Raw genomic sequence first — 115,343 nt, forward strand, 5'->3', positions numbered from 1 at the left:
CTAGCAGCCATCGGGCCAACATGCTGGGAAAACTCGACATGGGGTTCCTCACTGGGTTGTTCCGGTTCAAGCACCGACAACCGCGCGATTCTGTGGAGCTTTGCGCCGCAGCGGTCACCAGCTTGAAACCAGTTGCATACCGATCAAGAAAGCGGTTTCATGATAGCGAGGGGGCCGCCCAGACGGTGCACCGCCCGGCGGGGCCGTTGAAGCCGCGAAAGAGGACAGAACAACTGGTTGCGAGTTGGCGGGCTTGGTGACGTGGCATGTCCCTGACGCCAAGGACAAACGACCTCTCGAGCCACCATTCATCGCGGCCGGCCGCCATTCGCCGCATGAGCCATTCCATCGACTACGCACGTGCTCAGACTGGCCCCTCCCCCGCATTCAACGAGGCTTCCCATGCGCGCCTGGATCCGTTCAAACCGTGGCTTCCTGCTGTTTCTTGCAGGCTTTCTCTTCTTCCGCACCGCCGTCGCCGACTGGAACCCCGTTCCTACCGGCTCCATGCGCCCGGCCATCCTGGAAGGCGACGTGGTGTGGGTGGAGCGGGTGGCGTATGACTGGAAGGTGCCGCTGACCAACTTCTCATTGCAGCGCGTCGCCGATCCGCAACGCGGCGATGTGGTCGTGTTCGATTCCCCGGCCGATGGCAGCCGGCTCATCAAGCGCATCGTCGGAGTACCGGGCGACCGGATCGAACTGCGCAACGATGTATTGATCGTCAATGGCGAGCGCGCCCGCTACAGCAACGCGACCGCTCTCGAGGAATGGGTCGCGCCTGGCGTACAGGTGCCGGCCATTCGCTCCACCGAATCGGTGCAGGGCCAGCAGCGGGTCGTGCAGCATCTGCCCGGGGTGGCCGCCCGGCGTGACCTCGCGCCCCTCACCTTGGGTCCGGACCAGTTCTTCATGATGGGAGACAACCGCGACAACAGCTTCGACTCACGCTTCCTCGGCCCGGTGGATCGCCGCCTCATCAACGGCCGCGCCAGGCGCATCCTCGTCTCGGCGGACCTGGCGGATCACTGGTTGCCCCGCTGGCATCGGATCGGCGCGCGGCTGGAGTGACGCCTTGACATGCCAGGAGCGAAGGTCCGCATTACCCACTACGTAGCACTACGTACCCCCGCTCACATCCTGCAAACATTCGTTGTCGGGACGAAACGCCCGACCGGTCCCTGCGGGACTTTGCGCATTCGTTCGCACGGAAAGGCGTGCCCTCGCCCACCGGATGCGAGGGTTTGAAGGCACAGTGATGACAATCACGGTTCCTGCACGCTTGACGCTGTTGATCATGACCTTTGCTGTAAACCGCCTCGCCCGCCGTCTCCTGGCTGCTGCCTGCCTGCTGGCAGCTCCGCTTGCCCATGCAGACATCGTTATTGGTCAGGTGGCTCCCTTCACCGGTCCGCAGGCGGTGACCGGCAAGGCGATGCGCGCCGGCGCCAAGCTGTGGCTGGACGAAGTCAATGCCAAAGGTGGCATCCGTGGTCAGAAGATCAAGATGGTCTACCGGGATGACGCACAGAAGCCGGAAGAGACCGTCCGTCTCGTCAAGGAAGTGATCGAGCAGGAGAACCCCGCCGCCCTCATCGGCACGGTCGGCACCTCCAACCTGGAAGCCCTGAAGCAGGACGGCATCCTGGAAAAGGCCAAGGTGTCGATGTTCGGCGCCGTGTCCGGCGCGACCAGCATCATCACCGCCCGCTACATGTACCCGGTGAAGGCCAGCTACCGTGAAGAGGTGGAACGCCTCTTCAAGCAACTGGCCGAAATGGGCCGTACCAAGGTTGGTGTGGTCTATCAGGACGACGGCCTGGGCCGCGATGCGCTGGCCGGTGCGCAGGCTTCGGCCAAGACCCATGGCCTCACCCTCGTGGCGCAGTCCGGCTACGCCCGCAACACGACCGAAGTGGGCGCCGCCGTCGGCGAGATGGTCAAGCAACAGCCGGACGTGATCTTCCTGGCCGCCACCACCGCCGCTGCCATCGAATTCACCAGCCGCTATCAGGCCGCCGGCGGTCATGCCGGTCTGTACGGCATGTCCATCATCGACATCCAGGCCCTGCTGGGCAAACTCGGCCCGGACCGGGCTCGTGGTTTCGCCTTCTCCCTGGTGCTGCCCACCGACGATCGTCAGGACCGCGAAGTGGTGCGTGAATACCAGCGCCTGCGTCAGAACTCCAAGGACAGCGAACTGTCCTCCCGGTCGCTGGAAGGCTTCATCGCTGCCCGCGCCATGACTCGTGCCATCGAACGCAGCGCCGCCCTGACGGCAGCCAGCATCTCCGACACGATGGACAAGGGCTTCGAGACCGACGTCGGCGGCCACCGCCTCACCTTCGGCAAGGGCCAGACGCCGTCGCGCTACGTCGACTTCGCCGTGCTCGGCAACGGTGGCCGTCTGGTTCGCTGATCTCCCCCCGCTTCCCTGCTCCGCCGCTGGCGCTCACGCACCAGCGGCGGTTTCACATCAGGGCTGGATTTCGAAGACCAGGATCTGATTACGGTCGGTCGCGGAGTCGGCCGTTGGGAAATTGTCGTCCGCCACCACCACCAGGCTGCGCTTGCCGTTGGCCAGCACCGGGCCAAAGGTGATGCCCTCCAGATTCGCAATGCCACCCAGCTGCGTCTTGAGCGTTTCAAAATCCAGCACCAGCCGCTTGGTGACGGGCACTGCGCCAGTCAGTGACGCCGACTCCAGCACATTGCTGGCATTGGCCACATCAATCTCGTACAGACGCACCTGATTGCCCACCACGCCCACCGAGAAGCTGCGCTCCAGCACCAGGAAGCGGGTGGCGGACAGCGCCAGGATTTCAGTCGGACCGTTGACGGTGAACTGCCCGGCGGGCGATGGCGCCGCCTGCACCTTGTCAATCGGATAGACAAACTGGGCATTGGCGACGCCGGACGCGCGATCAAAACGCGTGAGTCGCGAGAGGCTGCCGGTGGTGAGCGTCGGCGGTTCACCGTCCTGGAAAAGCGGGCCTTCCATCATCACCCAGGCCGACTGACCGTCGCGGGAGAAGCTCAGCCCTTCAAAGGTGAGGTTGCCACGCGGGCCGATATCCAGCGGATTCATCTGGAACATCGGCGGCAGGCTGTACTCGCGCACGTGAGTGCCCTGGGGCGTGATCTCACGGATGAAGGGGTTGATCACGCGGACCGGGCTGCTGGTCAGCGTCCGGTCGCCTTCGCTCAGCCACACCCAGTTGCCATTGACCGGGTCGATGCGCACCGATTCCGGATCGGCCACCTTGGCATCGGGCACTTTCGGATAGACCGATCCGTCCGGCTGCTTCATGTTCACCACGCCGGTGAAGCTCACTGAGCTGAACGCCGTGGCATCGAAGCTCAGCTTGGCGGTGTACAGGCGCGGGGCGCCCGGGGAATCGGTGGTGGTGCGGTCGTCGCTGATGAAGACATAGGTGTCGGTCTTGGCGTCATAGTCCACGCCGGAGAGACCGCCCACCACCGTACCAGCGTAGTCCAGCCGGCGGGGCAGCACCTGCTGGCCGATCAGGCGCAGGCTGGAGACGGTCACGTCAGGTGAACCAAACGGGTCCACCCCGTCCCCGCTGCCGCCGCAGGCGGTGAGCGCGGCGGCGGCCAGCAGACTGAGGACCAGGGATCGGGAAGTGGACAGACGGCAGAGAGTCATGGGATGAAGGCAACGAGGCAAAGTGTCATGATCGTTTCGCAACATTTCCTTGCAGTGACAAGGGGCGATGTCCCCATGCTCCGGCTCATGGGCTGATCCGTCAAGCGATGGGGGCATGAGACGCTTGCGCCTGCAGGGAGGTCGCTGGCGATCCACTCAACCCGTGCCGCGTACACCAGCGCAGCCACCGCCGCCGCTGGCGGCGCTGAATGACTTTCGGCCAGTCGCCCTCGCACACCGACCGTCACTGCGGCAGTCCCCGGGCGCCTGACGCCTGTAAGCTCGTCCCGACGTTTGCCCCTTCCCCTTCATGAACAAGCTGTTCCAAACCCTGCATGATTTTCTGCCCGACTGGGCATCGGACTGGCTGGACATCCTGGTGCCGCTCGCCGAGGTGGCACTCATCGGCCTGGGCGCCTGGCTGGTCATGCGCGTGGCCCACATGGCCGCCCGGCGCCTCACGAGCGCCTATTCGCTGCCGGTCAAGGTGGCCTCGCTCTTTTTGCGCGCGGTCGCCTCGGTGGTGTACGGCTGCGCCCTGCTGTGGGCGCTGGCGCGGCTCGGCGTTTCGGGCTCCGTGCTGTGGGGCGCTTTCACCGGCTTCGCCACGGTGGGTGCGGTCGCCTTCTTTGCGGCCTGGAGCGTGCTGTCCAACCTGTTCTGCGCCCTGCTGATCTACATCACCCGGGCCTTCCGGATCGGCGACGTGGTGGAACTGCTGGAGTCCGGCGACAAACCCGGCGTGAAAGGCCGTGTGGTCGAAATCAACCTTGTCTACACCACGCTGCTGGAAAGCGGCGATGTCGACAGCGGCACCAGCCTGCAACTGCCTAACAGCCTTTTCTTCCAACGCACGCTGCGCCGATGGCACGGGCCATCTGCCCACGAGGCGATTGCACCGGCGCCGCAGAACCGCGTCTGACCCCCAAAAGACAAACGCCCAACCTGACGGTCGGGCGTTGGGGGTGGGCCTTGGGATCGGCTCCTGGATGGGCTCCTGGATCGGCTCTGCGCCTCCTCACAGGGCAGCCACCTGAACGTCTTGGGCCGCGTCCGGCGTGCGGTGGCCGGTCACATAGACGGTGGGCAGCGTCTGCACCTCTTGCTGCGCCACCACCCGCTTGCCGGTGATGTAGACCGTTTCCAGCGTGATGACCGACGCAGCGCGTTCACGCTTGACTTCTGCATGCACCACGCCAGCCGCCAGGGCTGCGGTGGCGATGACGCCGAACAGAACAGCCTTGACGCTGGTGGTGACGTTGGCAGTGAAGGAAGTGGTGGTCATGGTGGGCTCCTGAGGGATGAGGCTTGCGCCGGAGGGGTTGAATCAGCAGTTGCTGTGTCGATGGAATGCAGTGTCTGCCTTGCCCCGACGCTCCGCCATGCCGCCGCGACCAACTCGCGCAGCGGCGGCGCGAGATGCATCCAGCGGCGATGAAATGCCCTCAAAAGCCCGGTCCGGAATCGACCTCGGGCCCCACACGCAGTCAGGCCTGGCCCGGACAGGGGCCTCAGCGCCGTTCCAGCTTCAGCGGTGCGCTCGTGACCTCCAGCTGGGCGCCGTCCGCGCCCTTGGCGTCGCGGTCATGGGTCTTGAGGATGCCCGTCAGCGAATTGCTTTCCAGCACGCCGGAGAACTCATACAGCTGCTTGCCGTCGGTCGCTCCGGGAGGTGCCACCACGAATGACAGCTCCTTGGTGCCCTTGCGGTATCGCACGTTGGCGATGGCCGAACCGGGCTTCTGGCAGTTGCCACCGTCCGCGGACAGAATGCCGGCCACGGTGGACGCGCGCGAGCCGGTGTACTCCCACAGGTCGATGCGGAAACCCTCGCAGTCCGCCGATGATGAAGTCGCCGAGGAATACGTGCCGAGCATCTTCCATTGCACGGGCAGCGTCTGCGCACTGGCGACTCCGGTGAGGCTGGCGCCAGCCAGCAGTGCCAGCGCCGCCGTCGCGCGGCGCATGCGGGAGGAGATCAAGGACGTCATGGCAAGGCCTCTTTCTTCTGAATCAATCGGGACCCCCGGATGGCAAACCGAGTGCCCGCACAGGCTCGGGCGGATGGCACCGGCCTCCCCCTGTCCAGCGCTCAGACGTCGGACGCGCGGATGTCAGGGGCTCGGACGCGAGCCGGCGCAGAAATGAAAAACGCCCGAACCTTGCGGTCGGGCGTTGAAGGGGGAGCGTGAAAGGAGGGATCGGGAGGAGGACTGATGGGGGGTAGCGGCAGTCCGGCCGTCAGGAAACGCCTCCTCACAGGCCGGCCACCTGCAGGTCTTGCGCGGTGTCCGGCGTACGGTGGCCCGTCACATACACGGTCGGCAGCGTTTGCACCTCTTGCTGAGCGACCACCCGCTTGCCGGTGATGTAGACCGTTTCCAGCGTGATGACCGAAGCAGCGCGCTCACGCTTGGCTTCGGCGTGCACCACGCCGCCCGCCAGGGCCGCGGTGGCGACGACGCCGAACAGAACAGCCTTGACGCTGGTGGTGACGTTGGCAGTAAAGGACGTGGTGTTCATGATGAGGCTCCTGAGGTGGATGGGCTTTCGCCGGAGGGGTTCAATCAGCTATCGCTGTGTCGATGGAATGCAGTGTCGGCGTCGCCCCATCGCGCCGCCATGCCGCCGCGACCAACCCTCGCGGCGGGGGCGCGAAATGCATCTGGCGGCGATGAAATGGAGCGGACCAGCGCCGACTTGGGCCGCCCCTCCGCCCCGCCCGCCCGCCGATCCGTGATTTGTCACCAAGGCGTGGGATCGGAACGGGCCAGCCATGCTGGAGGTGCGTGGCACAGTTCAGGGATCTTCCAATCCAGGCACCAGGGAGGTGATTCCATGACGGCTGCAACTGACGTTGCTGGCATGCGCGCCGGGCACGGCGCCGGACTGCTCCTGATCTTCACGGCGGCCCTGGCGGTCCCGCTGACCGGCCGGGCGGACGACGGCATCGCCACCGACCGGCCCGATTTCGTCGAATCGAGCGATACCGTCGGCAAAGGCCGCTTCCAGATCGAAACCAGCGTGGCTTTCGACCGGGACAAGACCCAGGGCGTCCGCAGCCGCACACGTTCGACCCCCACCCTGCTGCGCTGGGGTGCCTGGGACCACGTGGAGCTGCGTCTGGAGACCGACGGCGCCATCCGCTCCAAAGTGACCGCTGGCGGCCTCACCGACACGGTCAGCGGCTTTGCCGACACCTCCCTCGGCCTGAAGTGGCATGTGGCGGACGGCTCGGAAGACGGCAGCCGCCCCGGCATGGCCTGGCTGATCCACGTGGACGCCCCCTCCGGCTCGTCGGCGTTCAAGGGCGAAGGCTGGCGGCCGTCGGTTCGCTTCACCGCCGAATGGGACCTGCCCAGGGACCTGTCCGCAGGGGTCATGGCCGGTCTCTACCAGGAACGCAACAGCGACAACCACCGCTACGTCGGCGGCATCCTGGCGGCCACCCTGGGTGTGCCGCTCCGGGAGAACTGGCGGGCGTTTGTGGAAGTCGCCGGTCAGTCCCTGGCCTCCAACCGCAATGGCGGCAAGGTGGTCACCCTGGACACCGGACTCACCTGGCAGCTGACCCCCGACCTCCAAATGGATACCGCGGTCTTCCGCGGCCTCAGCAAGGCGGCGCCGGACTGGTCCTGGACCGTCGGGGTATCGGTTCGCTTCTGAAACCGATCCACAGGGCGCACAGGCGGCCCGATCGTTGATTCGGGTCAACCCTTCAGGGGTTGAAGCTGCTGCGATGCAGCATAAAGTGGGGGGGTCCTATCCCAATAAGAGGTCCTTTATGAGCTCCATCGCCATGTCGGTCTTTCTTGACTCCGAGCCCGGAGAACTGGTCGAACTGCCTCACGCGGGCACCGGCCTCGAGCATCCCCTGGTGTTCGACAGCGCCGCGCGGGAGATCCAGCACCTCGCCGCCGAGGGGCGTGCGCAGGTGATCCAGCAGACCGTGCGGCAGATGGGCAGTGAGACGCTCATTGAAGAGATCACGTTCAAGCGCCTGATTTGAGCGTTTTGAGGCTTTCCAGCATTTTTCGAACTCCTGAAGCAGGTTTTCCCAACCCCGGTTTTCGGGACACGGAATCCCCCGGCTGAGTGGTCGGGCAAAGCCGCCCGCGATTGATGGCGGTTCCCCGCCGGGGCTAGTATTGACTGCCCAAGTCCTGGGTAGAGGCCCTCTCCGAAGACCGTGCCGCAGCGGTCGCCCCACCAGGACCGATCCCTCGCTAACTCAGCCATTCCTGGCAGTCAGGAGCAGTCCATGCTTGAAGTGATTGGCGCGATTCTTGTGGGGGCCTTTGCCCTCACCTTCGGGGTCCTGAGCGTTGGCCCCATGATGCTGAAACCTGAAGACGTCTGACGTCCCCCCTCCGCTTGAACGCGCCTCAGGCCGTTCAAGCGCCTCATTCTCTCCACCGCCGCCTCCGGGCCCTCTGCCCGCTCTCTGCGCGTGCTCTGCGCGTTCTCTGGGCGGTTGACGGCGGTTCTGTGCCGGCGCGCTTCCCATGTCTCGCGCGCTGCCTTCCCCCAGTGCAGGAATGAAGCTTGCCATCCAGGCAAGCCATGAAACTCACCGTCCTCACCGTCAACCTCCACAAGGGATTCGGCTTCTTCAACCGTCGGTTCATCCTGCACGAGCTGCGTGAGGCGGTCCGGGCGGTGTCGGCGGATGTCGTCTTCCTCCAGGAAGTCCTGGGCGAGCATGAACTGCATGCCGCGCGGGTGCCGACTTGGCCCCAGACCCCCCACTACGAATTCCTGGCGGACAGCCTCTGGAGTGACTTTGCCTACGGCCGCAATGCCGTCTATCCGCAGGGTCACCATGGCAACGCGCTGCTCTCTAAATTCGCCATCACCCGCCATGTGAACCACGACGTCTCGGTCGATGGTCCGGAGCGCCGCGGCCTGTTGCATAGCGTGCTGCGCCTGGAGGATGGCCGCTCGCTGCATGCGATTTGCGTGCATCTGGGTCTGCGCGAATCCCATCGCCAGCATCAGGTGGAGCGGCTCTGTCAGCTGATCAACAGTCTGCCGATGGATGAACCCGTCATCGTGGCGGGAGACTTCAACGACTGGCGTCAGCGCGCTCACAAGATGCTCAGCCGCTGTGCCGGTCTGGCCGAGGTGTTTGTGAAGGCCTACGGCGCTGCGGCGCGCACCTTCCCGTCCCGCTGGCCGCTGCTGCCGCTGGACCGCATCTACGTGCGCGGGGCCTCGGTCCAGAACCCCATCGTGCTGCCGCGGCAGCCCTGGTCCCACCTCTCGGACCATGCCCCTCTTGCTGCGGAGATTCGTTTATGAGCCTGAGACGACCTGAATGGACCCAGGGCAACCACCTGGATCTGCTGGAAAACGGCGAGGAGTATTTCCCCGCCGTGTTTTCCGCCATCGAAGCGGCGCAGCGCGAGGTGCTGATCGAGACCTTCATTCTCTTTGAGGACAAGGTCGGCCTTGCCCTCAAGGACGTACTGGTGGCGGCGGCCCGCCGCGGGGTCGAGGTTCACATGACGGTGGACGGCTTCGGCTCCCCCACCCTGTCGCAGGGCTATGTCGGCGAACTGAACGACGCAGGGGTGAAGCTGCATGTCTTTGATCCGCCGCCCAAGCTGTCCCGCCGGCTCAAACCCTTCCGCCGCCTGCACCGCAAGATCGTCGTGGTCGACGGCCAGGTGGGGTTCATCGGCGGCATCAATTTTTCGGCGGACCATCTGCTGGACTTCGGACCCGAAGCGAAGCAGGACTATGCCGTCCGCATGCAAGGCCCGATCGTGGCCGACCTGCGCCGCGCCACCCGCAAGCTGATGGCGCCGGTGCTGCCCAGGCGTCGCTGGTGGCCCAGCCGCAAGGACGCCGATGCGGCCGACAGCCGTTTTCCCATGCCGCCGTTGCAGGGCGTGGCCAAGGGCATGATCGTGACCCGCGACAATCAACGCCATCGCGATGACATCGAGCGGATGTACCGCCTGGCGCTGCATGCCGCCAAGGATGAGGTGATCATCGCCAATGCTTATTTCTTCCCCGGGTACCGCCTGCTCAAGAGCATGCAACGGGCCGCGCAGCGCGGGGTGAAGGTCAACCTGATTCTGCAGGGGCAGCCCGACATTCCGGCGGCGCGCTTTGCGGCGCACATGGTCTACGACCTGCTGATGCAGTCCGGCGTACACATCTACGAATACTGTGAGCGGCCGATGCATGGCAAGGTCGCGCTGGTGGATGATGTCTGGGCCACCGTCGGCAGCAGCAACCTTGATCCACTGAGCCTCTCCCTGAATCTCGAGGCCAACCTGATCATCCAGGACGATGCCTTCAACACGGCGCTGCGCAACAAGCTCAACCGCCTGATGCGCGATGCCTGCGTCAAGCTGGAGCGCTCCCAGACCGCGGCCAACCGGTGGTGGTTCCGCCTGGGGGTCGGCGCGCTGATCTTCCATGTGATGCGCCACTTCCCCCGCTGGCTGGCGCGTCTGCCGGCGCGGCAGCAGGAGATCGTGCCCGCCGCGGAAACGCCGGTGGTGGTCAGCGCGTCCGAACATCCGTCCGCTCAGGCATGGCAATGGCAACAAGGCTTGAAGCGGCTGAGCCGCGAGCCGGCGGAGTGACGGCGCGGCGCCGTCCGGCCCTGGGCCGCTGGCTCGGTGCCGCCTTTGCGGCAGCGGTGCTGGCCTTGCTGGTATGGGCCGCACGCGCGGTGGATTGGGCGCAGGTGCGCAACGCGCTTCAACAGGTGCCGCCCGGCACGCTGCTGCTGGCGGCACTGCTGTGCGCGGTCAGCCACCTCATCTACAGCACCTACGACCTGGTCGGCAAACGCTGGACAGGCCACCCCGTGGCCCCCCGGCGGGTGATGCTCATCACCTTCATCAGTTACGCCTTCAACCTCAACCTGGGTTCTCTGGTGGGGGCTTTTGCGATCCGCCTGCGGCTGTACGCCCGCGAGGGTTTGCGACAGCCGGTGCCCACGCAGGTGCTGGCCCTGAGCCTGAGCACCAACTGGCTGGGATATGGCGTGCTCGCCGGCGGACTGTTTCTCGGCGGCTGGCTGGAACCTCCGCCGCAATGGCCGGTCAGCGGCACAGCACTGCAGGTGCTGGGCGGCATGATGTGGTTGATCGCCGGTGCTTACCTGGCACTGTGCCGGTGGGCGCCGCGGCGCGACTATGTGATCCGCGGCCATGAAATCGTGTTGCCTTCGATCCAGTTGGCCGGCCTGCAGCTGCTGGTCTCCGCAGCCAACTGGATGACCATCGGCCTGATCGTGCACGTGCTGCTGCAAGGCGCCGTGCCGTACGGGCACACGCTGGCGGTGCTGCTGGTGGCGGCGGTGGCGGGCGTGGTGGCACATGTGCCCGCCGGTCTGGGCGTGCTGGAAGCCGTGTTCGTCGCCCTGCTGGGGCCGACCCTGGGCGCACCGACGGTCCTGGCCGCCCTCATCGCCTACCGGGCGCTTTACTACCTGATGCCCCTGGTCATTGCCGCGGTGGCCTACTTCACGCTGGAGGCGCGCAGCAGGCGATAGGACGGGAGACTGGTGACTGCAGATGAACGATTGGCGATTGGCGATTGGCGATCGTCGATTGGAGCGCTCAGTCTCGCCGCTCGTCCACCAGCGCGGCGGGCGGCGCCACCCCAAAGGCACTCGCATAAGCAAACACCATCGCCCCGCGCGAGCGCACACCCAGCTTGCAGTAAATGGTCTTGAGATAGGACCGCACCGTGAATTCGCTCAGGCGCAACCGGTCCGCCACCTGTTTGGTCAGCAGCCCAAGACAGATCAGCTGCACGATCTGAAGTTCCCGCTGGGTGAGCAGGCGTCGCAGCGTGCCGGCCGCTTCTGCGTGGTCATCCCCTGCGGGATCGTCCTCCGGCACCAGCACATACCGATGCTCTCCCAGCTGGAAATGCGCCAGCTCCGCCCCGTGATACACCAGCCGCGCTCGGCCCTGCCCGGGATGTGATTGCTGGCGCGGGGTCTGTCCGTCCACACACAGCACGACGTAACGCCGGCCGTGCAGTTCGACGGTGCTGCAGCGTGCTCCGGTGCACGCGGCGGGGAGGTCAAGATCCATCATGAGCGGATGCTCCCTGCTGGGGATCAGGGGCGCGATTGTCAACGCGTCCGTGCGCTACCGTACAGCTTCAGACTGGGGGGGCCGACGCCATCGCGCCCCCGCGATCGAGTGCCCCCGTCTGAGGACGTGCGGCCGGGCGCCTTCCCCTGCAGGGCCCCATCCGCCGGCCCTCAACCGCGCCGGTGCTGATGCGCGCCCGCCGCTGCACGTGCGCGCCGGGGCGCCCGCCAAGTCGCGGATTGAGGGGTCGCACCGCGCTGCCTAGAGTGCCTTTCATGCGGCGTCTGCCGCGATGGATTGCGCAGGAGGCTCAAGATGCTCAACCCCTTCGACAGTGCCGAGGATCTGGCGCTTGACGGTGACCTGGCCACGGACGGTGGTGATGCGCTGTCGCACGGCGACGGTTTCGAGGACGAGGCGCTCGGCGACGGCTTTGAAGCCTCCGACGGATTCGAGAACGACGGCATGGACAGTGCCGACGGCTTCAGCGCCGACGGCTATGACGCCGGAGATGGCTTCAACGAAGACGGTTTCGGTGGCGATGGCTTCCAGAGCGATTCGTTCGGCGCCGATGCCTACAGCGCCGATGCCTACAGCGCTGACGACGCTGCGCACGGCGATGGCCTGGATGGCGGGACGCATCGGGGAGATATGGACCTCTGGAACGCCTTTGAAGAGGAAGTCGCCGACGGTCTGGACGCCGCGGAAGAAGATGAGTTCATCGGCCGCCTGCTCGGCGGGCTGGGGCGCGTGGGCGGCATGCTGATGCGCCGCGCCGGTGGCGTGCAAGGCATTGCACGCACAGCCGGCAACGTCGCCAGGGGCGCTCGCCGGGTCGGCCAGATCGCCGGCCAGGCCGGTCGGCTGGCGGGCCGCGTCTCCCCCGCGGCCAGCGCCGCTGCCAGGCTCGCCCGCCTGCTCGGCGCCCCAGGATTGGCCTCCGGGCTGGACACCGTGAGTCGCGGCGCCCGCACCGCCGCACAGATCGGCCGTCGGGCCAGTGGCCTGGCGGGCGGCGTCGGACGCGCGGCCGCCGGTTTCGGCTCCACCGTCCAGGGTCTGGGTCAGGCCGCCGACAGCGGCCAGGCCCTGCTGGCGCAACTCAGCCAGCTGATCGGCGGCGGCGGTGATGAGTTCGATGACTTCGACGCGATGGCCGACCTCTACGACGACGGTGTCGACGAAGCCCTGCCCGGCATGGTGGCCATGGCCGCTCGCGCCGCGGCGCGAGGACTGGGATTCCAGAACCTCGCCCATCTCGGTCAGGCCGGCCGACGCGCCCTCGTGCGCGGCGTGGCCGCCGCCGCCCGCGAGCTGATGCGCAGCCGCGACCCGCAAGCCATTCGGCAGCTGCCCCGACTGACCCATGCCGCGGGCCGCACCGCCGCGCGCACCGCCCCCACGCCGCAGCAGGCCACCCAGCGCATCCGGCGGGCCCTGCCGCGCACCGCACGCCGCGTGGCCACCCAGCCCCAGGCGCTGCCCCCCGCCACTCGCAGCCGGCCGGCCAGCGTGGCCTCGCCGGTGGGCCGCGCCCGAAACCTCGGCCGCGGCCATCGCCCGCGGGCCGTCGTCGGCCAGCGCAGCTTCAAGATCGATGGCCCGGTCACCGTGACCATCTCGCCCCGGTGAGGCGCCGCCGCAACCGCACGCCCGCCCTGTGTTCCCCCTTTTTCCTGGAGCCTCACCATGGACCGCTTTGAAACCGACCTGATGGAAGACCTGATGGCTGACGCCGCCGAAGGCCCCGCGCGCAGCGCGATGGACGGCTTTGATGAATACGACGGTTATGACGACGACGGCTTCGATGCCGACGGCGGCGACGAGGGTGATGACGAGTTCATCGGCCGCCTGCTCGGGGGCCTCGGCGGGATCGCCGGCCGCCTGCTGGGCGGCGGCGGCGGCGGTGGAGGCGGCGACGGCTTCGATGAATTCGACGAAGGCGACGGCTTCGAAGCCGCCGATGAATTCGACGAGGACGACGGTTTCGACGACTTCGATGCTGATGGCTATGACAGCCCCGCGGCCAGTTTCGATGACGGCGACGCGATGGAAGAGGCCGTCGCCGATGCCCTGGATGCCGACGACGGTGACGAGTTCTTCCGCCGGATCGCGCGCCTGGCTCGCGGCGCGGTGAATGTGGCTCGCCGTGTCGGCCAGGGGGTCGGCCAGGTGGCGCGTGTGGTGGGCCCGATCGCCAGCATGATCCCCATCCCGCAGGCACAGGCGATTGGCCGCATCGCCAATATCGCCGGCCGCCTGCTGGCCGATGGTGCCGATGAGTTCGAGGCCTTCGACGAACTGGTGGATGGCCTGGACGAAGACGGCATCGACGCCGCCGCCCCGGTGCTGGCTGGGATGGTCATCCGTCGCGCCCTGCCCGGCGTGGCCCGTGCGGCGCGGCCGGTGCGTCGCGCTGCGGTCCGCGCCGTCAGCCAGGCGGTGCGCACGGCGGTGCGCCGTCAGGGTCCGACCGCTGCACGCGCCGTGGCCCGCACGGTGCGCGCCACGCAGCGTGTGGTGCAGCGCCGGCGTCTGCCGGCCCGCCAGGCCGTGACCGTCGTGCGCCGCGCCACCCAGGCGGTCGCCCGCCGGCCCCAGGCAGTGCGCCGTCTGGCGCGGCCGCTGGTGCCCACCGCGCGGCGGGTGACACCGCAGGGCCAGGCGGCCCGCGTCGTCGCCCGGACCGTGGCCCCTGTGGCCCGCCGCGCCGCTGCGGTGGTGGCCCGTCCCGGAGCGGCGCGGCTGCCGGCCGCACGGGCTCACGGCATGGGCCACGTCTGCGCCGCCTGCCGGGGACGCCGCATCCGCATCCTGCGCGGCCCGGTGACGATCTCCATCGGCCGCTGAGCCCCTGGCCGCAAGCCCCCTGCCCCTCGCCGCCCCACCCTCCCGCAAGCCCGCCGCCCGCGCCCGGACACCACCATGGACACCCGCCGCTTCCTGCAGACCAAAATGGCCGGGCTCGCCGCCCGCATGAGCCGGCTGGCCCGCATCGACAACGCATTTGTCGGCCTGCGTCCGCAGGACCTGCCGTATGCACCGTCGCCGGAACATTTCCGGGTGGCCAACCAGCGGCTGCACAAGGTCGAGCAGCGCATCCGCACCCGCTTCGCGCAGCTGCGTCATCACTGGCAGGACCAGCCCGTGCAGCGGACGCTGATCGACATGGCGCTGGTGGAGCGGGAGCTGGACCGCGCCCGTCGGCTCTTCGGCATGTTCTACGAAGTGTTTGCGCAGCGCGGCACCAGCTTCGGCCCGGCGCTCAGCGCGCACGACACCATCGCCCAGGACTGCTACGTGGCCGTGCGGGAAGCCGCGCCGCGCATCTTCGACGGGCCGCTGCTCAAGCCGGTCTGCTACATGGAGCACGGCTATTCGCCGGCCACCATGCGGCGCGGCGTGGCACTCTCCCGGCTGCTGGGCGAAGCCAACCCCTTCCCGCTGATCCGCATCCCCTGGGACCGTGACCAGCCCTGGCAGAGCGTGTTCCTCCACGAGGTGGCCCACAACCTGCAGGCAGACCTGGGCATCTGGCAGGAGAACCGGCAGGCAGTGGTGCGGCGCGTCATCGGTCAGTTGCGGGACCCGTTCCTGGCCACCGTCTACGGCCGCTGGCACAAGGAGATCTTTGCCGACCTGGCGGCCATCCTGCTGGGCGGGCCAGCGGCGGCCTGGGGCATGGCGGACTTTCTGGCCCACCCGGCGCCGCGCACCATGACCTACCGCCCGGGCGGCGCGCATCCCACCGCCTACCTGCGGGTCTACCTGCTGGCAGAAATGATGCGCCGCCTGGGCTTCACCCGGGACGCGACGCGGCTGCTGCGGGTCTGGCAGACCCTCTACCAACGCGACGGCCCCAACCGCATCCCGCCAGCGCTGGTGCAGAGCGTGCCGCGCCTGGTGCCTGAAGTGGTGGACGAGATCGCCTTCCAGACACGCCGCAATCTGGCCCAGCGGGCCCTGGTGGACGTGATCCCGTTCCGCCGCGAGGACGAAGCGGCCATCCGCGCCGGCGCTGCGCGGCTGCGGGAAGGCCGTCCCACGGAGTTGCCGCCGCGCCACCTGGTCAGTGCGGCCCATTACGCCCTGGAAGCCGGCCGGGTGCAGCCCACCGACCTGGCCCACCGAGTGACCCGCGAACTGATTGCGCTGGGCCGGGAGAGCCTCCAGGCCGCGGCCTGAAGCAACCACTGGCCTTGCCGTCCATGACACCGACAACTCCGACGACATCGACGACCCTGATGCCCACGGCCCGCCCCAAGTCCCCGACACCGAGGTGAACCATGCCTACATCCCTGACGCCCTCTTCCGATCCCAAGGCCGCCAGCCATGCCATCGACAACCTGCTGCGGCGGGAGTTGAAGGTGGGCGACCCGAGTGACCCGGAGCAGATCGCCCGCGCCCTGGCCGACCGCTATCAGGCCAGCCCACGCACCCAGGCCATCGAAGGAGAATCCCGCGGCCTGCCCTTCCTCCAAACGCCCATCGTGCGACCGGTCGGGGTGCAGACGCAGACCGCCAGCGACATCGACCTCGACCAGGCGCGCAGCGATGTCGAAGCCGACATGACGGAGCTGCTGCGGTCCACCTACAGCAAGGACATCCGGCCGGAGCTGGAGGGCTGGCAGTCCATCATCCAGCGCTCCATCGACGAAGGCGTGGCCTGCGCCCGGTTGGGGCTGGATCCGCAGCGCCGCGACACGGCCTTCGCCATGCGCCGGCAACTGGGTGAATATGCACGGCTCTCCCGCCTGATCGGCGCGATGGAGCCGGAGCTGAACCGCGACTTCCGCTCCCTGGCGCTCAGCCTCGATGAGGTCAGCGCGGTGCTGCTGGTGCTGATGGGCGAGTCGATGGCCAACATCGGCTTCTCCGGCGGTCGCTTCCTGCTGCAGGTGTCCTATGCCGAGCTGCAGGCCCGCCGCGATGCGGTGCTGAATGCGCTGCGCCTGGTCGACGGCTCGGGCGGCATGTCGTCCCAGCCGGGCCAGTGGCCGCGGGGCATCCGCGCCTACCGCACGCTGAGCCAGCAGTTCGAAGCCAACGGTCAGGGCGACCTTCGTTCGCTGATGAGTGAATCGGAAATGAGCCGCACGCTGGATCAGCTGGTGCAACTGGCCAGCGGCGGCACGCCGTATGGCTTGCGCTCCATTGGGGCCTCGGCCTGGGCACCGATCAACCGGCTCTACCGCTTCGTGCAGATCACCCTGCAGCCGGTGGCCCGCAGCTCGCCGGAGCTGGCGGCGCTACACGAAGCCATGATGCTGTTCCTGGGCGGCTTTGCCCAGGCCGGTGGCTTCCGTCTGCTGCGGGTGGCCCGTCCGACGGTGCTGAACTACGGCCTCTACGGATCCGCCACCATCAGCAAGGCCGAGCTGCGGCTGATGGAAATGGTCAATCTCCGTGGCGCGCTGGCCCGTGTGCTGGACAACCTGACCCAGTGCGCCTGCGACGAACACCGGGTGCTGACACAGACGGTGCTGGACAGCCTGCTGTTCTCGCTGGACCGCGCCATCGACTACTACTGCGTCGGCACCGACACCGAAGACTTCGGCGTGCCGGAGGCCCGGGCCGCCGCCTACAGCCTGCTGCTGGATGCCGTGCTGCCGGATCCCCTGCCGGCCCCCCCACCGGGCGCCGTCAGCTATCCAATGCCGGGACTGGGCTCCCTGCATCCGGCGGCGACACGCAACTGGCCGTGGACCCCGGCGGGGGCGCCCGGGCCCATCCAGCGCCCCCTGTATCTGAAGGACTACGTGCCCCACCACATCGGCGAGCTGCAGCCCATCACCGACCTGCTGGACAACCTGCGCGGGCTGCTGCGTCCACGTCCTTCGGGGACCTACCTGCAGGGTGCCTGGTGGGAAGGCGGCAATTCGGAAGACCGGTTCAACCGCTGGGTGCAAGGCACGGAAGACTGGACCGCCGGGGCCGGCTCGGGCTACAGCTTCGGCCGCATCCTCAAGGAAGAGCTGGCCCTCATCAAGCAGACCGACCAGGAGTGGCGGTCGGTGGTCAGCCAGATGACGACGGGCTATGTGGCGGTCGAGAAGGTCTTCAACAACCCGGCCACTCCGAGCAAGGACAGCGGCTGCCTGAGCCTGATGGTCGACCGGGCCATCGGCTTCCTGTCGGCCGCAACGGCCGGCAGTCCGAACGGGCAGATTCCGTTCGACAGCTCGCCGACGCCGCTGCGCATCCCGCCGCACTTCGAGGAATCGCTGGAGGTGATTGCACTGAAGCCGTAAGGCGACAGCCCATCACCTGTTCAACCCCATCTCCAGGAGCATCGCCATGCCCAGCATCCGGCTGACCCCCTTGCAGCCCACCACCTTCGACCAGTGGCGGGACCGCGTCCTCACCGTGCCCCGCCACACGCTCATCGAGGAGGCCGCCGAGGCGAGAACGGCCACCGATGGCAGCTTTGCCAGCCTGACGCGGCGGCTGGTGGGCGACGCAGAAGCCCCGCCGCTGGCCAGGCAGATCCAGCTGCTGACCGACACCCTCAAGACGCTGCTCAGCGACTCGCGCAGCGGCAATCCGGTGGGCATTGGCCAGACGGCGGCCGACCTGACGCGGGCCTTTGCAGCGGACGCTCCACTGACCGTTGCGCTGGGCAACTCCGCAGATGCGCTGGGCACCCTGGCCGGGCACGTCGACGATCCAGACGGGCAGGACCCTGAGCCGGTCCCCAGCGATGCCGGCATTCCGGACGACCACGCACTGGTGGTGCTGGCCGCGCTCGACCGGGTGCGCGCGCTGATTCTCGACCCCAGCGTCAAGAACGGCAGCCTGTACACCGCACTGAAGAATTGGGCCAGGGAGGAGAGCAGCGGCCAGGCCGGAGAGGCGCTGGCGGGGCTGGGCGATGACTGGTTGAGTCGCTTCAAGGCCCTCGGCGACGCACTGGTCAACGACCGCCCTGGTTCACCGCTGTCGGCGGCACGCCGCGAACGGCTCGGCGAGGTGATCGCCCTCGCATACGACGTGTCGCTCGCGCTGTCAGAGGCTGACGACGCCGGCAGCACCACCGCCTGACGACCTCGCACCCCAACGACCTCACGCACCACACCATCATCCCGGGCACTGCCCTCAACCGGCCCCATCAGGAGTGCAAGATGAGCTTCCAGACTACCGAAACCATTCAGCGGCTGTGGGAAACCTTCCTGCAGGAGCAGGTGGCCGGCCTGCCACCCGAAGAGCGTGGCGCCCTGTCCAACCAGTTTGAACAGCGCTTCAGCGAGCTGCTGGGCAAGTCCGCCGGCGACAGCGACAGCGGCTTTTTTGATCTGCTGGGCATGGGTCCGCAAGGCAACGTCGGCTTCGACAAGATCGCCTATCCCTACGTCACCCCGGACTTTGACGATGCCGTGGTGCCCAGCCAGCTGCACGCCGCCGCCGAGCTCTACTTCATCTACCAGCATGAGCGGATGAAGATCTTCGAGGTGGTGGAGACCCTGCTGCGGCTGTTCCGCCTGGGCAAGATGCGCATCCAGCGCGGCCCCGGCGCCCGCGGGCTGTATCTGCTGGAGAAGTGGAAGCCCCTGCGCTACACCCGCAACGACCGGATGATTGCCTATCGCCGCGCATTCAACTATGGCTCGGCGCAGCCACCCGCAGGCGCGGTGGTGAACCGCAACTTCCACCGCCAGGTGGTGGGCTTCATGGTGGCGGTGGGCCAGTACTTCCGTGACCTGCTGATCGGTGAAGTCATTCGCGGCGGCCAGCTCATCGACCAGCGGCCGTTCGGCAGCGTCGGCACCATCCAGCGCATCGGCCTGGACCTGCGCTATGCGCTGGACCGGTCCACCTACGGCAACATCTTTGCGCTGGCCATGGAGACCGGCCACTACCTGATCCAGGTGCTGAAGCTGCTGGACGCGCCCGACATCAAGAAGGCCTTTGACGCCAACACCAAGTGGGATGTGGTGGAGATCGTCTCCAACCGCTACCTGGGCGGCGTGGCCGAGCCGTCGCAGCGGGCCAAGATGGCGGAGAGCGGACGTCGGGTGCTGCAGTTCGTGGCGGACAACGACTTCAAGACCGCCGTCGACCCCATCCTCTTCCAGAACGTGGTGCGGCCGATGGGCGCTCATGCGGAGGCCTGGATTGCGGCCTACCGCATGACGCCGGAAGGCCGCGGCTTCCCGGGCGTGACCCCGGCGCTGCAGAGCGTGCTGGGCGTGCCGCAGGCGGCCTGAGCCCCTTGGGCCTCGCTCACGCCGGATGAGTTCCCCAGCCCCGCCCAGCCCCAGGAGGTGATCCATGCGGCGCGCAGATGTCTCGGTGCATGTGGAGCAGCGACGGATGCCCTGTGTGCTGGAGCCGTCCCTGCTGCTGACGCATGCGCAGGGCCCGTCGCTGGCGCTGCGGCTGGTGTCGGTGGTGGAGCCGTGGCTGACGCGCAGCTTCTGGCAGGCGCTGGACAACAGCGAGCTGCTGACCGGTCGGCTGCCGCGGCTGGGCAGCGCCGCGCCGATCAGCGCGGCCGCCCTCACCCGATGGATTCAGCTGCGCGAGCGCACCGACGAAAGCGCATGGGTGCTGCGATGGGTCGGGGATCGCATTGCCGAATCGCAATTGCGGGATGTGGAGGACCTGAGCCTGTTCGACCAGTTCGAGCTGCTGCAGGCCGCGCTGGAAGTGCGGGCGGAACACAAGGGGATGACGCTGCGGTCGCCGTGGCCCGGTCTGGACCTGCGGCGTGCGGCGCTGGATGCGCTGAGCCTGTCGGCCGTGCTGGAAGGGGCGCTGGTGCTGTGCGCAGCGTCGGCGGGGCAAGCGCCGTCCCTGGTCCTGCTGGCGGAGCAGCTGGGGTTTGAGGTGATCGAAGTGGTCGACCTCCTCGGCGGCGACCGTCTGGCGGATGGCGGCTCGGTTCGCCCGGCCTCCTCGGTTTCAACGACCTCGCCGACCTCCTCCTTGTTCTCCACGGAACGCGGACTCTTGCGGGAAGCGCTTGCGCGCGCGGGCCTTGCGACGCTGGCGCAGCAGCTGCCGCCGCTGGCGGTCCTGCACGTCGTGCGGATGGAGGATGCCGATGTCCTGTCCGACCCGTCGTCCACCGATGCGATCGATGAGCCGCTCGCGCTGGACGCAGCTGGCGACTGTCCACCGCCGGATCCCTGGGACGGCACGCGCGTCTGGTGGTACTGGCTGTAGACCCAAACGGAGACACACGATGTGGAGCGACCTGCCAGCGGCTGACCCAACCTCCCGCCGCCTTTCCGCGCAACGCCTGCCCCCGGACCGCCCCAGCGGCCCGAGGCTGAACCGGGACGAGCTGGTGATGGTGTCGGTGCAGGGGCAGATCGCTCATCCGGTGGCGGGGACGGCCCCGTATCGCATCGGCCACGACGGGGTGCCCCGTGTGCTGCCGGGCACCGGCGGCATCGTGCTCAACCGCCGCATCGGCGATCTGTGCGTGGGCCTGGCGGGGGACCACATCGAGCCTGGCGTCTCGCTGCACAACAACGGCCGCGAGGTCGTGGGGCCGCGGGACGGTCCCAACACCGCGCTGATCACCTATGCCTGCGTCGGCAATGTGGCGGAGGTGCTGAGCGGTCGGTGTCGAGGCCAGCGCGGCCTCGTCACGGGCAAGCATGGCGGGGTGAACCACGTGATGGTGGACTTTCCGACGCCGGTGCTGGAGAAGCTGGCGATCGGTGACCGCATCGGCATCCGCTCCCATGGCCTGGGGCTGCGGCTGCTGCGGTATCCGAAGATCGAGGTGATGAATTGCGATCCGGACCTGCTGGGGCGCTGGGGACTGCTGGAGCGGGACGGCCGGCTGCATGTGCCGGTGACCCATCTGGTGCCGGCGCGGTTGATGGGGTCCGGGCTGGGCAAGAACACGGCGTGGCGAGGGGATTACGACATTCAGCTGTCGGACCGGCCCAGCCGTGAGCGGTGGAAGCTGACCAGCCTGCGGTTTGGGGACTTGGTGGCCATCGTCGGCGCAGATGTGCGGCGGGGGCCGATCTTTCGTGAGAGCCGCGTCACGATCGGGGTGATCGTGCACGGGGACTCCACCGTGGCGGGGCATGGGCCGGGCGTGACGCCCCTGTTGACAGGGCCGGCCGCGTGTCTGCGGCCGTTGATGCGGCCGCAGGCGAATCTGGCGGAGATCTTCGGCGTGCGGCGCGCAGAGCCGCCCAGGGCGAGGCGTCTGCTGGTGGAGCGCGATGCGAGACGGGCGCCGTGTCGGGCTGCGGAGGCGCCAGGGCCGCGCCTGGCGTTCGAGACGGGGATGGGGGACGGGCACTAGCCGTAGGAGTGCTGGCAGGCGACCTTTGCCAGCCAGGGTGTAGTCACCCCGCTTCGGGTCTCACACCCGATCGGCCGACGGCACTTGCAGCACCCGGTCCAGCAGTTGTTGCTCCAGGCTGGCAAAGGCAGCATCTCGCAGCCGCGGCCGCGGCAGGTCCACGGACAGGTCCAGCGCCACACGACCCTGCTCGATCAGCAACACCCGGTCCGCCAGGGCTACCGCCTCTGCGACGTCATGGGTCACCAGGACGGCGGTGAAGCCCTGCCGCAGCCACAGGCGCTCGATCAGCCGCTGCATCTCGATGCGGGTCAGCGCGTCGAGGGCGCCCAGCGGCTCGTCGAGCAGCAGCAGTTGCGGCGTGTGCACCAGCGCACGCGCCAGGGCCACCCGCTGCCGCTGTCCGCCGGACAGCTTCGTCGGCCACGCCGGTCCCCGATCAGCCAGACCGACCTGCGCCAGCGCCCTAGCGGCTTGCGCACGCGGATCGGGCCCCGTCAGGCCCAGCGCCACGTTGTCCAGCACGCGGGCCCAGGGCAGCAGCCGGGCGTCCTGAAACATGAATCGCACCGAGTCGGGCGTCCCCACCTGCAACGCGCCCGCGCTCGGTGTTTCCAGGCCCGCCAGCAATCGCAGCAGCGTGCTCTTGCCGCAGCCGCTGCGACCCACCACCGCCACGAATTCGCCAGGGCGGATCTCCAGGTCCAGCTGGGACAGCACCGGCCGGTCCCCGAAGGTCTTCGTCACACCGCGCAGCTGGATCGGCCTGACGGAGCGAGGGCCTGTCCGCTGCCACGCGCCGCCACCGTGCGCCGCCTCAGGGAGGCTTGCATCACGGTGGAACGCATCACGGCCGGTTGCGTCCTGGCGCGTCGCGGGCGCCCGCTTCACTCCAGCGCCGCGTGCGACCGCCGCGGCTTCCCGCGCCGTCTCCTGCCGGCCGGGTCCGTCCTGCAGCTCCGCCCAGCCGCTTTCGGTGAGCACATCCAGATCGGTCATCGTCATCATGGTTGATACCCCGGATGCCACCGCAGCCAGATCCGCTCCAGCGCCTGCGCCAGCATGTCGGCTCCTTTGCCCAGCAGCGCATAAATCAGGATACCCACCAGCACCACGTCGGTCTGGAGGAACTCGCGCGCATTCATCGTCATGTAGCCGATGCCGGCCTGCGCCGACAGCGTCTCCGCCACGATCAACATCACCCACATCAGCCCCAGGGAGAAGCGCAGCCCCACCAGGATGGACGCTGTCGCCCCCGGCAGGATCACGCGCCGATACAGGGCCCATCCGCGCAGCCCGTATGAACGCGCCATCTCGATCAGGTCACGGTCCACATGCCGGATGCCATGGAAGGTGTTGAGATAGACCGGGAAGAAGACACCCAGGGCCACCAGGAACAGCTTGGCGCTCTCATCGATACCGAACCACAGGATCACCAGCGGGATCAGCGCCAGCGCCGGCACATTGCGCAGCATCTGCAGCGTGGTGTCCAGCGCCGTCTCAGCCCAGCGCCAGGAACCGGTGATCAGCCCCAGCGCCAGACCCAGTCCACCGCCGATGGCAAAGCCCAACAGCGCTCGCCGTGTGCTCACAACCAGGTGCTGCCACAGCTCGCCGCTGGCGGACAGCTCCCAGGCCGCCCGCGCCACCGCCGAAGGCGCTGGCAGCACACGAGTGGACAGCCACCCCCACTGCGCGCTGAGCTGCCACACCACCAGGATCAGCAACGGCAGCAGCCAGGGCAGCAGCGCTCGGCCCACCTTGCGTGCGGTGCTCATGGCTCAGCTCGCGGCGGCCAGGCGCGGCGCGGCCGGCACGTCATGGTTGGCCACGATCTCGCCAAACGGCCCGGTGAGCGCCGGCGCGGTCAGTTTCTCGCGTACAGCCAGCGGCAGCAGCGGGAACACCAGCTCGGCGAAGCGATAGGCCTCTTCCAGATGCGGATAGCCGCTCAGCACGAAATACGCCAGGCCGAGGTCGGCGTACGCCTTGATGCGATCCGCCACCTGCTGCGGATTCCCCACCAGGGCCGTCCCCGCACCGCCGCGGACCAGCCCGACACCGGCCCAGAGATTGGGCGCAATCTCCAGCCCCTCGCGGATGTTGGCCTTGTTGAAGCGGCCCTTATGCAGCTCGGCCATGCGGCGCTGGCCGACCGAGTCCATGCTGGCGAATTTGGCCTGGGCTGCGGCCACCACGTCTTCGTCCAGATGCTGCACCAGTTCCGCAGCCGCGCGCCAGGCTTCGTCTTCGGTCTCCCGCACGATCACATGCAGGCGGATGCCGTATTGCAGCGTCCGGCCCCGGGCGGCAGCACGTGCTTTCACGTCAGCCAGTTTCTGTGCCACAGCTTCCGGCGGCTCGCCCCACGTCAGATAGGTGTCCACCTGCGCTGCCGCGAGTTCATGGGCGGGCTCCGAGGAACCGCCGAAGAACACTGGCGGATACGGCCGGCTGACGGGCGGGTAAAGCAGCTTGCCGCCCTTGACCTGCAGCAGGTCGCCGTTGAAGTCCACCGCTTCGCCTTCGTGGCTGGCTTCCAGCACCTGACGCCAGATGGTCAGGAATTCTTCCGACAGCGCATAACGCTGGGCATGCGGCAGGAACAGGCCATCGCCCGCCAGTTCATCCGGATCGCCGCCAGTCACCAGGTTGACCAGCAGACGTCCACCGGACAGCCGGTCCAGCGTCGCGGCCATGCGGGCGGACTGCACCGGCTGGACCAGTCCCGGCCGCAGTGCGACCAGAAATTTCAATTGCCGGGTGGCCTCGATCAGGCTGGCCGCCACCATCCAGCTGTCCTCGCAGCTGCGGCCGGTCGGCAGCAGCACGCCCTCGAAGCCCAGCGTGTCCGCCGCGATGGCCACCTGGCGGTAGTAGTTGAAGTCCGCCACCCGGGCGCCCTTGGAAGTACCGAGGTAACGCGAATCCCCATGGGTGGGGATGAACCAGAACATCTTCATGAGAGGACCTTTAAGACGATCAATGGGCGGCCGTCTTCAGCGCACGCGGCAGTGCATCGCTGATGCGGATGGAACGCGGGATGAGCTTGAGCTGATGGAAGGCGTCGGCAATCTGTTGCTGCTGGGCCGCCACTGCTGGCGTGATCGGCTGGATGCCGTATGAGAAGCGGCTGGCCGCGAGTTCGGTGGTGGCTGCATCCAGGCCGATCTGCGGTGCGAGCACGGACACCACCGCCGGCAGGTTGCTGGCCGACCAGCGGTCCAGCCGCGCCAGTTCATCCACGATGGCCGCCACCACCTGCGGATTCCGATCCGCATACGGACGGGCGGCAAGGTAGAACTGGAGGTTGTTGACCACACCGGTGCCATCCGCCACCACCCGGGCGCCGAGCTGTCGCTGGGCAGAGGCGAGGAACGGGTCCCAGATCACCCACGCATCCACCGCGCCGCTTTCGAAGGCGGCCCGCGCATCCGCCGGCGGCAGATAGACCACCTGAAGGTCGCTGTACTTCAAGCCTTCCTTCTCCAGCAGCTTGACCAGCAGATAGTGAACATTCGAGCCCTTGTTGAGCGCGACCTTCTTGCCCCTGAGATCAGCCAGGCTGCGCACCGCAGAACCCTTGGGCACGATCAGCGCTTCCGCCGACGGCGCGGGAGGCTGGTGCGCCACGTAGACGAGGTCCGCGCCGGCCGCCTGCGCAAAGATCGGTGGCGCCTCGCCCACGGTGCCGAAGTCGATGGCGCCGACGTTCAGGCCTTCCAGCAGTTGAGGACCGGCGGGAAACTCCGTCCACTTGACGGTGATGCCGAGCGGGGCGAGCCGCTTCTCCAGATCGCCCTTGGCCTTGAGCACCGTCAGCGTGCCGTATTTCTGAAAGCCGATGCGCAGTTCGTGCGGGGCCGGCGTCTGGGCGGCTGCATGGCTCGCCGAGCCAGCGAGAACGAGTGTGGCGGTGACCACGGTCGCGCAGGCTGCGGCGAAGCGCAGGATGCGACGACGGTGGAACAGGGGGTTGGGCATGGAGAGGACCTTTGGCAAAGAGGCGGGAACATCAGGGAGGCAGGGGCCAGGCGTGAGGCATCGGGCGGGAAGGAATCGTCGGGCCGGCCTCAAGCACGCCGCAGGCGGCATCAGGGTTCAGACATCAGCCAGCGCACGCTGCGGCATCCGCTCAAACACCTGCGCGGCGCTGGCAGCCAGCCGGCGTTGGATGTCATCCTGGATCTGGTAGTGCCCGTCTGCATCCTTGGGCACCTGCCCATCGCAGGCGTACACGCTGTCCGCGTGGCTGCGTGCGCCCAGTGATGAGAGCACCGGCAGCAGACCGTAGTCCAGCGCCAGCAGATGGGCGGGGCTGCCGCCCGTGGCCACGGTCCACACCGTTTTGCCCTTCAGACCCTCCTGCGGCAGCACATCCAGGAAGACCTTCAGCAGTCCGCTGCAGGACGCCTTGTAGATGGGCGTGGCCAGCACCACCACGCTCGCGCGGGCCACGGCGTCCACCGCATCGCGCAAGGCGGGATGGCTGAGGTCAGCCTGCAGCAGCGCCTCGGCCGGCAGCTCGCGCAGGCGCAGCCAGTCAGGCGCCAGGCCCAGGTGCTGCAGACGTTCCGCCGCGGCGGACAGCAATGCACTGGAGCGGGACTTGAGGCTGGGACTGGCCGCAATCAGAAGGAGGGACATGGCGGGGACGGCCTTCCCGGCAGGGAGGCACTGAAGCGTTCGGAGTCCTCACTCTACGAACCGCCCCGCAGCAGACCAACGAAGAAACGCAAGCTTGCTTAGGCGGAATGTGCATGTGCGGGTGCCATCGCCGCTTCCAGCGTCCGCAGCAGTTCCGCGCGAAGATCCGCCACGGCCGCGCTGCCGCGATGCCGAGGCGCGCGCAGCGGCACCGGCACCTGCCGCAGAACGCGGCCGGGTGCTGCGCCCATCACCAGCACCCGGTCGGCGAGCAGCACCGCCTCTTCCACATCATGGGTCACCAGCACCAGCGCCGTCGCATGCTGGCGGGCCAGCGCCGCCACCAGGTCCTGCAGCTTCATGCGGGTGAAAGCATCCAGCGCGGAGAACGGCTCGTCGAGCAGCAGCAATTGCGGCTGGGTGTAGAGCGCGCGGGCCAGTGCCACCCGCTGCGCCTGTCCGCCGGAGAGCTGGCGGGGCAGCGCGTCCCGCAGGTCGGCCAGGCCGACTTCCTCCAGCAACGTGATCGCGCGATGCATGCGGTCATCGACGCGTGGGTCGGTCGTCGCGGGGATGGAGCCAGGTCGTCGGGCACCGCTGCCCCGACCATTCCCCCAGGTCGGCGTCAGATCGAACATCACGTTCTCCAGCACCGTCAGCCAGGGGAACAGGCGCGGCTCCTGGAACACCACGCCCACCGCGCGGCTGGGGCCGTGCTGCGGCACGCCATTCAGCAGCACGCGGCCTTCAAACTGGTCGTCGAGGCCGGCGAGGATGCGCAGCAGCGTGCTCTTGCCGCAACCGCTGGCGCCCACCAGCGCCAGGCGCTCACCCGGCGCCAGCTGCAGGCGAATGTCCGCCAGGACCGGTGGAGGCCGTCCCTGGGCGACCCCACCTGCGCGGCCTGCACTTCCCTCACCGCCCGCACCGCCTTGACGGCCTGGACGTCCTGCGCTCCCGACACCTGCCGCAGCGCCAAAGCGCTTGCGATGCACATGCAGATCCAGCATCACGCGCCGCCTCCAAAGGTATCGCGCCAATGCAGCACACGACGTTCCACCGTAGCCATCAGGCTGTCGCTGAGCTTGCCCAGCACCGCCAGCAGTGCGATGGCAGCCAGCACGAGGTCGGCGCGGCTGGTCTCACGTCCGTCGGTGAGCAGGTAGCCGAGCCCCCGGCTGGCGGCGATCAGCTCCGCCGCCACCATGAACATCCAGGCCAGGCTCAATCCATTGCGCAGACCGGTCATCAGCGACGGCATGGCCGCAGGCAGCAACACCCTCCGCGCCAGTGTCAGCCCGCCGAATCCACGCAGCCGCGCCACCTCCACCAGCTTGCGGTCCACATGCGCAATGCCGGAGACGGTGCCCATGTAGACCGGAAAGAACGCACCGATGGCGATCAGCACGATCTTCGACGCCTCGTCGATGCCCAGCCACAGGAGCAGCAGCGGCACCCAGGCCAGCGAGGGAATCGCGCGCAGGGCCTGAAAGCTGGGCGTGAGCAATGCGTCGGCGGTCCGCGACAGGCCGGTCAGTGCGCCAAAGCCCAGCGCCAGCCCCGCGCCCAGCGCAAACCCGGCCAGAACTCGACCGGTGCTGGCCAGGATGTGGCCGGTCAACACACCCTGGCGGAGCAGATCCAGCAGCGTCTGCGCCACCTCGCTGGGCGGTGGCAGCAGCTGTGGCGTGATCCAGCCCGCCCGGGCGGCCAGTTCCACCAGCAGCAGAACTGCCACGGGCAGCAGCAGGCCCGTTCCGGGAGGCAGCCCGCCCGCTCGACGCCGACGTCCCCGTGCCGACGCCGGGGCGCCAGGCACGGACGGGGCAGCGTCCTGACGGGAGGCACCGACCGTCAACACCGAGGCAATCAATTCCGGATCGGCCGACATCCCGTCACCCTCGGATCAACGACGCCGCGAAGCGCGTATCGACCAGGTCGGCCACGACCCGCGACAGATCAGTCCCGGGTTTGACCAACTGCTCATCCGTCAGGATCGGCGCGGCGGCGCGAAGCGCCTGCACATGCGTCTGAGAAGGCAGCGGCTGCGAGAAATCGGTGCGCAGCTTGATCTGCAGCAGCGCCACCGGCAGGCTCACCTTGGCTTCCTCCGACAGGATGCGCGCCGCCTCGGACGGATTCGCCAGGGTCCACAACCGGGCCTTTTCATAGGCCAGGATGACGCGCTGCACCGCTCGCGGCTGCTGCTGCAGGAAGGCGTCGCGCACGTTGAGGAAGCCGTAGGTGTTGAAGTCCACGTTGCGATAGAGCAGCCGTGTGCCGGCGCCCAGCTCACTGGCCGCCATGTGCGGGTCCAGCCCCGCCCAGGCATCCACCCGGCCCTGCTCCAGCGCGGCGCGGCCGTCGGCATGCTGCAGGCTGACATGCTCGATGTCACCGCGCTTGAGTCCCACGGTGTGGAGCGCGCGCAGCAGGAACAGATAGGGATCGGTCCCCTTGGTGGCAGCCACCTTGCGACCCTTCAGGTCGGCCAGGGTGCGGAGGCTCGAGTCGCCGCGCACGACCAGCGCGGTCCATTCGGGGCGGGAGTAGATGTAGGGCGTGCGGATCGGGGCGCCATTGGCGCGGGCCAGCAAGGCGGCCAGGCCCGCGGTGGAGCCAATGTCGATACTGTCCGCATTCAGGTATTCCAGCGCGCGGTTGCTGCCGGCGCTGAGCACCCATTTGACCGTCACGCCGTCCGCGCGGAAGTCGTCCTCCAGCCAGCCGAAGCGGCGCAGCACCAGGCTGGTCGGCGAGTAATAGGCATAGTCCAGCCGGACCTCCTTCAGCGCCTCTGCCGCGCGCGAGGGCGTGCTCAGGCTCAGGCTGGCGAGGCCCCCCACCCCGCTCAGACCCAGGGCGAGAGATTGGCGGCGATTGATCTTGGTCTTCATGTCGTGGACTCCGTCTGCGCGGTCAGGGAAGAATGGGAAGAGGCATTGGGGTCGATGCTTCACGAAACGCCCCGAGCATGAGTGCCTTCGCCGGATGCGGGGCCGCCAGCCGGTCGCCCCGGCCAAACAGTCGCTGCCGCAAGGTGGTGGGCTGCTCGGGTGTGGACGCCGATTCACGCGGTGGCGAGTAACGTCCGCGTCGCTGCAACTCCGGTACCACCAGCGTCACCACGTCCTCGAACGTGTCAGGGGCGACCGCGTAGGTGAGGTTGAAGCCATCCAGCCCGGTCGCCTCCTGCCACGCGATGAGCTGGTCCGCCACCTGCGCGGCATCGCCGACGAACACCGGGCCGCGGCCGCCCAGGCCAATGAAGGCAGCGGCTTCGCCCACCGTCCAGCGACGCGACGGATCGGCGCTGCTGAACGACGCCAGTGCGCTGCGGCCGGCCTGGGTGTCGAGATACTCGATGGTGGCGTCCGGCGGATAGCGGCTGAAGTCCACACCGGTCCAGCCGGAGAGCAAGGCCAGCGCCGCCTGCAGATCGACATGCCGGAGGTAATCCGCCCGTTTGCGCAGTGCTTCCTCCTCGGTCTCACCGGTGATGATCAGCGCCTGCCCATAGATGATCAGATCCTCGGCCTGGCGCCCCTGCGCCACTGCGGCCGCGCGCAGGCCCTCCACCGCGTCCCGCACCACCGGGACGCTTGGGCCGCTCACAAACACGCATTCCGCATGCCGTCCCGCAAACGCGCGGCCGCGGCTGGAGGCGCCCGCCTGGAACAGCACTGGCGTGCGCTGCGGCGAGGGCTCGCACAAGTGGATGCCGGGCACCTGATAGAGAGGGCCGTCGTGGGCGATCGGGTGCACGCGGGACGCATCGGTGAATACCCGACCTGCCTTGTCCCGTTGCACTGCGCCGTCTTCCCAGCTGTGTTCCCACAGCTTGTAGACGACCTCCAGATATTCATCCGCCTGGTCATATCGCTCGTCATGGGCCTTCTGATGCGCCTGGCCGAGATTGCGCGCCGCGCTGTCCAGGTAGCCGGTGACGATGTTCCAGCCCACCCGGCCCCGGGTGAGGTGGTCCAGCGTCGAGAGCCGGCGCGCAAAGCTGTAGGGGTGCTCGTAGCTGAGTGCGCAGGTCACCCCGAAGCCGAGATGCTCGGTGACGGCCGCCATCAGCGGCACCAGGGCCAGCGGATCGTTGAGCGGCACCTGCACCGCGTGACGCAGGGCCGCCTCGGGCGAGCTGCCGAAAACGTCGTAGACGCCCAGCACATCCGCCAGGAAGACGCTGTCAAACTGGCCGCGCTCCAGCAGGCGGGCGAGATCCTGCCAGTACTGCGGGTCGGTGTAACGGTGCGACTGATCCCGCGGATGGGTCCACAAGCCCGGCGACTGGTGCCCGACGGTGTTCATCGTGAACGCATTGAAGCGGATCGGCTTCGGCCCCGACGATGCACCCATGCCCCGCGCCCTCACCGCAGAAAGTCCGGGCGCGAATAGCCCGGGAAGTGCTTGTCCAGCACCGCCTTGAATGCCGGCGCGTGGAAGGCCTGGGCGATGTCGCGTGTCCAGCGTGCGTCCTTGTCCTTGCCCTGGACGGCCACCACGAGCAGGTAATGGTCGGGTGTCTTTTCGAGCACCAGCGCATCCGTCAGTTTCAGGCCGCTGGAGATGGCGAAGTTGCCGTTGACGATGGCGTAGTCCACGTCGTCCAGCGTGCGGGGAATCTGCGCCGCTTCAATCGGCTGGAGCTTGAGCTGGTAGGGGTTGCTGGCGATGTCCTTCTCGGTGACGCGGATGGGGTCCGCCCCCGGCTTGAGCGTCAGCAGCTTCTGGTCGGCCAGCAGGGCGAGCCCGTGGGCCAGATTGGCGGGGTCATTGGCGAGCGTGATGCGGTCGCCGGTCCTGACCTCGGCCAGGCTCTTGCGCTTCTTCGAATAGATGCCGAACGGCGCCATCGGTCCCTGGACCACCTCCACCAGATCCAGCTGCCGGTCCTGGCGGAAGCGGTTGAGATAGATGGTGTGCTGGAAGAAATTGGCGTCCAGGGCGCCCTGGGCCAGGGCGATGTTGGGCTGCACATAGTCGTTGAATTCGACCAGCTTCACCCGATAGCCCTTCTGCTCCAGCAGCGGCTTGATGCCCAGCCGCAGCACCTCCAGATTCGAGCCGGCGGTGGCACCGATGACAAGCTCCTTCTTGTCGGCCGCCGTCTGCCCCTGGGCAGGCAGCGGTGCCAGAGACAGACCCGCCAGGCTCACGGCGGCAGTGAGGGGCGGCAATAACAAGGACAGCAGGGACAGCAGGGAGCGACGAGGCAGTGACATGAGACGACGAAGGTTGGGGTTAGCGTTTGTCCAGCCGGCGCGCCAGGGCGTGCCCGCTGAACTGAAGGATCTGGACCAGGACCACCAGGATGGCGACGGTGAAGACCATGACGTCGGTCTGGAAGCGGTAGTAGCCATAGCGGATCGCCAGGTCACCGATGCCGCCACCCCCCACCACGCCCGCCACCGCGGAGTACGAGAGGAAACTGATGGACAGCACCGTCAGCGCGCCCACCAGACCGGCGCGGGCTTCCGGCACCAGCACCCGCCAGACGATCTGCCACTCCGACGCACCCATGGCATGCGCCGCTTCGATCACACCCCGCGGCACCTCGCGCAGGCATTGCTCGGTGAGCCGCGCGAAATAGGGAATGGCGGCGAACGACAGCGGTACTGCAGCCGCCAGCGGGCCGATGGAGGTGCCCGCCACCACCCGCGTCACCGGCACCAGGGCAACCAGCAGGATGATGAAAGGAAAGCTGCGGACGGTGTTGACGACGCCATTGAGCAGCCGACGCACCACCCCTGCCCCTGGCCAGTGCGACAGCGACTCACCCGGGCTGATCAGAAACAGCAGCACGCCCAGCGGGCCACCGATCAGCACCGCGGCGCTCAGACCGATGCCCAGCATCAGTGCCGTCTGGCCGAAGGCGGTGACGAGTTCGGGCAGCAGGCCCACGATGGCGGCCGGCAGCCAGGGGGCCAGCCCGGTCTGAATCGATTCAAGCATGGGGCATCTCCACACGGGCATGGCCTTCGGCTCGCAGGTCCGCGCTGGTGGAAGGACGCCGGCTCAGCGTCGAGCCACCGGCGACCACCCCCGGCGACCCCGCATGGGCCGCTGCCAGCGCCGCCAGCTCCCGTGCGAGCGCGGACTGGCCCTGGGCGGCCTCGGACGTGGCGAATTGCTCGACGAGTTGCCCCGCCTGCATCACCGCCACCCGCTGGCACAGCTTGAGCACCACGCTTAACTCGTGCGTCACGATCACCAGCGTGACACCCAGTTCCCGGTTCACCGCGTGCAGCGTGGACAGCACCTCCCGCGTCGTCTCCGCATCCAGCGCAGAGGTCGGCTCATCGCACAGCATCACCGCAGGACGCGGGGCCAGGGCGCGCGCAATTGCCACGCGCTGCTTCTGTCCGCCGCTGAGTTGGGCGGGATAGGCGTCCGCCTTGTCGACAAGCCCCACCTGTGCCAGGCATTCCGCCACCCGGGTGTCGATCCGGGAACGGCTCCAGTGCCCTTGCAATTGCAGGGGCAAAGCGACGTTGTCAGCGACGGTCGCGTTCTGCAGCAGATTGAACTGCTGAAAGATCATGCCGATGCCGGACCGCGCCCGTCGCAACTCGCGGGCGGACAGGTCGGTCAGCGTCTGTCCGGCCACCTGCACCCGTCCCTGATCGGGACGTTCCAACAGATTGATCATCCGCAGCAAGGTCGATTTGCCGGCACCACTGCGGCCGATGATGCCGAGCACCTCGCCGGGCTGAACCGTCAGGTCCACGTTCCGCACCGCGTGCAATCGCCGTCCGCCACGCGCGTCAAAGCTGCGATGGACCTGCTGCAGCGAGATCAGCGGTGGGGCGTCCGCAGCGCCTCGCATGGCAGGCGGCGGGACGTTCGGCACAGGCGTTGATGGGGCGGGTAGCGGCATGGGAGATGGCCGGGATTGGCGTCCATGGGAGGAGTGGCAAGAGGCGGAAGCGCGAGGCGCAGAGCCACCGCACCACGACGGGGGACGTCCTCTCAGGGTTGAGCGTTGAAGATTCAGGAATAGGCCGTGGGCTCGGGAATCCGTCCGTCGAGGCGATAGCGCCCGACATCGCGGATCTTGTAGTCGACCGGGTCATGCAGCGTGTGCACCCGCGCATTGCGCCAGAAGCGATCCAGCCCGAAGCGGGCCGAGGTACTGCGCGCACCGGTCAGCTCGAACACCTGACTGCCGACGGCGAGTGCTGCCCGATGCGCCAGCACCTTGGCCTCTGCACCCGCCACCGCCACCTCGCCACGTTCCTGCGCAGTCAGCGCCTCACCACGACCCAGGGCCGCATCGAGCGCCCGCACGGCGTCGGCAGCCACGCTCTGCGCCGCCCTCACCGGCAGCCACAGATCGCCATAACGGTGTTGCACCAGCGGGTCATCCACCGCGCGGTCCACGCCGGAGGCGGACCAGGGTCGGGTCTGGGTGGTGGTGTAGCGGCACCCCTGTTCAAAAGCACCTTCCGCCAGCCCAAGATAGAGATGCGCCATCACCAGCTGGGCGATCTGGCTGCGCAGCGTGGCCCGGGGTGTCGGTGCCTGACCGGGCACCTGCAGCAGTTCGTCGTGATCGAGGCTGACCGCGTCGAACGTCACAGTGCCGCTGTCGGTCTGCCGTTGCCCGAACGCATCCCAGTCCTGGGCCACGGCCACGCCCTGACGCCGGGTGGGCACCACGCCGATGAGGAAGCCACCGTCCTCGGTGGTCGCAGAGACGGTCAGCCGGTCCGAGCCCAATGCGCCGGAGCAAAAACTCTTGACGCCGTCCAGACGCCACCCGCCGGCCACGGCCGTGGCGCGCAGCCGGGTGTCCGCGGGATTCAGCGCATTGCCCCAGAAGAGGCGCTGCTCTGCGGTCTCACGCAGATGGCGGCTGCCATGTTCCAGGGCCGCGGGTCCACCGTACAGGCTCACGCCAAAGAGCTGGAGATGATGGAAGCCCAACACATGGGCCAGCGAGCTGTCCACGCGGGCGAGCACACGGACGGTGTGAAAGAGCTCCGGCGCACCGCCGCCGAAGCCCCCGAGGGCCCGAGGTACCGTCAACGACAGCAATCCGCTGGCGCGGATCAGCTCCCGCTCGGCGAGCGCGTGGCCACCCGCCTGATCACGGGCGACGGCGGTTTCATCCAGGCGCCTGGCCAGCGCAGGCAGCGCGCTGGTCAGCAACGCGGCCAACGGATCTGCCGACGCCGCCGACAACGGATGGACGGCGTCGTGGATCGTCAGGTCGGATTCGGCGCGGGAGGGGGCCGGATGGATCAGCGCAGAAGTCATGGGCGCCAGTGTTCCCGCAGCACCGGCAGCGACCAAGCGCCGAAATCATCTGTCCTTATGCACTTTTGTTTGCTGGTCTGTTCGCGGGTGGCTGGAGCTTCCAATCCAGCGCAAGCGTGAGCAGGTGTACGGTAACTACACCCTCTCCGGCATCGCATCAATCGTGATCAGGTCCCGCCCGCCGTGGGCGGTATTCACCTTGCCGCCCAGGGTGACACGCCCGCCGCCCAGGAAGCGCTCGGCGAAGCCGGTCGGGCCGGCGTCCTTGTCCGCAGGCGTGGCTCCGCTGGCCCGATGCTCGCCGCCGAAGCCGTTGTCGCGGGAGCGCTGCTGACTCTGGTTGACGAACAGGCGGAACGGTTGCCACGAATCCTCGTCCGCCACTTGCGCCGCGATCTGCTGTCGCAGCCCCTGCATCTGATCCCTCTTGGCGGCGGTGTCGCCGGGCTGGCGCTCCAGCGCATCCAGTCGGTGCAGACAGGCGGTGATGGTGTCCGCGGCTTCCGGCTTCAGGCTTTTGCGCTCGATGAACATGCGGCTGTTGCCCGGCGGCAGGTGCGCGACCTGCTGCAGGAAGCCGTCCAGCGCCTCCTTCCCGCCGCTCAGAGTGCCGTCTTCCCGCCGCACGCCCAGCCGGGGCTCCCACAGGCCACGCTGTGAGTTCACCATCTTCATGAAGTCCTCCTCGACCGCACATTCGCGATGCTTGTAGGAAATGCCCGGCTGGACCTTGCCGTCCATCGTGGTGATGCGGACGGCGCCGTTCTGCGCCTGCAGGATCAGTTCGGTCTCCACGCCCACCTTGTGGCGGGCGAAGACGGCGACGTCTGGCTGACCCTGCTTGGCAATCGCCGGGTGAGAGAACCCGCCACTCAGCGCCGCCCCCACCGAGGTCTTGCTGCTGCTGTTCGCCTGGGTCGTCTGGGTGGCGCCGGAGGTCTCCCTGGCCTTGCTGCGGTTGAAGAAGTTGCTGCGAAGACCCAGCCCGCCAGCGATCGAGAAGCGCCCGACCGGCCCGGCCTTGACACCCACGTTGCCGTCCACGCCGAGCGACGCCGTGGCCTGATGGGACGAGCCGGTGTTCCAGCCGAAGGAGATGTCCCGGTAGTCGCCAATCTTGCCGACCATCTGCGCCCACATCTCCCCACCGCCTTGCGGACGGGTCGGGCCAGCCGTGTTGCCCGCAGCCGTTGGAGACGGCTGGGCAGCAATGTCGAAGACGCTGTTGACCACCAGTTCGCTCATGCGTTTCCAGTTGTCCGATTTCATCGACTGCGTCAGGCTGGCGTCCAGATCTCTGTGTTCCTCACCCTGCTTGTTGGTGCGGATCATCAAGCCCTTCGTGAACAGATGGGCGCCACCCAGCCGCGCCATCGCCTGGGCGCTCATGTTGACGATACCGGCCTGCGCACCAACACGCACACCCAGGCCGACCATCTCCGTCACCTTGGTTTCGCTGCCGAGGAAGATCACCCCCGTGTTGGAAGCGACGCCCGCCTTGAGCACGGCGGTGCGGGTGTGGTCCAGGTTGAATTCGGCGACCGGTGTGATGCCGGTGGTCAGCGCCCCGACGCCGTTGACCTGGGCCGCCAGGTAGCCAAACATGCCGCCGATGCCGTTCTTGCGGCCATCGCTGTAGTCCGTCATGTCGCCGCCGGCCACGACGGAGATCATCACCTTGCGCAGGATCTCGCGCCGCCCCGCCACGTCCCGTTTGTCGAATTCGTCCTGCAGGGCCTTCAACGTGTTGTCGATCGCGGCCTTGCCGCGGAGGATGTCGACATCCTTCTTCAGCTCAGCGAATGGGTCCGTGGGGGTGGACGCTGCAGCAGAACCGTCAGCGGATCCGGCAGCGGTGACGGAGGTGCCGGCGGCGCCAGCGGTGTTAGCGGGCGAAGCGGTCGTAGCGGTCGCAGCTGTAGCCGTTGTCGCCGCTGTCGCCGATGCGGCAGTCGACGCAGTCGCCGCTGTCGCCGATGCGGCAGTCGACGCAGTCGCCGAGCTCGCCGGTGTTGCCGCTGCAGGCAGCTCCGCCAGCCAGTCATGCAGCGTCCCGGGTAGCAGCGGTGCGTTCAGGTGTGCAGCGTTCTCCCGTGCGACGGTGCCGTCGTGCAATGCGGGCGGCGTCGCCCCGTTGCCGCCGAAGAGGGTCTGGTTCAGCGCCCTCGCCTTGTCCAGCACCGCCTCAGGCGTCAACCGGATGCCCTGCGACAAATCCAGCAGCGGCCCCGGCTTCTCCGGCACCTGCGCTTCCCACAGTTGCATCGCCGCCAGGCGCATCAGCCCCGCAGTGCGCTGCTCGGCGGTGAGCGGTGACTGGGGGTTCGTCAGTCGCGACTCCAAGGTTTTTTTGCTCCGGTCCAGCGCGCTGCGCAGCCGCGTGGCGTGCTCACCGGACACCGTGCCGATGTGGGAGCCCAGCGGCCCGGCCTGCATCAACGTCTTCAGCGGCGTCTTGTCCTTGCCGCGTTTGCGCCTAAATGCCTGGCGCGGATGCTTCACGTTGTCCAGCAGGCTCGGGCCCGCCACGGGTGTCGCGCAGGCCAGATCGATGTACTTCACAAACTTGTTCAGCCGCCTGGCCATGTTGTGAAAGTCGCTGCCCTGGCCGCTCTCGGTGAAACCGTTGCGCAGCGCCACATACGCCGGCTTGAGATCCGCCCTCGCCTCCGGTCCCGTTGCGTCGACCCCGCGCAGCAGGTTGTCCTTGGCATAGAGAAAGGCTTGCACGGACAGCGTGGCCGGGTCTTCCCGGTCATTGCGGGACCGGGTGCCGCGGCCCAGCTGCGTGGCGGTCTGCAGCGTCGCGAAGTCTGGACGACGCTGCAACGCTTGCAGAATCTCTTCGCTGCCCTGCGGGTCGGCCACGGTGATCGGCTGCCTCAGCGCCGCACTCGGCCTGGCGAGCTGGCGCATCACTTCGGTTTCGGCGCGCAGTCCGAGCTTGTACATCTCCACCGCCTGCTCGGCATGCCGGCGATGCGGGTCGGCTTTGTCCGGCAGCGACAGGCCCTGCAGATGCAGCAAGGCGTCCATGCCGCTGCTGGTGGCGGCCAAGACCCGGCGCGCCTCATTCACACGGGACTGCATGGCGTTGTCGTGCGGCGGACTGAGATCCGACAGGCCGGCCAGCGGCGACGGCTCCGCGCCCCGTCGCCGCACGCCGCCCAGTTGCGGGGCCGGGTCGCTCCAGAGCCGGTTGTAGAGGTGCGCGGCAACGGCGGGGTCATCGGTGACCGAACGCAGGACCGTGGCGACGAGCAGCGCCTGCTCATGACGCAGCGGATGGCCGTCCGGGCGTCCGGTGGGGTCTGGGTTCGGGTGGCCGAGCAAGGCATCCGCCAGGCGCGTGGCGGCGGGGGTGGCGGCCGTGGCTGCATCCCCCCCGGCAAACATGCTGTGAATCTCGGCGGTGAAGGCGACGGCATTGCCGAAGGCAGGTGGCGTCGCGGCTGCGCCGGGCTTGCCGACAGCGCCCTGGGCCAGCAGACCGGCCGTCTTCACCGCCGCTGTTCTGGCCTTGGCGTCCACCGACTTCAGCGCCCGCGCGTCGGTGGCGGTGGTGATCGTCTTGGACGGTGGCAGGCCGTCGCGGAAACCGGTGGTGGCATTGGTGGTGCTGGAGGCGCTGAAGGGGCCGAGCGTTCCATCGATCTTCAACGGACCCATGCGATTGCCGAGCGACTCGGTCTTGCGCTGGACCGCATCGCGAGCGCGCCCGATCAGCGTGCCGGGCGGGGGGGTCGCGGCCACACCGGAGGCGCCGGTGCCGGTGGGCGGCGTCGGTGGGCTGAGGGCGTCACACAGCGCGGTCACCGTGCCGCTGATGGCATCGCGGGCGGTGGTGGCACCCGCGGCCGCCGCATCGCGAGCCTGGGCGCTCGTCTGAGCCTGGCGGACCGCTTCAGCCGCCTGCGTGGCCAGGCCGGTCCGGTTCTGCTCGGCGGCCTGCAGTGCTTGCTGGCTGGACTCGGCGGCGGCGCGCAAGCTGTCCAGCCGGGTGGTGGCCTGCTGCGCGGTCTGCTCCAGCCGCGCGACCACTGCTTCCTGCTGCTGCACATCCGCCTGTGCCCGTGCCAAGGCCCGCTCGGCGCGCTGCACGGATGCCGACTCACCGGACGGAAGCGAGCTTGCACCCGTCGCAGTCGGCGCTGAGGCATTGGCGCCGACCGCACCGGGTGAAGTGCCGGTGCCGGCCGCGCTGGATGAGGTCCCGGTGCCGGCCGCACCCGGCGCGCCGGTGGGGCCCGAGGCTGTCGTCGTCGACGAGGCTGGGGCCGCCTTCGCGGCATTCAGGGCCTGCTCACAACGTTGCACCTCGGTGGTGAGACGCCCTGTCGGCGCCAACAAGGCCTGCGCTGCCTGCAGGGCCTGCTCCGCACGCTGGGTGACCGGCACCTGGGCCTGATACGCCTGATGGTCAGGATGCGCCTGCGTCGCGAGCTCCATCACCTGCGCAGAGGCCGACGCCAACGCCCGCTGCACCTGTGTCGCCGCCGCCGCATGGGTCACGGCGGTGGTCGCGGCCGCCTCATGCGCCTGGATCGCAGGGGTGTGCTGGGTCACCGCCTGCGTCAGTGCGGTGCGTGCCGCGTCGAGCTGCTGGGCCGACGTCCGGGCCGTGTCCCGCTCCGCCTGCGCCTCGGTGTGCCGGCGGGTGCCCGCGGCGAGGTTGTTTCGCGCGGTGGTGAGGTGCTGCTCCAGACCTCGGCGGTCCTGCGTGTTCTGCTGCAATGCGGTGTCCACCGCCGCCAGCGCGGCTTCCAGGGGCTGCAGGTGGGCCTGATGCTGCTGAAGGTCGGCTCGGGCGCGGGCCAGTTGCTGCTGTGGCGTCGCTGTCGTTGCTGCAGGCTGCGTCCCGGGCGCCGGCTGTGCGCCTCCGGCAGGCCGCTCTCCGCTGGCAGCGGTTGCAGGGTCCATGGCGGTCGCTGAGCCAGCAGCGGTCGTAGGGCCGGTAGCAGTCGCAGAGCCGGCAGCGGTCGAAGGTCCAGCAGCGGTCGCAGGAACGGCTGGGGTAGCGCTCGACTGCAGGGCATCGACGCGTGCCTGCGCGGTCGCCACCGCCTGCCGGGCCTGCGCCAGAGCTGGATCGCTGTTGAGCTGCGCCCGCTGCTGCGTGAGCGCGAGGGCCTGCTGCGTGTTCTCCTGCAGGGCCTGCTGCTGCCGGGTGACGGCCTGCTGCAAGGCAGGCAGGGCGTCGTGCGCAGCGGTCAGCGCCTGCTCCGCCTGCGTCAGGGCCGTCTGCCGTGTCGCGGCTTCGGCGTCTGCTCCGGTGGTGGCCTTGGTGCGACGCTCCGTCAGCGCCTGCGTCTCCTTGCGCGCAGTCCCGAGTGCGCCCTGCGCGGCGGCCTCGTCATCCACGCGATGCGGCACCTCGGCGTGCGCGGCGTGGGAGCGGTTGCGGGCGGCGTCTGCCGTGATGGTCGGCGCTGGCAGTCCGCCCGTCGTTGCGGAGGTCCCGTGCCCGGGCGTGCTGGTCGGGACGGCAGTTCGCAGCGGCGGTTGAGTCTGCGGCTGGGAGTGAGATGACGACTGCGCCTGGCGTGGGGCCACGCTGCTGCGGGCCGACAGGCCTCCAGTCACCGCACCCGTGCTGGGCAGCTGCGACGGCGTGCTGCCGGCAGCAGTTCCCGCGCCCGCAGGTCCGCTGCCCGGGGTGGGGGGCGTCTGCGGCGTGCCGCCCGTCAGGGTCTGCATCGGATAGCTGCCACCGCCGGCACGCGGATCATTCGGACGGGAAAACACGCTCATCTTGGCTCCCAGAACTGCACTGCTGCCAGCGCACTCTGGGACTGCAGACCGCCCAGCTTTCGGGGCCAGGCGAAGCATTCATCGCCAATACGAAGCTGGATCGTTCTCCGCCGGTTCTCCGCCGCACCTCGTCATCAAAGTGTCGTCCGCGATTACCGTCCGAAACCTCCAGGGCTGATCGCCCAGCTCCATGGACATCCGCCGAAGTCCACCGACGTCCGCAACGTCCGTGCAGTCCGTGCAGTCCGTGCAGTCCGTGCAGTCCGTGCAGTCCGTGCAGTCCGCCGCAGTCCGTCGAGGTCCCCAACGTTCCGTGAAGTCCGTCGAGCGCCGCCGAACCGCCCGGCGGGTCTTCCATTTGCGTTGGGTTCCGCCGGTCCCTTCAGCGCGATGTTTCTCCGGGCGGCGTCTCGGCAGACCGGCCCTGAGCATCCCCGGGCGCCGTGCCACCGCCGGCGCCCTGCGCACCCTCGGTCCCCGGTGTCTCGAAGCCACCGATCAGGACCAGCACGATGAGCCCTACGACCGCCGCCAGCACCGCCCCCCAGCTCAGCCGCGCCATGCCGGACGTCCGTCCCACGCGTTCTGCCGCGACCGGGCGGTCCAGCACCAGCTTGTCGCGCGGCGACACCGGCACCACGCGCGTGGGCGGCGCCGTCACCGGCGGCGCCTGACCGACGTCCACGGACGATGCCTCCCAGGCGCTGGCCGGCCCTGCCGCCGGCTGCCCCTGGGTCGCGGACCCGGCGGCTTCACCGTCCTCCGCCCGTTCCTGCTGCGAGGACCGGCCGCCCCTGGCGACCTGACGGACCGGACCTTGCGGCGCTCGCCGACCGCGGCCGGACGCCGACACCCGCTTGGCCTCGATCCGATCAGCTCGATCGCCACCGCCGGCCACCGGCATCACGCCGCCCCCCTCACCCACGGACGCTCCGTCTTCCTCGACGCGCTCCTCTTCCGCTTCATCCTGCAGACGACGGACCACCGCGCCCATCAGGCGATTGGCCGATGCGCCGCGCCGCGCCCCGACGTCATCCCGACGCCGTGCACCGTCTCCCCCGACGAGGGGCAACCGCAGCTCCTCCGCGCCGACCAGACCCGACACGGCGGATGCCCCAGCCGCACCACCACCGCCGCCCCAGCCGGCAGACCGACCGCCGGCGGAAGCCGGAGACGCCCCCGGCGGCTTCACGGGCGACGCCGATCCCGGTGAGGTCCCGGGCCCTGGGGGGCCCGCCGTCGAGGTCAACCGTGGCGGCAAGCGCGCAGGGTCCATACCCATGCGGCGCCCCTCACGCGCCGCCCGCCGTCAGCTCGCGGCGCGCAGAGTCGCTGGTCGAGAGCCGGGTGATCGCCATCGTCCGTCCCGGGTCCAGCGCCAGGTCCTGCGCCGGCTGCACCACCAGCGTCGTCGACGCATCCGGCGCGGACGTCATCCCCGCAGCCACTGCGACCGACAGCGCCAGCGATGCACGTTCGTGGCTGCCCAGCGGCGCTGCGGTCGCGCTCGGTGCCTCACCAAACTGCTGCCGATAGTTGTGCGCCAGCGTGGAACGATTGCCCATGCCCCAGCGCGATGCCACCGCCAGCACGCTGTCGCGCCCGGCCATCTGCTGCAGCTCGGTCCGGATGCAGGCCATGCGCAGCTTGCGCAGCAGTTCGGCGGGTGTCAGCCCGAGATGGTTCCGAAAGGCCATCTGCAGGGCCCGCTCGGTGACATCGATCTCGGCCGCGATGCGCCGCACCGACAGCGTGCGGTCATGCAGATGGTCCAGCATGAATTGATACGCCCGGCGGTAGCGCGGCGGCAGGCGTAGCTGATCCGCGTCCGCCTGTTCGGCCCGCTCCTGCTGTTCCAGGAACCGCGAGTACGGCACCCGGGTCAGTTCGAACCGCAGCCGCGCCAGAGACAGTTGCGCATGCTGCCGATAGCAGCGCAGCGCATCGGAGTGCCGGCCATTCATCACATGCAGGCGGGACGCACAGTAGCGCAGCTCAATGGCATGCCGATGATGCAACTGCCGCGCATCATCCACCGCCAGCGCCCCCAGGATGTCGCAGGCCGATCCGGCCAGTCCGCGGTCCAGCAGCGCCAGTGCGGCCTCCACCCGGGCCCGCTCCTCCAGCGGCGCCAGACGCCGCTCCTTGTACCAGCGCACGCCATCGAACAGGGCCTCGACGCTCGCGGCCGTGCGGGCTTCCACCGCAGCGGCCGGTTGCATCAGGGCCAGCAGGAAACGCACGCGCGCGGCCGCCGCCGGAACCGCATGCAAATCCTGCAAGGCCGACTGGAGCGAGCGGCGCAGGTCCGGCGCCGACAAGGGATGGGCCACCGTCACATCGTCGTAATGCCGCAGGGCGCGGCAGACCTGCAGTTCAAGACCGATGGCGGTCAGCAGCGCCGGGCAGCCGGCGGGCACCTCCGTGGCCGACCCGCCGCCGGGCGCCTCCGCCTCCCTCACCAGCTGCTCGGCGAAGGCCAGCGTGCGCGTCGCCCGCCGATGCTCGCCCATCGAGTCCATCGCCTTCGCCAGCCCGGCCAGCGCCACCACCCGCGGCAGCAGCGCCGCATCGTCGGCGTCCGCCACCACATTGAAGCTCTCTGCCGCACGTCCCGGCTTGTTCATGTGCAGGAACAGCAGGCCGCGGTCCAGCGACGACAGATGGCGCATGCGCGCCCGCGGCAAGGTCTCGTAGTGGCGCAGTTGCCGCTGCATCAGTTCTTCGGCCTGCTCCTCGCGGCCCGCGGCGAGCAGCGCCTGGATCATCATCTGACCCAGGGCCGCCGGATCACCCACCTCGGCCCCGGCGCTCCGCTCCAGCCGCGCCAGCCCCAGCCGCAAGGCCTCGTGGACATCCCCCCGGCCCACCGCATCCGCCACATCGGCGTCCGCCTCCGACAGCGTCAGCCGCCCCAATGTCATCAACAGCATATGAACTCCCTGCTTCATTGGATGCTCGATGCGCCGCCACAGCACATCGTTGCGAGATGCTAGGCAGAGGTCCGCCGCGATGGCCTCATCTCTTCCCTATGAAATCCTCAACAATTCTCAACAGCCGTGCGCCGGGCTGCGTCATCGCCCCGCGCCAAGGCCCTGCAGTTCGGGTCCCGGCACACGGCTTCGCCCCCATAGCGAAGGCACCCGGGCGCCCCGGCCACAGTGACAGCGAACACGAGGAGCTGCTGTGTCCGCTGTGCTGTCCACCGTTGATCTGTCCCTCCTGCCCCGCCCGCATCGGGCCCATTTGCGTCCGGCGACCACGCAGGACGCGCAGGCCATCGCGGCGATCTACAACGCGTCGCTGCGCACCCAGCCCTATCAGCCGGAGGGCGTGTCGGCGGAGACCGGCGCCCGCTGGCTGTCTCAGGAGATGGCGCGGGTGCGGGAGCTGGATGCGCAACCGGAGGCCAACTATCTCGGCCCGATGAGCGTGCCCATGACGCGCCGCATCATCCTGGTCCATCAGGTCTATCAGCGGCCGATGCTGGTGGCCGAGATCGACGGCGAGGTCGCCGGCTGGATGGGATCGCTGGGCATGCACGAGCGGCCGGGCCTGTCCGCATTGTTCGAGTTTGCCTACTACGTCGCGCCGCGCTGGCGCGGTCACGGCATCGGCACGCAGCTGGTGCGTCACCTCATCACTCAGGCGCCCACCTGGCAGGTGGATCGCCTGCTGGCGACGGTGTGGAGCGACAACGCCGCCAGCCTGGGCGTGTTGCGGCACCTGGGGTTTCAGTCGTGGGGCCGGCTGCCGGGCGCTGTCATGGCCTTCGGCAAACGGCGTGACCTGTTGATGATGGGCATGACGCTGCCCGACGCGCGCGCCGCTTCCAATGGCTGAGAAGACCGAACAGCCCAGCCAGAAGAAGCTGGACGACGCCAAGAAGAAGGGCCAGTCCCCCAAGAGCCAGGACATCAATGCGGCCGCCGGGCTGCTGGTGATGACCGTCTGCCTCACCGCCGCCACCACCTCGGCGCTGGCGCACCTGGAGCGGCTGTTCTCCCTGGCCAGCGGCATCGCCATCGGGGTGCGCAGCGATGCGGACGTGCTGGCCATTGCCTACGACATGGCCCTGGAGGGCGTGTGGATCGTGCTGCCGTTTGTCGCCGCCGCCATCGTGACCGGCTTTGTGGCTTCCTTCGCGCAGGTCGGCTTCAACATCAGCTTTGAGCCGATCTCCCCCAACTTCGACAAGGTGAATCCGGGCGCGGGGCTGAAGAAGCTGATCTCCCTGCGTTCCATCATCGAGCTGGTGAAGTCAGTGTTCAAGGCGATTCTGGTGGGCTGCGTCGTGGCCTTCATCACCATGGGTCTGGTGCCGCTGATGGTCGGCGCGGCGACGCAGACCCCGATGGGCGTGGCCGCCATTGCCTGGAGCGCCCTGCTCAAGCTGCTGGTGGCCAGCGTGATCACGCTGATCGTCATCGGGCCGGTGGACTTCGCCCTGCAGCGCTGGCTGTTCATCCGCGACCAGCGCATGGACAAGGACGAGGTCAAGCGCGAATACAAGGAAATGGAAGGCGACCCGATGCTCAAGGGCCAGCGCAAGCGGCTCGCCCATGAAATCGCGAACGGCAATCCGACCCGCACCGTGCCGCAGGCCTCGGTGGTGGTGACCAACCCCACCCACTATGCGGTCGCCTTGCGCTGGCGCCCGGGCGAGACGCCGCTGCCGGTCATCGTGGCCAAGGGCGCGGATGACCAGGCCATGGAAATCCGCCGCATTGCGGAAGCCTCCGGCGTGCCGATCGTGGGCGACCCGCCGCTGGCGCGGGCGCTGTTCAAGGTGCCGGTGGATGAGACGGTGCCCGAAGCCCTGTTCGAGGGCGTGGCCACCGTGCTGCGGTGGGTGGCCATGCTGGAGGCCAACGGTGCCAGGGGCGCTTCCCCTGCCGCTTCCCGCGGAGACGCAGCATGAGCAACACCCTGAGCGACAAAAGCACCCTGGGCAACGACCTGGCGATGAGCCTGCTGGTCGTGGCCATCGTCGGCCTGATGATCCTGCCGCTGCCCACCGTGGCCATCGACAGCCTGCTGGCGGTGAACCTGGCCATCAGTGTGCTGCTGCTGATGACCTCGCTGTTCATCCCGAATGCGGTGGCACTGTCGTCCTTCCCTTCGCTGCTGCTGTTCACCACGCTGTTCCGGCTCTCGCTGAACATCGCCTCCACCAAGTCCATCCTGCTGCATGCGGATGCGGGTCACCTGATCGAGAGCTTTGGCGAGCTGGTGGTGGGGGGCAACCTGGTGGTGGGCATCGTCGTCTTCATCATCATCACGGTGGTGCAGTTCATCGTGATCTCCAAGGGCTCGGAGCGGGTGGCGGAAGTCGGCGCGCGTTTCACGCTGGATGCGATGCCCGGCAAGCAGATGAGCATCGACGCCGACCTGCGCGCCGGCCTGCTCACCGGCGACGAAGCCAGACGCAAGCGTGCGCTGCTCGGCATGGAGAGCCAGATGCATGGCGGCATGGACGGGGCGATGAAGTTCGTGAAGGGCGATGCCATCGCGGGGCTGATCATCACCCTGGTCAACATCCTGGCCGGCATCGTCGTGGGCATCATGTACCACGGCATGACGGCCGGCGAAGCGGCCAACCGTTTTGCGGTGCTGTCCATCGGCGATGCGATGGTGTCGCAGATCCCATCGCTCTTCATCTGCGTGGCTGCCGGTGTGCTGATCACCCGGGTGGCGGACGAGCATCAGAAGAAGCCGCTGTCGCTGGGCCAGGAGATCGTGGCGCAAATGACCGCGAATGTGCGGGCGATGTATCTCGCGGCCGGGCTGGTGGTGGCCTTCGCTGCGGTGCCCGGCTTTCCTGCGGTGCAGTTCCTCATGCTGGGCGCGGGGCTCGCGGCAGCGGGGCGGTATCTGTCGCGGCAGCGCCGGTCGGGAGAGGCGCAGAGCCTGTCTGCACCGATCGCCGCGCTGCAGCGGGAAGGCGCCAAGGGGGATGCGCCGTCCATCATGCAGGAGGCGCCGCATTTCTCGCGGCCGCTGGCCGTGCGCATGTCACCGGCCCTGGCGGCCCTGCTGATGCCGCATCAGCTCGATCAGGCGATGGAGCGCGAGCGGGTGCAGCTCCAGTCGATGCTGGGCGTGCCCTTCCCGGGCGTGTGCATGTGGGTGGACAAGGCGCTGGAGGCCCTGCGCTTCGAGGTGTTGATCAACGATGTGCCGGTGCGGCATGTGGAGCTGCCGGGCCGTTTGCTGCTGATTCCGGATGCACTGGGCGCCCCGCCTTGGGCCAGCCGTGCGCAGTCCCACGGCGCCGTGATGGAGCAGGCCGAGTCCCGCTGGATGCCCGGCGCGGACATCCCGGAAGCCGAGCGCGGCAAGTGCCTGGACATCGAGCAGGTGATGGCCCGTCAGGTGATGCTGCTGCTGCGTCGCAATGCCCATCAGTTCATGGGGGTGCAGGAGATCCAGTGGATCGTCGACAAGGCCACTGCCGACTATCCCGGCCTGGTGGCCGAGGTGCAGAAGATCCTGCCGGTGCAGCGGATTGCGGAAGTGATGCGCCGCCTCCTGGAGGAACAGGTGCCGATCCGCAATGTGCGCAGCATCTTCGAAAGCCTCATCACCTGGGGCCCCAAAGAAAAGGACATGCTGCTGCTCACCGAATATGTGCGCGGCGACCTCGGTCGTTATCTCGCCTTCGAGGCCAGCGCCGGCAAGCCCTACGTCTCCGCCATCCTGCTGGACGCCGGGGTGGAGCAGGCCATCCGCCAGTGCATCAAACCGACGCCCACCGGCAACTATCTGGCGATGGCGCCGGAGAGCGCCGCCGCCATCACCGAGAAGGTGATGCAGATGGCCGGCGCAGCGCCGGAGCCCGGCGTGGCGGTGGTCACCTCGATGGACATCCGCCGCTATGTGAAGAAGATCATCGAGACCCGCATGGACAGCCTGCGCGTCTACTCCTACCAGGAGCTGGGCCATCAGGTGGAACTGCGGCCGCTGGGGCGGGTGGTGATGTGACCCGGTGGGCGGCATGACGGACGAAGAGATCCGCCGCATCCGACGGTTGGTGGTGGGTGAGTTGCCGCCTGCCGCCCACGCCCCGCGCGCCGTGGATCCTCGGCATGAAGAGCGGTTCCGGCGCGCGTTGTCAATGCCGCGCCGGGCGGCGGAAAGCGTCTCCGAACGTGCGAGCGACGCTGCGGTGGCAGGCCCGCGTGGAGGCGCAGGCGCGGAGGCGGCAGAGATGGCGGCGGGAGCGTCTGCAGCAGCGGAAGCACCGGCCGCTGTGGGCGCCTCTGCACAACCCATACCGCGAAATGTGCGGCCGGGCACGGCGGCTCGGGGCAGCACCCGGCTGCAGATGGATCGAACCGGCGACGGGTTTGCGGAGTCGCACAACGGACCGGTCGCCAGGTCCCGGCAGGTCAGCGCGCGCCCGGTGTCGGCCATTGCACGCCGCAGCACTGCCGGTGTGCAGCCACTGGATGAGGACGGCGCTGACGCCGAGCCGCTCGACCTGGCGCCGCCCACGGCGGCGTCCACCGACACGTCGTCCGCCGTGGCACCCACGCCCCGGTGGCTGCTCGATGCCCCCGTGATGCCCCTGCCAACTTCGCCCCCGAGCGCCGCGCTGCCCGATGCCTGGGCCCAGGGCCTGGCCGACACCGTCGTGACACTTTGCAGCAGCAGCGATCCCAACTTCCATAGCTGGACGATCCAGGTGCCGATCGACAGCGCCGCCCTGCCCCACACCGAGCTGCGGATGACGTTTTCGCGCCATCACCTGCTGCTTCGCTTCAGCACGCAGTCCACCCAGTCCTACGCCCTAATTTCCGCCCATCAGTCGCAGCTGCAGCGTTTGCTGCGCAGTGACCTGCCGGGCGACCGGCACATCGACATCGAACTCACATGACTGCATTGCCTGCCAGCGTTGCACCGCCCGGCCCCCAGGCGTCCGACGACCTGCGCGGGCGGCTGCCCCAGCTCTCGGCCGGCCAGGCCGCGCTGCTGCGCATCAGCCAGGACCAGCGCTTTGCCGCCTGGCTGCGTAGCACCCTGCAGCACGCGAGCCTCGGCGTGGCGCTTCGTCAGCCGTTTCCGGTCTGGACCCTGACGGTGGAGTGCGACCACGGCAGCTTCCGGCTGGGGCTGGACCCTGCCGACAGCCCGGCCCTGCAACTGGCCCTGGCTCACACGCCCGAGCCCATCGCCTGCGCCGTCGTCAGCCACCTGCTGGACGAATGGGGCCAGGCCCTCGCCCCTGCGCTGGGCCCACTGCGCCTGACCGCACTGGCCGCCCAGGCCGCCGAACACCTGCCCGACGCGCCGTGGCCCGGCCGCCTGCCTTGCATCCAGGGCGGCGGCATGCCAGTGGCGCTGCTTGACGCCGATACCGCCGTGCTCGATCGCATCGCCGCCCGGTTGACGCGGATGGGCGCAGACCTGTCGCCGCTCGCGGCACTCCCGGTGCGCCCGGTGGTGCGCCTCTTCACCCGCGCGCTGCCGCTCTCGGTGCTCCGCTCGCTCCAGACCGGAGACGCGGTGCTCGCCGACGCGAGCGGCCCCTGGTTGCGCTGCGGCATGGGCCGGGTGCTGCAGGCCCGTCTTTTCATCGATCCCCAGGAGTTCACCGTGCACGTTGCCGAAGCGCCCATCCTTGCTGACGACCCGCCCAGCGCCCAGCCGGACGATGGTGTCCATGGACTGGAAACACCGCCCGTCGTCGGAACCCTGGAGACACTCGAGCTGCCAGTGGCCTTCGAGCTGGACACCGCCCGGGTGAGCCTGGCGGAGCTGGCCAGCATGCAGCCGGGATATGCGGTGGAGCTGGCCGTGCCGCTGGCCCAGGCGCAAGTGCGACTGGTGTGCCAGGGCCGCACCCTGGGACAGGGCCAGCTGATCGCCATCGGTGACCAGCTCGGCGTGCGCATCACCCGGCTCGAATTCGCCCATGACGCCGCTGCAGCACGCTGATCCGGTCGCCCTCTTCCTGGTGCTGCTGGCGCTGGCCGCCTTGCCCTTCGCGGCCATGGTGGTCACGTCATACACCAAGATCGCGATCGTGCTGGGCCTGCTGCGCAATGCCATCGGCGTCCAGCAGGTGCCGCCCAACATGGTGCTCAACGGGGTGGCCATCATCATCTCCTGCTACATCATGGCGCCGGTCTTCATCGATGCTGGCAAGGGCTTTCAGGCCGGCGGCGGTGGCAGCAGTACCCAGACCATGATGCAGGCCGCCGATGCGGCCCGTGAACCGTTCCGGCGCTTTTTGGACAAGCATGCAGAAGAACGGGAGAAGCAGTTCTTCCTGCGCTCCGCCAGCCTGATCTGGCCGAGCGAGCAGGCGGCGGCGCTGAAAAAGGACGACCTCATCGTGCTCGCGCCGGCCTTTCTGCTGAGCGAACTGACGGCGGCCTTCCGCATCGGCTTCCTGCTGTATCTGGCCTTCATCGTCATCGACATCGTCATCGCCAATGTGCTGCTGGCCATGGGCCTGTCGCAGGTCACGCCCAGCAACGTCGCCATTCCGTTCAAGCTGCTGCTGTTCGTGACGCTGGACGGCTGGTCGCGGCTGGTCCACGGGCTGGTCCTCACCTATCGATGAAGCCCATGCCGCGCCGTCTCCCGGAGACCCTGTATGAACTATGACGTGGTGGTGCAGCTGACCTCCGAGGCGCTGCTGATGTGCGTGCTGCTGTCGCTGCCTGCGGTGGTGGTTTCGGCAGTGATCGGCCTGCTGGTGTCATTCTTCCAGGCGATCACGTCGCTGCAGGACTCGAGCATTGCTCAGGGCATCAAGCTGCTGGCGGTCACCGGCGTGGTGGTGGTGACCGCGCCCTGGGCCGGCTCCACGCTGATGAAGTTCAGCGAAAACCTGTTCACCGCCATCTTCCAGCGATGAAGCTCGACCGGACACGACAAAGCGCCGAGGCGCAGCAGGCCGCCGGAACGCAGGACACGCAGCGCCACCGCCAGGGACAAGGCGGGGCGTCAGGCTATGCCGGCGGCATGCACAAGGGGGTGGCGTACCGGCATGCGCCGCGGGCGCATCTGCCGGCCAAGCGCAACACGGGGCCGGCGCCCCGAGCGCGGGCGCGGCCGGCGTCCACCGCAGCGGCGGGTGCGCATCACGACGAAGAACATCCGCGCAGCCTCGCCGACGACCCCTGGGCACAAGCCGGTGGCGGCGGTGCCGGCGCTGGATCGCTGCTGGGGGGCGTGAGCGGGCAGAAGACCGTATCGGGCCTGCGGGGCGGCGATGGGCGCGGACCGTCGCAGCACACCGCCGCCACCACCGGGGACGCCCCAGCGCCGCCACCGCCCTTGCGGCAACCCCCGGTGCGGGAAGGCGCGGCCTTGCGGCGCAGCAAACGCCCGGAGGCGGAGCTGCTGCGGACGCCGCCGCGCGAAGGGCAACCCCTCACGCGAGCCGCCCTGCTGAATGCCTTTGCCGCGCTGTACTTTCAGGGGGGCGCGCAACCCGCGGGCGCGCTCCGGCTCGCTGCCAAGGCGGCGCTGGCCCAACATCTCAAGGTCGGCACGCCACCCATGACACTGGCCGAGGTGCGCTCGACCGCCATCGCCTGGTGCGAGACCCACGGGCGACCGCCCGCCCTCACTGAAGCGCAGAAAAACGCCAACGTGCTGTTTCCGCTGGAAGCCTTTCGGGCGCTGTCCGGGCCCAGGAACAAGGGCGTGGGCCCGCAACCCGCGCTGCCGCTGGCCACCCTGCTGCAGCGCGCACTGGAACATCACACCGCCTCGAAGGAGACGTCCCGATGAGCCCCGAGCACTACCTTCATCTGATTCACGATCTTTGCGAAGTGGTCGGCCTGCCGGATGCGGACTCGGTGATGGCCCGTCAGGCGCTGGAAGTGGAAGGCTTCGAAGTCCTGCTCGGCCATTACGAGACCGATCCGGACGCGCTCTACCTCAACTTCGCCTTTGGCAGCGTGACCTCGGGCCGGAGCCTGCGTGTCTATCGGCTGATGCTCGAGGCGAACCTGAGCCTCTATGCGCAGGATCAGGCGCAGCTCGGGCTGGATGCCGACACCGGCCTTGTGCTGCTGGTGCTGCGAGTGCCGATGTTCGAAGGGGTCGACGGACATTACCTGGCCGACACCATCAATCACTATGTCGAGCACGGCCGGTACTGGCGGGAGAACATCCTGCAGGCCGAGGACGAGATGTTCGAGAGCGTTTCGATGGGCGATTACACCTGGCTCCGGGCCTGAAGCGGCCTAGCCCCGGGGACTGGCGTGCATCACGGGTTCTCTGTTCCTTCGCAGCCGCAGCGCACTGCGCGTGCTCAGAGGCGTGGCAGCGTTCAGCTCGTTCAGCGCGTTCAGCGCGTTCAGCGCGCTCGGTAAACCTATCGGGTGGGCGACGCAGAGGGCACCGGACCCGCAGATGGTGGAGATAACTCGGATGACTCGGACGCCGAGGGCGCCGTCTCCTCCACGCGAGACCGCTCCAACATCGGCTTCCCCGGCTCCACCGGCCGCGGCTCATTCGCCATGCGCGCCCACTGCGCCATCTCCGCCGACAGCGTCTGCAGCGAAAGCGCCGGCCGTACCTGATCGAAGAACACCGCCACCAGCAGCGACAGCATCGCAATCGCCACCGCGCCCTTCACCGGCTGCGCAAGGTTGTTGGGCTCCAGCTTGTCCGCCGTTTTGGACAGCACCCCAAAGCCCAGATCCACCAGCATCAGCACCAACAGGGCCGGCGCCGCGATCTTGATCATCAGCTCGAGATACCGCGCCGTCTGCGCTCGCACGAAGTCCTCCAGAATCGTGGACCAGGCCGGTCCCAGGCTGCCAATCGGCCACCAGTGGAAGGAATCAAACAGCAACCCACTCAGCATCAGCATGCCGCCCAGCAGGTAGAAGCCGCTGATGGCCAATTGGGCCAACAGGTTGCCGATGGGTGTGCTCTGCTCCCCGCTCAGCGGATTGGTCTGCTGGACGTTGTTGTAGCCGGCCTGGTTGTCGATCAGCACGCCCACCCCCTCGGCGACCCAGAAGACGGTGGACGCCGCAAAGCCCAGCACCAGGCCGATCAGCGCCTCCTTGGCCAGCGTGGCGACCAGCCGGACCATGTCCATGTCCTGCACCAGCGACAGCGGTTGCCCCCAGGCGATGAAAAGCGCCAGGCAGATGCACAGCCCGTTGCGCACCGGTCCTTGCAAGGCCTGATCGCTGGTGGCGGGCAGCACGAGAAACACCGCATAGACCCGGAGCAGGGAGACCGCCAGCAGCATCACGGCCTGCTGCAGCAGCGTGCCGGCGCCGATCACGCCCTCGAAGTGGTTGAACAACTCGTTCATGCGCAGGACACCTCGGCGCCCGGCATCACCGCGGCGCGTGCCTGCGCCAGCCGCCGTGCCACTGCCGCTTCTTCGCTCTCTTCATCCTGCGTGTCTTCCGCAGCCTGGTCCAGCTCCACCAGCCGACGCTGCCGGCGGTCCTCCAGCTGCTCGATCTGCTGCTGGGCCCGCTGCAGCGCCCCCTTGGCGGCATCGAGCACCGCCTGCGCCTGCGCCCGCTGGGCCTGCGCGGCCCGCACGCCCTCCTCCGCCTGGACCGCCAGCCCCTGCAAGGTCTCCAGCACATGCCGGAAGGTGACCGCATCCTGCGGCACGAAGCGCGGCGAACTCACCATCTGCTCGATGCGCTGCTCGCAATCCTGTACCTCCTGCACACAGTCCTGATGCCGGTTGCGCGCGGCGATCAAGGCTGCTTCGGCCTGCGCGACATTGGCCGCAGCCGCCTTCACCTCCGCCTCCAGTCCGTCCAGCCGGCGGCGTTTGGCCCACAGCAGGGTCTTGAGGGAGCGCAGGTCCAGTACTGCCACAGCCGGTCCTTATCCGTTGACCAGCGCCGTCAGCTCGGCGATGGTCTGTTCAAAGGGTCGCAGGTCGCTGGTGGCCTGGTTGAGAAACTCCCGGATCGCCGCCTGCTTGCGCACCGCTTCATCGGCCAGCGCATCGCCCCCTGGCTTGTATTCGCCCATCTGGATCAGCAGCTCCATCTCGTCGTATTTGGCCATCAGCTTGCGCAGGCCGCCGTTGGCCGTCTGGTGCTCCGGACGCACCACCTGCGACATCACCCGGCTCAGGCTGCCCAGCACATCAATGGCGGGATACTGATTGCGGGCCGCGATCTTGCGGGACAGGATCAGGTGACCGTCCAGAATGCCGCGCACCTCTTCGGCAATCGGGTCGCTGCCGCTGTCGTCCTCCGCCAGCACGGTGTAGAGCGCCGTGATGGAGCCGTTGGCGCCCATGCCGGTGCGTTCCAGCAGACGCGGGATCTCCGCAAACACCGACGGCGGATACCCCCGCCGCGCGGGAGACTCGCCCGCCGCGAGGCCAATCTCCCGCTGGGCCCGGGCAAAGCGGGTCAGCGAGTCCATCATCAGCAGCACCCGCTGACCGCGGTCACGGAAGTATTCCGCAATGGCCGTGGCCACATGCGCCGCCTTGGCCCGCTCGATCGACGACCGGTCCGACGTGGCGCACACCACCACCGACCGGGCCATGCCTTCCGGACCCATGATGATCTCGATGAACTCGCGCACTTCGCGACCCCGCTCCCCGATCAGCGCAATCACGCTGATGTCGCACTGGGTGCCGCGGGCCAGCATGCCCATCAGCGTGCTCTTGCCGACACCAGCCGGCGCAAAGATGCCCATCCGCTGGCCTTCGCACAGCGTGATCATGCCGTCGATGATCTTCACACCGGTCGGCAGCGGATGTTCGATCATCTCGCGGGACATCGGGCTGGGCGGCATCGCGAACACCGGACGATGTTCCTCGCAGACGATCGGCGGGCCGCCATCGACCGGCTGGCCCAGGCTGTCCACCACGCGTCCGAGCAGCGCGTCGCCCACGGGCACGCGCTGGATGTCCCCCAGACCCACCACGCGGGTGCGCCCGGGAGCGACGCCCAGGATGGAGCCGAACGGCGACAGGATGGTCTGCCCCTGGGAGAAGCCGATGACCTCGGCCACCTGCAGCAGCGTGCCGTTGCTGTCGATGAGATGGCACATCTCCCCGACCTGCGCATTCAGTCCCCCCGCCCGCACCAGGGTGCCGATGACTTCGGTCACCTTGCCGGTGCGTTGCAGGGTCTGGGTGCCGGCCCATTCCAGCTCCATCCAGCGACCGAGGTCGTCCAGGTGCAGCGAGGCCCGCCGCTCCGGCGCATTCATCGCTCAGCCCTCCGCCACCGCACGGTGCACCGCCCGGGACATGGCCTGGCGCAGGGCGGTGAGCTGGGTGTCCAGGCTGGCATCCACCACGCCCAGATCGGATTCAAAGACGCAGCTGCCGACCGGCAGCGCCGGATCGGCCACCACGTCCACACTGAGACCTGCCGTCTGGAGGGCCGCGACCGCCTGCACACCCTCGGCAGCGGCTTCGGCGTCATCCGGATGCACCTTCAGCGTCAGCGCCGTGGCGGAGCGGGACAGCGACTGCACGCTGCGCATCGCCCGCTGGAACAGCGCCGCACGGTCGCCGCTGTGCACGATGCGCTCGACCGCACTGGTGACCACCTCGGCCAGCTTCTCGTGCAGGCCGCGGACGGCGTCCGCCTGCTGCACCAGGTGTCCGGCCTGCCGCTCGTGCCAGGCCAGGGCCGCCTGCCGCTCGCCCTCGGCCCGACCGGCTTCACAGGCCTGCTCGATGCGCGCCTGGGCCTGGGCCCAGAGGGCCTCAGCGTCCCGCTCGGCCTGTGCGCGCAGGGCGGCCGCTTCCTGGCGGGCTTGTGCCAGCAAGGCGTCGGCCTGATCGCGGGCTTCCCGCAGCAGCGCGGTGTGGTCGCGCAGCGCCTCCAGCTGGTCCCGGCGCAGGACGCCATGCGGCACGCCAGTGAGATCGGCGCCGGGCTCCGGTCCGCGCCACCAGATCAGCATGGCCACTCCATGCCCGCCTGCGCCAGCGCCTGCCAGGCAGCAGCGGCCGACCGTTCCGCCGGCACTGCACCGGCCGCCAGTCGCGACTCCAGCATCTGCCGGGGCAGCGACCACCGCACCAGCGTGCGGATCAGCGGGGTGTCTTCGCGCAGGGCTTCGGTCCAGTCGAGGAATCCCACACAGGCCCATTCCACAGGCGACCAGGCCGCCTGGGCGGCATCCACCGGGCGGCCCTGCGCACTGAACGTGCCGAGCATCGCAAAGCTGTCGCCCAGCGCCCGCTGCAGCGGCAGCCTCACCTGGCGGTCAATGCAGCAGCGCAGCACGCCCGGACGGCGCGCCAGCGCCAGCACACACAGGCGGTGCAGCAGCTCGGTGCGCGGCAGCAGGCACAGGCGCGTCCAGGGCTCTTCGAACCGGTCCAGACGCGGCCAGGGGCCTTCCTGGCCGAGGCGATCCTGCCAGAGGCGCGGCCACAGCGCCGCTGCGCGCTCCCCGGGCATCGCTTCCATGAAGGCCCAGGGCGACAGCAGCGGCTCGCGCCAGCCGACGTCGAGGTCGTCGGCCAGGCCGCAGAGCTTGTTTTCAAAGGCCACGGCCCAGCCCGCCAGACGCTCGATGGTCACGCCCGATGGCATGAGGACGGCGGCCATCGTCAGTCTCCCCCCGGTGCCGGCACCAGGGCGCCGGCAGCGGGATCCGCAGCGCCGGCAGCCGCGGATCCGCCACGCCGCCTGGCCAGCGCGGCGGGCAGCCACGCGGGCTGCCTCCACACCATCCAGGACACGCCTGCGCCCACGATGACCAGCAGCATCACGCCCGCACCGACCACCCACAGCCAGGTGCTGTCCGAACCGGCATGGCGCGGCTGTGCCGGCAGCATGGCGCCCGGCACGAGTGTGACGGTGACGTTGTCGTAGGTGAGGCCCTCCACGCTGCGCGCCACCATGCTCTTGATCGAGGGCGCCAATTGCGGTACGTCGATCTCCGGCCGGTACTTGACGAACACCGACGCACTGGACGGCTTGACGGTGGTGGACATCGGATCGTTGTTGGGCAGCACGATGTGCACCTTGGCGACGATCACGCCGTCGATCTTGGACAAGGTGCTGGAGAGCTCCTGCGACACCCCGTGGATGAACCGCACCCGTTCCTCGGTCGGCGTGGAGATCAGGCCTTCCTTCTTGAACATGTCGCCCAGCGAGACGTATTTGTCGTTGGGCAGTCCGTTGGCGCGCAGGATGTCCAGCGCGCTCACCACGTCCTTCTCATCGACCGCCACATTCCAGGTCTTGCCTCCGTCGCCGGTCTTTTTGTCGGCCTCGACACCGCGCTGCAGCAGCGCGGCGACCATGTCGTTCGCCTCGGCCTCGGTGCGTTTGGTGTAGAGGTCGGTCTTGCAGGCCGACAGCAGCGCCAGCAGAAGCAGGATGGCACAGGCACGCATGGCAGCTCTCACTGGTTCTTCATCAGGGTCTGCAGGCCGTTCTTGCTGCTCTGCGCGACCGACGTGCAGGCGGTGAACTGCAGTCCCTGGGTGGCCACCTGGAGGTTCAACTCCATCGAGCGGGTCGTCAGGGTCTGCAGGTCCATGTGAGGCGCCTCGGCGACAAAGCGCTGCATGTCCGCCGTCACCTGACGTGACGCGTCATCGAGCGTGTGCAGCGTCCGGCCCATGGTCGAGTCCGCCGCCGACACGGCCTGTGGACGCTGCGCCGCCGCATCGGGCTGCGGCTGCTGCGCCATCAGCTGCTCGAAGCGCTGGGCCTGCGCCTGCAGATCCGGCGTGGTGCCGGCGGCCTGCTTCAGCACGTCCTGCGCGGAGATCGCCTGGATGGGATCGGTCATGGCTGCTCCTTCTGTGTGCTCGGTATTCATGGCACGGTGCTCGGTGCACGGTGCTCCATCCTCAGTGGCCCATGCTCAGGCCCGCATGTAGGCCATCTGCGACAGATCGATCGACAGCGGCATCACCGCCGGCGATGCGCTGGGCGCGGTGGAGCCGCTGGTGCCAGCGTGCTTGTCCGCCTCCTGCTCGGCACTTTCGCGCTCGGCTTCTTCCGGATGCAGCAGGGTGCGGGCCATGTCCAGGGCTTCCGGATGGGTGGCGCTCTGCAGCACGTCTTCTGCCGTGGCGCGCCAGGCCTGATCGCCCGTGGCGAATTGGCAATACGCGAGGAAGGCCTTGGCCATCGCCCATTCCGGCGCGGTGGCATCCAGGCCGCGCAGGGTGCGCATGGCATCAAGCCAGTGGCCGCGCTTCATCGCGATCCATGCTTCGAAGAAATCGAGCTGGGCCACCTTGGGGCGCAACTGGCGCACGGCGGCCAGCAGCGTGTCGGCATCGTCCAGCCGTTCGCGGTCCACCGCCAGGCTGACCAGGCCCACCAGGCCGGACACAAAGTCTTTGCGTTGCAACGAGGAATCGATCATGACAGCTCCTGGGCTGGTTCAGGGACTTGGGGGTGGGGAAACGGGCCCCGGCAGGACGGCGCCGGGGACCCTTTGGGATCAGGAGGATCCGCCCGATCGGGCGGATCACGCAGACCACGCGGATCAGGCCCGCGCCAGCGTCTTGTCCAGATCCTTCATGCTGTACTTCTGGTCGCCTTGCTGGTTGAACTTGCCTTCGCCCACTTTCTGGGCGTTGTCCGTCGCCAGGTTCAGCGCCGTGTCCTGCATGAACTTCTGGCACGCGCGGATCAGCTCACCGCTGGGACGGTTGCCGTCCGGCATGTTCATGCCGTTGGCCACATCGCGCACGGTGTTCATGTCGAAGGTCTTGCCGTCCTTGGACAGGGCGTTGAAGTTCTCGCGCAGGGTGGCGACCGCTTCGCGCTGGCCGGCGTCCAGACCGGACTTCTGCAGCGCTGCCGTCACATCGCCCAGGCCCACGTTGCCATCGGCCTTGCCCTTGAACAGGCCCTTGCCGGCGTTGTCGGCATCGGCGGTGTCCAGCTTGCGCATCGTGTCCTTGCCCTCATCGCTCTTGAGGAACTTGCAGGCGGCCTGGAATTCCGGCGTGAAGGCTTCCGGCTTCATGCCCTTGGGACGGATGCCGTTGGCGGCATCTTCCATGTCCTTGCCGCTGAGCATCTTCATGCCGGAGTCCTGCATGCCTTTGGCCAACGCCTGCAGGGCACGGTCCGGCGTCATGGGGCCCTGGCCGTTGGTGCCCATGTAGTTGAGGGTACCGGCCAGTGCCCCGGCGGCGCCCAGCGCACTACCCAGGCCTTCAATGGCCTTGCCCAGCGAGTCCATCAGCGCGCCACCGGCACCGCCCATGGCCGCCTGACCCAGACCGCCGATGGCCTGGTTGACGCCATTGAGGCCTTGCGCCAGACCGTTGATGGCACCGCCCAGGCCCTGCGGACCAAAAGCGCCGCCGAGCAGGTTCTGGCCCATGCCGCCCATGCCGCCCTGGCCGAACGGATTCAGGCCTTGCGTCAGACCGTGGGTCAGACTGTCCAGTGCCTGGCCCAGGCCACCCAGCCCCTGGCTGAGTCCGCCCAGGGCCTGGCCCAGCCCGCCCAGCGGCGAGCCGGCCGCGTTGCCCAGGCCACCCAGGGCCTGCGCCACGCCCTGGCCCGCGCCGCTCAGGGCGCTGGCCAATGGATTCTTGAGAAGGTTCTCCAGCGGTTGCAGCAGCTGCTGCAGGCCCTGGAGGCCTTGTTGCAACCCCTGCAATGCCTGCTGAAGGCCGGCCAGGGGGCTTTGGATGCCCTGCAAGGCCATGTTCAGCGGCGATTGAATCGTCATGCTCATGTTGTTCGCTCCGACTGAAAGGGAATGCGGTGACCTGCCGTGCACCCGGCGCGCGTCAGACCAGGCCCTTGACGCTGTCTCCGGCCGCCTTGAACTTCTTGCCGAGGGCTTCAGACAGGGCCGCTTCCTGGCTCATGCGCCCCATGGCCAGGTTGTTCGCCATCGCCTGCTTGCTCTGCACGGCCAGCTGGCCCATCAAAGCTTCAGCGGTGGCGGACGCGCCGGCCGAAGCGGAAGCGCCCAGACCGGCGCCCGCATTCATTGAGGACATGGGAATCTCCTTGCGGCGCACGTGGGACCGCGTGAGACAGGCCCATCGGCCCGTGAAGGACCGACGGACCTGCCGCGTCGTCAGACCAGGCCCTTGACGCTGTCGCCAGCGGCCTTGAACTTCTTGCCCAGCGCTTCAGACATCGCCGCTTCCTGGCTCATGCGGCCCATCTGCAGGTTGTTCTTCATTTGCTGGATGTTCTGGGCTTCCATCTGACCCATCATCTGGTCCATGGTGGCGGAAGCGCCAGCGGATGCACCACCCGAGATACCTGCTGCAGAACTGCTCATGACTCTCTCCTTGATGTCGGAAGCGAACTTCCGGGGTTGAAAAGCGCCGGTGGGCGCTGAAGATGACGGGATGAACCATTCACCCCGTCGACACTCGTTGCAGACATTGCAATGGCCTGGGCCGCGTCAGTTCGGATGCGCCGGCTGACGGGCCGCGGCGTGGGCCAGCACGCCATTGGCGGCCTGGCGGACGTTCTGGTCGGCGCTGGTGGCGAGCACCTCATCGAGGATGGCGCGCCAGCGTTCGTCCCGGGCCAGCAGGAAGGCGGTGGCCAGGGCCACCTTGGCGCCTTCGTCCTCGGGATGCGACTCCACATGCTCGCCCAGCGTCGCCGCGGCGTATTCGGCGTCGCCACCGATGCCCTGGGCGATCGCCCGGCACACGCGGTAAGGCGTCGGGTCGTCGAGCGTGAGTTCCACTGCCGCGCTGACGGTGGCGGCGTCCTCCCGCGCCCGGTAGACCGCGCCCAGCAGGCCCACGGCCATCAGGTTGCGGTAGATCAGCGGGTAACCCTGCCCGGCGGGCGAGAGGCCGGCCGGCATCGCATCTGTGCTCATCTCGAGGTCTCCTGACACGGTGGACACGCGCGGGTGCCTCAGGCGGGCAGCGAGGCGGTGTGGATGGTTTCCCACACATGCCGCACGATGCGCTGGGAAGCGCGGAAGCCTTCGATCAGCTGCGACGTCAGCTGACGCTCCGCATCCGGCAGCGCCGTCTGCAGATGGGCTTCGGTGCTGCGGGTGACCTGGTCGAAGTAGCTCAGCATGGCGCGGGTGCGCTCGCCGCTGAGGTCATCGGTCAGGGTCTTTTCGATGTGCGCGAGGTCCGCGAACACGGTCTGCTCCAGGGCTTGGTCCATCACGGTTCTCCGATGGGGGATGAAGAAGACGGATCCCCCGGCACGGCAGCGCCGTCCTCCGGTGGGGTCCACAGCGACAAATGTTTGGTGCCGTCAGCCGTCTGCACGTAGCGCAGACCATCGCCGCCCAGCATGGCGCCCATGCGGACGCGGGCCGTGGGCAGCGTCTGCTCCACCGCCACGTCGATGCGGCGCACCAGCGGGCCGATGTCGGCGCTGATGCGGCGCACCTCGTCCCGCAGGCCGGTGGGGTCGGCGCTTTCTCCGACCACGGCGAACACGCCCTGGCCGCGATACTGGACCTGCAGGCCGGGACGGTTCAGCGCATCACCGATCTGGCGGACGATGTCCGCAGCGGACGCATATCGATGCAGCAGCTGCTGTTCGCCGAAGGGTTGCAGCGCAGCGCGGGTGCGAGCCATCTCGGCGCTGCCGGCCAGCAGACCCTCCACCACCAGGCGCTGGTCCACGCGGCGCACCACCAGCCCCTGAACGCCGGCCTGACGCAAGGCACCCGCCACCTGTTCCATCGGATCCAGGCGCGGGGTGGGCGATGCGGCGGTCTGGGTGCTGAGCACCGCGCTCATCGCGGCGAGCAGCGCCGCTGCGGCGACCACGGCGCTGATCATCCAGCGGGGCTTGGTGGTGCGGGCGCTCAAAGCACCTGCGAGATCCGTCGTGGCGACGCCGTCCTGCCCGGACCTGCCACTCGCCACCTCGTGGGCCGCAGGCCGCATGAGGGCATCCATCAGGGTCATGTCGCCGGGCCAGGGAGCCCCTTCGGGACCGGCACACAGCACCACCTCACCGAATCGACGCGGCAGGAAGTCCTGCAGACGGCCCAGCAGGTCGGCGGGCTGTCCTTCGTCGTTGATCAGATGAAGCGCGGGAGACACGTCAGAACCCTCTTCCTCAAACATCAGGAGCAGCGGCGGCTGCGTCCAGTCGGTGATCTGCAGGTCAGCCTCGTCGTCGTTGCCGATGCGATAGTGCTGACGGGTCAACCGTAGCTGCACGCCGGCATGCTGGCCTGTGAGGATGCGAAGCTGCTTCATGGTTTGCGAATCAGGTTCGTGCGACGGGGTCAGCCGCCACTGCCTTGCAGGAAGGAGTCCGGCGTCGATGTGGCGGCGGGGCGGGCGGGGACGGGCGGCAGCGTGACGCCATTGGGCGAGGATGCGAGCGTCGATGCAGGCGCAGATGACGACGAGGACGAGGCGGCAGCAGTCGATGAAGGCGTCGCCGTGCCGGAGCCACCGGTGCGCCCGACAGCGCCGTCCATCGGCGCCAGCGACGGCTCGCGAATCACTCGCGGCGAGATGAGGAACAGGCGCTCCGTCTGCCCGGCCTGCTCGTTGGTGTGACGGAAAAGACCGCCAAGCACAGGCACCCGCCCCAGCACCGGCACCTCATCCCGCTGCGACGACTGGCTGGTGGTGGTGATGCCGCCGATGAGCAGGCTCTCCCCCTCCCCCACATGGGCCTCGGTCATGATCTCGGTGCGTTTGACGATGGGCACGTTGTCGACGCGGTCGGTCTCGAAGTTGCCGTCTTCGATGTAGAGCGACAGCTTGATGCGCCGCGACACACCGCCGTTGTCCGGCACCGAGGTGATCTGCGGCGTGACCTGCAGCAGGGTGCCGGCCTCCACTTGATAGAGGTTGGCTTCCAGGTTGCCGGCGACGCGCACCGTCACCACACGCTTCTCGCGCATGACGGCAGGTCGGTTGGCGACTCCGAGCACCTTCGGTTTGGCGATGACCCGCGCCTTGCCGCGGGCACTGAGCGCATCGATCCGCGCCATCAGCTCACGGCCGGCGTTCGACCACAGCGTGCTGAGGGTGAAGGTGCCGCTGCTGGCGCCCGGCGGCTGGGCCACGCCGAAGCTGCCCTTGCTGCCGCGCACGCTCCAGTCAATGCCCAGCGAATCAATGCTGTCGCTGCTGACATCGATGATGGTGGCTTCCAGCTCCACCAGCACCGGCTGAACATCCAGGCGGCGGATCAGCTCCACATACTCATCCATGCGCTGGGGGCGGCCGTGGATGATCACCGCATTGGTGCCTTCGTCGGCCTGGAAGACGGGCGGCGAGTCATCGTCCACCGGACTTTCGAGCCCGCGATTCGAGCCCGGAGCCTTGCCGCCGGCACCGGGGGTAGAGGCCTGACCGGCCGTGACCTGGCCGGGCTTGCGGGCCATCACGTCGGCCAGGCGGTTGTCGCGGCCCATCACGCCTTGCAGGGCGCGCAGCTTTTCCGGCTGCACCTCGACGAGGCTGTTGGCCTCGTTGTCTGGGCCCTGCACCGCATTGCCGGGGCTGTAGAGCGACGTCAGGATCGAGGCCACGCCGCGGATGCGTGTCTGGCCGAAGACCCGGTCACCCGCCGATGCAAAGCGCAGCGGCACCACGCGCACCGCCTTGCGGTTGCGCTCCATCGCGCCCACATCCAGCGACTCAATGGCGGCGGCAATCAGCTCCACATGGCGCGGAGGACCGTACACCAGCAGCGTGCTCTCGGCCGCGTTGAAGCGCAGCGGGAAGCGGGCGTCACCCAGCTGCAGCGACTCGAGCAGATCGGTCACCTGCTCGCGGCGGAAGCCCTTGAGACGGAACAGACGGCTCTGCACCGCGCTGGCGGGATAGAAATACAGGGCGGTCCCGTCGTGATACCAGATCACGCCGTAAGCGCGGTTCATGGATTCGAGGAACTTCTCCGGGGTGGTGTCGAAGCTGGCCTGCACCGTACCGTCGATGCCCTCGGCCACCACGGCGGGCAGGCCCTGGCTGGCCGCGAAGTCCAGCAGCACCTCGTTCACCCGCTTGCCTTCGGCCTTGTAGACGAAGCGCGGGCTGCGCCATTGACGGGACGGGGCGCGGGCGGTCTTGGTGACCTTGGCCGGTGTCCTGGAGGTCGCACCAGTCGTGGCGGTGGTGCCTGCCGCCGAGGCCGCTGCGGGCGACGACTGATTCAACGGAGAAGGGGACGACTGGGTCGACCCACTCGACGGATTTGACGTGCTGCCAGGCGATTGCGGCGCGGCCAGTGCGCAGCCGAGGGACAGGCCACACAGCGCCGTGGTGAGCGCGTGGGGCCGACGGAAGGACAGGCTCGAAGGACCGGGCATCACACCACCACGCTGCTTATTCTTCGTCCTGCATCGAGGCTTTGATCTGGTCTGTCATCTTGGACATCGACTTGTTCATCGCCTGCTGGCCCTGCTGGAACTGCATGAACATCCGCTGACCCATCAGGGTCTCCAGCTTGTTGGTGGCGGCATCGGTCACCGCGCTGGTGGCGGTCTGGGCAACGGCAGCAACAACGGGGGCAATCACGGCGGACATGTGAGCTCCTGGAGCGATGAAAGTGAGCAGACGATAGGCATGGGTCGTGTCAGTGCCCGCGCCGCAGGCGAAGTGCAGGCGCAGCACGCGAAGTGAGGGATCGCGCGGCAGGCCGCCAGACGACATTCGCCTCGGCGTCCGCGCCTTCGCCTGCGGCTGACGCTCGCGGGGACGCCGGGGCTACGGTGAATGCCTCATTGCTCTTCATCGCCACCATGAACGAACGCCCGCTCGTTCTCTGCCTCCACTGGGGCGCGCGCCTGTCGTATGCCGTGACCCTGGCGCTGTCAGTGTCGGCCGCATGGGCCCAGGACACCGCCACCCGCTTCCGATGCACGCTGGTGGACGGCAGCGTGCACCTGCTCATCGAAGATCCACGCGAGCGTCACCCCGAGCTGGCGCAGGACTGTGCGGTGGTGCAGGTCGCCGTGGCCCCGGTGAGGCCCGGCGCGATGGAGGAGGCGCCGCCGTGGGTGGGCTTCGCCGCCCGTGTGATCGAAGCCCCTGCGCGCGGGGACCGCCCGGGCGTCGCGAGGGGCCGCTGGGGTGATGAAGGCCTGACCCCCACCGCCCTGGCCACCCTGCCCCCCAAGCTGGCACCGTTGGTGCAGTCCGCCAGCCTGCGCCATCAGCTGGACCCGAGCCTGGTGACGGCCCTGATGTTTGTGGAGTCGCGGTACCGGACGGATGCGCGGTCTCCGAAGGGGGCGCTGGGCCTCATGCAACTGATGCCGGCGACCGCTGCCCGCTACGGCGTTCGCAGTGCCGCCGACCTGCTGGACCCTCGCATCAACATTGACGTCGGCGTGCGTCATCTGCGCATGCTGCATGACCGCTACGACGGCCGCCTCCCGCTGATGCTGGCGGCTTACAACGCCGGCGAAGGCGCAGTGCAGCGCTATGGTGAACGGGTGCCGCCCTTCGCCGAAACGGAAGACTACGTTCGCCGGATCACCGCACTCGCTGGCGTGCCTGAAAGCGCTCTCACCCCCTGACCAAGGGGGCATAAATGAAAGTTAATGTTGCTTTAAGGACATGAAACACCGGCATTGGCGACAGTGAGGCACATCATCGGTTTTCAAGGTCCCCGTGAAAGTCGCCACTCTCTGCCCCACCCGTTCCTTCGAACACTTTGCCACCCAGGCGCTGCGTGATGCCGGCTGCGAAGTGCTGTCCTTCAGCCACCTCAGCCCGCTGCTGGTGGCGCTGCGCGACGGCGGTGCCGACGCCGTGCTGCTGGAGGACCACGACAGCCAGGTGGAAGCCTGGTTGTCCGGCCTGCGGCTGCATGCGGGTCGCGTGCAGCCCATCGTGGTGCTCGGCCTGGGGGATTCCATCGGCATCTCCCGCGCCCTGCAGCGCGGCGCGGACGACTACGCCGTCCTTGCCGACGGCGCCGGGCCGCTGGTGCACCGGCTGCGTGCGCGGGTGCAGGCCCGCAGCGACGGCCTGCGGGCCAGTTCGCTCAAGGCGGGTCCGTATTCGCTGCATGCGTCCACGCAAAGCCTCTCCACCGGCGCTCGTGAGGTCAGCCTCACGGCGCGTGAATTCGCCCTGGCCTGGACGCTGTTCGAGAACCTGGGCCGCGTGGTGAGTACCCAGACTTTAAGTACCGAGATCTGGGGGCGGTCCGGCGACGTCGGCAAGCGCACGCTGGAGCAGCATGTCTACAAGCTGCGCCTGAAGCTGGATCCGGAGGGTCGGCGGTCGCGCTTTTCCCGGCACGATGCGCCGCCGGCGCCGCGCATCCAGACGGTGTATGGCGTGGGGTATCGGCTGGAGCTTTGAGTCGGGCCTCCGTCCGGCACCATCGCCTGACCAGCTGCGGGGCATGGCCGGAGGTGCACGGCGCCCAGCCGCGCGTGCACCAGGAGATGCGCCACGAAGCAGTGGCCCAGCGGCGCAGCGCCCGCTCACACGCGATCGCTCGCGTCGGAGATTCGCGGCGACGCGGTGGCGGCAGTGGCAGCCGCAGCGGCAGCGGCGGTGGCAGTGGCACTCACGGCATTGGCGTCTTCAAGGCCCGCCACACCGGCAGCGGGTGCGGTGCCATTGTCCGTGTCTGCCTTCTTCGCCGGCTTGCGGATGGCATCGTTCATTTGATAGGCCGCGACGGTGTACGCCAGCAACGCACCGCCCATCAAACCCACCACGGCCGCGTGCAGACCCGCTTCGGCGGGCTGGCGCTGGTGGTCCTTCCAGCCTGCCTGCTCCATCGCCGGTCGCATCGCCTGGATCAGGCCGATGGCGATCATGCCGGGGACGATGGTGTTGAATACCCGCGCATCAACTCGCTCGAACTGACGTTCCAGTTCATGGCGCTTCAGCGGATTCTTGGATTCCAGATGCAGATGGCGCACGTGTGACCGGTCGGTGCCCTGCATCCGTTTGGCCTGGGCGGTTTCCACCAGGTGATCTTCCACCGACGAGGTCAGCATGTTGGCGGCGCCCGCAATCGCACCGGCCTTGACCGCCAGGCCCCGCGCTGCTTTCCAGGCCGGGGCACCCCCCAGCGTGCTCTGCATCGCCATCTGCGCCAGCATGTCGATGCCGGCCGTCGCGAGGCCGAAGGTGCCCTTCATCGACAGGTTCACATCCTGGCCGCGCAGGTTGCGGCCATCCGGCGGCTTCACGCCTTCCTCGTTGCCGACGTGGACTGTGTTGATCATCGGGCGGGCGAATTCGCGGACCTGCGCCTGCAGGTGCGACACCATCTGGAGCGACGCAGCGGCCTGCGCCACCGGGATGAGTTCGGGCTTGAAGGTGGAAGCGATGGTCAGGCCCAGTGCCACTGCATCCCCGCCCACAATGCCGAGCGACTGAACACCCTGCCACACTTGCCGGGACAGGCTGTTGCCCGACTTCGTGATGTCGCCGCTGAAGCCTTCGTTGGCCTTGGTGGCGTTGCGCTCGCTGTGCATCTGCGACAGCACCCGGCGGCCCAACGACCAGGCGGTCAGCCCGGCCTGAGCGGCTATCGCGGCCGAGGGATGCGTGGCGACGGCACGCGCGAGCTCTGGCGCGACAACGCCTTGGACGACGGTGCGGACGCCCGCCACCGGAATCGCGTGGCGCACGTTCTGGGCGAGGAAGAACAATGCGCCGTTGGCGTGTTGGGGAGGACCGTGGTGCGCCGTCGTGTCGCCCGCGCCTGTCGCGCTTGCAGGGGCGTCGAGCGGCATCGTGATAGCAACCTCGTTCGGCGTGGCGCCGGCACTGTGAATGGATCCGCCCCTGTGAATCGATGCGTCGCTGTGCATCGCAACCGAGTGCGTTTGCGTCGGGATTGGCGTCCGGGCCACCCCGCCGTGCGTGGCTGCAGGGGTGGCTGAAGGCTTCGGACTGCCCTGCGAGGACGATCCCCCCGACCGCAGCCGCTCCAGCGACTGCCGCGGCGCCAGCACCGATGCCGTGGAAGTCGGCGATCCACTCATCGACGGCCGACGCGTCAGTCCGGTGGCGTCCTCCGACATCCGCCGATACGGCGCGTTCGACTCCCCCGGCCGCGGCGTCATGGGAACCCCCGTGCCGTCTGACGTCGATGGGCGCAGGTCCCGCATTGGCAAGGACACGGCACCCTGGGATGACGCTTGCGCCGTCGCCTGTGAAAGATCCGGCAAAGACTGGGTCGAGGAATTGAGCTTCATGTGAGAGGTCCGGCGATGAATGCCGGCCCACTCTCAACCGGGTCCGTGACCTGTGCGTGACCGACGGATGACCGGCGCCGTCGTCAGCTGCACACCGGCGGTCCGCCTTCGCATCGCGGTTCCGACCTTCGCATGGCCACCACCACCCGCGGGGACTCCCGCGCCAGTTCGCCCGCCGGCGCAAGCGCTGCAGTGAGCGCTTCGACTTCCAGCCACCGACGCCCTTCCTCGCGCAGGTCCGCCAGTTGCAGATCGTCCATGCGCATGCGAAGCCGCTGCAGCAAGGCATCCCACGGTGCATCCGGCATCTGCTGCGCCCCTTGTGGCCACGCATTCGGCACATGGCCGGTGAGACGCGCTGCATCCGCATCGCGGCCTTCCGCAAGTGCCAGCCAGGCCAGCAGCGGCATCCACAGCGGCGGGCCGTCAGCACCCGCCATGAATCGGGCATCGGCCGCGGTCAGCAGCTCCAGCACCGCGCGGGCCTCGCGCACTCGCCCTTCGGCGAGCAGCACCGCCGCACGGCAGGCGCGCAGACGCTGGCGGACGGCGCCGTCCACGGCACCGGCCTCCCACTCACGCACCAGTACCGCCGCGCCGGGCAAGGACCGGCCATGGGCCACGAGGAGCGTGATCAGCCGTTCCAGATCGTCCATCAGCCAGGCTGCGGCGCCGATCTCCCGCGCCAGCCGCAAAGAGGCACACAGCGCCTTGTCGGCTTCGACCGCCTGCCCTTCCAGCCGCCACACATGGGCGCGGGCGACCAGGCCCAGGAGCTTCAGTCGCTCCGCATGCGGTCCTTCACAGGTGCCCGCCAGCGCGGTCATCTCGCCCATCGCGTGGCGCAAGGCGGCGCGGCTGATCTCACGGTCGCCCAACACCTGGCGACACAGCGCCCGGTAGCGCACCGAGGGATCATCCGCCGTGCGCGACGCCCGCAATCCGCGTCGGAACCACACGCCCGCTCCGGCCGGATCCTGCGGCAGCATGAGGCTGGCGTGATCGATGCAAAACCGGGTCAGGGTCTCCGGAGGCAAGTCGTGCGGCAGCTCGTTCTCAAAGGCGGCATGACGCCAGCCGGCTTCGTCCCGCAGGCCCAGCAGCTCGAACAGCGGCAGCGCATGCGCCAGCAGACCCAGGCCCAGCACGGGCGCATGCTCCACGCACCAGTCGAGCGCCGCGCGGACATTGCCCAGTTCTGGCGCGAATTCGCCGATCCATCGCTCGTCTGGCATCATCTCGAAGGCACGGGCGGCACGCTCGAACAGCTGGTGCACCGTGTAGGCATGCATGTGCCGCGCCAGATGCACTTCGCCATGCTCCTCCAGCTGGAGCAGCCCATAGGCACGCACGCTTTCCAGCAGCTCGTAGCGCGGCCGGTCATCGCCATCCACCTGGATGAGTGAATGGTCCACCAGCCCTTCCAGCGCCTCGGCCACCGTCCAGGCGTCCAGGGAGCGGTCCGACAGCGCCGCAGCCGCCATCTCGAGCGTGAAGCCGCCTTCAAACGGCTCCAGCCGACGCAGCATCAGCCGCTCGACCTCACTCAGCAACGCGTGGCTGTCATCCATACAGGCCCGCAGCGATTGATGACGACGAGGCCCCGTCTGGGTCCCGCGTGTCAGCAGGCGATATCGGTCATTGAGACGTTCGCACAGGGAGTCCAGGCCAAACGTGGCGAGGCGCCCTGCGGCCAGTTGCAGCGCCAGCGGATGGCCATCGAGGCGGCGACACAGCATCGTCACCTGATCCAGGTTGTGCTGACCCAGTGCAAACGGCAGACCCTGCGCCCGCACGCGGTCGACAAACAGGGCGACCGCGCCGTGGCTCAAGGCGTCATCGACACTGCGGCCCTGGGGCGGCGCCGACAGCGGCGGCGTGCGCAGCACCCGTTCGCCCGGCACGCGCAGCACGCGGCGGCTGGTCACCATCAGCGTCACGTCTTCCGTGCCTTCGATCAGCGTGTGGCAAAACGCCGCCACCCGGTCCGCATGGCCCTCGGCATTGTCCAGCACCAGCAGCAGCGACATCGGCCGCAGCACCTCCAGCAAGGTGGTCAGCGGCGTGGCCGGATCCAGCCCGAGGGCGACGGCCACCGCACAGGCAGGCTCCTGAGACAGCCCCCCCTGCAGCAGATCGACCCACACTGCGCCGTCCCGGCAGGCCTGGCGGCGCTCATGCGCGCAGGCCAGCGCCAGCGTCGACTTGCCGATGCCTGGTGCGCCCACGACCGTCACCAGCCGATGGCGCACCAGACGGCTCAGGAGGCTTTGCAGATCGTGATCGCGGCCCTGCACCGTCACGGATAGTGAGGGCAGCGCCTTCAGCCGCACGGTCGGCACCGGGGGCGAAGTAGATGTGGGCGGACCCGCGAGGATGAATCGACCTGCATCGCCCGTCACGGCACCGGCCGGAGCGCCTGCGCCAGGCGCCTCGTCTTCCATCAAAGGCAGGGCAAAGCGATAGCCCTGCCCCGTCACCGTGACGATGGCTTCGCGGCCCAGCACCCGCCGCAGGGCGGACACATGCACCGCCGCATTGTTTTCTTCCACGACCTGCCCGGGCCACACCGTGCTCAGCAGATCATTCTTGGACACCACCGCACCCCGCTGCACCACCAGCGCGGCGAGCAGGTCAACCTGCCGGCCGCTCAGCGGCACGGGCACCCCGTCGGCGAGCAAGGCCCGCGTAGACAGGTCTAGTACGAATCCTTCGAAGCGATATCGACTCGTCACTTCTGATCGCCCTCGTTGGGGAACCTCTTGGAAGTCCGTTGCAGTGGACACTGCCAACGGACACGGCGCTGCACGATCAACGTCACCGGCCCTCGCGCCGGAGGGAGTCACGAAAGTCGGCGCGAGTCTAAGGGTGCTCCATGACATCGTCTAGCGGACCTGGGGCGTTCCCGAGGGCGCGATGTGCGAGGAAGAGAAAGAAGCGGGAGCTGTACGTTCAGCGATTGCGCCTCAGCGTGGACGCATGCCAGCGAGTACGCAACTCCCAGAGGGTGTACGAAAAAGTACCACCCGGCGTTCAGGGTGTCCGCATCCGGCGTGGACCATCAGCCGAGGCCGTTCCACTGGGTCGCATTTTTCTGCGCCTGCTGATTGCTCTGGATGCCCACTTCCAACTGACGGGCGCGAAGCACTTCGGCGCAGCGTTCCACATGCGCCTTGTCCGGATGCCAGGGGCCGGCGCAGAAGGAGCCGCTGTGCAGATTGGCGTTCTTGGTATAGACCACGCGCCAGAGCAGTTGTTTGAGGTCCACTTCACGAGCCCTGAAGGTCCCGCGGTCACAGCAGTGACGCGGGTCGCAGGCGCGAGGCCGGCGCAAGGTCCGGTGCGGCCCCGCCTGCTTCGGGCCGTCCCGGCATGATGCCGCCCCACGCCAGCCCGTCCAAGCCCCGCGTCGCCGGGCGCTGTGATGGATTGCCGGACCCGGCGTGCGATGACAGGACATCGCGCACCCACAGCGCCCAAAAGACTGACGATTGCCGTCTGGAGGTGCGCCGGTCGCCCCTTCTGCGCCCCGCCTCATAAGCGCGCTAACATTCCGGCGCCCCAGGACGGGGCGCTTGAGACCACCGACCTCCATGAACCTGCTGCTGGCTGAAGACGATGCCCTCCTGGCGGATGCCCTGTGCGAGCAGATGCGCGCCAGTGGTTTTACCGTGGAACATGCGCCCAACGGGGCGGTCGCCCAGTACCTGCTGGCCAAGCAGGCTTTCGACGTGGTGGTCCTGGACCTGGGCCTGCCGATGGTGGACGGCCTGCAGGTGCTGCGCCAGTTGCGCCAGCATGATGCGTCGCTGCCGGTGCTGATCCTGACCGCGCTGGACAGCCTGGAAGACCGGGTGGCGGGCTTGAATGCCGGGGCGGACGACTACCTCACAAAACCTTTTGACTTCCCTGAGCTGGAAGCCCGTCTGCGCGCGCTGCTGCGTCGCAGCCGCACCATCAAGGCCGGCCATGAACTGGGCCAGCTCAGCCTGCTGCGGGACACCCGCTCCGCCGAAGTACGCGGCGAGATGCTGGAGCTGAGCCCCCGAGAATTCGATTTGCTGGACCTGCTGCTAACCCATCAGGGCCGGGTGATCACCAAGGAACAGATCAATCAGGTCTGGTCCGGCGAGCGCGGCGCGGATGCCGTGGGCGGCAACAATGCGGTGGAGGTCTACATCCACCGGTTGCGCCGCAAGCTGGAGGGCGCGCAGGTGGCGATCCGCACCGTGCGGGGCCTGGGCTACCTGCTGGAGCTGGAGCGGACCTGAGGTTCGCCCACCGCCGCCGCGACGATGTATTCCCTCAAGCGACAGTTGCTGCTGTGGCTGCTGCTGCCCCAGCTGGTGCTGTGGCTGGCCGGCGCCCTTTTCAGCTACCGGCTGGCCGGACGCTACGCCAATGAAGCGGTGGATGCGACGCTGGCGCAGGCGGTGCGGTCACTCTCCCGCCAGGTCAAGCCGATGGGCAACGGACTGCTGATCGACTTCCCGCGCGCCGCGCAGGATGTGCTGGAGGCGGACCCCAGCGACAAGCTGCTCTATACGGTGAGCTCACCGCCCGGGAAATTCATTCTCGGCAACCGCAACCTGCCCAGCCCGCCGCCGACGCCCGCCAGCCCGCCGCTGGGCGAAGCGCGCTTCTACGACGGCCAGCTGGAAGATCCGGATGGCGGCGTCCAGCAGTCGCCGGTGCGGGTGGCGGCGCTGTATCTGCAGTTCGGGGACGATCCGCGCGCCCAGCAGATGATGCTGGTGCAGGTGGCCCGCTCCAGCGCCAACCGCGAACTGCTGTTCCGCCGGCTGCTGATCGACACCATGCTGCCGCTGTCCTTGCTGATCGTGCTGATGAGCATGATCGTCTGGGCGGGTGTGGGCGCCGGGCTGGCCCCGATCAGCCGTCTGCGCCGGCTGGTGGAGGGGCGCAAACCCAATGACCTGCGGCCGATCGAGCTGGATGCAGCACCGCAGGAGCTGCGTTCACTGGCCCAGGCCATCAACGACCTGCTGGCCTCGGTCCGACACAATGTGCAGGGCCAGCGGCGCTTCATCAGTGATGCGGCCCATCAGCTGCGCACGCCGCTGGCGGGGCTCAAGAGCCAGAGCGAACTGGCACTGGCGGAGGCGCCGCCCGGGCCGCTGACCACCCGCCTGGCGCGGGTGCATGAAAGCGCGACCCGCAGCGCCCACCTGGTCAATCAGTTGCTGGCGCTGGCGCGGACCGAACCCGAATCGGTCACCCGCCAGCCGCTGACCCGGCTCGATCTGGTGCGCCTGGCGCGGGAGGCCACGGCGGAGATGGTGCCCCGTGCGCTGCAGCAGGAGGTGGATCTGGGCTTCGAGGAGGAAGACGAACCCTCCCCGGCGATTGAAGTGATGGGCATCCATCTGCTGCTCCGCGAAGCGCTGGTCAACATCGTCGACAACGCCATCCGGTATGCCGGGCGGGGCGCCACGGTCACCGTGCATGTCGCCCGTCCGCCACAGTTGCCGGGTCAGGTGACGCTGACGGTTTCCGACAACGGGCCTGGCCTGGCCCCCGATATCGAGGACAAGGTCTTCGAGCGATTCTTCCGCGGCACGCAGGAAGGCAACGGCTGCGGCCTGGGATTGTCGATCGTGAAGGAAATCGTGGAGCGCCACTCGGGGAGCGTGGAGGCGCGCAATCTGCTGCCGCAGGGCCTTCAAGTCACCGTGCGGCTGCCGGCGGCCATGGCCGTATAAATCTCCCGCCGCGGTTCCTCAGGGACCCGCGGCGCACACTGGGCGCAACGTTGGTCAAAATTTGCAACGCGTTGGGCGACACTTTGGTAGATGAAGCAGGCCAGCCGGTGCGTTCGAGCGTTCCGATTACTTGCGGTTTCTTCGGTCAACTTGTCCGGAACGCGCGCTGATTTAACGCCGCACTTTCGTGAGCGTGTGCCTTCGTCCGTGTATGGGAATGACACGACCCGACTCTTGAATGCGCGCTTCGATGGCCCTCGCACCAAAAGTTCCACTTTGCAGGAACAACCGGGCACACCGGATGCCCTAGGGTTCCCCGATGCGACATTCCTGAATGAAAGCTGAACACCAGCTGAATGGAGGGAGGACGACGGTGATGAGGGGCGCCAAGCCCCGAAACACGGGGCGCCCCGCATTGATGCGCACGCCGCCCCAGGAGGGGGAAATCGACGCGCGTACCGCCCGAAAACCATAGTGGTAAGCACCAATATAGTTTCATTAAAGGAAAATTAAAGTGCGCCCCGCATGCAAGAAAGATAAACGTCTGCTTAACGACACGCACCCGGAGGGTCGTTTCGCAGCCTCACACGGAGACTCAACCATGATTCGCATCGCTCACGCGTACAAGCAAATTCCCCTGGCCGTCGGTCTGCTGATGGCCGCTGGCGCCTCCCAGGCACTGGACTGGACCGGCTACTTCCGCGCCGGCCCCGGCCTGACTTCCAATGGCACTTCCCGTTCGTGCTACGCGCTGAACGGTGGCACCCAGGGCATGAAGTACCGCCTGGGCAACGAGTGCGATTTCTACGGTGAATTCCAGCTGGCTCAAGGCTTCAAGAAGGACGGCGTGGAATACAAGGTCACGCTGATGACCGACTACTACGACGGCTCCACCGACCGCACCAAGGGTGACTGGGACGTGGCCCAGATGTTTGCCGAAGCCAAGGGCTTCGACATCGCTCCGGAAGCCACTTTCTGGATCGGCAAGGAACGCGGCCGCCGCGGTGACGTGCACATCGTGGACACCTACTTCACCGAAATGGTGGGCGTGGGCGCCGGCGCCAAGGGCTTCACCGGCCTGGGCCCGGGCAAGCTGGGCGTGGCCTACTACAAGACCGACAAGGATTCCAACGAGCGCCCCGGCCACCGTGGCAACGTGGAATACGTCGATGCAGCCGTCAATGACGGCGGCAAGCTGAGCGTCTTCGGCACGGTCACCAAGGGCCAGTTCGCCGGCGGCACCAATGGCTGGGGTCTGACCTTCAAGCACGAACAGGAAAACATGTTCGGCACCGGTCTGAACAACGTCGTGTGGCTGCAATACGCCCAGGGCTCGACCGGTCTGAACTCCAACTTCGGCAACCTGACCGACACCTCGGCCGCCAAGAAGTACCGCATCGTGGAATCGGTGAACTGGCAGCAAGGCGCCTGGGGCGGCATGGCCATGGTGCTGTATGCGCATGAGAAGGACAACCAGGGCGTGGCCACGAAGTCGGGCTCCGTCGGTGGTCGCGTCTCCTACGCAGTCACCCGCAACTTCAAGCTGCTGACCGAAGCTGGCGTTTCCCAGTACAAGCCGGATGGTGGCCAGACCGCCCGCTTGACCAAGCTGACGTTCGCCCCCACGCTGTCGGTCGGCCCCGCGCTGATGGACCGTCCCGAGTTCCGTCTGTACGTGACCCACGCCAAGTGGAACCGCGCGGCCGGCAACGTGACGAACAACGTGAACTTCGAAGACAAGACCTCGGGCACCAGCGTCGGCGCCCAGGTCGAAATGTGGTTCTGATCAGCCTGATACGGACGACACAAGGCTGATCGCGCCCCGTCGCTGTCATCCCTGGCTGTAGACAAACCTTCCTCTCACAAGGAGACAAAGCAAATGATGAAGCTCAAGCAACTCGCAAAGGCTACGGCCCTGGTCGCCGTCCTGGCGGGTGCCGGTGCGGCCCACGCCGGTGAAGTCGAGGTGCTGCACTGGTGGACCAGCGGCGGCGAGGCCAAGGCGGCTTCCGCCCTGAAGGCCCAGCTGCAGAAGCAGGGTCACACCTGGAAGGACTTCGCCGTGGCCGGCGGCGGCGGTGACTCCGCCATGACCGTGCTGAAGTCGCGCGTGGTGTCGGGCAATGCCCCGGCCGCCGCTCAGATCAAGGGCCCCTCCCTGCAGGAATGGGCCGCTGAAGGCGTGCTGACCAACATCGACAGCGTGGCGGCAGCCGGCAAGTGGGATGAAGTGATCCCGCCGGTGGTGGCCAACATCATGAAGTACAAGGGCCACTACATTGCCGCACCGGTGAACGTCCACCGCGTGAACTGGCTGTGGATCAACCCTGAAGCGCTGAAGAAGGCCAATGCCAAGGTGCCCACCACCTGGGACGAGTTCTTCACCACCGCTGAAGCGCTGAAGAAGGCCGGCATCATTCCGGTCGCCCACGGCGGCCAGAACTGGCAGGACTTCACCACGTTCGAAGCCGTGGCCATTGGCCTGGGCGGCGTGGACTTCTACAAGAAGGCCCTGGTCCAGCTGGATCCGGCGACGCTGCAAGGTGCCGAGATGGAGAAGGTGCTGACCACCTTCAAGCGCATCAAGGACTACACCGACAAGAACGCGCCGGGCCGCGACTGGAACCTTGCCACCGCCATGGTGATCAAGGGCGAAGCCGGCATGCAGCTGATGGGCGACTGGGCCAAGGGCGAGTTCATGGCCGCGGGCAAGACCCCGGGCAAGGACTTCCTCTGCACCGCCGCTCCCGGCTCGGCCAAGGCCTACACCTTCAACATTGACTCGTTCGCGATGTTCAAGCTGAAGAACACGGCCAACGAAAAGGCGCAGCAGGACCTGGCCGCGGCGATCATGTCGCCGGAATTCCAGGAACTGTTCAACCTGAACAAGGGCTCGATCCCGGTCCGTACCGGCATGAAGATGGACAAGTTCGACGATTGCGCCAAGCAGTCGGCTGCTGACTTTGCCGCTGATGCCAAGTCCGGCACCCTGGTGCCCTCCATCGCCCATGGCATGGCCGTCCCGGCCGCTGCCGAAGGCGCGATGAAGGACGTCGTGAGCCAGTTCTGGAACAGCGACAAGATGACGGCCAAGGAGGCTCAGAGCCGCCTGGTGTCCGCTGCGAAGACCAAGTAAGCCGCACCAGGGGCGGCTCCGTGAGGAGTCGCCCCTTTTTCATCGGCCTCTTGCCCTGCGGGGCCGGCTTCCTGACGGAACGCCTGGCCCTTTCCCGCCCCTCTTGCAGTACCCGCCGCCCAGCATGTCCGCCTCAAGAGCCCCGCGCAGTCCCTGGCTTCCCAAGCTGGTGGTGGCGCCCACCTTCCTTCTCTCCTTCCTCTTCATTTATGGGCTGATGGCCTGGAACGGCTATTTGTCGCTGTCCGCGTCGCGGCTGCTGCCCAATTACGAATTCGTCGGTCTGGACCAATACCGCGCACTGTTCGACAACGAGCGGTGGTGGGTGGCCCTGACCAACCTGGGTGTGTTTGGTGTGCTGTTCATCGGCGGCACCACCCTCCTGGGTCTGCTGCTGGCCATCCTGCTGGATCAGAAGATCCGCGCCGAGGGTGTGCTGCGCACCATCTACCTCTACCCCATGGCGCTGTCGTTCATCGTGACCGGCACCGCCTGGAAGTGGATCCTCAACCCGGGCCTGGGCATCGAGCATCTGGTGCAGTCGTGGGGCTTTGAGAGTTTCCGCTTCGACTGGCTGGTGGACCCCGACCATGCGCTGTATTGCGTGGTGATCGCCGGCATCTGGCAGTCCTCCGGTTTTGTCATGGCCCTCTTCCTGGCCGGCCTTCGCGGCATTGACGACTCCATCATCAAGGCCGCCCAGGTGGACGGCGCGTCGCTGAGCCGCATCTACTGGCGCATCCTGATCCCGACGCTGCGTCCGGTGTTCTTCTCCACCCTCATGGTGGTGGCCCACATCGCGATCAAGAGCTTCGACCTGGTGATCGCGCTGACGGCCGGCGGCCCCGGTTACGCCACCGACCTGCCCGCGACCTTCATGTACACGATGGCGTTCTCCCGCGGCCAGATCGGCCTGGGTGCTGCCAGCGCCACCATCATGCTGGCCACCGTGGCGGCGATCGTGGTGCCCTATCTCTATTCCGAGCTGCGTTCGAAGTCATGAGCGCCGTGATGAGACCCGAGATGACCTCTACCCCCTCCCCCGTGGTGGCCGCCCGCCGGCCCAGCGGCCTGTCGTGGCAGCGTGTGCTGCTGCTGCTGGTGCTGGTGGCCTTCGCCGCCTTCTTCCTGACCCCGCTGTATGTGATGGTCAGCACCTCGCTCAAGACCATGGACGAAGTGCGCAACGGCACGCTGCTGTCCATTCCGATGAGCCCGAGCCTGGAAGCCTGGTCCAAGGCCTGGAGCAGTGCCTGCACCGGGACCGACTGCGGCGGCCTGAAGCCCTTCTTCATGAACTCGGTGTTCATGGTGGTGCCGGCAGTGCTGATCTCCACCGCGCTGGGCGCCCTCAACGGCTACGTGCTGACGAAGTGGCGTTTCCGCGGCAGCGAGGTGATGTTTGCCTTCCTGCTGTTCGGCGTGTTCATGCCGATGCAGGTGGTGCTGCTGCCGATGAGCCAGGTGCTGGGCATGCTGGGCATCGCCAGTTCGGTGTGGGGGCTGATCCTGGTGCACGTGCTGGCCGGCATGCCGTCCACCACGCTGTTCTTCCGCAACTACTACGCCGGCCTGCCGGATGAGCTGATCAAGGCCGCGACGCTGGATGGCGCTTCGTTCTGGCAGATCTTCATCCGCATCGTGTTGCCGCTGTCCACGCCCATCCTGGTCGTGACGCTGATCTGGCAGTTCACCTCCATCTGGAACGACTTCCTGTATGGCGTCGTCTTCTCGGGTGCGGACAGCAAGCCGATCACCGTCGGCCTGAACAACCTCGCCAACACCACCAGCACCGTCAAGGAATACAACGTGGACATGGCGGCGGCGCTCATCGCCGCCCTGCCGACCCTGGTGGTCTACGTCATTGCTGGCAAGTATTTCGTGCGCGGCCTCACCGCCGGCGCTGTGAAAGGATAAAAAATGGGTGCACTCACCATTTCCCAGGTCCGCAAGAGCTACGGTGCGGCCAACATTCTCAAGGGCATCGATCTCTCCATCGATGCCGGCGAATTCCTGATCCTGGTTGGCCCCTCGGGCTGCGGCAAGTCCACGCTGCTGGCGATGATCGCCGGTCTGGAACATCCGACCTCCGGCAGCATCCACATCGGTGACCGCGATGTGACCTATCTGCCCAGCAAGGACCGGGACATCGCGATGGTGTTCCAGAGCTATGCGCTCTACCCCAACATGAACGTGGCGCAGAACATCGCCTTCGGTCTGGAGATGCGCAAGGTGCCCAAGGCCCAGCGCGAAGAGACGCTGCAGCGCGTGGCCAAGATGCTGCAGATCGACCATCTGCTGGACCGCAAGCCGGGACAGCTCTCCGGCGGCCAGCGTCAGCGTGTGGCGATGGGCCGTGCCCTGGCGCGCGATCCCAAGCTGTTCCTGTTCGACGAACCGCTGTCCAACCTGGACGCCAAGCTGCGCATCGAGATGCGGGCCGAGATCAAGCTGCTGCATCAGCGCACCCGCACCACCACCGTCTACGTGACCCACGACCAGGTGGAAGCGATGACGCTGGGCGACCGGATCGCCGTGATGCGTGATGGCCTGGTGCAGCAGTTCGGCACCCCGGAAGAGATCTACACCCGTCCGGCCAACCGCTTCGTGGCCGAGTTCATCGGCTCGCCGACGATGAATTTCGTCACCGCCGAGCGTCAGCAGCAGGGGCTGCGGGCCCAGGGCGTGGCACTGCCGGTCAGCGCCCAGCAGCAGGCGACCATCGACGCCGCCATCCAGGGCAATGGCGGCTGCCTGTACGGGCTGCGCCCCGAGCACATCCGTCTGGCGGAGGACGGCGTCCCTGGCAAACTGGTCATGATCGAGCCGACGGGTCCGGAGACCTATCTGCTGGTGGATACTCCGCTTGGGCAGATCACGTCACGCGTCGCCGGCAATCCCCATCTGAACGTGGGAGATACGGTACGACTCCAATGGGCGGCAGAATCGGCCCACCTGTTCGATGCCGGCAGCGAAAAGCGGCTGGCCTGACCTGACCCGATTCTTCTTCACATGAGTGCGATGCTTGTTCCCCCGCCCCAGGGCACCCCGGCTCAGGGCCGACTGCTGGCCGATGTCGGCGGCACCAATGCGCGTTTTGCCTGGCAGGCCCAGCCGCAGGCGGCGCTGACGGACGTCCGGACCTATGCCTGCGCCGACTACCCCAGTCTGCAGGCGGCCATCGAGACCTATCTGAAGGACACCGGCCGCCATACGGCGGGCCTGGGTCCGGTGCAGGGAGCCATCGGCATCGCCAACCCGATCGTCGGGGATCAGGTGCACATGACCAATCACCACTGGTCCTTCTCCATCGAGGCGCTGCGTCAGGCCGTCGGGCTGGAGAAGCTGGTGGTGATCAACGACTTCACCGCGCTGGCCCTGGCGCTGCCGACACTGGCGGCGGAAGAAAAGCGTCAGATCCGCGCCGGCGTGCCGGATGCCAATGGCGCGCTGGCCCTGATCGGTCCGGGCACTGGCCTGGGGGTGTCGGGTCTGGTGCCGGTGGGCGATGGCAGCTACCGGGCGCTGCAGGGCGAAGGCGGCCATGTGACGCTGGCCGCGGTGACCCCGCGTGAGCAGGCCGTGGTTGCGGCGCTGCAAAAGCGCTTCGGTCATGCCTCGGCGGAGCGTGCGGTGTCGGGCCTGGGCCTGGTGTGGATGTATGAGGCGCTGTGCGAGCTGGACGGTGTGACGGTGCCGGCCGGGCTGGACGCGCCCACCATCAGCGCTCGCGCGCTGGACCGCAGCGATGCGCGTGCCGATGAGACGCTGGAGTTGATGTTCGCCTTCCTGGGTTCGGTGGCGGGCAATCTGGCCCTGACACTGGGCGCCCGGGGCGGGGTGTATCTGGGTGGCGGCGTGCTGCCGCGCGTCATCGACCGGCTAGAGGCCTCGGCCTTCCATGAACGCTTCGTGAGCAAGGGCCGCTTCAAGGCCTACATGGAATCAGTGCCGGTCTACCTGATCCAGGCCAAGGAATCGCCGGCGCTGCGCGGGGTGGCCGAGGCGCTTCGCTGAGCGGGTCTGACGTCTGAAATGAAGAAGCCGCCTGAGGGCGGCTTTTTTTCGTTTGTCGATGCCGCGACCTTCTCCAGGACGGTTGTCATGCGTTTCGCTTTTTTCACTTTTTTCTCTTTGGTGTTAGACTTTTTCGACACCAAGGAGAGACCATGCCTCGCGCCCAGATCAAGACCGTTTCGGCCGCCCCCGCGGACCGCTACCCCTCCCTCTCCCGCGACCCTGTGGACTCGCTGGCGGAACAGGTGGGCAGGTTTGTTGCTGCAGAGGTGGAGCAGTTCCGCCTCCCGCCCTTGAAGGGAGGAAATGCGAGAAGTACCCGGGCCGAGGCAGCAGGTGACATGCAGCGCCTGGAAGCAGACATCGCGCGCTTGATCAGTAAGGCGATCCACAGCTCGCTGTGTTCTCAAACAGCTGAAGGCAAGGCCATGCGCATGGGTCTGATCGCCAAGCTTGCAAAAGCCGAACTCGGATCTGTTGCGTCGGCCGCGCCCCCTCAGCCACCTGCCACTGATGCCTTGCTCACCACGGCGCAGGCCGCCGAGCGGCTGGAGGTGAGCCGGCCCTACATCTCCATGCTCTGCGATCAGGGGAAGCTGGGGGATGTGGTCATGACCGAAGGGGGGCACCGCCGCATTCGCTCTTCGGCCGTTCATTCCTATCTGGCCGCCAGGACACAGCAGCATGAAGGATCGCCATCGCCACGCGAAGCGGCTGAGGCAGCGGGTCTTTATGAATTCCCGGACGGACATTTCAAGAACGTCGTCCGCGACACATCCGCCCCTATCCTTGCGCCACGCGCAAAGACATCCCGCAAGACTCGCCCATGACGTTGCACGACACCCTTGTGGTGCTGGATACCTGTGTGCTGCTCAGGTTGCGGCTGGCGGACGTATTGATGGACCTTCGGGCCGAAAAAGTTTTTGCCGCCCATTGGACGCCGGAGATCGATCAAGAGTTCCTGCGAACATGGCACCGCGGAACCGGCAGCTACAGCCAGGGCCTTGCTGCGCACCGTGGAGGAGTTGAAACATCCTCCATACTCACTGACTGAACTCCTCGCTCTGCTGAAAAAGGCAGGCGCTCAGAGCCTGACCGCTCGCGTCACAAGGATCTTGGGCGTGGCTGGACCTCAACAGTCGCGCCATTGAGGAAGCTTTGTATGATGCTGCGCGGTCGGTGTTGACGCTCGCCGATCAATGCGGCCGATACGACATCAACCCGTCTTCCTGCCCCCGGGGCGGCCGCCCTCCCCGCACGCGCAGCCACACCGTCTGCGCCACCAGGACGACCGCCAGTGCCAGCGCAATCCACGCGGAGGTCTGAGCGCCCGGCAATTCGCCACGGCTTTGCTTCACATAGACGCCCACCAGCCCCCAGACCGCCGAAAACACATACCCCAGGGCCTGCCAGCCGGTCATCGGCTGATGCAACCGGGCAATCGCCACCAAGAGGAGCAGCGCCGCCAGCGCCCAAAGCACCAGCGTCCACGGCAGTTGGTCCACGGTCGGCAGCAGTTGCTGGGCCACGATGACCTGCGCGGTGTTGAGAAATGCCGCCATCGACAGCCAGCCCGCATGCAGGCCCAGGGGCAGCAGCGTCAGCCAGGCGGCAGCGCCCTGGGGTCTGGCATGGGCCACCAGCATCAGCGCCCACAGCAGACAGGCCAGCGCCCCCCACATGATCCCCAGTGCCACCCAGAACCACTGCTGGGCGAAGACCACCATCCAGCTGGCCGTCAGCGCAAAACCCACGGTCGTCAGCAACAGGCAGCGGTGGCGGATGGCCGCCAGCGCCGGATTCGCCGGCTCCCGGCCGCGCAGCGTCCAGAGCGCCATCAGCAGATCCAGCAGAAAGATCACGCCCCAGATGGAGAACGCATAACCGTCCGCCACGATCAGGGTCGGGTACTGGTCCGACAACGTCTTGTTGTCCGGGCCGAAGGTTCCCTGCTGGGAGAACCAGGCGATGACCGGCATGGCCAGCGCGGAAAGGGTCAGCAGAATGGGCAGCATGGGCAGGTCTCCGTGGAGGGACAGCGTACACCGGACGAAAGGCAAGCGCCGTGCCTTCGCGCTGACTGAAGCTCGGGGGCGATCCCTGCATTCATCCGATGACCGCGCGCTCGCTCGCCGGGCCCGCGCGAGGTCCGAGCGAGAACCGCCCCTCTGCTGCGCACTTTTTGCCAAACACTGATCATCCATACAGCCTATGATGGGGGCCTCATGATGTCCCCCGCCCTGCCAGACACGGCGCCTGCACGCGACGCCCCCGATGCATTCGGTCCATTCGATGCATCCGGCGCATCCGGCGCATCCGGCGCATCCAGTGCATCCATTGCCGCCCTCGCGACCGCCGACGTTCACCCGCCTCCGCCGGGCACCGTCGCCCAAGCCGCTGACGGCAGCGTGTTTGATGAGTTGAACGGCGATCAGCGTGCCGCCGTCGAACACGGTCTGCAGGACGACCCTGCGCAGGACCGGGCCTTGCTCGTGATCGCCGGGGCCGGCTCAGGTAAAACCAAGACGCTGGCCACCCGTGTGGCGCGGCTGGTCATGGCCGGGGCGGACCCGCAGCGCATCCTGCTGCTGACCTTCTCCCGACGGGCCGCCGCAGAAATGGAACGGCGGGCGGGCCAGGTGCTTCACCGGGCGCTCGGCCTGCGGGCCACCCAGATGGCACCCCGGTTCCCCTGGGCGGGCACCTTTCACAGCGTCGGTGCCCGGCTCCTGCGGGAGTACGCGCATCGCATCAGCCTGGATCCGCAGTTCACCATCCTGGACCGGGCGGATGCCGAAGACCTGATGGGCTTGCAGCGGCAGGCCCTGGGCCTGGCGGAAACCGCCGACCGCTTCCCGCTCAAATCCACCTGCCTGAACATCTACTCCCGCGCGGTCAACAGCGAAGCCCGGCTGGATCAGGTCCTGCAGGAACACTTCCCGTGGTGCTTCCCGGCGCACGATTCACTGCGGCAGCTCTTCCGAACCTACGTCCTGGAGAAGCAGCGCCAGCGCCTGCTCGACTATGACGACCTGCTGCTGTACTGGGCCGAGATCATGGCCGAGCCGACACTGGCGCGAGAGATCGGCGACCGGTTCGACCACGTGCTGGTGGACGAATACCAGGACACCAACCGGCTGCAGGCGACGCTCCTGCATCGCCTCAAGCCCGATGGGCGGCGCCTGACGGTGGTGGGGGACGACGCCCAGGCCATCTATTCCTTCCGCGCCGCGGAAGTGCGCAACATTCTTGAGTTCCCGTCCCGTTTTGATCCGCCCGCGCGGGTCATCACGCTGGAGCGGAACTACCGCTCGACGCAGCCGATTCTGGAAGCCTCCAACGCCGTGATTGCGCAGGCCAGGGAGCGCTATGCCAAGCAGCTCTGGTCCGACAAGGCGTCCAGTGAGCGGCCGCAACTGGTGACGGTGGATGACGAAGCCCGTCAGGCCCGTTGGGTGGCGGACCGGGTGCTGGAGCGACGTGAGCAAGGCCTCAAGCTGAAGCGGCAGGCGGTGCTGTTCCGGACGACCACCCACAGTGCGCAGCTGGAGCTGGAACTCATCCGGCGCAACATCCCTTTCGTGAAGTTTGGCGGGCTGAAGTTTCTGGAGAGCACCCATGTCAAGGATGCGCTGAGCGTGTTGCGGTGGGCGCAGAATCCGCATCATCGCCTTGCGTGCTTTCGGGTGTCGCAGTTGCTGCCAGGCTTTGGGCCCGCCAGTGCCCGGCGTCTGGTTGACGCAGTGGACGGCGCTGCCGACATGGCCACGGCCCTGCGTGGCTTCGAGCCGCCGCGTGGCGCTGCGGCCGACTGGGCGGCATTGTGCGAATTGATGCTGACGCTGCGGGAAGAATCCGAATGGCCGCTGGATCTGGAGCGCACGATGGAATGGCTGACGCCGCATCTGCATCGTCTGCATGAAGATGCGGCCATTCGATTGGCCGACCTGGAACAGCTGGCCCGCATTGCGCAGGGGTACGGCAGCCGCGAGCGTTTCCTGACCGAATTGACGCTGGATCCGCCGGAGGCGAGCAGTGACGAATCGGGTGTTCCCCTCAAGGATGAGGACTATCTGATCCTGTCCACCATCCATTCCGCCAAGGGGCAGGAATGGAGCGCGGTGTATCTGCTGAACTGCGTGGACGGCTGCATGCCGTCGGACTTGAGCACCGGTGCTCAGGCGCAGATCGAGGAAGAACGTCGGCTGCTCTACGTGGCCATGACACGGGCGCAGCATCACCTCTCGGTGATGGTGCCGCAGCGTTTTTACGTCACGCAGCAGGCCCGCCACGGCGACCGCCATCTTTACGCCAGCGTGTCTCGCTTCATCCCCGGCAAGGTCGCACGCCACTTCGACAAGATGGGCCCGGCCAACGAGCTGCGCGCGCCGCTGCCGGAGCTGGTGAAGCCAGCGATGGATGTGGCGGCACGCCTGAAGAAGTGGTGAGCGGGAGCTCTGCCATCGGTGAGGACCGTGTCAGCACCCATGCATCTCCGCGGCAGTCTCACGACACCAGCATGGCCGGCCCGATCAGGCCACGTTCCATCGCGATGCTCGCTGCTTCGGTGCGCGTCTCCGCGTCGAGCTTGCTCAAGATCGCCTTCATGTGCGCCTTGACCGTGCCCGCGGAGATGTCCAGCGCCAGCGCCACGCCCTTGTTGCTCTTGCCGCGCGCCACCAGGCCGAGCACCTGCTGCTCGCGATCCGTCAGCGTGGACCGCGCCATGCTCGCCGCAATCCGCTGCGCTGCCATTGCGCTCAGGTATCGCGAGCCGCGGGCCAGCTGACGCACGCCCGACACCAGGTCCTGCACCTCGCAGCCCAGCTCCAGATACCCCTCCACGCCGGCCTCCAGCGCTGAACGCACTTCCTGCTCCCGGTCGTTGGCCGTCACCACCAGCACTTTCGGTGCGCTGGCATGCCGCTCGCGGCCAGTGGCGCGGCTGGCCACCAGGTTCAGCGCCCGCTCATAGTCCGCCACCACGATGTGCGGCCCGGGCGCTGCTCGCCCATCCGCTTCCACCACATCGATGTCCACCTGCTGTGACAGCACCGTGCTCAGACCGATCGCCACCAGGGGATCGACATAGGCCACGCTGACCTGAATACGTTGGGTCGGCCAATTCATCATGGTGTTCGCTCCTTCACAAATCTCACAGGCCGCATGTTCGCGTTCGCTGGTCGTTCCGGCGAGTGATGAGTTGTGAAGCCTTGTGCACCCCGGCGGTAGACCCCCCCTCCCCAAATGGGGAAGCCCCGACCTGCTGGCGCGATCGAGTGGCCCCCAACCCTCCCATCTTGGAGATCTCGCCAGGGGACCTGCGGCGCAGACTTCAGCCCGAGGTCGGACAGCAGGTCCGGCCGGTTGCTGATAGTTTCACGAAAGGACATCTCATGGCCATCACCGCTACCCCGACCCCCGGCACCGGACTCGTCTCGCCCAAGGACCACACCCTGATCCTGATCGACTTCCAGTCGCAGATGTCGTTCGCCACCAAGTCGATCGATGCGATCGAACTGCGCAACAACGCCGCCCTGATCTCGAATGCAGCCGCCGGTTTCAAGGTGCCCACCATCCTGACCACCGTCGCCGAGAAGAGCTTCTCGGGCCCGATGTATGAAGAAATCACGTCGGCTTTCCCGGGCCAGGAATTGATCGACCGGACCTCGATGAACACCTGGGAAGACGCCAACGTCATCAAGGTGGTGAACGCCATCGGCCGCGAGCGCATCGTGCTGGCCGGACTGTGGACGTCGGTCTGCATCGTGGGGCCGGCCATCTCGGCGCTGGAGCAGGGCTTCGAGGTGTACGTGATCACCGATGCCTGCGGCGATGTGTCGACCGAAGCGCATGAGCGCGCGGTGGAGCGCATGGTGCAGGCCGGTGCACGTCCGATGACGGCCCTGCAGTACATGCTGGAACTGCAGCGCGACTGGGCACGCGCCGAGACGTATGACATGACGACTGGCATCGCCAAGAAGTTCGGCGGCGCCTATGGCCTTGGCATCACCTACGCCAAGACCATGTTCAACGCGCATGAAGGGTAACCCCCCCTACCGACTTCGTCGGCCCCCCCAGGGGGGCGAGCCCGGTGGCCCGGCAGAGCCGGTTCCACGGGCTCCGCTTGATCGGCCCGAGAGACGCTGGGCGTCTCCGGGCGAGCGGTGACGAGGGCGGTGAGCCTGGCATCGCCCCGCGCTGCCAGGCGTGTGGCGCTGCCGGGCCTGAAAGGTTGCTGAGTGTGCGGAGAGGTGTGCGCTGTGTCTGGTGTGTGGTTGGTGGAGCTGTGATGAAACCTTATCTTGTGTCGTTGGCCGTAGGCCTGCTCGTCGGCGTGATCTACGCCCTGTTCAATGTGCGCTCGCCAGCGCCGCCAGTGATCGCACTCGTCGGACTGCTGGGCATCCTTCTGGGGGAGCAGGTGCCCCCACTGGTCAAGAAGCTGGTACAGCGCGACGATGCCACTCAGGTCTCCTGGCTCCAGCATCAGGTCAAGCCCCATATGTTCGGACAGCTGCCCGGGTGCGCCGAGAAGGCCACGCCGCCCGCCGCGCTTGCCACGTCCGCTTCCCTTTCCACTCCGGTCGCCAAGGCGGCCGACGCCGCTTCGGAGATCCGTCATGGCTGATTCCTCCTCCGTCTATGCTGACCTGATCCTGCATCGCGGGCTGTTCACCACCCTCAATCGCGCCCAACCGACCGCCCAGGCCGTCGCCATCAAGGACGGTCGCTTCCTCAAGGTCGGCCACGACCAGGAAGTGATGGCCCTCCAGGGCCCCCGCACGAAGGTGATCGACATGCGCGGCAAACGCGTGCTGCCCGGCCTCATCGACAACCACCTGCACATCATTCGCGGTGGCCTGAACTTCAACATGGAACTGCGCTGGGACGGCGTGCGCTCCCTCGCCGACGCCATGGCCATGCTCAAGCGGCAGGTCGATGTGACCCCCGCGCCGCAGTGGGTGCGCGTCGTCGGCGGCTTCACCGAACATCAGTTCGCCGAAAAGCGCCTGCCCACCCTGGAAGAACTCAATGCGGTGGCGCCCGACACCCCCGTGTTCATCCTGCATCTGTACGACCGCGCCCTGCTCAATGCCGCCGCCCTGCGCGCCGTCGGCTACACCAAGGACACCCCCGAGCCCCCCGGCGGTCAAATCACCCGCGACAGCCAAGGCAACCCCACCGGCCTGCTGCTCGCCAAGCCCAATGCGGCCATCCTCTACGCGACGCTGGCCAAGGGCCCCAAGCTGCCGCTGGAGTACCAGCTCAACAGCACCCGGCTGTTCATGCGTGAACTCAACCGCCTGGGCGTCACCGGCGCGATCGATGCCGGCGGCGGCTTCCAGAACTATCCGGACGACTATGCGGTGATCGAGCAGCTGGCCAAGGAGCAACTGCTGACCATCCGCCTGGCCTACAACCTGTTCACCCAGAAACCCAAGCAGGAGAAGGACGACTTCCTCCGCTGGACCCAGGAATCCAGGTACAAGCAGGGCGACGACTATTTCCGCCACAACGGCGCCGGCGAAATGCTGGTGTTCTCCGCCGCGGACTTCGAAGACTTCCGCGTCGAACGTCCCGACATGCCCCCGCAAATGGAAGACGACCTCGAAGGCGTCGTCCGCATCCTGGCCGAGAACCGCTGGCCCTGGCGCATGCACGCCACCTACGACGAAACCATCAGCCGCGCGCTGGATGTGTTCGAGAAGGTCAACCAGGACATCCCGCTGGAAGGCCTGAACTGGTTCTTCGACCACGCAGAGACCATCTCCGAAGCGTCGATGGACCGCATCGCCGCCCTCGGCGGCGGCGTGGCCGTGCAACATCGCATGGCCTACCAGGGCGAATACTTCGTGGAACGCTACGGCGCCGGCGCTGCCGAAGCCACCCCGCCAGTCAAGAAGATGCTGGACAAGGGCCTGAAGGTCTCCGCGGGCACCGACGCCACCCGCGTCGCGTCCTACAACCCGTGGGTGTCGCTGTCGTGGCTGATCACCGGCAAGACGGTGGGCGGTCTGCAACTGACCCCGCAGCGCAACTGCCTGGACCGGGAACAAGCCCTGCGCATGTGGACCGAGAACGTCACCTGGTTCAGCAATGAGGAAGGCAAGAAAGGCCGCATCCAGGAAGGCATGCTGGCCGACCTGGTGGTGCCCGACCGCGACTTCTTCGCCTGCCCGGAAAGCGACATCGCCGACACCACCGCCCTGCTGACCGTCGTCGGCGGCAAGGTGGTCTGGGGCGCGGGCGAGTTCAGCGCCGATGACGAGACCTCTCCCCCGCTGCCGCTGCCGGATTGGTCGCCGGTGCGCCGGTTCGGCGGGTATGCGGGCTGGGGCGACCAGGAAGGTCGTCCGCTGCAGGCCGCGATGAAGCGCAACCTCAGCTGCGACTGCGCCACCAACTGTGGCGTCCACCAGCACGACCACGCGCGCGCCTGGGCCAGCAATGCGCCGGTCTCGGATCTCAAAAGCTTCTGGGGCGCCCTGGGCTGCGCCTGCTGGGCCGTATGAGCGCCGCCTACCCCGGGTCCGCGTCGGCACCCCAAGGTCGGCGCCTCTCCACCGGCGGGCCGGTGCGCTGGGTGGCGTTGCTGCTGCTGTGCGCCGCGTATCTGCAAGGCGGGCTGGTCAAGCTGCTCGACTTCGGCGGCGCCGTTGGCGAGATGCAGCACTTCGGGCTGGCGCCGGCGCCGCTGTTCGCCATCGCCGTGATCGTGCTGGAACTGGGTGCCTCGGCGCTCATCCTGACGGGTCGACTGCGGTGGCTGGGCGCGCTGGCCCTGGCCGTTTTCACCGCTTCGGCCACCTTCATGGCCAACCGCTACTGGGACGCCACAGGCCAGGACCGCTTCATGCTGATGAACAGCTTCTTCGAGCATTGGGGACTGGTGGGCGGCTTCCTGTTGGTGGCCTGGACGGACTGGCAGGAGCGGCGCGGGTAGTCGTCCCGCGCCATCATCACTTTGCAGCGCTTCAATCTGTGTCTTCCCCGGCCGGACGGGCAGCCGGGCGTCATCGATGCCTATCTGTCGCTGGCCCGGAACCCCGACGCCCCCGGCGTGGTCGTGTTGCATGAGATGCTGGGCGTGAACACGGACATGCAGCGGATCTGCGACCGGCTGGCCGCGCAAGGCTTCCATGCCCTCTGCCCGGATCTTTATTGGCGACAAAGGCCGCGGGCGCTGTTCTCCGAACATGACCCCGACCAGCGCGAAGCGGCGTTCGCGCTGGGGCGCTCTTTCGATGCCGACCTCGGCACCAACGACCTGCAGCACATCATGGACTGGCTGCGGCAGATGGAAGGCGGCCCCCGCAAGGTGGGCTGCGTCGGCTACTGCCTGGGTGGGCTGCTCAGTTACCGGGTGGCCGCCTGCTGCCGTTCGGACGCGGCGGTGGTGTATTACGGCGTCGGCATCGAGCGGTATCTGGATGAGGCCCATACGCTCGCCTGTCCGCTGCTGGTGCATCTCGCAGCCCAGGATGACTTCATCCCGGGTCCCACGCAGGCAGCCATGACGGACTGGCTGACTGCCGTCTCCGGCACGCTGCTGCTGACCTATCCAGACACCCGCCACGGCTTTGCCCGGCGCGGCGGTCAGCACTTCGACGCGGCGGCCGCCCTCTTGGCCGACGAGCGCAGCCGGCGCTTCCTGACCCGGCACCTGCATGCGGGCGGTGCAGGCACCACCGCTTCCGCAGGCACCCCCGCCCTCGCCGGGTGATTGCCGGTGCCGGTGGCAGACCCACCGGCTTCTGGTTACATTGTTCAGGCTTTGCTCTCATTCACCCCTTTGGAGTCCGCCATGTCTCGCAAGACCCCCATCGAGCGCTATCGCAACATCGGTATCTCGGCCCACATCGATGCCGGCAAGACCACCACGACGGAGCGCATCCTGTTCTACACGGGGGTGAACCACAAGATCGGCGAGGTCCATGACGGCGCCGCCACCATGGACTGGATGGAGCAGGAACAGGAGCGCGGCATCACCATTACGTCGGCCGCGACCACCTGCTTCTGGAAGGGCATGGACCTGTCCCTGCCTGAGCACCGCATCAACATCATCGACACCCCGGGGCACGTGGACTTCACCATTGAAGTCGAACGGTCGATGCGGGTGCTGGACGGCGCGGTGATGGTCTATGACTCCGTCGGCGGCGTGCAGCCCCAGTCAGAGACGGTCTGGCGTCAGGCCAACAAGTACAAGGTGCCCCGCCTGGCCTTTGTCAACAAGATGGACCGCGTCGGCGCCGACTTCTTCCGGGTGCGCCAGATGATGGTGGACCGCCTGCGCGCCAACCCCGTGCCGGTCGTGCTGCCCATCGGTGCGGAAGACCAGTTCAAAGGTGTCGTTGACCTGCTGAAGATGAAGGCCATCTATTGGGACGATGCGTCCCAGGGCATGAAGTTCAGCTATGAGGAGATTCCCGCCGAGCTGCGCGCGCAGGCAGAGGAATGGCGCGAGAAGATGGTGGAGGCGGCTGCCGAAGCCGACGAAGACACCATGAACCAGTATCTCGAAACCGGCGAGCTGAGCGAGGACACCATCAAGCAGGCGATCCGCCGTCGCACCATTGCGGGCGAGATCCAGCCCATGCTCTGCGGCACTGCCTTCAAGAACAAGGGCGTTCAGCGCATGCTGGATGCCGTCATTGACTTCATGCCCTCCCCGATCGACATCCCGCCGGTCAACGGCACCGATGACGATGAACACCCGGTCAGCCGCAAGGCCGATGACAACGAGAAGTTCAGCGCCCTCGCCTTCAAGCTGATGACCGACCCCTATGTCGGCCAGCTGACCTTTGTGCGGGTGTATTCCGGCATCCTGAAGTCGGGCGATTCGGTCTACAACCCGACGCGTGGCAAGAAGGAACGCATCGGCCGCATCCTGCAGATGCATGCCAACCAGCGGGAAGAGATCAAGGAGATCCTGGCCGGTGACATTGCGGCCTGCGTCGGGCTGAAGGACGTCACCACCGGCGAGACGCTGTGTGACCCGGAAGCGATCATCACCCTGGAGAAGATGGTCTTCCCCGAGCCGGTGATTTCCCAGGCGGTGGAACCCAGGAGCAAGGCCGATCAGGAAAAGATGGGTCTGGCACTTGGCCGCCTCGCGGCGGAAGATCCCTCCTTCCGCGTGCGCACCGACGAAGAATCCGGCCAGACGATCATCTCCGGCATGGGTGAGCTGCACCTGGAAATCATCGTGGACCGGATGAAGCGCGAATTCAGCGTGGAGGCCAACGTCGGCAAACCGCAGGTGGCCTATCGCGAGACGATCCGCAAAGCCGTGCAGGACGTCGAAGGCAAGTTCGTGCGCCAGTCCGGCGGCAAGGGCCAATATGGCCACGTGGTGCTGACGGTCGAGCCACAGGAAGCCGGCAAGGGCTTTGAGTTCGTCGATGCCATCAAGGGCGGCGTGGTGCCGCGCGAATACATTCCTGCGGTGGAAAAGGGCGTGATCGACACCCTACCCAATGGCGTGCTGGCCGGCTATCCGGTGGTGGACGTCAAGGTGACGCTGACCTTCGGCTCCTATCACGATGTGGACTCAAACGAGAACGCGTTCAAGATGGCCGCGTCCATGGGCTTCAAGGAAGCCTGCCGCCGTGCCAGCCCGGTCATTCTGGAACCGATGATGGCGGTGGAAGTGGAAACGCCAGAGGACTATGCGGGCACGGTGATGGGCGACCTCTCCTCCCGCCGCGGCATGGTCCAGGGCATGGACGACATGGTGGGCGGTGGCAAGATCATCAAGGCGGAAGTGCCGCTGTCCGAGATGTTCGGCTACTCCACCACGCTGCGTTCGGCCACTCAGGGACGCGCCACGTACACGATGGAATTCAAGCATTACGCGGAAGCTCCGAAGAATGTGGCGGACGCCATCGTGACTGCACGGGCGAAGTAATCGATCCATTGCGCTCATTCACGCTCGAGCGTGAATGAATGACTGCGGGGGTGCGTTGGCTTGATGCAACGCACCCCCTTTTTGCTGCTTGCGCATTGCAAACGTGGCACGCATTATTCGCCCCCATTGCTGAAGGCGCCCACGACAGCGCCCGCATGACGGAGATTTTTTATGTCCTCCCTGTTCACCTTCGCGACGATCGGCTGAACACGGTTCCCGAGCCCCGGCTGAACCGTTTCTGATGGGCCTGAGGGCCATTACACGTCATCCCCTGGCCTCATCTGGCGAGGATGACGCATCGCCCCTCCCATCCTGCTGATCTCGCGATCTTCAGACAACGGCTTCAGACCGCGCGGCATGCCTGCCCCGCTGCTGAGTCCTGCTCGGCCCTGCCCTGCCAACGAATCGAGACCCGCCTGCCGGCTCAGATCCGGTTCACGGCATCCGTTCGCGCATGGCGGCCGCTTCCATCAGCCGGGGCGTTTGCAATCGGATTCCGAATGAGTGCACAACTCCGTTCCCGCGCCCTCCAGGAGGGGCGGGTCAAGGCCTTGCGCCGCATGAAACAACCCATGAGCCTGCTGCTCGAAACCAGCCCGGTGGCGCGAGACCCCGTGGCGCGGGCCCTGGGTCAACGTGGCATGCGCGGCGCGGGTGAACACATTCAAAGTCGCGGCGCCCAGCGCCGTGCAGATCGCGTGGCGCTTCAAACGCTGCTGCGCAGGGAGGACTGGGATGAATGATTCCCGTGATTGGCGTCAGCAATTGACGCAGCGACATGAACATCTGCAGAGCGTGGCGATGCAGCTCAAGCAGGAACTCTTTGGCATTGACGACATCATTGACCGCGTCATTGATGCGGTGCGCGCCTGGTATGTGCTGCCGGAACTCGTCACGCGGCCGGTGATCGTCTGCCTCTGGGGCCTGACCGGTACCGGCAAGACGCAACTGGTGCGCAGACTCGCCCAGCTGCTCGGCTTCTACGACCGTTTCCTGGAGGTGCAGATGGACGGTTTTTCCAATGGCGCCAGCTGGCGGTCGGCACAGTCGATCTCGGGCATGCTGACGCAATCGGGCATTCAGGAAGGCGAGCCCGGCATTCTGGCCCTGGACGAATTCCAGCGCTTCCGCACCATCGACGCGCAACGCGGCGAGGTGAAGCTGGAGCGCTTCCAGGACGTCTGGGCCCTGCTGTCCGACGGGCGGCTCCCGCCGTCGTTGACGCTGCTGTCCACCATTGAAACCTCGCTGGCAGAGTCGGCGTATGACGCGGAACGCGCGGGCCCGGTCGACACTGCCTTGCGTTTTCGGCTGAGCAGCTGGGAGGCGCAGGAACTGCGGCGTCTGCTCAAACTCGACGAGCCGCTGATGGAGGTGATGGCCTGGACGCCGGATCAGATCCAGCAGCGCCTGCGTGACTTCCGGGACAGCAGCCAGATGCAGTGGGAGACGGATTACAGCCGTCTGCTCATCTTCGTCTGCGGCAACCTGGACGAGGCCTATCAGGACCTGGCCACCAGCGTGGACGACTGCGACAGCGATGCCGACACCTTCCATGCCTGGACCCGCAAGCTGAACGTCATCGACATGAAGAAGGCGCTCAACAACCGCTTCAAACCGGAGCAGGTGGCGCGGCTTGGCAATGAGCATGTCATCTATCCGTCCTTGTCGCGCAAGGCGTACGAGCAATTGATCCACCTGCATTGCGACCGTTACGCGCAGGAGGCCCAGATCCGTTGCGGCCTGCACTTCGACATCGACGCGAGCGTGCGTCAGCAGATCTACGCCAATGGGGTGTTCCCGGCGCAGGGCACCCGTCCGCTGTTTTCATCGCTGCATGCGATTGTGGGCTCCGGACTGGCTCAGGCGGCGCTCTGGGCGCTGGCGCAGGGCGCGGACCGCGGCGACAGCATCGGTCTGACCGCCGACAGCAGACAGTTGCTGGCGCATTGGCGGGGGCAGACCCACGCGATTGCCGCACCATTCGAGATCACACGGCTGCGGCAACGCAACAATGCGGACTTCCGGGCGCTGCTGGCTGTGCATGAAGCGGGACATGGCCTCGTGCATGCGCTGCTGTTCGGGCGGGCGCCGCGTGAGATCAAGATCCACGTGGCCAGCTTCGAAGGCGGCTACAACAGCTACAGCGGGCGCAAGGTCTGGAGCCGGGGCAACATGCTCGACGGGCTGTGCACCAGCCTCGCGGGCCGTGCAGCGGAGCATCTCGTCTTCGGACCGGCGCTGGCCTCCAGCGGTTCGGAAAGCGACTTGCGCAAGGCCACAGAGTCGGCCGCGCGCATGTGGCGGCATCTCGGTTTCGGCGATCGCATCGCGCGCACCGATGTCGTGGAAGACAGCGAGGTGAACCTCTGCACCGACGTCACCCCCAGCAATGAAGCGATTGAATCGCTCCTGCAGACACAGCATGTGCGGGCGATGGCGCTGCTGAATCAGCATCGGGCGCTGCTGCTGTCGCTGGTGGATGAACTGCTGGCGGTGGGAGAAGTCACGCCGGATCGGTTTGTGGCGGTCACCGGACTGACGCTGGAAATGGCGGAGGATGCGCTGGACCCGTATGCACGGCAGCTGGCGGCTTTTCGTGAGGGTGCGGCGGAGCGGCGCCGGGCTTGATCCGGGCCTGAGCGTCAGGGGTGGAGGGTCAGTCTGGGCGCTATCCAAACTGCCATTCGTCATGGTCGAGAAAACCAGCATGGCCTTCACCGGCCTGCTGGGTATTCTCTCGAGCATCCTTCAGACCGCGCTGCTCAAGCGCCTTGCCTGACCATGACCACCCCTTCGCTGTCCCGTCTGTTCTCTCGCACGCCCGCCTCTGCGGGCGTGTCTGCTTTGATGGCGCCGCCCGCTGCCGCTGCTGTCGGCCTGGTCACACTGTGCGCTGCCGCACTCGGCATGACCCAGGTGCATGCAGCGACCGAGACGCCCCCGCCGGCGGCGATGGCCGCTTCGGATGCCGCGTCGGCCGCGGCCGGTGCATCCGCCACATCCACCAAATGGAATGTGAATGCGCCCCCTGGGGAGAAGCGCACGGCGCAACTGGATGTGCACACCGGCACCTGGATGTCGGTGGACGTCAGTCCGGACGGTCGGCAGGTGGTGTTCGACCTGCTGGGCGACCTCTATCTGATGCCCATCGGCGGCGGAGAAGCCAAGGCCCTCACCCACTCCATGGCGTGGGAGATGCAGCCCCGCTTCTCGCCGGATGGGAAGCAGATTGCGTTTGTCTCCGATGCCGGCGGCGGCGACAACATCTGGGTGATGAATGTGGACGGCAGCCAGGCGCGGGCCATCTCGACCGAGGACTATCGACTGCTCAACAACCCGGTGTGGCACCCGAGCGGCAAATACCTGCTGGCACGCAAGCATTTCACCGGCACCCGCTCGCTGGGGAGCGGTGAGATCTGGATGTATTCGCTGGAGGGCGGCAAAGGGCAGCAGCTCAATGAGAAGCCGAACTGGCAGAAAGACCTGGGCGAGCCCGCTGTGTCGCCGGATGGCAAATTCTTCTACTACTCCCAGGACAGCACGCCTGGCCGTTCCTTCGAATACAACAAGGACAGCAATGGCGAGATCTTCCGCATCTACCGCCAGAACCTGACGGACGGCAGCAACGAGGCGTTTGTCACCGGTCCCGGCGGCGCGATTCGACCGACGCCGTCGCCGGATGGCCGCTATCTGGCCTTCATCCGCCGTCTGCGCACCGATGCTGGCAGCCAGACCACCCTCTTCCTGAAGGATCTCAAGACCGGCCGCGAAACGCCGGCCTGGACAGGCCTGGAGCGGGATCTGCAGGAAGCCTGGTCGGTGCATGGGGTGTATCCCGGCATTGCCTGGACGCCCGACAGCAAGCAGGTCGTGGCCTGGGCACAAGGCAAGCTCTGGCGTATTGATCCCTTTCAGTCGACGGCTGCCGAGATTCCTTTCCATGTGAAGGATGAACGCGAGATCCGCCCGGCGGTGCGATTTGCACAGGAGGTGGCGCCGGATCGTTTTGACTCACGCATGCTGCGCTGGGTACGGGTGTCGCCGGACGGCAAGCGAGCCGTTTATTCCGCGGCGGGCTACCTCTATCAGAACGAACTCAAGGATGGCCAACCGGTGGGAGACGCCCGCCGTCTGACACAGCAGACCGATCGGTTTGAATACTTCCCGAGCTTCTCGCGCGACGGACGGGAACTGGTCTTTGTGAGCTGGAATGACGCCGAGCAGGCGCGGGTGCGCAAGCTGGATCTGGCGTCGGGCCGCGAGACGGTCATCACGCCGGAGGCCGGCAAATACCTCTATCCAGTGTTCTCGCCGGATGGGAAGATGGTGGCTTACCGAAAGGCACGCGGGGGCTACCTCACGTCGCCATGGAACGGGATGGAACCCGGCGTCTATGTCGCCCATGCGGATGGCAAGGGCGAGCCACGTCGGGTGACGAAGGATGGCGACACACCGCAGTTTGGCGCCGACGGCAATACCCTGTATGTGACGCGGACGCAGCAAACCAGCGAAGTGGATTCATTGCATCAGCTGGTGCGTCTGACGCTGGACAGCCGCGAAGAAGCAGTCGTGGCCAAAAGCGACTTTGCCACCACCTTCACCGTGTCGCCGGACGGGCAATACCTGGGCTTCAATGAACGCTTCCACACCTATGTGATGCCGCTGGCGCCCAGCGGCAAACCGCTGACGGTGGGCCCGAAGGCGGACGCCATGCCGGTGACGAAGCTAGACGTCAATGCGGGGGATGATCTGCAATGGTCGTCGGACAGCCGCTCCCTGCATTACGCGCTGGGGAATGAACTGTTCACGGTGTCGCTGGCCGATGCGACCCGCCCGGGATTCAAGCCGCAGGCGCATGGCCGCAGGATCGGCCCGACGCTGGTGGCCGACAAGCCGCAGGGCCGTTACGCCATCGTAGGCGCGCGTCTGGTGACGATGAAGGCCAGCCAGCCGGATCAGGTGATCGAAGACGGCGTGGTGCTGGTGGAGAACGACCGCATCAAGGCGATTGGCAGCCGGGCCGAGGTGACGATTCCTGCAGGCACGCAGACTTTGCAGGCCGCGGGCAAGACGATCATTCCGGGTCTGATCGATGTGCACTGGCACGGCACGATGGCCGAGACGGAGATCATTCCGCAGCAGAGCTGGGTCAACTATGCGTCGCTGGCCTTTGGGTTGACGACGCTGCATGACCCGTCCAACCGCACCAGTGACATCTTCACCCAGGCTGAGATGCAGCGCACCGGGCGTGTGGTGGGGCCGCGCATCTTCTCCACCGGCACGGTGCTGTATGGGGCAAAGGCGGATTTCTCTGCGGTCATCAACAGCCTGGACGACGCCAAAACCCATCTCAATCGATTGAAGGCGGCGGGCGCATTCAGCGTCAAGAGCTACAACCAGCCCCGCCGGGATCAACGCCAGCAGGTGCTGGAAGCGGCGCGCGAGACGCAGATGATGGTGGTGCCGGAAGGCGGAAGCCTCTATCAGATGAACATGAGCATGGTGGTGGACGGCCACACCGGTGTGGAACATGCGCTGCCGGTGCCCAAGGTGTATGAAGACGTCAAGCAGCTGTGGCCGCAGACGCAGGTGGGCTACACCCCGACGCTGAACGTGGCGTACGGAGGGCTGGATGGGGAGCACTACTGGTATGCCCGCACGGATGTGTGGCGCCATCCGATCCTGAGCAAGTTCGTGCCCAAGAGCGTGCTGGAGCCTCGCAGCGTGCGCCGTGAGACGGCGCCGGAGGAGGACTTCAACGTCATCCAGGTGGCGAAGACAGCGACCGAATTGCAGCGTGCCGGGGTGGCGGTGAACATCGGCGCCCATGGACAGCGAGAAGGGCTGGGAGCGCATTGGGAGCTGTGGATGCTGGGTCTGGGCGGCATGACGCCGCTGGAGGCGCTGCGCAGTGCAACCTTGAATCCGGCTCGCTATCTGGGGCTGGACAAGGACATCGGGTCGCTGGAAGCCGGGAAACTGGCGGATCTGGTGATTCTGGATGGGGATGTGCTCAAGGACATCCGCCAGAGTGACCGGATCAGCAAGGTGATGCTGGGAGGGCGGCTGTATGACGTGCCGACGATGAATGAGGTGTGGCCGCGCCAGAAGGCGCGCAAGCCGTTCTTCTTCGATGGCCGGGATGCCGCCGCGCCGGTGGATGCCGAGGCTGCAGGGGTGCAGCATGGGCATGGACATGAGGATTGAGGGAGCGCCCGGGGAGAGCCGGGATCTCAGCGACTAAAAAAGCGCCGCAAGGCGCTTTTTTTGTTTCACCGTCGCTGGAAAATTTGCCTATGGAATAAATGCCGGGCCGGCAACAAGGCGCTCTTTAGCTACAGATCCAGCAACGGCCCGTTTAAAGATTCCTTGTTGCCAATTCCGGAATTAAATATACGCCGGATAGACGAGAGTTTCGTTGCCAGGGTCACATGCCTGTCAATTCATCAACTTCGAACGACAGGCGAGCCAGGAGTTCCCGCCAGTCGTACCTGCAGTCATTCAAGTCAGTCGCACGGAGCCAGACAACTCCACTCCTGCTAACGTCTGGAGTTAGGGTTGGCAATTTGGAAAATGTGCGAGAGCTTCCGCTTTCCGCAAAAATGGCACCAACGAAGCTTGGTGGCTGCCTCGATTTGAGTCCAGGCATACGGCGCCCAGGCTCAATCGGCACCGCCCAGTCATCATTTTCCCCAAACTAATCTTGCTTATCAAAAATTGGTGCCCACAGTAATTTTCGGGCAAGTTCTCGCGCGTCATTCTCGGAGTCCAAACAGCACACCTCAAACTCATCATTGCACAACATTTCCTTCCAAGAAAAATCGGTTTGCGAGAATGCATCGCGCAACTCAAGCTCCAGCTCTTTAATTTTTTGACCATTACCAAAAGATCGCTGATATAAACGAATTGAGGCTTCCTGACCGAGCCCATCCTCAGCGTTGAAAATCGTGCGCAATATTTGCTTCAGCAAGGGATATTTCTTCATCTGTGTTTTCGCTTCAATGAGGCACCGGATAGACGGTAATGGTCTCCCAGACGCCTTTATTCGGGTTAAATTCATAGATACCCTGAGCACTCTTCAGTCCATCCACACGCTGCAATGGCCCCGACGCCGCCGCATTGGCGGTCATATTACCTGTCCCACCCAATCGGGCATAGCCATAGCCAACATTCTTTCCTAGATCGCCTACGTCTTGCGTTTCAACTCGAACTACCGTTTGCCCGGGCTGCCGCGCAATAGCTCTTGCCAAAGCCCCCCCACTTCGAATTGCTTGATCCGTTTCAATCAACAAGTCATCCGAATAGAAGGCTGACGCAAGTTTTGGAATCGGCCCGGCACTTCCATCAGGTTTGATGCCGGTACGAGCACGAACGATGAGTTGGTCATCTGTTACAGCGCCGCCGTGTACAGCCAATGCATGAGAATCCGGATGGCTCGTCAATGAATCCCAGTTAGTGGGTTTCGTCGGACCAACTAACTCGTACCTTTCGCTCGCAGCGGGTTCCGGTTGCGAGTTGCCACCACTGCAGCATGGTGCATTGTGCGCCCATACGCGAAGTATTCCGACATGGTACGTGTGATGCTCTTGAATCTCGACATTAAAAACATCCGCACTCCGCTCCGCAGCGGATTGGCTGCGAACGATTAGTTCGGCCCCCAACATATCAACCAGCCGCATGCCGGGAGTCAGTGATGCAGCACGCACCCACTGCGACTCACGCATTCCCGAAGCGTCCTCTCCCGCATCTTCGGGCCTCGCAACCACCCAGAACGGATGCTCCGCCGTGGTGTGCAACGTCTCTGTGTTGCCAAGAACATCTTCAATCACTACCTCATAGATCGGCTGATCCTTCGTGGCAACCGTCGCCACGACGGGTCGAACACCTGCCTCGCCTGTATGCTCATGTCGCGACAGCACCAGCTCGCCGCCGACAAACTTTTCAATCGGCTTGGGTCCGTCAACTGTGTGAATCAACGTCCCGGCTACAAAGCACTGCGGCGGATTTGCGCAGGATGCCCCCGCCTCGGTTGTCTCCTTGCCCGCGGCCTGAGTGCTGGCTTCACTGTCGGCACCGGATCCCTTAGCCGTGGAGGGGTTAATCGCGGACCTATCCGGCGATTCAGTCTTGGGCAGTTCGGGCTCCTGGACAGAAACCTTGCTACTGACCTCAACCGGCACCGGTGTCTCGGCGTGCACCGCTGTATTGGAGGTGCCCGGCTTCGTTGTCGAAGAGGCGGGGGGCTCCTTGATTGGTTTTCTGGGCGCTTTGGAATCGGGTAAGGCCAGAGATCCAAGTACGTCAATCGCGGTTGAAAGACGCCGGCGCTCCAGTTCCGCTGCCTCGTCACCAGAGAGCAATCCGGCTTTGGCGAGTGCGGCAGGGCTCACGTAGGTGGCGCTCACTTCTTCATTGGCGCGGTAGGCCAGGATCTCCAGCGCTGTGCGGATCTTGTCGTCAACTTGTTTGATGTTGTTGCTCGACTCAGCGAGAAACTTCATCTGCCCTTTGCCGTCGGGATTCGCTTGCAGCTCCTCGAGATCGGTGCTTGCCTCCTTCAGCTTGGCACGGCAGTCTTCTTTCGATCCATTCAGGCAGGCGTCGAGCGCCGCGTTGTTCGCCTCTTTACTGATCTCAGTCCAACGCTTGTTGACCTCATCCCTGCAAGCAGAAGTCTTGCAGGCCGCCAGTTCAGCCTTCTTCTGCAGCACCTGGGCATGCTTCAAATAATTGTTGGTCACTTCGTTGAATGCAGTGACCCCGCCCGCAGCGCCCCCACCCACCGCAGCCCCCACCGCCGTACTCGCCAAGGCTGTCAGGCTCTTGGCCAGATCCCCTTGCACGCCAGCGTTCTTGAGCGCATCGGCCACCGCCGGCGCGGTCAGCGTGCCCGCCGCTGCACCTGCAGCGCCACTCATATTGCCGGTGAGACCTCCAATGACCGTATGCGCGGCCAGACGCAGCACGCCGTGGTCGCCCCAGTCGCGCTCGATCGCCGCAGCCTGCTTCTCAAGCTCTGCCTTCTTGCCCGGATCGCTCTCCTCTTGCGCCTTGGTCAGCAGCGCCTTCGCCTCGTTCATCTGCGTCTGCGCAAAGTCGCCGACCTGCTGGGAAGCCTCCTTCCCGAACGTCTGCGTGATGGCCACCTGCGCCGCCAGATCCTGCTGGACCTTGCTCTTGTCGAAGATCTGCTTGATCCCGGTCTCGACATCCCCAGTGCGTGCTGAGGTATTTCCGGCCACCCCGCTGATACCGGCCTGCGTCACGCTGCTGTCGCTGCCACTGGAATACCCAAAGCCCGCCGAGTTCCCCGGTGCGCCGCCCGGCTTCACCTCGGTCAACTGGTAGGAGCCGTCGGTCGGTTTGGGCGCTTCGCCTCCCTTCTTGCCGCCCTCCTCCTTCTTGCCGAAACCCACCGAGACGTTGTAACTGGAGCCTTTGTAGTCCGCCTTGTTTTGGATGTCGCTCAACGTGAGCGAGCCCGAATCGAGGCTGTTGACCCCGGTCACCACCGCCGCTTGCGTGCTGGTGATGGCGCCGCCCTGGAGGTCGGTGTGGCCCTTGACCTCCACCTGGAAGCCGCCATCCCCGGCGCGGATGCCGCTTTGCTCGGTGACGCTGGCGTAATCACTCTTGATCTTGCTCTGCCCACCACTGACGCTGCCGCTGAAGCCTGCACCAATCGTGGCACTGCCGCCCACCTGCATGCTCTCGCTCTTGAACTTGCTGGTGTCCTGCAGGCTCTCGATGCTGAGGTTGCCGCCGGCTGCGACCTTCACCTGGTCGCCGCTGACCACCGCCCCCTTGAGCGTGGTGTCCCCGCCCGATTTGATGCTGACCTGCTGACCCTCTAGACGCGTGTTGCGCTGGATGACGTCTTCGCCGTCGGACTTGCCACGCGCCTGGCTGGCGCTGGCGGTAATGCCGATGGACGCTCCGCTGGAGCCCACCCCCATCGCCACGCCTACTGCGGCGCTGCTGGAGGAGTTGCTGCTCTTTTGCCGGACACGGTCCTGCGCCGAGACCAGCGACACATCGCCTTCAGCCTTCAGAGCTAGTCGCTGCGCGGCGGCAAGGTCGGAGCCCTGGATGTGGATGCCGCTGTCCGCGCCTGCCCCCTGCGCCGTCAGGCGGATGTCGCCGCCGGCGGTGATCTCGCTGCCCTGGTGGGTGGTCGTGGTCGTCTCGGTGCGGCTCGTGGATTGGCTCGAGCCCACCGTGATGCTGATGGACAGGCCGCCTGCGGCCTTGGGGTCGGCCTGCAGGGCCTGCACCGCTTCCTTGGCCTTGATGGCGGTGGAGGCGGCGCCCAGCGCTTGCATCCGCGCATCGCTGACCTTGCCGATGTTGTCCGCCATGTCCATGGTGGACGTCATCGCACTGATCACGGGCGCACTCACCGAAACGGACAAACCACTCTGGCGGAAGGAGGTCGTCTGAACGTCCTGGCCCTCCTGTGCCGCCGCCGTGACCGAGATCCGCTGAGCCAGCACGTCCACATCGCCCTTGGGCGTTTGCAAGAGGGAGCCGACTTGCGAATAGTTGCGGCCCGCAATGATGGACACATCCCCACCCACGCTGCCCACGGTGGACGCCACCACTGTTTGCGTGATGGCGTCCTGCCCGCTGCGCTGGTCCCGCGTGCCGATGCTGAAGCCGGCGCCCGCGCCCGTCAGGCCCTTGGTGACGACTTGGCGTTCAGAGTGGCTCTGGCGGGTGTCCAGTGCGTTCTCAAGCGTGACGTCCCGGCCGGCCTGCAAGGCGGTCGCGTTGTCGGACACCACATTGGATCCCTGAACCCGAATGTCCTGCCCCGCCGTGACCGCCACCGTGTCGCCAGAGATGGTTGTGCCGGTAGCGCTGGTGCGCTCCAGCTGCGTCTTGGTGGTGGTCGTGGTGGAGTTCAGGAAGCCCTTGACCTTGTGCTTGGACGCTTCATCCAGTGACTCGGTCGATTGCCCCGCCAGCAATTGCACATCCCGCTCGGCATTCAGTTGCACTGCCGATGCGCTGTTGACCGAAGCCCCCTGCGCCGTCAGGTCCTGACCGGCGCTGAGCAGCACCTTGCCCCTGGCCTCCACGGACGTGCCCACCTGCTGGCTGTTGCCCTGGTAGAGGTGGTTGTTCGCGTCGAAGGTGGCGCGGTCGCTGCTGGCAGTCTGGACGGTGGTGAGCTTGAGATCACGCCCCGCCTGCACGAGGATGCCTCCTTCAGCAAAGGGGCTGCCTCGACCCGCATCGCTGGCCATCCCCCCTCGCGTGCCTGGTCCTGCCGGAACGACTGGCACGCCCTGGACTCCTCCGCTGGAGCGAAGGGCCTCAACGCCTTGAGCGCCCAGTAGCGCCGCCTGGCCCGGCAGGCCCGGAAGGCCGGTCTGGCGAATCCTCGCCGCCTCCAGCACCACGTCCTGCCCCGCCTGCAGCACCATCACCCCGCCCGCGGTCAGGCTGGCCACCCGGTCCAGCACCGTCCGCTGGCTGGTGGCCGTGGTGCCACTTGCCGTGGTGGTGCTCACCACCAGATCCCGGCCCGCCTTCAGGCTCATCGAGTCGGTCGCGGTGAGGGACCCGCCCAGATTGCGCAGGTCCTGCGCTGCGCTCAACGCCAGTGGCGTGCCGCGCATGCTGCCGCTGTGGACGATGTTCTGCGCCGTGGCCCGCAGGCCCTCGGACGCCCGCAGGTCGCCGCTGTTGTTCAGGTCCCCGCTCATTGCAATGTCCACCCGGTTGCCTGCAATCAGCGCCCCGCTGGCCTGCAGATCGCCGTCACGCGGCATCAGGTACACCTGCGGCACCAGCACCCGCTGCGTGCTGCCATCGGCCAGCGTCACCGACTGCTCCACCAGCCACACGAGGTCGGTGGTCAGCTGCGACATCTGCTCGGCCGTCAGCGCCACGCCCGGCCGGAGCTGATGGGCCGACGCAAAGCTGGCGCCATTCGTCAGCAGGTCGCGGTACATGGCCTCGTCGCTGGCGTAGCCCTGCAGGAAGCTCGAGCCGGTGAGCTGGCCGACCTGCTCGCGCACCAGGCGCTGCTCATAAAAGCCATCACCCAGCCGCTTTTGCACCGTCGCTGGGTCCACCGCCAGGGCCTGGAGCAGGTAGTCGCTGGACAGCCAGTTGCGGTAGTTGGCATAGCGCGGATCGGTCTCGACGAGGTAGCCGCTGCGGGTGTCCGTACGCAGTTTGAAGAGGCTGTTGGTCGGCAGGCTCAGGGACACCGCCACGGCACGCAGCCGTCCGCTGGCATCAAAGCCTTGCACCGTCGCTGCAGGCCGCAGGGACGTGCTCAAGCCCTCCGGTGCCCGGCGAACCATCGTGATGGCGCGGCGTGCCTGGGCTTCTTCGCCCCGGTCCACATCTTGACGCGACGCACCCACGAGATGGCCCAGCGGGCCGTGGTCGCTGGCACGCACGGCGGCGGCCTGGCCCAGGCTCTGCCCCTGCGCGCCACCGGTCCCCGTCACCGCGCCGGCTTGCTGGCGGCCGCCCGGGGCCGCTGCCGCCCCCGCGCCGGCTGCACCCAGCTCCGGCAGGGTCAGCACCACCGTGCCATTGATCACCGCGTCGGTGGTGGTGTAGTCGTAGCCGGTATTGGGATCGCTGGAGCCTGCGTTGTAGGTTCGGTAGACATCCACATGCTCAGAACCGCTCACTGCCACCTGCGTGCTGCGGTTGTCGATGGAGGCCGACCGGATGTCCAACCCATCGCGGCCGATGATGCGGCTCATGTCATTGACGATGCGCCCGCCTTCCACGCTGAGCGTGCCGCCCACGATGATCTGCCCCGCCGCGCTTTGCGTGACCTTGGCACTTTCAGAGGTGCGGCTGTAGCTGAACGCAGTGAAGTCGCCCACCAGGCGGCTGTTGGCATCCGCAAAGAACACGGCCACGGCGGCGTCCAGCGCGTTGTCGTCCCCCGGGGTCACTCCGAAGTCCGACCAGATGCGGTCCGATGCCGGGTAATGCGCGCCCGGCACCGTGACGTCATGGTCCATCCCGTCGTTGTCCTGGTAGGTGTAGACATGATCGGCACTGAGCCGCCAGGTGAACCATCGAGCGGCAGAGCCCGCCACATCGCCGCCCAGGCCGCCCAGGTAGCGCCCGAAGATCTCGTTCGGGTAGCGCTCGGACGGCAACAGCATCTTGCGGTGGTAGGTGTTCTGAGACCAATTGGAGGTCTGCGGGTGGAACTTCCAGACGAATGGTTCCAAGGAGCCTTGGGCATCGCTGCCCCAGCGACTGGACCATTCTTCGCCGGTGAATTCCATCGCCGCCAGCACGCGGATCTGCTCCGGCGTGTAGCGCACCGTGCTGCCCGGCGCCTGGAACTCCCAGCCGGTGGTGGTGGCGCCAGCCACTGTCTGCCATTTCAGGTAGGGGTTCAGGTTATGGATGTCGGCGGACTTCAGCGTCAGGTTGCCGCGCGCCTCGATGGTCGCTCCGCTGTTCATCAGCTGGCCGGTGGTCAGGCGCATGTCGCCGCCGCTGCTGATGAAGGCCTTGCTGGCCAGCACCTGCGGGGCGTTCGGGTCCTGCGGCAGCGCCTCGGCGCCGTCGTGGATGCTGCGGTTGTGGATGGCGCCGCTCACATCCATCTGCAGGATCCGGGTGGCCTCCAGCGTGGCGTTGGTGTTGTCGACGCTGGCAGCCGTCAGGCGCAGATCGCCGTCGGCGAAGACGAGGGCATCGGCGCTGTTGCTGACCGCCCCGCTCATGTGGATGGTGAGGTCGCCGCGTGACGCGATGACCGCCGCCTGGCCGTTCTCGGCACCGTTGGTGAGTTGCCCGCCGGCGAGCGTCAGGTCGCTGCCGTAGATGCGGCCGGTGCCCAGGTTGTTGAGCTGATCGGCGGCGACCGTCACCCGCTCGCCATCGATGAGGCCGCGATTGGTGATCGCTTGCGTGACGGTGAGGCGGGTCTCCGCGCCGCTGAGTTCGCCGGAGGCGCGGTTGTCGATGTCGCGCGCCTGGATGTCCAGTGCACCGCCGGCCCGCAAAACGCCTTCGTTGATGAAGTTGCCGCCCAGCGTCAGGCCGATGTCACCACGGGCCTGCAGCAAGGTGCCCGTGCCGTAGGTCAGGTCACCGCCTAGCGTCAGGCTGAGCGAGCCGCCGCTGGAAAATTCCCCGCCGCCGCCGCCAGTGCCGGTGCCACTGTCGCCAATGCTGCCATTGCCGCCGTTGCTGCTGTCATTCAGGCTGGCCGCGCTGACAGTCAGGCCGGTGCCGCCCCAAACCCTGCCGCTGGCGTTGGTCAGCCGCAGCACCGAGCTGCGTGCTTCGGGACGGCCGTCCCCCAGCACGGTCCTGCCCAGCCCACTGAGTACACCCCCGCTGTTGTCCAGAGACTCGGTGGCCGTGATGCGGAGGTCTGTGTTGGCGAGGAACTGACCGGCGCGGTTGTCCACCTGAGACGCTGAGACCGTTACCGTCCCTCCCTGGATGCCCTCGTTGGCAGCTTGTGAATGCCAATCGGCATCCTGCAAGCCCTGGCTTCCGGCTTGTGAGTTCTGCCGGGTGGCTGGTATGGGGTGGCCGCTCTCCGACGTATCGCGGTTGTCCAGCAAGCCGCTCGCACGCAGGTCCAAGGTGTGGCCGCCGTAGATCAGGCCACCCTGGTTCAGGATGTCTCCCGCAGTAACGTTGGTGCTCTGCAGACCCACCAGTTGGCCGGCGCTGTTGTCCAGCGTGCCTGCGAGGTGCAGCGCCAGCGTCTGGCCGGACACCGCCTGGCGATTCGTAAGCGATGCCGCGTTCAGCGTGACCGCTGCGCCGCCGATGCCTGCGCTGTTCTCCACCGCGCCTGCGTCAACCTGCATCGTCCCCTGGGACCGCAGTCCGGTGGGTGTGAGCACAGACGCATCCAGCGTATTGGTCAGTGCCGCACCGCCGGTCTGGAGGGTGAGCGTCTGGCTCGACTGCAGCAGACCGCCGAAGTTGTCCAGGGCGCCGCTGCGCACCGTCATCGCTTCGCTGGACAGCACCTTGCCGGCGCGGTTGTTGAACGCCTGTCCTTGCGTCTCCACAAACACAGTGGTGCCGGACAGTTCTCCGCGAGCATTGGTCAGGCCCGAGGTCTGGACCGTGAGCGCGCCGGTCGCCAGCACAGACCCCTGGGTGTTGTCGAGCAGTCCCGCCGTGGCGAGCGATACCGCCCCACCACCGCTGGCGATCCGTCCCTGCTGGTTGTCCAGCATGCCCGCGGTCAACCCCAACGCCTGCTGCGCCAGCAGGCTGCCCTGGGCATTGAGCACCCCTTCGGTGGTGTGGACGGTCATCGCGCCGCTGCTGCCCGCCCAGCCGCCGCGGTTGTCGAGACGGCTCACCGTCAGCAGCATGTCCGCGCCACTACGCAGCCGTCCGCCCTGGTTGTCGAGCCCATCCACACCCACCAGCCCGGACGATCCGTTCAGACCCGTCGTGTGAATCTCCAGAACGCTTCCGGACTGCATCAGCCCGCCTGCAGCATTGCTCACCCGTCCAGCGTCTATGGTCAAAGCGCTGCCGGCCGCCAGCGTGCCGCCCTGGTTGCTCAGCGCACCGGTCACGTCCAGGCGCGTGGCCTGCCCGCTGACCATCTGGCCGCCGTCATGGGTCAGATGCTCCGCCTGGATGTGAACGGCGTCGGCCTGAGTGGTGGCACCCGCGAGCGTCAGGGCCCCGTTCACCGTCCAGTCCAGCGAGCCGACCGCCAGCACCTGCCCTTGTGCACCATTCCAGGTGTTTGCGTACAGTGTCAGATCGCCACCCGCCTGGGCCAGGCGACCGGCGGTGTTGTTGACCGTCGCTGCGCTGAGGGTCCACGTGCGGCCCGTGGATTCGATGATGCCGTTCTGATTGTTGAGGTCGCGGGACAGCGTCGAGACGAGCGCACCGTCAGCCGCCGTCTGGGTGACACGCCCGCCCGCATTGATCCAGTCCCGAGCGGCCAGTTGCATCTGCCCGGCGCTGATGAGCGCGCGGGAGGTGATGAGGTCCTGCCCGGCGCTCAGCGACAAGCCGTTGGCCGCCACCGTGGAACCGTCCAGCGACAGGTCGCCCTCAGTCGCCCGCAGATTCACCGTGCGGGACTGCAGTTGCGCTCCCTGCAGTTGCAGCGATGCCCCCGTCGCCGACAGCTCACCCACGGAGGTCATGGCGCCGCTGAACTCCAACTGCTGACGCGCAGTGACGTTCAGCGTGCCTTGTGCCGCCAGCGTGTTGTCCCCGCGCAGCCCGGCGGCCAATCCGCCACCGCCAGTCAAGCGATCGGTGCTGACGGTCAGATCGCTTTGCGCCGCCACGGTCCCTGGGTTGATCAGATGACCCGCGCGAATGGCTGCCGCGCCATACGCGTAAATGCTCCCCGTATTGTTGAAGTCCCCGGTGACATCGACATCCACCGCCCCACTGCTCTGCAGGGCTCCCGCATTGGACAACGCGGCAGCCTGCAGGGTCAGCCCGCCCTGCACTGGCTGCACCGCCTGCGGATCAGTCGTTGCTTGCCCTTCGCCTGCTGGTCTCAACGTGCCATCGGCGCGCAAGCCGGCCGCGATCAGTCCGGACGCGAACACCTGCCCTGCTCGCACCTGCAGTGCACCGCCCGCCCCCAGCACCCCGGCGGTTTGCAGCAGGCCCGCTGTGAAGGTCGCCTGGCCCCGGGCATAGACGGTTCCGGCGCCTTCCCAACGATTGGCATCCACGGCAAGCGTCGTGGCTTCCAGGCGCCCGTCGCCGTGCTGCCATGCGGCGGCATCCACCGTTGCCGTCTGAGTCGCGGAAATCAGTCCGCCGGCATTGAGCACCTGCGCTGCGGTCAATGCGACATCCGCCGCACCGAGTTGTCCGCCTGAGTTGTCCAGCAGCGTCGGACGCTGCACAGCACCGATGGTGAGCGTCTGATTGGCCAGCAGTACGCCGGCCTGATTGTTCAGGCTCTGGCCGTCCAAGCTCAGGTTTCCGACCGACGACAGCAGGCCTGCCCGGTTATCGATCACCGCGCCCTGGAGCGTCAACGAGCTGCTGTTCGATTCGATGCGGCCGAGCCGGTTGTCCAACGCGCCAAGGCTCACGATGCGCGACGCCTCCGTCCCCGACACCTGCGTACGGCCACCCTGATGGGAGAGTTGTCCGGTGATCCAGTCCACCGACGGGGCCATCACTTCGGCCCGGTCCAGCGATGCAGTTCCGGCGACCAGAGCGAAGCGCCCGCCCGTCATCAATTGGGCGCCGCTGAGATCCAGCACAGCAGCCTTCGCCTGCACTGTTGCAGCATCGATCGCATCCGGCCGGTGACCGACCATTGGGATGGCGCTGCGCAGTGAAAGGCTGCCAGTGCCGTAATGCTCGAAGCGGGCATCGCGCGCGCTGATCGATGCTGCACTCACGCTCAGGTCACTGGCATGGGTGGCAATACGTGCACCATCGGCTGTGAGCGCGCCGTCCAGGCCCAGGGTCAGGGCCCGGGAGCCCATCTGCAGAAACTCGCCGCCAGAAAGGTCCGCTTGATGGGCCGACAAGCGAAGGGTGTCCGCCATGAGGGACGCTCGGCTCGCGGAGAGCCGATCCCCCGCAGCCATTTCAAGCCCGCCGGAAGCGGACAGTGCAGCCCCGTCCGCCCGGACGTCGCCGCCGGTCACCTGCACAGTGGTGGCCTGCGCCTGGCTGTTGGACAAGTCGGCCAACGTGCGCGCCGTCACCGACAGGCTGTCGGAAGCCAGCAGCGTGGCGCCCCGTGCGGAGACTTGGTCGCCGGCCACCGCCACGGCGGCGGATCTGGCCTGCGCGCCGATGAGATCCACGGACGGCGCCTGCACGTCGATCAGCGTCGGCGCAAGCAACTGCCCCGACTGCTGCTGAGAGCCGCTGGCGGTCAACGTCAGCGTTGCGGGCCCGTTGCCCACCGTTCCATCGGCCGCCATGCCGGCAGCGGTCACGCTCACAGCAGTCGATTGCAGTTGCGGCGCGGTAACGGCCACACCGCCCTGGGCGGCCATCCAACCGCCATTGCGCACGCCCTGCCCCGAAGACACCTGCAAGGTCGGTGCGCCCGACGCGTCGGCCTGCTGCGCATAGACCGAGCCGGTGTTGTCCAGCCAGCCATCCAGGCGCAGGGTCAGCTGCCCGCCCACCATCTGACCGGCCTGCCGCACCCCCAGGCCGGCCTCAGTGCCGACCAGCGTGATGCGCTGCGCATAGATGCCGCCCAGCGCGGTACTGTCCAGCGCGTACCGGGGCCGGTCGCCGCTGGCAGGCAGCGTCTCCCCCCCGATGGGTTCGCCGTTGGCGCCCATCCCTGAACCTGCGGCAGCCGCGGCAACGGCCGTCTCCGCCGACATCACCTGCGTCCCCGTCTGGATGCGCGCGTTCTTGGCCCAAAACCCGGCATTGAGTTCCACCGCCCGCGACAACAGCGCGGTGTAGTCGGTTGAGCTGCCATCCAGGCCCGCCCCGTCGATGCGGATCAGACCGCCCTGCACGGCAAGGCCACTGACGTTGCCCGCCGCATCCAGGCGCGGCATTCCCGTCGTCAGCGTGGCACTGCTGGCATTGATGAATCCGCCGCCATCCACCTGGATGCCGGCCGGGTTGGCGATGATGACTTCCGCACGCCGGCCCGCCACTTCCACATAGCCATGGAGCTGGCTCGGGGCGCTGCTGTTGACTTCGTTGAGGATGACCCGCGCCTCGCCTCGACCCATCCACGGATTGCCCTGCACCCAGCCGCCGAGCTGCGTGCTCACATCGGTCCGGGAATTGTTCAGGATGACGCCGTCCGGCCCCAGGTCGAACTGGCCGTAGGTGTTGCGTGACACGCCCGCCGTACTGGGCGTCTGGATGTTGACCAGGGGCGTGCCATTCGGCGCCCTCAGCACCGTGGGACGCTGGTTGCCGGGAGCAGACGGATCGGCGACAACACGTGTCTGCCGCACGGCGCCTGCCAGTGTTTGGGTCTGCGCCTTCGCCGCAGCCACCACCGCGGCCAGTCGGCCGGACGCCGCCCACCCGGACGCGGGCGCTCCGGCTGCGACCATCACGGCCGCCACGAGGCCCAGGCCGGCAACCCACGACAACCGTCGCGGTGGCTCACCGTCCGATGCATCGCCGGCTTGCGCCTTTGTGCCTGCGATCTCACGGCGCGCCCGCCCCGTGGCTCGGCGCTCCCCAGGCGCTTTCCCACGAGATCGCACCGTCTCGGCTGCGGCCATGCACTGGCCACGCCGTGGGTTGAAAACAATCCGGAACTGAAGCTTGTTCATGGCTCGCGTGGGGTTGGGTTGGACACCTTCCAGAACACGCGTCACTCGCTCGCCGCCGGATCGTGGTCACGCGAGGCCGTGGAGCCCCTCCTGAGCCCCCGCTGTCTGCGGAGGGATCGGTGTGGTCCCATTGGTGACGCTGAGAGCCAGACGCCATTGGCGCTGTTGCCTCAGTCACGACATCGGCCGGCGCTCACTCGTCACGTCGGTGCTGCCCTGGAATATCCGCCGACCCTTGCGCTGTCAGGCGGACAAGAGCGAACTCTAGGGAGCGACCCACCGGCCAGATATGGCTTATCCATGCCAATAACGGGCTGCATTGGCATCTGACAACATCCCATCCCCCGCCCGTTGCGTGCAACCGAAGACTGGCGAGATGTCGATGAACAGGGAGTTCACCGGCCACCAATGGGTCTCAGGACGCGGTCCGCCCTCCTGCTCATACCCCAAAGCTCCCCCGCCGTGTCCCCCCTGCCTGTCCCCCCTCTGGGTAGGTCCCCTCCTACATCGCACTACCTCTCCCGCCGACGCGCGTTTGCGGCTCGCGCCTGCCCCGTCGAAACCGACCTGTCCCTACAGTTCACTCATCGCGGCACGGAGCCGCACCAGGAGATCCCAGATGCTGCACTACGCCGTCGTTTTCTTCGTCATTGCCCTGATCGCTGCTCTCTTCGGTTTCGGCGGTATCGCCGCCGGCGCAGCCAGCATTGCGAAGATTCTGTTTTTCGTCTTCGTGATCATGGCCGTCGCGACCTTCGTGATGAGCCTGCTCAGGAAATAACGTTTTGACCATCTGCCCGGAGCGTTCCTACGCTCCGGCCGACAGTCCCCAAGTTCCACAACAACACGGATAGGACAACCATGAACAAGCCCACCCTCACTGCCCTCTTCGCTGCCGCTGCCATGTGCTGTGGCATGGCTCAGGCTGCCAACTTCTCCAAGTCGGTCTACGATGGCGCCAAAGACGACATCAAGAAAACCTACAAGGTGGACAAGGACGCCTGCGACAAGCTGTCCGGCAACGCCAAGGACATCTGCCAGGAAGAAGCCAAGGGTCGTGAGAAGGTCGCCCTCGCTCAGCTGGAATACAACTACTCCGGCAGCAGCAAGGACGAAGCGAAGCTGATGGAAGCCCGCTACGAAGCCCGCTATGAAGTGGCCAAGGAACGCTGCGACGACCGGTCCGGCGACGCCAAGGACGTGTGCACCCGTGAAGCCAAGACCGCCTATGAGAAGGCCAAGGCTGACATGAAGATGAACAAGAAGGTGGCTGAGGCCGTGGACGATGCTGAAGAAGCACGCGTCAAGGCGGACTACAAGCTGGCTTCCGAGAAGTGCAGCACCATGTCCGGCGACGCCAAGGACGTCTGCATGAACTCCGCCAAGGCTCGCTATAGCCAACGCTGATTCAGCCGACGCTGATGTAGCCAACGCTGGCCAATGCTGATGTGGCCAACTTGATCCAGAAGTTGTGAACACCCCAGTGGGGGGTGGCGGCTGAGCCTTCAGCCCCCACCTGGCGGCACACCGGCGAGACGGGCGACAACACGAACAACAGTCCCTTCTCCCCGGAGTCCATTTGCCCCCAATCGCTTTCGCTTCTACCCCCAAGGGGCGCCGCCTTCTGGCCAGGTGCCCCCTAGTCGCTTCTGCTCCTGCCCCCGTGGGGCGCCGCCCGGCGGCCTGGTGGCAAATGCCCCCACTTCGAATTCGACGGCATGGTGGACAACAAGGCGGGCGCCATCACATCACCTACAGCGACAACCATCCGCGTGAGCGTCTTAAGGTCCGTCTGATGGGCCGCAGCGACTCCGACGTGAGAGAACGGTAAGTCACTTTCCACCATCACTACGACGCCAACGTCGGATCCCGCGTTCCCCTGCAACGCAGCGGCTATACCCACCTCTAAAACAATCTGTACAGCGGCATCGGTGCGTCCGGCGTCAATGCCGCATGGGCGGCTACTCGCTGAGAGAGGTCAACGACTTCGAGAATGCCGACAACCGGTGACGTTGCGAGACATCGCGGCCATCGGATATGGGGTACCGCGCAACAACCACATGACCCAACCCGCCGACTTCAGCACCTACGGCATCAACTGGAGTGGTGGCAGCAGCAGCCCCTGGGTGACTGCAACGGGGTGGACGACCACGGCCACCTTCCCGGTGGCCATTCCTATCGCTACACGCCCGACGCGCCCAGCTGTGTGAAAGCCCGTCTGCTCGCAGTGGCGGCTGCCGACAAGAACCTGACGCTGACCTGCTCGTCAAGCAGCGCTTCAGCGATCGACTTGATCGCAGCGCCAGCGATGCGGACATGAAAAAACCGGGCAATGCCCGGTTTTCTTTTGACTGAAGCACAAGCCTGAAGCGCGACGCAGCGGTTCAGAAAATCTTCTGGAAAGTCACTGACACCTTGCCACCTCCCCGTGGCTTGACCGCCAGGGACGACTGACCACTCAGTTCCATCCGAAGGCCCTTGCGCAGGTCGGCATATTGCTTCCGGCTGCTGAACACCATGCCGACACGGACCTGACGACCTTGAGCCTCACGCTCATTCAAATTCAAATCTTGATAGGCGGCGCGCTCGCCCTCAACCAGCGGCGTCTGCACAAACACGTGTGACCGCGCCGTCACCGGCAATGCCAGCCCGACCAGCACACCAGAGTCGCCGGCAGCGCCTGCACGCCAGCCGCGGTACGGGTTCTGATACAGCCCCCCGCCGACTGCGGACCCGCGCTGCTCCACACCCAGCCCGACGCGCAACCCGTTTCCGGCGAAGGGTTGCCCCCACACCATCGTCTGGCGGGCGGTGGCACTTCGTCCATACCAGCTACCGGCGGCACCGGAGAGACTGGCAGTGGCCAGAGGCTCCGCAGCGCTTTGCGTGACGCTCACCCGACGGGTCGGCTGTGCATGCACACGGTCCGCCAGGCTGTGGCCGCTCAGTTCCACCCGGTCGTCCAGCGAGGACGGCGCACCGTCCGCAGTGGGCGCCGCTTCAGCGAAGACGGCGGTGGCTGGCAGAAGCAGTGCCAGGAACACTGCGGAAAAGTTCGAGGCTTGCATGATGGTCTCCCAAGGCGTTTACATGCAGTGGCATGAAAGGACTTCTTGGATACATGCTAGAAAACTTGCGTCGGATTCCGTGTAGTCAGCCAGCGGAACCCGGGGTCAGACAGCGCCGACAGGGTTTGCCGGTGGGCGCCGTCCACCGGCGTCCAGCGGCACCCTCCACGTCAGGCCGCCAGCTCCGGCAGGACATCGTCGCCAGCCAGCGGCAGCAGGTCGGCGTCGCTCAGTTCAGCGCCGTCGATCTCTTCATCAAAGCTGGCCACGTCCGCCGCGCCGCGGTGGGCAATCAGCGGCTTGTCCAGCGGACGGTACACCTGACTGCGCAGGCGCTGCAAGCGTTCGGAACGGGCGACCTCCTGGGCGACGCCCTCGGGATCGAGCAGCATGGCGAAGGGATTGGCGGCAAATTCCTGGAAGGCGGTGTGCATGGTGCGGCTCCGTGGAAGCAGTTCAGCGTGGGTTGAACTGTAGGAGCGGGCGGCGGGTTGGCCCAGTCGGCCCGC

General features: G+C 67.1%; 99 protein-coding genes and 1 pseudogene (1 of these 100 only partly in view). 52 read left to right on the plus strand and 48 right to left on the minus strand.

The window, feature by feature from the left end; translation table 11 throughout:
* A protein-coding gene (locus tag FHS28_RS05015) for a beta-1,3-glucanase family protein (protein WP_221193707.1) crosses the window boundary here: on the minus strand, positions 1 to 22 show its 5' end (the start). Its footprint begins 1,709 nt before the window's first position; the window shows 22 of its 1,731 coding nt (coding positions 1–22); the start codon lies at positions 20 to 22; its stop codon lies beyond the left edge, outside the window.
* 380 nt (positions 23 to 402) lie between these two features.
* Between FHS28_RS05015 and lepB the strand changes: the two genes are divergently transcribed.
* Both lepB and FHS28_RS05025 read left to right on the plus strand, forming a co-directional pair.
* Entirely contained in the window at positions 403 to 1,071 is a 669-nt protein-coding gene (lepB, locus tag FHS28_RS05020; protein WP_088448807.1) for a signal peptidase I, read from the plus strand.
* Positions 1,072 to 1,297: 226 nt separating this feature from the next.
* Positions 1,298 to 2,419: an ABC transporter substrate-binding protein gene (locus tag FHS28_RS05025; protein ID WP_088449685.1), complete on the plus strand. Its 1,122-nt coding sequence runs from the start codon at positions 1,298 to 1,300 to the stop codon at positions 2,417 to 2,419.
* Between the two features lie 57 nt (positions 2,420 to 2,476).
* On the opposite strand, the gene FHS28_RS05030 is transcribed toward FHS28_RS05025, so the two are convergent.
* Positions 2,477 to 3,667, minus strand: coding sequence for an esterase-like activity of phytase family protein (locus FHS28_RS05030; RefSeq protein WP_184294169.1), 1,191 nt, complete (start codon positions 3,665 to 3,667; stop codon positions 2,477 to 2,479).
* A gap of 310 nt (positions 3,668 to 3,977) precedes the next feature.
* On the opposite strand from FHS28_RS05030, the gene FHS28_RS05035 reads away from it, so the two are divergent.
* Positions 3,978 to 4,589, plus strand: a complete 612-nt coding sequence (locus tag FHS28_RS05035) for a mechanosensitive ion channel family protein (RefSeq protein ID WP_088448805.1) — start codon at positions 3,978 to 3,980, stop codon at positions 4,587 to 4,589.
* Between the two features lie 96 nt (positions 4,590 to 4,685).
* On the opposite strand, the gene FHS28_RS05040 is transcribed toward FHS28_RS05035, so the two are convergent.
* The 3 genes from FHS28_RS05040 to FHS28_RS05050 form a co-directional block, all read right to left on the minus strand.
* Positions 4,686 to 4,952, minus strand: a complete 267-nt coding sequence (locus FHS28_RS05040) for a hypothetical protein (protein WP_088448804.1) — start codon at positions 4,950 to 4,952, stop codon at positions 4,686 to 4,688.
* 226 nt (positions 4,953 to 5,178) lie between these two features.
* The gene (locus FHS28_RS05045; RefSeq protein ID WP_088448803.1) at positions 5,179 to 5,658 is read right to left on the minus strand and encodes a hypothetical protein; all 480 of its coding nucleotides are present in this window, start codon (positions 5,656 to 5,658) and stop codon (positions 5,179 to 5,181) included.
* A gap of 265 nt (positions 5,659 to 5,923) precedes the next feature.
* Complete coding sequence (locus FHS28_RS05050; RefSeq protein ID WP_088448802.1) at positions 5,924 to 6,190, minus strand: hypothetical protein; 267 nt, start codon at positions 6,188 to 6,190, stop codon at positions 5,924 to 5,926.
* A 315-nt stretch (positions 6,191 to 6,505) separates the two neighbouring features.
* Between FHS28_RS05050 and FHS28_RS05055 the strand changes: the two genes are divergently transcribed.
* The 5 genes from FHS28_RS05055 (at position 6,506) to FHS28_RS05075 (ending at position 11,183) form a co-directional block, all read left to right on the plus strand.
* Positions 6,506 to 7,333, plus strand: coding sequence for a transporter (locus tag FHS28_RS05055; RefSeq protein WP_246409498.1), 828 nt, complete (start codon positions 6,506 to 6,508; stop codon positions 7,331 to 7,333).
* 118 nt (positions 7,334 to 7,451) lie between these two features.
* Positions 7,452 to 7,676, plus strand: coding sequence for a hypothetical protein (locus tag FHS28_RS05060; RefSeq protein ID WP_184294171.1), 225 nt, complete (start codon positions 7,452 to 7,454; stop codon positions 7,674 to 7,676).
* A gap of 554 nt (positions 7,677 to 8,230) precedes the next feature.
* Positions 8,231 to 8,968: an endonuclease/exonuclease/phosphatase family protein gene (locus tag FHS28_RS05065; RefSeq protein WP_088448799.1), complete on the plus strand. Its 738-nt coding sequence runs from the start codon at positions 8,231 to 8,233 to the stop codon at positions 8,966 to 8,968.
* Positions 8,965 to 10,266: a cardiolipin synthase ClsB gene (gene clsB, locus FHS28_RS05070; RefSeq protein WP_088448798.1), complete on the plus strand. Its 1,302-nt coding sequence runs from the start codon at positions 8,965 to 8,967 to the stop codon at positions 10,264 to 10,266. Before FHS28_RS05065 ends, clsB begins: the two co-directional genes overlap by 4 nt.
* A complete protein-coding gene (locus FHS28_RS05075) occupies positions 10,221 to 11,183 on the plus strand; it encodes a lysylphosphatidylglycerol synthase domain-containing protein (RefSeq protein ID WP_088448797.1) in 963 nt (320 codons plus the stop codon). The genes clsB and FHS28_RS05075 overlap by 46 nt, the downstream gene beginning before the upstream one ends.
* A gap of 67 nt (positions 11,184 to 11,250) precedes the next feature.
* On the opposite strand, the gene FHS28_RS05080 is transcribed toward FHS28_RS05075, so the two are convergent.
* Complete coding sequence (locus FHS28_RS05080; protein ID WP_088448796.1) at positions 11,251 to 11,736, minus strand: helix-turn-helix transcriptional regulator; 486 nt, start codon at positions 11,734 to 11,736, stop codon at positions 11,251 to 11,253.
* Between the two features lie 315 nt (positions 11,737 to 12,051).
* Between FHS28_RS05080 and FHS28_RS05085 the strand changes: the two genes are divergently transcribed.
* From FHS28_RS05085 to FHS28_RS05120, 8 genes are all read left to right on the plus strand, one after another.
* Positions 12,052 to 13,368, plus strand: a complete 1,317-nt coding sequence (locus FHS28_RS05085; RefSeq protein WP_088448795.1) for a hypothetical protein — start codon at positions 12,052 to 12,054, stop codon at positions 13,366 to 13,368.
* A 57-nt stretch (positions 13,369 to 13,425) separates the two neighbouring features.
* Positions 13,426 to 14,586, plus strand: a complete 1,161-nt coding sequence (locus FHS28_RS05090; RefSeq protein ID WP_088448794.1) for a hypothetical protein — start codon at positions 13,426 to 13,428, stop codon at positions 14,584 to 14,586.
* A gap of 75 nt (positions 14,587 to 14,661) precedes the next feature.
* Positions 14,662 to 15,921: a hypothetical protein gene (locus FHS28_RS05095; protein WP_088448793.1), complete on the plus strand. Its 1,260-nt coding sequence runs from the start codon at positions 14,662 to 14,664 to the stop codon at positions 15,919 to 15,921.
* Between the two features lie 101 nt (positions 15,922 to 16,022).
* Positions 16,023 to 17,987, plus strand: coding sequence for a hypothetical protein (locus FHS28_RS05100; RefSeq protein WP_088448792.1), 1,965 nt, complete (start codon positions 16,023 to 16,025; stop codon positions 17,985 to 17,987).
* A 46-nt stretch (positions 17,988 to 18,033) separates the two neighbouring features.
* Entirely contained in the window at positions 18,034 to 18,777 is a 744-nt protein-coding gene (locus FHS28_RS05105) for a hypothetical protein (RefSeq protein ID WP_088448791.1), read from the plus strand.
* Positions 18,778 to 18,857: 80 nt separating this feature from the next.
* The gene (locus FHS28_RS05110; RefSeq protein ID WP_088448790.1) at positions 18,858 to 19,940 is read left to right on the plus strand and encodes a hypothetical protein; all 1,083 of its coding nucleotides are present in this window, start codon (positions 18,858 to 18,860) and stop codon (positions 19,938 to 19,940) included.
* Between the two features lie 64 nt (positions 19,941 to 20,004).
* The gene (locus tag FHS28_RS05115; RefSeq protein ID WP_088448789.1) at positions 20,005 to 20,901 is read left to right on the plus strand and encodes a hypothetical protein; all 897 of its coding nucleotides are present in this window, start codon (positions 20,005 to 20,007) and stop codon (positions 20,899 to 20,901) included.
* 19 nt (positions 20,902 to 20,920) lie between these two features.
* Complete coding sequence (locus FHS28_RS05120; RefSeq protein ID WP_221193709.1) at positions 20,921 to 22,006, plus strand: DUF4438 domain-containing protein; 1,086 nt, start codon at positions 20,921 to 20,923, stop codon at positions 22,004 to 22,006.
* 60 nt (positions 22,007 to 22,066) lie between these two features.
* Here the strand turns inward: FHS28_RS05120 and FHS28_RS05125 are convergent, their stop codons facing one another.
* The 16 genes from FHS28_RS05125 to FHS28_RS05200 form a co-directional block, all read right to left on the minus strand.
* Positions 22,067 to 23,014, minus strand: coding sequence for an ATP-binding cassette domain-containing protein (locus tag FHS28_RS05125; RefSeq protein ID WP_246409500.1), 948 nt, complete (start codon positions 23,012 to 23,014; stop codon positions 22,067 to 22,069).
* Positions 23,011 to 23,784, minus strand: a complete 774-nt coding sequence (gene ssuC, locus FHS28_RS05130; protein WP_088448787.1) for an aliphatic sulfonate ABC transporter permease SsuC — start codon at positions 23,782 to 23,784, stop codon at positions 23,011 to 23,013. The genes FHS28_RS05125 and ssuC overlap by 4 nt, the downstream gene beginning before the upstream one ends.
* Positions 23,785 to 23,787: 3 nt before the next feature.
* On the minus strand, positions 23,788 to 24,969 hold the full coding sequence (gene ssuD / locus FHS28_RS05135; RefSeq protein ID WP_088448786.1) for an FMNH2-dependent alkanesulfonate monooxygenase: 1,182 nt from the start codon (positions 24,967 to 24,969) through the stop codon (positions 23,788 to 23,790).
* Between the two features lie 19 nt (positions 24,970 to 24,988).
* Positions 24,989 to 25,990, minus strand: a complete 1,002-nt coding sequence (locus FHS28_RS05140) for a sulfonate ABC transporter substrate-binding protein (protein WP_088448785.1) — start codon at positions 25,988 to 25,990, stop codon at positions 24,989 to 24,991.
* Positions 25,991 to 26,107: 117 nt separating this feature from the next.
* The gene (gene ssuE, locus FHS28_RS05145) at positions 26,108 to 26,653 is read right to left on the minus strand and encodes an NADPH-dependent FMN reductase (protein ID WP_088448784.1); all 546 of its coding nucleotides are present in this window, start codon (positions 26,651 to 26,653) and stop codon (positions 26,108 to 26,110) included.
* A 98-nt stretch (positions 26,654 to 26,751) separates the two neighbouring features.
* The gene (locus tag FHS28_RS05150) at positions 26,752 to 27,663 is read right to left on the minus strand and encodes an ABC transporter ATP-binding protein (RefSeq protein WP_088448783.1); all 912 of its coding nucleotides are present in this window, start codon (positions 27,661 to 27,663) and stop codon (positions 26,752 to 26,754) included.
* Positions 27,663 to 28,544, minus strand: coding sequence for an ABC transporter permease (locus FHS28_RS05155; RefSeq protein WP_088448782.1), 882 nt, complete (start codon positions 28,542 to 28,544; stop codon positions 27,663 to 27,665). Before FHS28_RS05155 ends, FHS28_RS05150 begins: the two co-directional genes overlap by 1 nt.
* Positions 28,545 to 28,548: 4 nt before the next feature.
* Entirely contained in the window at positions 28,549 to 29,550 is a 1,002-nt protein-coding gene (locus tag FHS28_RS05160) for an aliphatic sulfonate ABC transporter substrate-binding protein (RefSeq protein WP_088448781.1), read from the minus strand.
* A 22-nt stretch (positions 29,551 to 29,572) separates the two neighbouring features.
* Positions 29,573 to 31,018, minus strand: a complete 1,446-nt coding sequence (locus FHS28_RS05165; protein ID WP_088448780.1) for an LLM class flavin-dependent oxidoreductase — start codon at positions 31,016 to 31,018, stop codon at positions 29,573 to 29,575.
* Between the two features lie 11 nt (positions 31,019 to 31,029).
* Complete coding sequence (locus FHS28_RS05170; protein WP_088448779.1) at positions 31,030 to 31,884, minus strand: MetQ/NlpA family ABC transporter substrate-binding protein; 855 nt, start codon at positions 31,882 to 31,884, stop codon at positions 31,030 to 31,032.
* Positions 31,885 to 31,903: 19 nt separating this feature from the next.
* A complete protein-coding gene (locus FHS28_RS05175; protein ID WP_088448778.1) occupies positions 31,904 to 32,614 on the minus strand; it encodes a methionine ABC transporter permease in 711 nt (236 codons plus the stop codon).
* Positions 32,607 to 33,488, minus strand: coding sequence for a methionine ABC transporter ATP-binding protein (locus tag FHS28_RS05180; RefSeq protein WP_088448777.1), 882 nt, complete (start codon positions 33,486 to 33,488; stop codon positions 32,607 to 32,609). The genes FHS28_RS05175 and FHS28_RS05180 overlap by 8 nt, the downstream gene beginning before the upstream one ends.
* A 164-nt stretch (positions 33,489 to 33,652) precedes the next feature.
* The gene (locus FHS28_RS05185) at positions 33,653 to 34,867 is read right to left on the minus strand and encodes an acyl-CoA dehydrogenase family protein (protein ID WP_375140721.1); all 1,215 of its coding nucleotides are present in this window, start codon (positions 34,865 to 34,867) and stop codon (positions 33,653 to 33,655) included.
* 189 nt (positions 34,868 to 35,056) lie between these two features.
* Positions 35,057 to 40,672 (minus strand): coiled-coil domain-containing protein, encoded by a 5,616-nt coding sequence (locus FHS28_RS05190; RefSeq protein WP_184294173.1) that lies wholly within the window; start codon positions 40,670 to 40,672, stop codon positions 35,057 to 35,059.
* Between the two features lie 382 nt (positions 40,673 to 41,054).
* On the minus strand, positions 41,055 to 41,864 hold the full coding sequence (locus FHS28_RS05195; RefSeq protein WP_184294175.1) for a hypothetical protein: 810 nt from the start codon (positions 41,862 to 41,864) through the stop codon (positions 41,055 to 41,057).
* A 100-nt stretch (positions 41,865 to 41,964) separates the two neighbouring features.
* Positions 41,965 to 43,605 carry a helix-turn-helix transcriptional regulator gene (locus FHS28_RS05200; protein ID WP_184294177.1) on the minus strand — a complete coding sequence of 547 codons (1,641 nt, stop codon included), beginning with the start codon at positions 43,603 to 43,605 and terminating at the stop codon, positions 41,965 to 41,967.
* A gap of 253 nt (positions 43,606 to 43,858) precedes the next feature.
* Here FHS28_RS05200 and FHS28_RS05205 point away from each other — a divergent pair, with 253 nt between their 5' ends.
* The 9 genes from FHS28_RS05205 to FHS28_RS05245 are packed head-to-tail and all read left to right on the plus strand — an operon-like array spanning position 43,859 to position 51,873.
* Positions 43,859 to 44,515, plus strand: coding sequence for a GNAT family N-acetyltransferase (locus FHS28_RS05205; RefSeq protein WP_088448772.1), 657 nt, complete (start codon positions 43,859 to 43,861; stop codon positions 44,513 to 44,515).
* Positions 44,508 to 45,593 (plus strand): type III secretion system export apparatus subunit SctU, encoded by a 1,086-nt coding sequence (gene sctU, locus FHS28_RS05210; RefSeq protein WP_088448771.1) that lies wholly within the window; start codon positions 44,508 to 44,510, stop codon positions 45,591 to 45,593. Before FHS28_RS05205 ends, sctU begins: the two co-directional genes overlap by 8 nt.
* Complete coding sequence (sctV, locus tag FHS28_RS05215; protein ID WP_088448770.1) at positions 45,590 to 47,656, plus strand: type III secretion system export apparatus subunit SctV; 2,067 nt, start codon at positions 45,590 to 45,592, stop codon at positions 47,654 to 47,656. Before sctU ends, sctV begins: the two co-directional genes overlap by 4 nt.
* A gap of 13 nt (positions 47,657 to 47,669) precedes the next feature.
* Positions 47,670 to 48,551 carry a type III secretion HpaP family protein gene (locus tag FHS28_RS05220; RefSeq protein WP_184294180.1) on the plus strand — a complete coding sequence of 294 codons (882 nt, stop codon included), beginning with the start codon at positions 47,670 to 47,672 and terminating at the stop codon, positions 48,549 to 48,551.
* Positions 48,548 to 49,612: a FliM/FliN family flagellar motor switch protein gene (locus FHS28_RS05225; protein WP_088448768.1), complete on the plus strand. Its 1,065-nt coding sequence runs from the start codon at positions 48,548 to 48,550 to the stop codon at positions 49,610 to 49,612. The genes FHS28_RS05220 and FHS28_RS05225 overlap by 4 nt, the downstream gene beginning before the upstream one ends.
* The gene (gene sctR, locus FHS28_RS05230; protein WP_088448767.1) at positions 49,590 to 50,243 is read left to right on the plus strand and encodes a type III secretion system export apparatus subunit SctR; all 654 of its coding nucleotides are present in this window, start codon (positions 49,590 to 49,592) and stop codon (positions 50,241 to 50,243) included. The genes FHS28_RS05225 and sctR overlap by 23 nt, the downstream gene beginning before the upstream one ends.
* Positions 50,244 to 50,276: 33 nt before the next feature.
* Positions 50,277 to 50,540: a type III secretion system export apparatus subunit SctS gene (sctS, locus tag FHS28_RS05235; protein ID WP_088448766.1), complete on the plus strand. Its 264-nt coding sequence runs from the start codon at positions 50,277 to 50,279 to the stop codon at positions 50,538 to 50,540.
* The gene (locus tag FHS28_RS05240) at positions 50,537 to 51,421 is read left to right on the plus strand and encodes a hypothetical protein (protein ID WP_088448765.1); all 885 of its coding nucleotides are present in this window, start codon (positions 50,537 to 50,539) and stop codon (positions 51,419 to 51,421) included. The genes sctS and FHS28_RS05240 overlap by 4 nt, the downstream gene beginning before the upstream one ends.
* Entirely contained in the window at positions 51,418 to 51,873 is a 456-nt protein-coding gene (locus tag FHS28_RS05245; protein ID WP_088448764.1) for a CesT family type III secretion system chaperone, read from the plus strand. The genes FHS28_RS05240 and FHS28_RS05245 overlap by 4 nt, the downstream gene beginning before the upstream one ends.
* Before the next feature lie 137 nt (positions 51,874 to 52,010).
* Here the strand turns inward: FHS28_RS05245 and sctT are convergent, their stop codons facing one another.
* The 16 genes from sctT to FHS28_RS05325 form a co-directional block, all read right to left on the minus strand.
* Positions 52,011 to 52,967, minus strand: coding sequence for a type III secretion system export apparatus subunit SctT (gene sctT, locus FHS28_RS05250; RefSeq protein ID WP_088448763.1), 957 nt, complete (start codon positions 52,965 to 52,967; stop codon positions 52,011 to 52,013).
* Positions 52,964 to 53,494: a hypothetical protein gene (locus tag FHS28_RS05255; protein WP_088448762.1), complete on the minus strand. Its 531-nt coding sequence runs from the start codon at positions 53,492 to 53,494 to the stop codon at positions 52,964 to 52,966. Before FHS28_RS05255 ends, sctT begins: the two co-directional genes overlap by 4 nt.
* Positions 53,495 to 53,503: 9 nt before the next feature.
* The gene (sctN, locus tag FHS28_RS05260; RefSeq protein ID WP_088448761.1) at positions 53,504 to 54,853 is read right to left on the minus strand and encodes a type III secretion system ATPase SctN; all 1,350 of its coding nucleotides are present in this window, start codon (positions 54,851 to 54,853) and stop codon (positions 53,504 to 53,506) included.
* A gap of 3 nt (positions 54,854 to 54,856) precedes the next feature.
* Positions 54,857 to 55,558 carry a type III secretion system stator protein SctL gene (gene sctL / locus FHS28_RS05265; protein WP_088448760.1) on the minus strand — a complete coding sequence of 234 codons (702 nt, stop codon included), beginning with the start codon at positions 55,556 to 55,558 and terminating at the stop codon, positions 54,857 to 54,859.
* Positions 55,552 to 56,211 (minus strand): type III secretion protein HrpB4, encoded by a 660-nt coding sequence (locus FHS28_RS05270; RefSeq protein WP_088448759.1) that lies wholly within the window; start codon positions 56,209 to 56,211, stop codon positions 55,552 to 55,554. The genes sctL and FHS28_RS05270 overlap by 7 nt, the downstream gene beginning before the upstream one ends.
* 2 nt (positions 56,212 to 56,213) lie before the next feature.
* Positions 56,214 to 57,005: a type III secretion system inner membrane ring lipoprotein SctJ gene (sctJ, locus tag FHS28_RS05275; protein WP_088448758.1), complete on the minus strand. Its 792-nt coding sequence runs from the start codon at positions 57,003 to 57,005 to the stop codon at positions 56,214 to 56,216.
* An 8-nt stretch (positions 57,006 to 57,013) separates the two neighbouring features.
* Positions 57,014 to 57,406, minus strand: coding sequence for a hypothetical protein (locus FHS28_RS05280; RefSeq protein WP_088448757.1), 393 nt, complete (start codon positions 57,404 to 57,406; stop codon positions 57,014 to 57,016).
* Positions 57,407 to 57,481: 75 nt separating this feature from the next.
* Complete coding sequence (locus tag FHS28_RS05285) at positions 57,482 to 57,991, minus strand: HrpB1 family type III secretion system apparatus protein (protein WP_088448756.1); 510 nt, start codon at positions 57,989 to 57,991, stop codon at positions 57,482 to 57,484.
* A 123-nt stretch (positions 57,992 to 58,114) separates the two neighbouring features.
* Positions 58,115 to 59,323 carry a hypothetical protein gene (locus FHS28_RS05290; protein ID WP_088448755.1) on the minus strand — a complete coding sequence of 403 codons (1,209 nt, stop codon included), beginning with the start codon at positions 59,321 to 59,323 and terminating at the stop codon, positions 58,115 to 58,117.
* Between the two features lie 55 nt (positions 59,324 to 59,378).
* A complete protein-coding gene (locus tag FHS28_RS05295) occupies positions 59,379 to 59,594 on the minus strand; it encodes a hypothetical protein (RefSeq protein WP_184294182.1) in 216 nt (71 codons plus the stop codon).
* Positions 59,595 to 59,674: 80 nt separating this feature from the next.
* Positions 59,675 to 59,884: a hypothetical protein gene (locus FHS28_RS05300; RefSeq protein ID WP_147306992.1), complete on the minus strand. Its 210-nt coding sequence runs from the start codon at positions 59,882 to 59,884 to the stop codon at positions 59,675 to 59,677.
* Positions 59,885 to 60,010: 126 nt separating this feature from the next.
* Positions 60,011 to 60,442: a hypothetical protein gene (locus FHS28_RS05305; RefSeq protein ID WP_088448753.1), complete on the minus strand. Its 432-nt coding sequence runs from the start codon at positions 60,440 to 60,442 to the stop codon at positions 60,011 to 60,013.
* 38 nt (positions 60,443 to 60,480) lie between these two features.
* Positions 60,481 to 60,744 carry a hypothetical protein gene (locus tag FHS28_RS05310; RefSeq protein ID WP_088448752.1) on the minus strand — a complete coding sequence of 88 codons (264 nt, stop codon included), beginning with the start codon at positions 60,742 to 60,744 and terminating at the stop codon, positions 60,481 to 60,483.
* Positions 60,744 to 61,799 (minus strand): hypothetical protein, encoded by a 1,056-nt coding sequence (locus FHS28_RS05315; protein ID WP_088448751.1) that lies wholly within the window; start codon positions 61,797 to 61,799, stop codon positions 60,744 to 60,746. Before FHS28_RS05315 ends, FHS28_RS05310 begins: the two co-directional genes overlap by 1 nt.
* Positions 61,800 to 61,828: 29 nt before the next feature.
* Positions 61,829 to 63,871, minus strand: coding sequence for a type III secretion system outer membrane ring subunit SctC (sctC, locus tag FHS28_RS05320; RefSeq protein ID WP_088448750.1), 2,043 nt, complete (start codon positions 63,869 to 63,871; stop codon positions 61,829 to 61,831).
* 16 nt (positions 63,872 to 63,887) lie between these two features.
* Complete coding sequence (locus FHS28_RS05325; protein ID WP_184294184.1) at positions 63,888 to 64,088, minus strand: hypothetical protein; 201 nt, start codon at positions 64,086 to 64,088, stop codon at positions 63,888 to 63,890.
* Positions 64,089 to 64,303: 215 nt separating this feature from the next.
* Between FHS28_RS05325 and FHS28_RS05330 the strand changes: the two genes are divergently transcribed.
* Both FHS28_RS05330 and FHS28_RS05335 read left to right on the plus strand, forming a co-directional pair.
* The gene (locus FHS28_RS05330; protein ID WP_088448748.1) at positions 64,304 to 65,083 is read left to right on the plus strand and encodes a lytic transglycosylase domain-containing protein; all 780 of its coding nucleotides are present in this window, start codon (positions 64,304 to 64,306) and stop codon (positions 65,081 to 65,083) included.
* Positions 65,084 to 65,177: 94 nt separating this feature from the next.
* Positions 65,178 to 65,876 carry a winged helix-turn-helix transcriptional regulator gene (locus FHS28_RS05335; protein ID WP_088448747.1) on the plus strand — a complete coding sequence of 233 codons (699 nt, stop codon included), beginning with the start codon at positions 65,178 to 65,180 and terminating at the stop codon, positions 65,874 to 65,876.
* Between the two features lie 125 nt (positions 65,877 to 66,001).
* Here the strand turns inward: FHS28_RS05335 and FHS28_RS05340 are convergent, their stop codons facing one another.
* On the minus strand, positions 66,002 to 67,270 hold the full coding sequence (locus FHS28_RS05340) for a hypothetical protein (RefSeq protein WP_184294186.1): 1,269 nt from the start codon (positions 67,268 to 67,270) through the stop codon (positions 66,002 to 66,004).
* Positions 67,271 to 67,412: 142 nt separating this feature from the next.
* On the opposite strand from FHS28_RS05340, the gene FHS28_RS05345 reads away from it, so the two are divergent.
* Positions 67,413 to 67,739, plus strand: coding sequence for a hypothetical protein (locus FHS28_RS05345; protein WP_088448745.1), 327 nt, complete (start codon positions 67,413 to 67,415; stop codon positions 67,737 to 67,739).
* A 79-nt stretch (positions 67,740 to 67,818) separates the two neighbouring features.
* On the opposite strand, the gene FHS28_RS05350 is transcribed toward FHS28_RS05345, so the two are convergent.
* Together FHS28_RS05350 and FHS28_RS05355 are read right to left on the minus strand one after the other, a co-directional pair.
* Positions 67,819 to 70,470, minus strand: coding sequence for an ATP-binding protein (locus FHS28_RS05350; RefSeq protein WP_184294188.1), 2,652 nt, complete (start codon positions 70,468 to 70,470; stop codon positions 67,819 to 67,821).
* Positions 70,471 to 70,796: 326 nt separating this feature from the next.
* Positions 70,797 to 71,003 (minus strand): hypothetical protein, encoded by a 207-nt coding sequence (locus FHS28_RS05355; RefSeq protein ID WP_088448743.1) that lies wholly within the window; start codon positions 71,001 to 71,003, stop codon positions 70,797 to 70,799.
* A gap of 325 nt (positions 71,004 to 71,328) precedes the next feature.
* Here FHS28_RS05355 and FHS28_RS05360 point away from each other — a divergent pair, with 325 nt between their 5' ends.
* The 11 genes from FHS28_RS05360 to FHS28_RS24820 all read left to right on the plus strand — a co-directional run bounded on the left by FHS28_RS05360 (position 71,329) and on the right by FHS28_RS24820 (position 81,762).
* Positions 71,329 to 72,006: a response regulator transcription factor gene (locus FHS28_RS05360; protein ID WP_088448742.1), complete on the plus strand. Its 678-nt coding sequence runs from the start codon at positions 71,329 to 71,331 to the stop codon at positions 72,004 to 72,006.
* Positions 72,007 to 72,030: 24 nt separating this feature from the next.
* Positions 72,031 to 73,458: a sensor histidine kinase gene (locus FHS28_RS05365; protein ID WP_088448741.1), complete on the plus strand. Its 1,428-nt coding sequence runs from the start codon at positions 72,031 to 72,033 to the stop codon at positions 73,456 to 73,458.
* 601 nt (positions 73,459 to 74,059) lie between these two features.
* On the plus strand, positions 74,060 to 75,244 hold the full coding sequence (locus tag FHS28_RS05370) for a maltoporin (RefSeq protein ID WP_088448740.1): 1,185 nt from the start codon (positions 74,060 to 74,062) through the stop codon (positions 75,242 to 75,244).
* 93 nt (positions 75,245 to 75,337) lie between these two features.
* Entirely contained in the window at positions 75,338 to 76,594 is a 1,257-nt protein-coding gene (locus FHS28_RS05375) for an ABC transporter substrate-binding protein (protein WP_088448739.1), read from the plus strand.
* Between the two features lie 124 nt (positions 76,595 to 76,718).
* Entirely contained in the window at positions 76,719 to 77,597 is an 879-nt protein-coding gene (locus tag FHS28_RS05380; RefSeq protein WP_088448738.1) for a carbohydrate ABC transporter permease, read from the plus strand.
* Positions 77,598 to 77,617: 20 nt separating this feature from the next.
* A complete protein-coding gene (locus FHS28_RS05385; protein WP_088448737.1) occupies positions 77,618 to 78,511 on the plus strand; it encodes a carbohydrate ABC transporter permease in 894 nt (297 codons plus the stop codon).
* A 3-nt stretch (positions 78,512 to 78,514) separates the two neighbouring features.
* Complete coding sequence (locus FHS28_RS05390) at positions 78,515 to 79,585, plus strand: ABC transporter ATP-binding protein (protein WP_088448736.1); 1,071 nt, start codon at positions 78,515 to 78,517, stop codon at positions 79,583 to 79,585.
* Between the two features lie 21 nt (positions 79,586 to 79,606).
* A complete protein-coding gene (locus FHS28_RS05395) occupies positions 79,607 to 80,611 on the plus strand; it encodes a glucokinase (protein ID WP_246409503.1) in 1,005 nt (334 codons plus the stop codon).
* Positions 80,612 to 80,763: 152 nt separating this feature from the next.
* Positions 80,764 to 81,441 (plus strand): excisionase family DNA-binding protein, encoded by a 678-nt coding sequence (locus FHS28_RS05400; protein WP_088448734.1) that lies wholly within the window; start codon positions 80,764 to 80,766, stop codon positions 81,439 to 81,441.
* Positions 81,438 to 81,665: a hypothetical protein gene (locus FHS28_RS05405; protein ID WP_088448733.1), complete on the plus strand. Its 228-nt coding sequence runs from the start codon at positions 81,438 to 81,440 to the stop codon at positions 81,663 to 81,665. The genes FHS28_RS05400 and FHS28_RS05405 overlap by 4 nt, the downstream gene beginning before the upstream one ends.
* A complete protein-coding gene (locus FHS28_RS24820; protein ID WP_510647761.1) occupies positions 81,628 to 81,762 on the plus strand; it encodes a hypothetical protein in 135 nt (44 codons plus the stop codon). Before FHS28_RS05405 ends, FHS28_RS24820 begins: the two co-directional genes overlap by 38 nt.
* Positions 81,763 to 81,807: 45 nt before the next feature.
* On the opposite strand, the gene FHS28_RS05410 is transcribed toward FHS28_RS24820, so the two are convergent.
* Complete coding sequence (locus tag FHS28_RS05410) at positions 81,808 to 82,626, minus strand: TspO-related membrane protein (protein WP_221193711.1); 819 nt, start codon at positions 82,624 to 82,626, stop codon at positions 81,808 to 81,810.
* Between the two features lie 210 nt (positions 82,627 to 82,836).
* On the opposite strand from FHS28_RS05410, the gene FHS28_RS05415 reads away from it, so the two are divergent.
* Entirely contained in the window at positions 82,837 to 85,059 is a 2,223-nt protein-coding gene (locus tag FHS28_RS05415) for an ATP-dependent helicase (RefSeq protein WP_246409505.1), read from the plus strand.
* Between the two features lie 58 nt (positions 85,060 to 85,117).
* Here the strand turns inward: FHS28_RS05415 and FHS28_RS05420 are convergent, their stop codons facing one another.
* Positions 85,118 to 85,744, minus strand: a complete 627-nt coding sequence (locus FHS28_RS05420) for a response regulator transcription factor (protein WP_088448732.1) — start codon at positions 85,742 to 85,744, stop codon at positions 85,118 to 85,120.
* Between the two features lie 263 nt (positions 85,745 to 86,007).
* Between FHS28_RS05420 and FHS28_RS05425 the strand changes: the two genes are divergently transcribed.
* The 9 genes from FHS28_RS05425 to FHS28_RS05465 all read left to right on the plus strand — a co-directional run bounded on the left by FHS28_RS05425 (position 86,008) and on the right by FHS28_RS05465 (position 98,732).
* Positions 86,008 to 86,661 (plus strand): hydrolase, encoded by a 654-nt coding sequence (locus FHS28_RS05425; protein WP_088448731.1) that lies wholly within the window; start codon positions 86,008 to 86,010, stop codon positions 86,659 to 86,661.
* A 242-nt stretch (positions 86,662 to 86,903) separates the two neighbouring features.
* Complete coding sequence (locus tag FHS28_RS05430; RefSeq protein WP_088448730.1) at positions 86,904 to 87,242, plus strand: XapX domain-containing protein; 339 nt, start codon at positions 86,904 to 86,906, stop codon at positions 87,240 to 87,242.
* On the plus strand, positions 87,235 to 89,127 hold the full coding sequence (locus FHS28_RS05435) for an amidohydrolase (RefSeq protein WP_088448729.1): 1,893 nt from the start codon (positions 87,235 to 87,237) through the stop codon (positions 89,125 to 89,127). Before FHS28_RS05430 ends, FHS28_RS05435 begins: the two co-directional genes overlap by 8 nt.
* Positions 89,124 to 89,558 carry a DoxX family protein gene (locus tag FHS28_RS05440; RefSeq protein WP_088448728.1) on the plus strand — a complete coding sequence of 145 codons (435 nt, stop codon included), beginning with the start codon at positions 89,124 to 89,126 and terminating at the stop codon, positions 89,556 to 89,558. Before FHS28_RS05435 ends, FHS28_RS05440 begins: the two co-directional genes overlap by 4 nt.
* Positions 89,559 to 89,579: 21 nt before the next feature.
* A complete protein-coding gene (locus FHS28_RS05445; RefSeq protein WP_184294190.1) occupies positions 89,580 to 90,338 on the plus strand; it encodes a dienelactone hydrolase family protein in 759 nt (252 codons plus the stop codon).
* 81 nt (positions 90,339 to 90,419) lie between these two features.
* Entirely contained in the window at positions 90,420 to 92,522 is a 2,103-nt protein-coding gene (fusA, locus tag FHS28_RS05450; protein ID WP_088448726.1) for an elongation factor G, read from the plus strand.
* Positions 92,523 to 93,022: 500 nt separating this feature from the next.
* Positions 93,023 to 93,265 (plus strand): hypothetical protein, encoded by a 243-nt coding sequence (locus FHS28_RS05455; RefSeq protein ID WP_088448725.1) that lies wholly within the window; start codon positions 93,023 to 93,025, stop codon positions 93,263 to 93,265.
* Positions 93,258 to 95,153, plus strand: a complete 1,896-nt coding sequence (locus tag FHS28_RS05460; RefSeq protein WP_088448724.1) for an AAA family ATPase — start codon at positions 93,258 to 93,260, stop codon at positions 95,151 to 95,153. The genes FHS28_RS05455 and FHS28_RS05460 overlap by 8 nt, the downstream gene beginning before the upstream one ends.
* Before the next feature lie 153 nt (positions 95,154 to 95,306).
* On the plus strand, positions 95,307 to 98,732 hold the full coding sequence (locus FHS28_RS05465; RefSeq protein ID WP_221193713.1) for an amidohydrolase family protein: 3,426 nt from the start codon (positions 95,307 to 95,309) through the stop codon (positions 98,730 to 98,732).
* 490 nt (positions 98,733 to 99,222) lie between these two features.
* On the opposite strand, the gene FHS28_RS05470 is transcribed toward FHS28_RS05465, so the two are convergent.
* From FHS28_RS05470 to FHS28_RS24730, 3 genes and pseudogenes are all read right to left on the minus strand, one after another.
* On the minus strand, positions 99,223 to 99,510 hold the full coding sequence (locus FHS28_RS05470; RefSeq protein ID WP_088448723.1) for a hypothetical protein: 288 nt from the start codon (positions 99,508 to 99,510) through the stop codon (positions 99,223 to 99,225).
* Between the two features lie 13 nt (positions 99,511 to 99,523).
* Positions 99,524 to 111,541 (minus strand): hemagglutinin repeat-containing protein, encoded by a 12,018-nt coding sequence (locus FHS28_RS05475; RefSeq protein ID WP_184294192.1) that lies wholly within the window; start codon positions 111,539 to 111,541, stop codon positions 99,524 to 99,526.
* A gap of 114 nt (positions 111,542 to 111,655) precedes the next feature.
* Positions 111,656 to 111,766, minus strand: a pseudogene (locus FHS28_RS24730) (ESPR domain-containing protein); the annotation flags it as partial.
* A 619-nt stretch (positions 111,767 to 112,385) separates the two neighbouring features.
* On the opposite strand from FHS28_RS24730, the gene FHS28_RS05480 reads away from it, so the two are divergent.
* The 3 genes from FHS28_RS05480 (at position 112,386) to FHS28_RS05490 (ending at position 113,976) form a co-directional block, all read left to right on the plus strand.
* Entirely contained in the window at positions 112,386 to 112,547 is a 162-nt protein-coding gene (locus tag FHS28_RS05480; RefSeq protein ID WP_083525687.1) for a DUF1328 domain-containing protein, read from the plus strand.
* Positions 112,548 to 112,627: 80 nt separating this feature from the next.
* The gene (locus tag FHS28_RS05485; protein WP_088448721.1) at positions 112,628 to 113,173 is read left to right on the plus strand and encodes a hypothetical protein; all 546 of its coding nucleotides are present in this window, start codon (positions 112,628 to 112,630) and stop codon (positions 113,171 to 113,173) included.
* Positions 113,174 to 113,826: 653 nt separating this feature from the next.
* On the plus strand, positions 113,827 to 113,976 hold the full coding sequence (locus FHS28_RS05490; protein WP_184294194.1) for a hypothetical protein: 150 nt from the start codon (positions 113,827 to 113,829) through the stop codon (positions 113,974 to 113,976).
* Between the two features lie 174 nt (positions 113,977 to 114,150).
* Here the strand turns inward: FHS28_RS05490 and FHS28_RS05495 are convergent, their stop codons facing one another.
* Positions 114,151 to 114,834 carry a hypothetical protein gene (locus FHS28_RS05495; RefSeq protein WP_088448720.1) on the minus strand — a complete coding sequence of 228 codons (684 nt, stop codon included), beginning with the start codon at positions 114,832 to 114,834 and terminating at the stop codon, positions 114,151 to 114,153.
* 170 nt (positions 114,835 to 115,004) lie between these two features.
* Complete coding sequence (locus FHS28_RS05500) at positions 115,005 to 115,268, minus strand: hypothetical protein (protein WP_088448719.1); 264 nt, start codon at positions 115,266 to 115,268, stop codon at positions 115,005 to 115,007.
* Positions 115,269 to 115,343 lie beyond the last annotated feature (75 nt).

Source organism: Roseateles terrae, assembly GCF_014192155.1.
GTDB lineage: Bacteria > Pseudomonadota > Gammaproteobacteria > Burkholderiales > Burkholderiaceae_C > Roseateles > Roseateles terrae.

Coding starts and splice junctions, on each gene's coding strand:
- lepB (WP_088448807.1), top strand. CDS start 403: ATGCGCGCCTGGATCCGTTCAAACCGTGGCTTCCTGCTGTTTCTTGCA.
- FHS28_RS05025 (WP_088449685.1), top strand. CDS start 1,298: ATGACCTTTGCTGTAAACCGCCTCGCCCGCCGTCTCCTGGCTGCTGCC.
- FHS28_RS05030 (WP_184294169.1), bottom strand. CDS start 3,667: ATGACTCTCTGCCGTCTGTCCACTTCCCGATCCCTGGTCCTCAGTCTG.
- FHS28_RS05035 (WP_088448805.1), top strand. CDS start 3,978: ATGAACAAGCTGTTCCAAACCCTGCATGATTTTCTGCCCGACTGGGCA.
- FHS28_RS05040 (WP_088448804.1), bottom strand. CDS start 4,952: ATGACCACCACTTCCTTCACTGCCAACGTCACCACCAGCGTCAAGGCT.
- FHS28_RS05045 (WP_088448803.1), bottom strand. CDS start 5,658: ATGACGTCCTTGATCTCCTCCCGCATGCGCCGCGCGACGGCGGCGCTG.
- FHS28_RS05050 (WP_088448802.1), bottom strand. CDS start 6,190: ATGAACACCACGTCCTTTACTGCCAACGTCACCACCAGCGTCAAGGCT.
- FHS28_RS05055 (WP_246409498.1), top strand. CDS start 6,506: ATGACGGCTGCAACTGACGTTGCTGGCATGCGCGCCGGGCACGGCGCC.
- FHS28_RS05060 (WP_184294171.1), top strand. CDS start 7,452: ATGAGCTCCATCGCCATGTCGGTCTTTCTTGACTCCGAGCCCGGAGAA.
- FHS28_RS05065 (WP_088448799.1), top strand. CDS start 8,231: ATGAAACTCACCGTCCTCACCGTCAACCTCCACAAGGGATTCGGCTTC.
- clsB (WP_088448798.1), top strand. CDS start 8,965: ATGAGCCTGAGACGACCTGAATGGACCCAGGGCAACCACCTGGATCTG.
- FHS28_RS05075 (WP_088448797.1), top strand. CDS start 10,221: ATGGCAACAAGGCTTGAAGCGGCTGAGCCGCGAGCCGGCGGAGTGACG.
- FHS28_RS05080 (WP_088448796.1), bottom strand. CDS start 11,736: ATGATGGATCTTGACCTCCCCGCCGCGTGCACCGGAGCACGCTGCAGC.
- FHS28_RS05085 (WP_088448795.1), top strand. CDS start 12,052: ATGCTCAACCCCTTCGACAGTGCCGAGGATCTGGCGCTTGACGGTGAC.
- FHS28_RS05090 (WP_088448794.1), top strand. CDS start 13,426: ATGGACCGCTTTGAAACCGACCTGATGGAAGACCTGATGGCTGACGCC.
- FHS28_RS05095 (WP_088448793.1), top strand. CDS start 14,662: ATGGACACCCGCCGCTTCCTGCAGACCAAAATGGCCGGGCTCGCCGCC.
- FHS28_RS05100 (WP_088448792.1), top strand. CDS start 16,023: ATGCCTACATCCCTGACGCCCTCTTCCGATCCCAAGGCCGCCAGCCAT.
- FHS28_RS05105 (WP_088448791.1), top strand. CDS start 18,034: ATGCCCAGCATCCGGCTGACCCCCTTGCAGCCCACCACCTTCGACCAG.
- FHS28_RS05110 (WP_088448790.1), top strand. CDS start 18,858: ATGAGCTTCCAGACTACCGAAACCATTCAGCGGCTGTGGGAAACCTTC.
- FHS28_RS05115 (WP_088448789.1), top strand. CDS start 20,005: ATGCGGCGCGCAGATGTCTCGGTGCATGTGGAGCAGCGACGGATGCCC.
- FHS28_RS05120 (WP_221193709.1), top strand. CDS start 20,921: ATGTGGAGCGACCTGCCAGCGGCTGACCCAACCTCCCGCCGCCTTTCC.
- FHS28_RS05125 (WP_246409500.1), bottom strand. CDS start 23,014: ATGATGACGATGACCGATCTGGATGTGCTCACCGAAAGCGGCTGGGCG.
- ssuC (WP_088448787.1), bottom strand. CDS start 23,784: ATGAGCACCGCACGCAAGGTGGGCCGAGCGCTGCTGCCCTGGCTGCTG.
- ssuD (WP_088448786.1), bottom strand. CDS start 24,969: ATGAAGATGTTCTGGTTCATCCCCACCCATGGGGATTCGCGTTACCTC.
- FHS28_RS05140 (WP_088448785.1), bottom strand. CDS start 25,990: ATGCCCAACCCCCTGTTCCACCGTCGTCGCATCCTGCGCTTCGCCGCA.
- ssuE (WP_088448784.1), bottom strand. CDS start 26,653: ATGTCCCTCCTTCTGATTGCGGCCAGTCCCAGCCTCAAGTCCCGCTCC.
- FHS28_RS05150 (WP_088448783.1), bottom strand. CDS start 27,663: ATGCTGGATCTGCATGTGCATCGCAAGCGCTTTGGCGCTGCGGCAGGT.
- FHS28_RS05155 (WP_088448782.1), bottom strand. CDS start 28,544: ATGTCGGCCGATCCGGAATTGATTGCCTCGGTGTTGACGGTCGGTGCC.
- FHS28_RS05160 (WP_088448781.1), bottom strand. CDS start 29,550: ATGAAGACCAAGATCAATCGCCGCCAATCTCTCGCCCTGGGTCTGAGC.
- FHS28_RS05165 (WP_088448780.1), bottom strand. CDS start 31,018: ATGGGTGCATCGTCGGGGCCGAAGCCGATCCGCTTCAATGCGTTCACG.
- FHS28_RS05170 (WP_088448779.1), bottom strand. CDS start 31,884: ATGTCACTGCCTCGTCGCTCCCTGCTGTCCCTGCTGTCCTTGTTATTG.
- FHS28_RS05175 (WP_088448778.1), bottom strand. CDS start 32,614: ATGCTTGAATCGATTCAGACCGGGCTGGCCCCCTGGCTGCCGGCCGCC.
- FHS28_RS05180 (WP_088448777.1), bottom strand. CDS start 33,488: ATGCGAGGCGCTGCGGACGCCCCACCGCTGATCTCGCTGCAGCAGGTC.
- FHS28_RS05190 (WP_184294173.1), bottom strand. CDS start 40,672: ATGAGCGTGTTTTCCCGTCCGAATGATCCGCGTGCCGGCGGTGGCAGC.
- FHS28_RS05200 (WP_184294177.1), bottom strand. CDS start 43,605: ATGCTGTTGATGACATTGGGGCGGCTGACGCTGTCGGAGGCGGACGCC.
- sctU (WP_088448771.1), top strand. CDS start 44,508: ATGGCTGAGAAGACCGAACAGCCCAGCCAGAAGAAGCTGGACGACGCC.
- sctV (WP_088448770.1), top strand. CDS start 45,590: ATGAGCAACACCCTGAGCGACAAAAGCACCCTGGGCAACGACCTGGCG.
- FHS28_RS05220 (WP_184294180.1), top strand. CDS start 47,670: ATGACGGACGAAGAGATCCGCCGCATCCGACGGTTGGTGGTGGGTGAG.
- FHS28_RS05225 (WP_088448768.1), top strand. CDS start 48,548: ATGACTGCATTGCCTGCCAGCGTTGCACCGCCCGGCCCCCAGGCGTCC.
- sctR (WP_088448767.1), top strand. CDS start 49,590: ATGACGCCGCTGCAGCACGCTGATCCGGTCGCCCTCTTCCTGGTGCTG.
- sctS (WP_088448766.1), top strand. CDS start 50,277: ATGAACTATGACGTGGTGGTGCAGCTGACCTCCGAGGCGCTGCTGATG.
- FHS28_RS05240 (WP_088448765.1), top strand. CDS start 50,537: ATGAAGCTCGACCGGACACGACAAAGCGCCGAGGCGCAGCAGGCCGCC.
- FHS28_RS05245 (WP_088448764.1), top strand. CDS start 51,418: ATGAGCCCCGAGCACTACCTTCATCTGATTCACGATCTTTGCGAAGTG.
- sctT (WP_088448763.1), bottom strand. CDS start 52,967: ATGAACGAGTTGTTCAACCACTTCGAGGGCGTGATCGGCGCCGGCACG.
- sctN (WP_088448761.1), bottom strand. CDS start 54,853: ATGAATGCGCCGGAGCGGCGGGCCTCGCTGCACCTGGACGACCTCGGT.
- sctL (WP_088448760.1), bottom strand. CDS start 55,558: ATGCTGATCTGGTGGCGCGGACCGGAGCCCGGCGCCGATCTCACTGGC.
- FHS28_RS05270 (WP_088448759.1), bottom strand. CDS start 56,211: ATGGCCGCCGTCCTCATGCCATCGGGCGTGACCATCGAGCGTCTGGCG.
- sctJ (WP_088448758.1), bottom strand. CDS start 57,005: ATGCGTGCCTGTGCCATCCTGCTTCTGCTGGCGCTGCTGTCGGCCTGC.
- FHS28_RS05280 (WP_088448757.1), bottom strand. CDS start 57,406: ATGACCGATCCCATCCAGGCGATCTCCGCGCAGGACGTGCTGAAGCAG.
- FHS28_RS05285 (WP_088448756.1), bottom strand. CDS start 57,991: ATGATCGATTCCTCGTTGCAACGCAAAGACTTTGTGTCCGGCCTGGTG.
- FHS28_RS05290 (WP_088448755.1), bottom strand. CDS start 59,323: ATGAGCATGACGATTCAATCGCCGCTGAACATGGCCTTGCAGGGCATC.
- FHS28_RS05295 (WP_184294182.1), bottom strand. CDS start 59,594: ATGTCCTCAATGAATGCGGGCGCCGGTCTGGGCGCTTCCGCTTCGGCC.
- FHS28_RS05300 (WP_147306992.1), bottom strand. CDS start 59,884: ATGAGCAGTTCTGCAGCAGGTATCTCGGGTGGTGCATCCGCTGGCGCT.
- FHS28_RS05305 (WP_088448753.1), bottom strand. CDS start 60,442: ATGAGCACAGATGCGATGCCGGCCGGCCTCTCGCCCGCCGGGCAGGGT.
- FHS28_RS05310 (WP_088448752.1), bottom strand. CDS start 60,744: ATGGACCAAGCCCTGGAGCAGACCGTGTTCGCGGACCTCGCGCACATC.
- FHS28_RS05315 (WP_088448751.1), bottom strand. CDS start 61,799: ATGAAGCAGCTTCGCATCCTCACAGGCCAGCATGCCGGCGTGCAGCTA.
- sctC (WP_088448750.1), bottom strand. CDS start 63,871: ATGCCCGGTCCTTCGAGCCTGTCCTTCCGTCGGCCCCACGCGCTCACC.
- FHS28_RS05325 (WP_184294184.1), bottom strand. CDS start 64,088: ATGTCCGCCGTGATTGCCCCCGTTGTTGCTGCCGTTGCCCAGACCGCC.
- FHS28_RS05330 (WP_088448748.1), top strand. CDS start 64,304: ATGAACGAACGCCCGCTCGTTCTCTGCCTCCACTGGGGCGCGCGCCTG.
- FHS28_RS05340 (WP_184294186.1), bottom strand. CDS start 67,270: ATGCCGCTCGACGCCCCTGCAAGCGCGACAGGCGCGGGCGACACGACG.
- FHS28_RS05360 (WP_088448742.1), top strand. CDS start 71,329: ATGAACCTGCTGCTGGCTGAAGACGATGCCCTCCTGGCGGATGCCCTG.
- FHS28_RS05365 (WP_088448741.1), top strand. CDS start 72,031: ATGTATTCCCTCAAGCGACAGTTGCTGCTGTGGCTGCTGCTGCCCCAG.
- FHS28_RS05370 (WP_088448740.1), top strand. CDS start 74,060: ATGATTCGCATCGCTCACGCGTACAAGCAAATTCCCCTGGCCGTCGGT.
- FHS28_RS05375 (WP_088448739.1), top strand. CDS start 75,338: ATGATGAAGCTCAAGCAACTCGCAAAGGCTACGGCCCTGGTCGCCGTC.
- FHS28_RS05380 (WP_088448738.1), top strand. CDS start 76,719: ATGTCCGCCTCAAGAGCCCCGCGCAGTCCCTGGCTTCCCAAGCTGGTG.
- FHS28_RS05385 (WP_088448737.1), top strand. CDS start 77,618: ATGACCTCTACCCCCTCCCCCGTGGTGGCCGCCCGCCGGCCCAGCGGC.
- FHS28_RS05390 (WP_088448736.1), top strand. CDS start 78,515: ATGGGTGCACTCACCATTTCCCAGGTCCGCAAGAGCTACGGTGCGGCC.
- FHS28_RS05395 (WP_246409503.1), top strand. CDS start 79,607: ATGAGTGCGATGCTTGTTCCCCCGCCCCAGGGCACCCCGGCTCAGGGC.
- FHS28_RS05400 (WP_088448734.1), top strand. CDS start 80,764: ATGCCTCGCGCCCAGATCAAGACCGTTTCGGCCGCCCCCGCGGACCGC.
- FHS28_RS05405 (WP_088448733.1), top strand. CDS start 81,438: ATGACGTTGCACGACACCCTTGTGGTGCTGGATACCTGTGTGCTGCTC.
- FHS28_RS05410 (WP_221193711.1), bottom strand. CDS start 82,626: ATGCTGCCCATTCTGCTGACCCTTTCCGCGCTGGCCATGCCGGTCATC.
- FHS28_RS05415 (WP_246409505.1), top strand. CDS start 82,837: ATGATGTCCCCCGCCCTGCCAGACACGGCGCCTGCACGCGACGCCCCC.
- FHS28_RS05420 (WP_088448732.1), bottom strand. CDS start 85,744: ATGATGAATTGGCCGACCCAACGTATTCAGGTCAGCGTGGCCTATGTC.
- FHS28_RS05425 (WP_088448731.1), top strand. CDS start 86,008: ATGGCCATCACCGCTACCCCGACCCCCGGCACCGGACTCGTCTCGCCC.
- FHS28_RS05430 (WP_088448730.1), top strand. CDS start 86,904: ATGAAACCTTATCTTGTGTCGTTGGCCGTAGGCCTGCTCGTCGGCGTG.
- FHS28_RS05435 (WP_088448729.1), top strand. CDS start 87,235: ATGGCTGATTCCTCCTCCGTCTATGCTGACCTGATCCTGCATCGCGGG.
- FHS28_RS05440 (WP_088448728.1), top strand. CDS start 89,124: ATGAGCGCCGCCTACCCCGGGTCCGCGTCGGCACCCCAAGGTCGGCGC.
- fusA (WP_088448726.1), top strand. CDS start 90,420: ATGTCTCGCAAGACCCCCATCGAGCGCTATCGCAACATCGGTATCTCG.
- FHS28_RS05455 (WP_088448725.1), top strand. CDS start 93,023: ATGAGTGCACAACTCCGTTCCCGCGCCCTCCAGGAGGGGCGGGTCAAG.
- FHS28_RS05460 (WP_088448724.1), top strand. CDS start 93,258: ATGAATGATTCCCGTGATTGGCGTCAGCAATTGACGCAGCGACATGAA.
- FHS28_RS05465 (WP_221193713.1), top strand. CDS start 95,307: ATGACCACCCCTTCGCTGTCCCGTCTGTTCTCTCGCACGCCCGCCTCT.
- FHS28_RS05470 (WP_088448723.1), bottom strand. CDS start 99,510: ATGAAGAAATATCCCTTGCTGAAGCAAATATTGCGCACGATTTTCAAC.
- FHS28_RS05475 (WP_184294192.1), bottom strand. CDS start 111,541: ATGGTCGCAGCCGGAGCGCCCGCGTCCGGGTGGGCGGCGTCCGGCCGA.
- FHS28_RS05480 (WP_083525687.1), top strand. CDS start 112,386: ATGCTGCACTACGCCGTCGTTTTCTTCGTCATTGCCCTGATCGCTGCT.
- FHS28_RS05485 (WP_088448721.1), top strand. CDS start 112,628: ATGAACAAGCCCACCCTCACTGCCCTCTTCGCTGCCGCTGCCATGTGC.
- FHS28_RS05490 (WP_184294194.1), top strand. CDS start 113,827: ATGACCCAACCCGCCGACTTCAGCACCTACGGCATCAACTGGAGTGGT.
- FHS28_RS05495 (WP_088448720.1), bottom strand. CDS start 114,834: ATGCAAGCCTCGAACTTTTCCGCAGTGTTCCTGGCACTGCTTCTGCCA.
- FHS28_RS05500 (WP_088448719.1), bottom strand. CDS start 115,268: ATGCACACCGCCTTCCAGGAATTTGCCGCCAATCCCTTCGCCATGCTG.